Source organism: Actinoplanes sp. NPDC023801 (genome assembly GCF_040639655.1).
Taxonomy (GTDB): Bacteria; Actinomycetota; Actinomycetes; order Mycobacteriales; family Micromonosporaceae; genus Actinoplanes.
In genome coordinates, this window is record NZ_JBFAAI010000004.1 from 1 (window position 1) to 111,874 (window position 111,874).

The window sequence follows — 111,874 nt, forward strand, 5'->3', positions numbered from 1 at the left end:
CGGCCGACATCGCCGAATTCACCGTTGGTGCGCCCGACCTCGCGTTCGACGCGCTCGCGTAGCTGCTGATATTGCGCGATGCGTTGCCGGCTGGGGGTAGCCACCTGCACCAGCACGACGTCGTCGTTGGAGATCTCTCCGTCGGCGAGCAGGTCATGGTAGGCCTCAAGCCGCTGTTCGATGCCTTTGGTGTAGTCGAGCCGGTCGACGCCCAGCAGTAGGCGCCGGTCTCCGCCGAGTTCGGTCCGTAGCTGCCGGGCACGCTGCTGCACCGCGGGGTCGGCAGCGAACTGATCAACCTCGGCGACGTCGATGGAAATCGGAAAGGCTCGCGCCACGACGGTACGTCCGTCGACCCCCACCCGGTCGTCTTCCGGCTCCAGTCCTAAAAGCTGCCCTGTCAGGCGAAGGAAGTTCTGCGCTGCCAGGGCACCCTGGAAGCCGACCACGTCGGCGCCGAGCAACCCCTTCAGCAGCTCCCGGCGGCGCGGTAGCTGCATGAACAGCTCAACCGGCGGGAAGGGGATGTGCAGGAAGAACCCGATACGCACGTCCGGCCGCAACTCGCGAAGCATCGCCGGCACCAGGAGCAACTGATAGTCATGCACCCAGACCGTCGCGTCCGGTGCGGCCACTTCCGCCGCGGCTCGGGCGAAGCGGCGGTTCACCGCCTCATAGGCCTGTCGCCAATCACGGCGATGGGTCGGCTGCTCGACCAGATCGTGGAACAGCGGCCAGATGGTGGCGTTCGACTGGCCTTCGTAGTAACGATCGACGTCCTCGGCGCTCAGCGGCACAGGCCACAACCGCATACCGTCGACATCGAAGGCATCGGGCGCGTCTCCAGCGCTGCCCGTCCACCCGACCCAGGCGCCGCCCCTCTGACGTACCACCGGGTGCAGAGCGCTGACCAGCCCTCCAGGACTGCGCTCCCATCGGCTCGGCCCATCGCCGTCAGTTATCTCGTCGACCGGCAGCCGGTTGGCAACTACGACAAATTCGTGCCCGCCGCCTGCATCTTCACCCATGGCTGCAAAGTACCTCTGGACCGGGGGATAAAACGTCGCCCGCCCTTTTGACCAACCCCAGGAGGTACGCCGGTCGGCAAGCAGCTGAACTCGTTTGAAAAGTCTGCCTTTTCGTTGCGAGTACCCCATCATGGCAACGTGAGTCCCGAAGAGAACACATACGTACGGGATCAGAATGCCCGAGTGGACCCGATGCTCACCCTCGAGACAATCACCGTCGCCGGCCTGCGGGACATCCTGGCCAATATGCCCGACGAGGCTGTCGTTGTCGTCGCAAGGGACGGAGCGGGCGGAGACGACTGCTCTCCGCTGGCCGATGTCGAGGAAGCCTGGTATTTCCCGCTTACTGGCGAGTCCGCTCCGATCGGGCGGGACTCCGACGGCAATGTCCACGAGCCCGGTTCTCGTGACCTGTATGCCGTAATGCTTCGGCCGGCCGACCGTCGCTGACAGTCGCTGTGTTCGCTCCTTCTCGGCGGCCGGATGAGGAACTTCCGTCGAAGGTCCGAAGAAAGGCTCACCGGCTCTGTCATCACGGCGGGCCTGGTTGCACGCCGCCCACGACACCGCTGGTGAGATCGACCGATTGCGCCACGGCATCGCGGGCGCGAACGTAAAGATCAGCCGCTACCGCGCGACCCTCGACGCGGCCTCGGGGCGGGCGTAGAACGCCTCACCGAACCCGTCGGTGCAGTCCCGGGGCACGGGCACCACGTCGACGCGGACCTCGGCACTGCCATCGACGAGGGCGCCTGTCACCTGCTCCAGCGTCGGGAACCGCGCCTGCTCAACGGCCACGATCTCGGGAATGTAGTCAGCCAGCCAGAACTGCCGCAATGCCGGGACGTCGAGGGTTAGCACAACGACCGGCCCGCGACTCACCCGCCGCATCTCGCGCAGGCCCTGATCGACGTCACCCCCACTGGTGCACGGTGAACATCGCCATGGCTGCGTCGAAGCTGTCGTCGTCGAACGGCAGGTGCTCCGCCGCCGCGTCAACCGCGGGCGCCGCTGCGACCGGACGTTGAGCCCGCATAGCCGCCGACGGCTCGACAGCCAGCACGTCACGGTCAGCCGGCTCGTAGGGCCCGGCGCCCGCCCCGACGTTGAGCACAGTTCGGTCGGCACCGAGCGCCACTTGCACCCGAGCCGCGATCCGCCGGTCCGGCCGGCGTACGGATGCGTAGCCCGCGCCGTGCTGTTCATAGTCGAAATCACCGGCCGGACGTGCGCGAGTTGTCACGGACCTATCGAATCAGCTGCGCTTCGGCTTATCGGTCTTCCTCCGCCCGGGTACAGCGGTCAGAACAGGGCAAGGTGTTTCCGGCCGGGACGCCAGCGGACGGGCTGCCCGCGACCCCGGCCACGAGGGGCACGCCGCCGACTACCGCGGAGTTGGCGGCCGTCGATATGCTGGGGCGTCGTCGACGGTCGGGGGTCCATGATGCATGTGCTGTCGTTCGCGCTCGTCCTGGAGGAAGTGGGGGCGGTCGGCAAAGGCTCCGGCGGCAACATCCGGGACCTGGACAGCCTCTTCGACGACGAGCGGCTGGAGCGGTTGCGTGAGCACGCGCGGGCCTTCTGCTTCCTGGCCTTCCACGGCACCGCCGACACCGCGATCGCCGATTACGTGCGCGGCGGGACCCTCGGCGACGACACTCCTGCCGACCTGATGGTGCTCTTCGTGCTGGACCAGCCCGCTCCGGTGGCGACGCCCGTCGGCGACGACTCGCTGCGCGAGTGGGTGACCATCGACCGCGGCGGGCACCCGGCGTACCGGATGGTGCGGGAACTCTTCGACGATCCGCCCGCGCTGCCCGGCCTGGTGGTGTTCGAGGAACTCACGCTGGGTTCGGAGGTGGCGTACCTGCCGCTCGGTCACCTGCGGACACGGCAGGACGCCCTGCAGGAGTTGCGCGACCTGTTCGCCCTGATCGGCGAGGTCAGCGCCGCCGCCAAGCCGGGCAAGTTCCTCGACGACCTCGGGGTGGCGCTGCACCAGCGCGGTTCCGACTACACCCGCACCGGGCGGCGGCCGCTACGCGAGTGGTTGCGGCGCGGATTCACGCTGGCGCGGGAGAATTCCGGGGAGATCGTCACCATGGTCAACTTCTTCTCGTGACCGCACCGGCCCGCGAACCGCTGGTCGCGATCGACGCGGTGCCCGGTGCGGCTTCGATCGCCGCCGTCGTGGACACGCTGCTCGCCGAGGTGCTGCTGGCCGGCGGCCTCGCAGCGGCGGGAGGCACACGAACCTCCGGGCTGCCTGCGCAGACCTACCGGCGCCGCCGCCACCGGATCACCCACCTGCTGACCATGGTCTGCGAGCAGGATCTGGGGCTGCGATTCGCGGCCGGGGTGCCGTTCCTGGCTTGCATCCCCGCCGTGCGCGAGGGCGTGCCGATGGCCGGGTACGCCATGAGCGGCGCGCACTACCCGCCCAGCCAGTGGGTGGGTGACCTCTTCGTGCGGTGGATCGGGGCCGAGGAGTCGCCCGGCGACCAGGATGCCACCGCGGCCAACGCCGACCGCCTGTTGCAGGGCGCGCTCTGGTATGTCGTCCACGAACGCCCCGACGACGCGGTGCCGGCGGCCGTACGCTATCTGGTCGATCTGGCCGCCACCGGACAGGTGCCCGACATCGAGGCCGCCGCGATCGCCATCGCGTACCTGATCCGCGCGGCGGCGCGGGCCGACACCCCCGACGGGCTGGCCGCCCTGATCGCCGGCGGTCGCATCCCCACCACCGTGGCCGACTGGACCCGGCCCTGGATGACGTGGACCGGCCTGGTCCCCGCGGCGTCACCGGCCGGGCGCCGGGGCGTCGCGGCGCTCATCGATCGCGCGCAGGCCGCCGCCACCCGTACCCGCACCGCCGGCGACGCCGACGCATGGCTGGCCGCCCTGGCCGGCGCGACGTGCGCACATCGGTGCCTGTGGCAGGGCGCGCCGCTGACCGTGGAGAAGATGCCGCTCGGCCTGCAGGCGCTGCACTCGCAGGTCGAGGAGATGGTGGCCGACCACAACGCGATCATGTTTGCCTTCGCACTGGCCGGGATGCCGCAGGTGGTCGCCTACTCCCGTTCCGTCGCCAGGGAACTGGCCGCCAACGGCGACCGCGACGGGCGACGGTTCGCCACCGAACGGGCCCTGATCCCGCCCCACCTGCTCACCGGCACGGCCCTGCCCCGGCATTGGCAGCAGCCCACGTGGCGAACCGTCACCGCGGCGCTCGGCCACGGCCGCCCCGGTACACGCCGCCCCCGTGACGGGGCGCCGGTGGAGGTGGGCCCGCGGGAGCTGACCGACGCGGCCACCTCGGCGCTCACCCGGATACGCGGCGCCGCCGCGGCCGAGCAGCGCCGCATCAGCGCCGAGCTGATCGACGACTACCCGTGGTTCGACCTCGCCCACCGCATCGACGGCGAGGTCCGCGCCCTCAGCGGTGATCTGCCGGGCGCCATCGACGCGGTCGTCGCGGCGCTCGTACTGACCCCCGAGGCGGCCGACTTCTGGCAACTGCTCGCCGAATTGCTGAACCTGGCCGGGCACCCGCGGGCGGCGGGCACGGCCATGCGGATGGCGCAGATCGTGCATCAGGCCGGCGAGCAGCTGACGGCCGGCTGACGCCTGCCCCGGTTCGACCGGCGCGTCGTTGGTGGCGGCAACGGCGACGACCGGCGACCGGCGCCCGGCCGACGCTGAGAGCGGCGTAAGCCGGGATGGTTCCGGTGAGGAGGGCCAGTGGGTGAGGTGCCCGCCGTGCGTGTCCGAGTGGGTGGATGGTTTGGATCGGCCGTTGCCGCGATCTCTGAGTCAGCAGAAGGTCTCGTCGACGAGGGTCTGCATCGCCTCGCGGAACGCGCCGGCCTGTGTCATCGTGACGTCGTCGACGTAGGTGAGCGAGGCGGTCAGGGTCCGGCCGCCGTCGAGTGTGCTGTACATCATCGTCGCGTACCCCTGCACGCCGCCGTTGTGGGTGACGAGCGGGACGCCGCAGGCGGGCAGCGGGAACGGCGACGGCGTACTGCCGTCCAGCACGAACAGGCCCAGGCCGTAACCGAACTTCGGGTTCGGCGTGCGCATCTGGGCCAGCAGCGGCGCCGGCAGCAACTTGCCGCTCATCAGGGCGGCGATGAACGTCCGCAGGTCCTCGGTGGTCGAGATCATGTCGCCGCCGCCACCGATCCAGGACGGGTTCTGCCGGGTCACGTCGACGGTCTGGCCGTCGTAGCGGTAGTAGGCGTGGGCGTGCGGACCGGTGATCTCCGGCGACGTGCCCGGCGCCACGGTGTGCCGCATGCCGAGCGGGCGCAGGATCCGCCGCTGCAACTCGGCGCCGAACGGGTGGCCGGTAACCTCCTCGATCAGCAGTCGGGCCAGCACGTAGTTGGTGTTGGAGTAGCTCCAGTCGGTGCCGGGGGCGAATCGCAGCGGGTGGGACAGCGCCAGGCGTACCAGATCTCCGGGCTCGTAGGTCTTGAAGCGGTCCCGCACCCACCCCTCGCCGGACCAGACGATTCCCGGCACCAGCGTGCCGTCGGGGTCGTAGTCGCCGGTGAAGTTGAAGACGCCGCTGGTGTGCTGGAGCAGCATGCGCAGGGTGATCCGCTCGTCGAGGCCGTACCCGGGCAAGCGGCCGGCCACCGGCTCGTCCAGGCCCATCCGGCCCTCGGCCACCAGCTGCAGGGCGATGGTCGCGATGAACGTCTTGGTGCTGCTGCCCACCCGGAACCGGCCGTTCACCGGCGGCACGCCCGGCTTGCCCAGCTCACGCACGCCGGCGCTGGTCGCCCAGTCGCGCCGGCCGTCGGAGACGCGGGCCTGCACCCCGGTGAAGCCGGAGCCGGCGATCTCCTGGACCACCTTCCGGAGCTCCGGCCGGTCGACACCGACGCCCTGGGCCGGGGCGGCCGTTCCGGTCAGCAGGGTGGCGGTCAGGGCGGCCGTTCCCGCGCGCCGCATGAACTTCGTCGTAGTCGCTGTCGTCATGTGGACCACCATCACGGCCTGCTCTGACACGGGACCGTCACGGCACTGACACCGCCTGCGGGGTACGGGCATTCCCGTGATCCGTACGCCTTCAACGTGCCTCCACCGCCAACCTGGACCGCCCGCAATGTGACCACCTGGATCGCCGAGACCCGGAACGAGCGGAAGATGATGCTCGCTGAACTTCAGGCCGGCCCGCTGAAAGCCACAGAGCAGAGCCCTGCTTACCTGTCCGCCGAATGACATCGCTGCGCTGCTCGACGAAGTCGCCGGGATGGTCGGCGTACTCCGGAAGGCTGCGCCCGAGGAGAAGTTTGAGGTGTATCGCAACCTCGGGTTGCGGCTGACCTACCTGCCGGAGACCAGAACGCAGCGGTCGCTGACCTGTATCGCCTGCGGCGCGCCGTCGCGGATCGCTTCGGCGTAGGAAGCTGATCCGTCCCGGAAGACCACCGTGACTTCGGGGTGTTCCCGCAGCCAGGCGGGAAGAGTGTCGGCCGTGCGGTCGGGCAGCACATCCATACGACGATGGGTGAGCGCATCGAGCAGCAAGGTGGCATAGCGGCGGCCTCGCCGCAACGCGAAGTCGTCGACGCTCGTGATAGGCATGCACCCGCTCGCTGAGCTGCCCACATTCCGGGCAGGCGGCCGCAGTCATCGGGGTCCGCGCCACGATCCGCACCGTCACTCCGAGATCCATGACGTGGTCGATGACCAGCGCAGACGGGCCGGGAAACACGGTCTTGATCACGTCACACGAGCATCATGATCCCGCACACGACCAACCACACAGGACAGGGCCCAGACCACCGTTTCTGCGCCAGAGCCGTTTTCTTGACAGATCCGCAGTCCAGGATCCGACGCTACGGACGAACATAGCTCTGCGTGGGTGTGCAAGAAGAACGCTTGGCGCACCGGTAGCCGGGTCCCGTTTAGGATCATGGCCGTGAATCCGGCATTCAGCGAACCCCCGCAGGTCTTTCCGACATCCGGCAGGTCGGTGTTGAGGACGGTGCTGGTCGTGCTGTTCGGTGGGGCGATCGCCGTGCTGAACACAGGACTGGCCTATCTGGTGGTCGGGACCACCGTTGTTCCGATTGTGGCCGGTCTCGTGTTCTGCCTGTCCTTCGCGGTCGCGATCAGGCTGCTGCACCAGGCGACATGGCTGTCGGTCCTCTCTCTCCTGCCGGCGCTGTTCGTCCTGGTGGGCTCGGTGCAGATGGCTCCAGAGCTGGCGCTGGAACAGCGCGGAGTGCGGCACGATGTAACCATCCTCGACGATCGGGTCACGGGCAAGTCGCACACGTATCTGTTGCGTAGTGACGACGTAGGCGTGCTGCGGGAGCCGTTGACGTACGCCGGAACTAACCCCTCGTACCGGGTCGGGGACCGCCTGACGGTGCTCGTTGACCCGCGCGGCGTCGTCGAGATCGAGGACGCCGCGCGGGTCGACTCCAGCGGCAAGTTGGGCTTGCTGGTTGCCGGAGTGGCCAGCTGGACGGTCATTGCGCTGCTCGCGGGTTGGCGCGGTCACCGTCGTCGGCACCGGCGTGCAGCTGAGGTGCGACGGCAGGCGGGCGGCTCGCTGGTTGGTGACGTGGCCGCGGCCTTCGCCGACGGGGACTAGTAATGCTTTGTCACTTTCGGGTGGTTGATAGTGACCGTTAACGATGGGTTGCTGTCGTTGACGTATGGACGTTGCTGAGGCTGACCGGCTGCGTGATGACCTGTCGGAGTCGCGTCGGACGTGTTCGCGTCGCTGACAGGGGCGGGCTGGCAGGAGCGTGCGGCCGCCTGTCTGCAGGGCTTGATGATCGACGGGTGGCGTGAATCCATCCAGCCGATGGCCGCCCGGTTGCAGGGCACGCACGAGCAGGCGTTGAACCACTTCGTGACCAACAGTCCGTGGCAGGTGCAGCCGGTCCGGCAACGGATCGCCGCGCTGGCCGACGAGGCGATCGGCCCGGCAGTGTGGGCGATCGACGACACCGGACTGCTCAAGTGCGGCACCGCATCGCCGTGCGTGGCCCGCCAGTACACCGGCACTGCGGGCAAGGTCACCAACTGCCAGATCGCCGTCAGCGTCAGCATGGTCACCGACACCGCGTCCTGCCCGGTCGACTGGCGGCTGTTCTTGCCCGAGTCCTGGGACCCGCCTCACCCAAGGCCACCACCGACGTCCACGCCCGCCGCCGCCGAGCCGGTATCAGCGACGACGTGACCCACCGGGAGAAGTGGCGCCTCGCCCTGGACATGCTCGACGAGTTCCTGCGGTGGGGACACCGGCCACGCCCTGACCGAACGCGGGCTGCCCTACCTGGTAGGTCAGCGGCAGACTCACCGCTTATCCAGCCTCGGCAAGCTGCACGATCGGCGAGTACGCCGGCGTCGGTTCCCACCCCACACCGCGTTACCAGCAGCCGGCGGCCACCCTCACCGAACTCATCATCACCGGCTCCGCCCGGGCCCGGCGGGTAACCTGGCGGCCCGGTTCACGTCTGCGTGCCGGCCGACAGGTTCTGATGTCTTCGCACTTCGTGTTCACCCGCGTCCGCCCGGCCGGGCGGACCCTGGTGTCCGCGCACCGCGGCGAAGACCTGCCCGAGACCTGGCTGATCGCCGAATGGCCACCCGGCAGCCCGCATCCCATCGAGTACTGGCTCTTCGACCTGCCCGCCACGACAGCCAAACGCACCCTGGTCCGCTGGGCGAAACTGCGCTGGCGCATCGAACACGACTACCCCGAAGTCAGGACCGGCCTCGGTCTCGACCACTACGAGGGCCGCATCTGGCAAGGCTGGCACCACCACGTCACCCTCGTCTCCGCGGCGCACATCTTCCTCACCCTGCAACGCCTGGACCCAAAAACCCGTGCGCCGGAATGACCCTCTACGCCGTACTCCGACGCCTGCAGCTCCTGCTGAGCTATCTCCTCGGAGCATGCCCAACCTGCCGAACCCCGTTCCCACAACGGAAACGACGCCGACGACGCGGATCATGACAAAGCATGACTAGGCGGGCGGCCAGCCGCTTTCGTTGCTCTCGCCCGAACTTTCGGTGCGCACATATAGTATTTATCGATTCAGATCTATTAGTGTCGTGGTGTGATGCACGTTGCGTGCGCTGCGAACAGGAGTGTGCGATGTCGCGCAAGACCGGCAAGCCATCGTGGACCAAGCCGACGCCCAAGGCGCCAACAACCAGCCAGATGCCCGGTAGGGCGCTTCGCGCGACCGTCGCGCTGCTGGCGGCTGCCGCGGTAGGCCTGTTCATCGGGGTGCAGGTGGCCAGTCCCAGCGCCACCGACGCGGCGATCACTTCGCTGCGCGCGGACGAGGTCAAGCGGGACGCCACCCAGATCGTCGAGTTGACCGCGCTGGCTCGCAGCACCTCGCAGCAGGTCAAGCCGGTGGTGGACGGGCTGCGGTCAGGGCTGCCGGCCGCGGACACCGGCGCTGCGGCTACCCGGCCGGTCACCGCCGAGCAGCTGGCCGAGTGGAAGCAGATCATGGCGCAGCAGGTGGAGCGGCACAAGGACGCCCCGTCGGGCAGCACCGCCACCAACATCGCGCGCAACGGCCTGCGCAACGCCGTCAACCAGCTCACGGTCGCGCTCGACACCGCCGCGGCGGCCCGCGCGCTACCGGCCGACCAGCAGGCCCCCCTGCTGGCGGTGGCGTCGCGGCAGCGGCTGCTCGCGGTCAACGCCTGGTCGGTTACGGCCACCCAGCTCGACCAGATCAACATCGACGCCGGCAACGGACACCAGCACGTCTACCTCACGGACACCTCCGAAGGCGGCGCGGCCGTCAGCGACGGGTCACCCGAGGGCCGCTGACATGCCCGCCCGTCGGTGCGGCGATACCCGTACGGGTGCCGTGACCTTCCAGAAGTGACCCGACGTGGCAAGGAGAGGCCGCCGGTCTGCTGCCGGCGGCCTCTCCTTGCCCTGCCAGTGGAAGGCCGTCGCGCTGGTCCTGGTTCTGGCAGAGCCGTAGGAGGCGGACTTCCCCTCCGATGCCGCCCATCACGGCGGCTGTCCGGCAGCCGTCGCCGGATCCGACTTCCATGAACATCACCATGAATCGGCTTCCGCCACGCCACCCCGGTCCGTGCCGCCTTGCCTGACCTGGAGGCGCCTCAGTCGAATGCCGATCGGTTCGGCCCCTGACCGCCCTGGCGGCGGGCAGCGTGGGGCACGGCGGCTCGATGCTTCACGAGGTGGTCCCGATTCACGCGGAACCACGTGGTCAGTTTTCAGGCGGAGCCGACAGTTTGGCAGGTCGGGCAGGTCTCGATGAGGGCGGCGAGCAGGTGTTGCAGGCGTCGGCGTACGGCGTAGAGCGTCATTCCGGCGCAATCGTTTCTGGGTTCAGGCGTTGCAGGGTCAGGAAGGCGTGCGCCGCGCTGACCAGGGACGGTCTTCGAAATGGTCCAGCCCGAGGCCGGTTGGACTTCGCGGTAATTGTGTTCGATGCGCCGGCGCAGCTGCGCAAGCCGGACCAGAGTGCGTTTCGTGGTGGTGGCGGGCGGGTTCGACAGCCAGTACCCACAGGTCACCGTCGACGGCGTGGATGCCTGCCGCTCCTGTTCCGGGATCTGAATCGGCGCTCAGCGTCTCACCGAGCGGCTGCTCCACAGGTGAAGGCCGGGTCACGGGATTCTGATCGATGACAGGACGTTGCGTTTCCGGTCGCCGGTCCAGGCGGCTTCGAGGATCGCGGTCAGGCTGGCGGTGTCGGTCGGGCCCGGATGGTTCTGGATCAGGCGGGTGACGCCACCGGCCATTTCCGCGAAGCGGGGGAGGTCGGCGCGCGCCACGCCGATGTCGGCCAGGGTGGCGGGGATGCCGATGTCGGCCAGGAGCTGGTCGAGCCAGGTGAGGAAGGCCTCCGCGGCCTCGGCGTCCGACGCGTCGGACACGTCCAGCCCGGACACCCGGGCCAGGGCGGCCAGCCGGTCGCCGATGGCGTGCCGGGCCGCGTCGAGCGCGTAGGGCAGGAGCAGCCCGACACCCAGGCCGTGCGGCGTGTGCGTCGCCGCGCCGATCGGGTACTGGAGGGCGTGCGGGGCCGCGTTGCCGGCGTGGGAGAAGGCAATCCCGGCGAGCATGGACCCGTACGACATGTCGGCGCGAGCATCCTTGTCGCCTCCGTCCCGGACGGCTCGGCGCAAGCTGCGGGCGATCCGCTCCGCGGCCAGCAGCGCGTAGTGGTCGGTGGTCCGGTTGCGGCCGAGGAAAACCTGCTCCACCGGGTCGCGCGGCCCGTGGGGCCGGGGCCGCGCGGTGTAGCTCTCCACCGCGTGGCAGAACGCGTCGATGCCGGAGTGGGCGGTGACCGTCGGGGGACAGCTGTAGGTGAGTTCGGGGTCGACGACGGCGAAGTCGGGCACGATGTGGACGCTCGAGACCCCCACCTTCAGTGCGCGGTCCGGGTCGGTCAGCACCGAGACGGGGGTGAGCTCGGAGCCGGTGCCTGACGTCGTCGGGACCGCGACGAGCGGAATCGTCGGGCCGGGCACCTTCGACTCGCCGTAGTAGTCGCCCGGCGTCCCGCCGTGGCGCCGGATCACGCCGACCATCTTGGCCAGGTCGATGACCGTGCCGCCGCCGATGGCCAGGATCACGTCGGCGTCCACTGCGGTGGCCGCCGAGACGGCCAGGGCCACGTCGCGCAGCGGCACGTCGGGAGTCGCTTCGGCGAAGACCTCGACAGCGTCCACCCTGTCCCGGACGGCGGCGACGATCTCGGCCACGGCCGGCAGCCCCAGAAGGGTCCGGTCGGTCACGACGAGAACCCGCGAGCCGCTCTCGACCACCAGACGGGGGATGTTCTGCCTGACGCCTTCGCCCACTATCAGCTGGCGCGGTCCGCGGACGGTCTCAAGCATGTCGGTGCCTCTCTGGAACGTCGGCGGTCGTGGAGTAACAGCAGGCCGGTCACGGCAGGTCGATCGCCGCGTAGGTGAAGTCGAGGTACTCGAGAATCCCCTCGTGCGAACCCTCCTTGCCGATCCCGGACTGTTTCACGCCGCCGAACGGAGCGGACGGATCCGAGATCAGGCCACGGTTGACGCCGAGCATCCCCGTTTCCAGCCCTTCGGCGAACCGGATCGCCCGCTGCAGGTCACGGGTGAAGACGTAGCCCGCCAGGCCGTACTCGGTGTCGTTGGCCTTGGCCATCACCTCGTCGTCGGACGTGAACGAGACGATCGGCGCCACCGGGCCGAAGATCTCCTCCGTCAGCATCCGCGCGTCCTCCGGCACGTCGACGAGGACCGTGGGCGGGTAGAAGTAGCCCGGTCCGTCCGGGCGCCGGCCGCCCACCAGGACCCGCGCACCGCGATCGACCGCGTCGGCGACGAGTTCGGCGACCTTGGCGACCGACGGCTCGTCGATCAACGCCCCGACGTCCACGCCGTCGTCGAGGCCGTGACCCACCGAAAGCGCGGCCATCCGCGCGGCGAAGCGCGCCGTGAAGTCCTCGCGCACCGGCTCCTCGACGTAGATCCGGTTGGCCGCGATGCAGGACTCCCCGGTGTTGCGCATCTTGGCGACCATGGCCCCGTCGACCGCGACGTCCAGGTCAGCGTCGGCACAGACGATCAGGGCCGCGTTCCCCCCGAGTTCCATCGAGGTACGCAACACGTTCTCCGCGGCCTGCCGGAGCAGCCCGCGCCCGACCTCGGTCGACCCGGTGAACGAGAGTTTGCGGGTCCGGCGGTCGGACAGCAGGGCCGAGACCACCTCGCCGGCCCGCTTGGTGGTCACCACGTTGACGACGCCCGGGGGGACGCCGGCCTCCTCCATGATGCGCGCCAGCAACAGCATGGTGAGAGGCGTCAGCGCGGCCGGTTTGGTGATCGTGGTGCAGCCCGCGGCCAGGGCAGGAGCGATCTTGCGGGTGCCCATGGCCAGCGGAAAGTTCCAGGGCGTCACGAACACGCACGGTCCTACCGGCTTCGGTACGGTAAGGATGCGACAGCCGCCCCCGGGCGCGGTGCTGTAACGCCCTTCGACACGGACCGCCTCCTCGGCGAACCAGCGGAAGAACTCGGCGCCGTACGCCACCTCGGCCCGCGCCTCGGCGAGCGGCTTGCCCATCTCGAGCGTGATCAGGCGGGCGACCTCCTCGGACCGTCCGATCAGGGCCCGGTACGTCGCGGTCAGCAACTCCGACCGTTTGCGCGGCGGGGTCGCCGCCCAGTCCGCCATCGCCTTGCTCGCCGCGTCCAGAGCAGCGAGCCCGTCGGCCGCACCGGCGTCCGCCACCTCGGCGATGGCCTTGCCGGTGGCCGGGTTCTCGACGGTGAAGGTGGCTCCGCTCGCGGCGCCGCGCCAGGTGTCGCCGATCCGGAGCAGCCGGTGCTCGGGGGCCAGGACGTTCATCGGGTCACTCATCGCGTGGGGGCTCCTTACCGGGTGGCCGAGGACAGCGACTGCCCGGTGCTCGCGTCGAACAGGTGGGCACGATCCAGGTCGACGGTGACGAGCAGCCGCTCGCCCGGTGTGCCGTTGATCGTGGGTCGTGCCTTTACCTTGAGGATCTCCGTCCCCACCCGGACGTCGACCACCGTTCGGTCACCGAGCGGCTCGAGCCCGTAGATCTCCCCGGGCAACGACGCGTCGCCCCGCTGCTCGACGGACAGGTCCTCCGAGCGCAGCCCCAGCAGCAGCGGACGGCCGTTCCCGGCCGTGGTCCAGCCGGGCCGCGGCAGCGACCAGCCCTCCGCACCGATCAGACGGTCTCCTTCGGCGCGGCAGGCGAGCAGGCTGATCGGCGGGCTCCCGACGAATGTGGCGACCCACCGGTTGGCCGGCCGCTCGTACACCTCGGCCGGTGTCCCGACCTGCTGCACCCGCCCCTCCTTGAGGATGGCGACCTGGTCGGCCATGGACAGCGCTTCGACCTGGTCGTTGGTCACGTAGACGAAGGTGGCTCCGAGGCTGCGGTGGATGCGGGTTAGCTCGGTACGCATCTCGACGCGCAGCTTGAGATCGAGGTTGGTCAGGGGCTCGTCCATGAGAAACGCGCGCGGGCTGCGGACCAGCGCCCGGGCCAGGGCGACCCGTTGCATCTCACCACCCGACAACTGCGCGGGACGGCGCTGCAGCAGGCGCTCGATGTGCAGCAGGCCCGCCACCCGGTCGACGGCCGCGGCGATCTCGTCCGAGGAGCGCCTGCGTGCTCGCAACGGCGAAGCGATGTTCTCGTACACCGTCTGCCGCGGATAGAGAGCATAGTTCTGGAAGACCATGGCCAGGTCGCGGTCGCCCGGGGCGTCACCGGTCGCGTCCCGGCCGTCCAGATGCACCGATCCGGCGTCCAGCTTCTCCAGGCCGGCGATCGCTCGCAACGTCGTCGTCTTGCCCGCCCCGGACGGCCCGAGCACGACGAAGAACGAGCCGTCCGGCACGTCCAGCGTCACCCCGTCCAGGGCCTGAACCTTGCCGAAGGACTTGCTCAGCCCCTGTGCTGCCACGGTTCCCATCAGGCCACCAGCTCTTCCGTACGCACGTCGTAGACGGCGGGGGCAGCGCCGGTGTGCCGCAGGCCGACCCGGGTGTCGGTGGCGAAACGGACCGTCGGAGCCATCCGGACCCGGACGTCGCCCTGACCGCCGTGGTCGACCACGTAGATGATCTCGTCGCCCAGCCACTCCGCCGAGACCACGCGGGCCGGGATCGAACGGTCCGCACCGGGTGGCGTGACCTCCAGCGCCTCCGGCCGGACACCGGCGACCAGGCCCCGGTCGCGCGGCAGGCCCGGCGGGGGCGTGAGGTCAAGTCCGCCCCTGCTGCGCAGCTTCCCGCCGGCCACCTCGACGTCCATGAGGTTCATCGGCGGGGAGCCGATGAAGGCTGCGCAGAAGAGGCTCGCCGGACGGTCGTAGACCTCCAGCGGCGTGCCGATCTGCTCGACGCGGCCCTTGTTGAGGATGGCGATCCGGTGACCGAGTGACATCGCCTCGACCTGGTCGTGGGTGACGTAGACCATCGTCGTCCCCAGTTGGCCCTGCAGGTGCTTGATCTCCGTGCGCATGTCCGCCCTCAACTCGGCGTCCAGGTTGGTGAGAGGCTCGTCCATGAGGAAGGCGCGCGGTCGCCGCACCAGGGCGCGAGCAAGCGCGACGCGCTGCTGCTCACCGCCGGACAGCCGGCTCGGCCGCCGATCCAGCAGCGGGCCGAGCCGCATCAGCCGCGCCGCCTCGTCGACCCGTTCGCGTACCTCGGCCTTGGGAAGTCCCTCGGCGCGCAGCGGGAACGCCAGGTTGTCCCGGGTTCGCAGATGGGGGTAGAGAGCGTAGAACTGGAACACCATGGCGATGTCGCGCTCGGCCGGTGGCAGGTCGTTGACCAGCGTGGCACCGATGCGGATGTCGCCACTGGTCTGCCTCTCCAGGCCGGCTATGGCCCGCAGCGTGGTCGTCTTGCCGCAACCCGACGGGCCGAGCATCACGAAGAGCTCACCGTCGCCGATGGACAGGTCCACCCGCTCCACCGCGACCGTCCCGTCCGGGTAGCGCTTGTGCAGCGCTGTCACCTCGATGCCGGCCATCAGCGACGCACCGCCCCGAGCGTCACACCGGCGACGAGATGCCTGCGCACCAGGTAGGCGAAGATGAGCACCGGCAGGGCGAAAACCACGGAGGAGGCGGCCACCAGACCCCAGTCCACGGTGGTGCCGCCGATGAGCCCGGCGATGGCCGGTGGGGCGGTCCGGACACTGTCGCTGGAGGTGAGGAAGACGGCGAACACGAACTCGTTCCACGAGAAGATGAGGGCGAACACCGCCGTCGCGGCGATGCCGGGCACGAGCAGGGGCAGCGTGAACTTCCGGAACGCCTGCAGGCGGGTGTAGCCGTCGAGCATGGCGGCGTCCTCGTACTCCGCTGGCACCTCATCGACGAATCCCTTCACCATCCAGATCGTGAACGGCAGGTTGAAGGCGGTGTAGATGAGGATCAGGCCGAGCGGGGTGTCGATGAGCCCGACCACGCGGTACATCAGGAAGATCGGGATCACGACCACCACGGGCGGCATGAAGCGGGTGGACAGGATGAAGAACAGCTGGTCCTTCTTGGCCTTCAGGGTGAACCGTGAGTAGGCCCAGGCCGCCGGGACGCCCAGCAGCGTGGCCATCACGGTGGAGGCGCCGGCGACCAGGAGGGAGTTGAGAAAGGCGACGGACAGGTCCGATCGGCCGCCGCCGGGGGCGACGAAGACGTCCCGGTAATGGGCCAGGGTGACCTGGAAATCGAAGAATTTGGCCGGTACGGCGTAGACGTCGCGATTCTCCTTGATGGACGTCTCGATCATCCACAGCACCGGGAAGAGCATCACGACGGCCAGCACGGTCAGCAGCGCGATCTCGAGCACCGAACGGCCCCGTCCCCTGCCGACGCCACGCGCGGGTGGCGTGCGATCCCGGACAGGACTTGCGGGCACGGCCTCGTTCACGGAGACGGCCATCAGTCCTCCTTGAGCTTGTTCAGGTAGCGCAGGTAGAGCTGCGTGAGGACGATGACGATGACGACCATGAGAATTCCGTACGCCGAGGCGGTTCCGGTGTTGAAGCCCAGGAACGCGACCTTGTAGACGTGGAACGACAACGTCTCGGTGGAAACCCCCGGCCCTCCGCTGGTCAGGATGTAGACGAGGTCGAACAGCCGGAAGGCCTCGATGGCCCGGAACAGCACGGCGATGAGCAGCAGCGGCCACACCAGCGGAAGCGTGATGGTGCGGAACCGGAACCACTCGGACGCCCGGTCGATCGAGGCGGCCTCGTACAGGTACTTGGGCACCGCGGTCAGGCCGGCCAGGGCGATGAGCATGATGAAAGGCGTCCATTGCCAGGTGTCCACCACGATCAGGGAGACCAGCGCCGTGCGCTGCCGGGTGAGCCACTCCACCTGTTCCAGGCCGAGCGAGCCGAGCATGCTGTTGACCACGCCGAACTGCGCGTCGAGCATGAATCGCCAGAACAGGCCGACCACGACCGGCGACAGCATCATCGGGATCAGGAACAGCGTGGTCAGCAGGCCCCGCCCGTGCGTACGCCGTGAGATCAGGTAGGCGATGGTGAAACCGAGCACGGTCTGCAGGACGACCGCACCGACCACGTAGATCAACGTCGTCACGGCCCTGAGATGGACCTGCGCCGAGGTCAGGACCGCGGTGTAGTTCTCGAACCAGACGAAGGTGCCGGACCCTGCGCGAGTGGCCGAGTAGTCGGTGAAGGACAGGAACAACGCCCACAGCAGCGGGAACACCGACATGGCGAGCAACAGCAGCAACGCCGGGGCGATGAAGGCTACGGCGAGCTTGCGGTCGCTCAACCGGCGGGACCGGCCCCGGGCCGGCGGCGTCACGGACGCCACCTGCCCGGGACGGTCGGTCGTCAGAGGAACGGCGTCACTCACAGCCCGCCGCCGCCCTTTTTGCCGCTGGAGTCGAGTACGGCCTGCTGTTCCCTGGCAATGTCGTTGAGCGCGTCGCTCGGCTTCTTCGCGCCGTTGAGAGCCGCGTTGACGCTGGTGTTCTCGATGTCGACCAGCCGCGCGTACTGGGGCACGTTCCACATGTCCCGCATCCGCGGAACCGAGTCGGCGTACACCTTGTTGAACGGGCCGGCGTTGAGGAACTCGGGTGACTGGATGGCGTCCGTCCGCGAGGGCACGCCGCCCGCCGCGGCCCACTTCTTCTGGACGTCAGCCTGCTCGAACCACTTCATGAAGTTCAGGGCCTCGGCCTGGTTCGCCGCCGGCGAGTAGGCCGACACGTGCATTCCCATGCCGCCGAGAGGCACCAGGTCCGTCTTCTGCTTCGGCAGGGTGGCGAAGCCGAGCTTGTCGAGGATCTCCTCCTTCGACTTGCCGAGCGTCGACTGCTTCGGGTCGAGCAGGCCGCCGCTCGCGGCGATCCAGTTGAACGCGATGCAGGCCTTGCCCTGCGCGACCGCCGCGTTCACCTCGTCGATGAACCAGTTGCCGGAGCCCTTGGCGGTCAGTGGCTTCATCCTGTTGACCAGTACGTCCATCGCCTCCTGGCCGGCGGCGTCGTTGAGGACACCCTCGATCTTCTTCGCCTTGGCGTCCCACAGATTGCCGCCGTAGACGCCGTTGACCGTGTTGTAGGTGACGGCCGCGGCGTCGGAGCCGTTGGCCTGGTGGAAAGCCAGACCGCTGACGCCCGGGTTGTCCGTCTGACACTTCTGGGCCGCTGAGATCATCTCGTCCCAGGTCTGCGGCGGCTGGTCGCCGATCAGGTCCTTGCGGTAGATCATCGTCCAGGTGTCGCCGAGCAGCGGCAGCCCGTACAGGCTGGCGTTCTCGTCGCGCTGACCGGTCTCCGCCTGGGGGAACTGGCCGTAGGCGGCCAGCAGGTACGGGTCGTAGGCGTCGACGTCGATGTTGTTCTTGACGAAGTCCGTGAGGTCGAGGATGTTGCCGTTCGTCACCGCCTCGCCGATGTGCTGCGAGTCCAGGATCGCGATGTCGAAATCGGTCTTCCGCGCGGCGAACTGGGTGAACATGGCGTCGTGCCAGTTCGCGTTCGGCACGGTGTTGACCTTGATGGTCGCGTTCGGGCGTACCTTCTTGTACTCCTCGTTCGCGAACTTCTCCAGCGCCTGGGCGGGGGGCCACTCGAACCAGATGAAGCTGAGGGTCAGCGGGTCGGTGGTGAGCTCCGGGATGGTCGCCGGTGCCTTGGGCGCGCTCACCTGCCTGGCCCCGTCGCCGGTGTCGCTGCAAGCCGTCACGGTGGTGCCCATCAGCAGCATGGCTGCCGCTACCAAATATGCTTTTCGAGCAGGTCGTCCTATTCGCCGTGGGGATCGCATTCTGTTGCCTGCTTTCTGGGGGTGATGACTTCTCTAACCTCGCCAGGTGCTTCGTTGCGTTTCGCAGGTGCTGGATCGGGGAGGCATGGTGACGCGCTTCGCGGGTGTCGCCCCGAGGCCGGTGACACGAGTGCGCCTCGATGTACTGGGTTGCGGGATGACGAGCGTCCGCTACTTTTCCTATACGATCCGGCCGAGGGCGTCAGAATGCCGGAGCGGTGTGACTGATGTCAACGGGGTCGAAGACGCAGGAAGGACCTCATGTCGCGATGGATGACGAAGCGATGACCTCGCTGGACCGAAACGGCGTGGCCGGTCCGGTGCCGCCGGGCCGGTCTCGCGGCCGGCTGGCCGACGAGGTCTACGACACCCTGCTCGGCCAGCTGATGTCGCTACGGATCGAGCCCGGCTCCCGCGTCACGATCGACGCCCTGGCGCGTGAGCTGGGGGTCTCGCAGACGCCGATCCGGGACGCTCTCAACCGCATGGAGGCCGAGGGCCTGGTCGTGCGGGTGCCGCACGCCGGCTACCGCATTCCCCCGCAGATCACCAGGCACCGCTTCGAGGACATGCTCGAGGTCCGGCTGCTTCTCGAGCCAGCGGCAGCGCGCCGATCAGCGGAGCAGGCGTCACTTGAGCAGGTGAACGGCTTGCGGCGAATGCTGGTCGAGATGGAGGAGCTGGAGGGCGGTGCCGGGCCCACGGCTTATGGCGCCTTCGGTCTGCGCGATGCCGCTTTCCACGATCTTGTCGCGCTGAGCGCGGGAAACGAGGTCATCCGGGAGGCGCTCGCTCGCCTGCACAGCCACGTGCATCTTTTCCGGCTGCACCGCGACGCCCAGGTCACCCACCTGGCCATGGCCGAGCACGAGCAGATCGTGGCCGCGATCGCGGCGCGGGACCCCGACGCCGCCGCCTACGCGATGCGCCGGCACATCCTGCGCTCCGGCGAGCGTTTCCGGCGGATCTTCGACGAGGTCGGGGACGTGGGTGTGATGGCGGCAGAGGCTTGACGGGCGAGTTCCCCCCGGGAATGCTGATCCGATCGAATCGGATCCGATCGGATCCGCCGAGCCGCCCCCGGATGCGAGGAGAAGCGGGTGCCCAGAGCACTGCTCCTGACCGGCGACGCCGCCGAAGAGCTCGACACCATGTATCCCTACTATCGCGTGCAGGAGGCCGGTTGGGACGTCGACGTCTCGTCGCGGACGTTGCGTGACGTGCAACTGGTCATCCACGAGTTCGACCCCAATTCCGACGCCTACGTGGAGAAGAACGGCCGGAAACTGCCGGTCGACGTGCCGTGGGCCGAGGTCGACGTCGAGCGTTACCACGCCTTGATCATTCCCGGAGGCCGCGCCCCCGAGTGGATCCGCGTCGACGCCGACGTCCGGCGTATCACCGAGCACTTCTTCGCACGCAACTTGCCCATCGCGCTGGTGTGCCACGGCGCGCAGGTGCCGGCGGTCTACGGTTTGCTGAAGGGCCGCAAGACCGCGTGCTTCCCGCCCATCACCGGCGACATGGAAAATGCGGGCGCGACGGTCATCGACGCTCCCGACGTCGTGGACGGCAACCTCGTCTCCTGCCGGGGCTGGCCCGACATGCCGCAGTTCGGCCGGGCGATGATGGACGTGTTCTCGAAGTCCGTCAACGCCGCATCGGCGTGAGGTGACGGAACTTCGGACCGTCACCGTCGGCGGCTCGCCCGTCCACGTCCTGGACAGCCGCGACGGCCCCGCGGTGCTGATGCTGCACGGCTCCGGACCCGGCACGACCGGGTCCGGAGCCTGGGCCGCGACGGCGGAGGCGCTGGGCCCGTCCTGGCGTTGGATCGCGCCTGACCAGGCGGGATTCGGTGGCACCCCAGTGCCGCCGGGTTCCCGGGGCGGCCTCAAGCTGTGGACCGGGCAGACCGCGGGCCTCATGGATGCTCTGGGCATCGAGCAGTACGCGGTGATAGGGCACTCCATGGGCGGCGCGGTGGCACTGGCACTGGCAGCCGCACGGCCCCGGCAGGTCACCCGGGTCGTCGCCGTCTCGACGATGGGCACCCCCGGCGCGCCACTGTCCGCCGACCTCGACGCGATCTGGGCCGCCCCCGCCGACCGGCACGGGGCGCGGGCCATGCTGAGCCGCCTGTTCTTCACCCCGGCGCTGGTGACCGACGCGGCCGTCGACGCGCGTGCGGCCGCGATGCGAGAGGGGGCAGCCGCCTACGCGTCGTTGTTCCCCCCGCCCCGGGCACGGTGGGCCGACGACCTGACCGTTCCGGCGCCGGAACTGGCCGCCATCCGCGCTCCCGTACTGCTCGTCCACGGCGCAGAGGACCGGGTCACCCCGCTCACGACGGCCGCCCTGCCCCTTCTCCGCCACCTGCTCGACGTACGCCTGCACGTCCTCGGCCGCTGCGGTCACGTGCCGGCGGCCGAGCATCCCCACGAGTTCCGGAAACTCCTGTCGGGCTTCCTCAGTCGGGACTGATGTCCCGATATCAGGCACCGATACCCGCCGGGTCTGGTCAGTGCCGCACGTGTCGCTCCGCCGGCCGATCCCCGTTTCTCAGGCACGGGCCAACACCATGGCGGCGCCGGAGAGAACCGCGCGCCAGCGTGTAGCCGTCAAACGGCATTCCCGTCACCGCGATTCCCATGACGGGACGGTGCGCGGACCGCACCGGGAGCGGGCGAGGTCCGCAAGATTCGACCTCCCCGGCGGGCGGCGAGGCGCCAACGCTGGACGGGTGACCCAAACAGATGTTCCAGGTGTAGATGTTCAGGTCCACGACACGGTCATCGTCTCGGACGGCGTGCCGCTCGCGGCGCGGATCCACCGGCGCGCGGACGCGGGCGCCGGGCCGCAGCCGGGCGTGGTGGTGGCCGGCTCGTGGTTGACGGTCAAGGAGCAGATGCCCGACCTCTACGCGGCACGCTTCGCCGAGCAGGGCTGGACCGCGGTGACGTTCGACTTCGCCGGCTTCGGGGCCAGCCGCGCCGAGCCCGCTCAGACCGAGCTGCCGTACCGCAAGATGGGTGATCTCGCCGCAGTGGTCCGCGCCCTGCGCGGGTCCTCCTGGATCGACGCCGACCGGCTCGGCGTGGTGGGCGTGTGCGCCGGTGCCCAATTCGTGTTGGGCGCCGTCGCTGCCGGGCTGCCGGTGCGCGCCTTCGCCGCGGTCGCGGGCTGGTTCCACGACCTGGAGACGGTGGCGCCCTTCTACGGCGGAGCCGAGGGTGTGGCGCAGCGGCTCGCCACGGCGCGCCACGCCGCCCGCACCTACTCGGAGACCGGCCGGCTGCTGACCGTGCCGGCGTACGCGGCGGGGGATCCCGATGCCGCGATGAGTCTGGAGATGGACTACTACGCGAACCCGGAGCGGGGCGCGGTGCCCGAATGGCGTAACGAGATGTCGGTGCTGACGTGGCATCCCTGGCTGACCTTCAACGCCTTCGCCCACCTGCCGGCCGTGACGACGCCGACGCTGCTGGTGCACAGCGACGACGCGGTGTTGCCGGACAACGTCCGACGGGTCGCGGCCGGTCTGGGGCGGCACGCCACCACGATGTGGGCCGAAGGTGCGCAGACCGACTTCTACGATCAGCCTGACCAGGTCGATGCGGCGGTCGCCGCAGTGGTGGACCACTTCACCGCCGCGGGGCGGTCGTCATGAAGGCCGCGGTGACCGCCACGGTCGTCGACTTCTTCCGGGCCGTCGACGTGCGGGACTGGGACACCGTCCGCGCACTGCTGGCCGACGAGGTCACCCTTGACTACGTTTCGCTGTTCGGCGGTGAGGCGGAGATTGTTCCTGCCGACGAGGTGGTCCAGCGGTGGCGTGCCCTGCTGCCCGGCTTCGACGCCACGCAGCACCTCCTGGGCCTGCTGGCGGAGTCCGGTCCAGTGGTCCGCGGCAACGTGCGCGGCTACCACCTGCTGAACGGCGAGGAATGGATGGTCGCCGGCTGGTACGACCTGACCCTCACCGCCGTAGGTACGCCGCGCATCGCCGGCATCGCGCTCACCGTGGCCTACGAGACCGGCAGCCGCGAGCTGCTCGGCCGGGCTCAGGAGCGCGCCGCGGCAGCCCCGCGGTAAAGCCCGGCCTCCGCGCGGTACGTGGCCGGTCCCGCACCGGCGTGCGATCGGAAGACACGCCGGAAGTGGCTGAGGTTGGCGAACCCCACGGCGTCCGCCACCTCGGCCACGGTCATCGCCGTGGTCGTGACCAGCCGGCGAGCGGCGTCCATGCGCCGCGCGGTCACCCACGCGTACGGTGGCTCACCCATGGTCGCCTTGAAAGCACGCGCGAAATGGTACGGCGACAGGTGCACCTCAGCGGCCAGCCGGTCGAGCGTCAGAGAGCCGTTCAGTTCGGCGGAGACGAGATCGGTCACCCGGACGACCTGGGCCCGGGAGAGCCGCGTGTGCCCGGGAACGGAGGCCAGCCGCTGCCCGCCGTACTCGGTGAGAAGGTGCCGGACCAGCAGATGCGCCAGACCGCTGGCGGCGGTCTCGCTCACGTACGCCGACGCGACATGGGCCCGGCGCAGGATGCCGGCGAGTCCGACGACCACCGGATCGGTGCCCCCGACCACCGCCCGTTCGACGGGCCAGCCGCCGGCCCGGCCGCGCCCGCCCACCGAGGCGAGCAGCTCCGTCGTGGGATAGATCTCCAGCGCGTCGGTCGGTTCCCGGACCTCCGACCAGACGATCGGCTCGTTGCCGGAGCAGATGACCGAGCCTCCGGCGTACGTTGCCCTGCTGCACCGCGATCCCGATCGCACCCGCACGTCACGGTGCCCGCTGAACGCCACACCTACCTGGTGGGATCCGGTCATCGTCTCGTTGCGGTGCGGTGGCAGCCAGGCCCAGGCCGAGACGAGTCCCGGCCATTGCAGCCGACTACCACGCGGGGTGGGCATCACGTCTCTCACCTGGCCTCACTCCTGGAGGTGTCGCGCCGGTGCCCGGCGGTGGACCAGGCCGCAGTGGAGCCATCGATCTCGAGGCGCCTCCGTGATTCCACGCGCTCAGACTAGGCCGCGTCTCCGTGCCCCCAGTGCGTCGCGGTGGTCAGCAGACGGTGGCGGTGCCGCAAGCTGGTCGGTTTGACGGCAACGGGCTCCTGGACAGCGGGGCGGACCCCGGCGGTGTCATGCACGTCCAACAGCACCGATCACCGGGAAGCGGTGCCGGGGGACCGGCGCACCAGTCTCGGCCCGGTCCGGGTGCGGATGCCCGCGAGGACCGGGTGATCTGCCCTGACCGTACTCACGAGGCGTTGGTAAGTGACGAGGACTTCACCGCGGTACAGGAGATGACCGCCCGCGCGATGCCTGAGGACGGGCAGCAGCGGCGGTACGCGCTGACCGGCCTTTTGATCTGTGGGGGTGCGGATGTCCGGGCATTGGGTGAACGGCCGGGCGGGTATCGCTGCCGTCATGGGCACACCAGTGCCCGTCCCTCTTGCGAGGGCGCGCCGCGCTGGGTGTACCGGTCCGCAGCCCGTCTCGTGCAGGATCTGATTGCGGCGAACCCGGAACTGGCCGGTCTGGTGGATGCCGGCGATGTCGCGGCGTATCTGAAGGCGCGGGACTTGGTGGTCGTCTGCGGTCACGGCACTCTGGTGGTCGAGGACGCCGTCGGCGAACCGGCGGCGTATCCCGTCAGCGAGGCCGAGCAGGCGGGCGGAATCCCAAGAGGAAATCGGTGCCGACCGAGTCACCGGTAGGGGAGGACGGCGCATCCGGCCCAGCGCCGACAGCGTCGGACGAGCGAAGAACGGCGAAGCGATCGCCATCGCCGAATAGCAGGGACTTCAAGAAAGGGCAGGAAGCACAAAACCCCATTCGATCTTGCGGCGGGCGCATTGATCGATATGGGGTTTAACGTGTCCGAGGCCCAACACGCCGGGTACGCACACCATCATTGTGGCCGAAAATTTGATTTTCGCAGGATGAGGACGAGTCGCCTCCGACGCTGTTCAATGCCTATGGTCGGCAATGCGTCGCCTCCAGTGCAGACGCACCAATCAGTCCGCTGGAAGCGCCGCACGAACATTGTCAATCAGCACTTCCCTCTCCGCTGCCTTTAGACGTTTTCCGGAAAGGAGCCTGTCAAGAGCGATGCGCGGAGGTAGCGACCTGAGATTCGCGTACGGGTCGACGGGTTCATCACTCCAAGAATGGCTGCCCGCGCTTATGACGAGATGATGATTTCCGCCCAAGTCCGATTTGGCGTGCAAGAAGGCCGAGTCCACTTCTTTCGCTGGTAATCCCAGCTCGATGATCCGACGCTTTATCTGGAGGGAGAAAATCTTTTTTCCCTCATCCCGAATCACATCAGTAAAAACTCGGGCTGGATCGGCGCGAAATTCGGATTCTAGTAATCCCGGCTTGAGTAACCACTCAAGCCGGCGTGTGCCCTCGAACGCGTATTTTACGGTCGCGTCTCTGGCAGATACGAGCTCTTCTTGCCCATTCTCCCATCTCACCAGAACCGCAGCCCTTGGGCCACGACGCCTGACCACGGCGCCCTGACGGAGAGCCTCACCTGGTGCCCGCGATACGGCAACTTCACGACTCGTCACGGACCAACCTTATGCACGCACTGCCTTCTGCGGAAGCCCTCAGATTAAAATGATGCCCTTGAATCTGGATTGCGCTGGTCAAGATACTGATCAACTACAGTTGAGATCAACATGTACTGATCTTGCTAACAGTCTTCCCCAGCGTCGCACATTCGCCAATAATCTGCTTTGGACCTCCACCGCCCAGCTGAGTCGGCGGATCGGGTCGAACTGACTCGGGGAGACCGCTTGCAGGAAGGTGGATATGCCTGCCCACCAGCAGACACCCGACAGCCAGGGCATCGGAGAACGGCTCGGAGCCTTACATCGGGCTAGTGAAGGCTGCATTGATCAGTCGGTTGTCCGACATCCAGCCGAGTTGGGAAGAATCCTGCAGTTGGATGCCGACATCGGATCTTGGGAAGCGTTCCTAAGGGGTCGCCCGGAGCATGAAGTGCTTGTTAAGGCACGCCGAGAACTGGGCTTTACAGTGTATTCCGCGTCTTCGGGACTGTACCTTCAGGCGTTTGCAAATCTGCGGGTCTTTTTGGAACTTAGCTTTGCGGCCATCGCGTTCTCGGTGGACGACCTTCGCCGACGCCAATGGATGGCAGATGAAGCGTCGTTCTCCTTCACCAAGAAAGTTGTCGAGGATGACGGATTCTTTTCTGCGACCTACTTGAAGGCATACCGCCCTGCCGCCATAAAGGAAGCGGCGGAGTTCCGCGAAATGGCCCGCGCCACATACCACCATTGCTCGCAGTTCGTTCATGGAAAGCTTCCCGTCACAGAGAGGCTACCCCCAACTCTCACCTTCTCTGATGATGCGTTGGTAGATTGGGCTAGGACCGCCAGGGATGCCGCGCGATGTGTAATTTTTATTCTATACTGCCGCTACGCGGATGAGTTCCTTCCCATTGATGACGGACGACTGGCGGAAACGCTATCCCACGCATTAGGCCATCTCCCGTCGGTTCGGCGAATGCTGGGTCTTCCCCTTCTGAGGAGGGACCACGATGCATTCTCCTGACCTCCGCCTCATGACCGAAGACATTGAGCCGGAGAAGGTTCTGGAATACCTGGTTAGGACGCCAGTTGATGCCGATTTGCTGAGTTCACTAAAGAGCCGAACGCCGGTCTTGCTTCGAGGCAGCAGGGGAAGCGGGAAGTCGCTCTTGCTTCGCTCAGCGCAGCAGGAGATGCTTGAACAGATTGCTGTCGCAAGGGTGTTGCCCGCGTACGCTTCTTTTGGAAGAACCTCGCTGGTAAGGGTCAGTGGGCCTGAGCAGTTTTTGCCATGGATGATCTCGGCGCTGGCCAATAGCGTTGTACGCGCTGCACATGATCAAGGTTTGTCGATTCCTCGAACTGCGGCATTGAATGCAATCGGAGCCGCTCCGCAACCTGGAGGTCGACCGTCTCGTCTTGAACGTGTCCAGGCTATTTTGGAGAACGCCTGGAGAAAACCTAAAGACGCATTGCTCGATATTGAGGTACCCGACGCGGGGGTACTCGTAGAGGCAGCCCGGGATCTTTGCCGCGACACCGGAATACGGCGTATAATACTGCTCATCGACGAGGCGGCTCAGGCCTTCGTGCCGGCGCAGCAGCGGCAGTTCTTTACTCTCATGAGAGAACTTCGCAGCCCATATCTTTTCAGTTAAAGCCGCTGTTTACCCTGGTGCCACGAGCTTCGGCTATTCGTTCCAGCCTGGCCATGACGCTCAAATCGTCAGCGTCGACCGTGAGGTAAGCGAGAAGAACTACATAAAATCAATGAGAGAAATAGTTTCCCGACAAGACGAAGAATTAGCTAAAGATCTGAGCGCCCGCGGCGAATTGCTCGACGTTCTCGCCCTGGCTGCTACAGGAAACCCCCGAGTTTTCCTTACTACACTTTCGGATTCCATGCCGCTCAACCAACAAAACTGCGAGCGCGTCCTTAAAAAATACTACAGCCAAGATATCTGGCATCAGCACAATAACCTGGCTGAGCAGTATCCTGGTCATCGGCCCCTAATCGAGTGGGGCTCCAGCTTCATGCACGATTACGTTTTTCCTGCACTTAAGAGAGGGCATTACAGAGACGATAAGCACGGGGGTTTGCGAGACATCTGGATCCATCGCGATGCCCCACAGCCCGTCCAAGAAGCAATGCAGTTCCTATGCTATAGCGGTGTTTTACAGGAGGGATCTCGGGCCGTTAAACGACATGGCGCTCTCGGTACAAGATATGTCGTCAATCTTGGCTGTCAATTTACGCAGGCAGCCAACATTGTGAAGTACGCCAGCGGCGTGCGAAACGATCTGAGTGGCCGAGATGTCATTGAGTTCGGACGTGACCACGACTCGTATGACACCCTCGATTTCCAGACGGATGCAGCGGTCGCGGACGGTAACGCCGTTCTCGACGCACGTCTCCGAGCGCCCACCTCAGTGCTTCCGTTGAGCAAATTTCAGCGGTCTGTAATTGAAGGTCTGAAGTTTAAGACAGTCGGCGACGTACTGAAGGCCGAAGAGTCGGTATTCAAAAGGGCAAAAGGAGTAGCTGACGTCCGAGCGAGGCAGATTCACAATGCCGCCCAGCAGGCGGTCATGGAATATCTGTCCGGATGAAGCGAACTGCCAGCATCACGATCGCCTGACCAGACCCTCAGCGACGCGGTTAGCGAGCAATTTTCTCAACGCCGCCGCTCTCCGCTAAAACCCGTCTTCGAGATAACGACCGTTTCCACTGTCGGGAGCTGAATCACGGCAATTTCAATGCTACCTCCACTCGCTGACGCCCAACACCATGCCCAGGCCGCCAGCTTCACGGCAACGAGACGGCCAAGGAGCTCAGCCGAACCATCGCGGGCTATGGCAGTAACATCAAACGCTACCGGGCCGCCACGCACGCTCGACGTCGGTAGCCACCGGCTATAGCGCATTGCTCGCACGGCCGAAGGGTCCGGTGAAGCCGCGTGGGCGATCGTCGTTCTGCGGACGCCGGATGATCGCAACCTCAACCACGGACGCCTCTACTACCGCTGCACCGCAAGCCGCGACTTCGTCCGCCAACAGCAGATCAGCCACCCACCGCTGCTGTACCTGTGCGAGGGCCAGATCACCGACCCGATTGACCGGTTCCTTCGGGACGAGCTCACCGGCTCTGCCCTGACGGACAACCTGCGCCGAGTGGCTGACGTTCAGCACCGCGCCGCACTCGCCGCCACCAGCAGCGAAGACGACACCGTCGGCATCCGCCTAACGATCACGGATGCCGAGCCAAGATCAATCGCTACCGGGCGGAGCTCGACGCCGGCAGCGACCTGACACTCTTCGCCGGATGGATCACCGAGACAACCGCAATCAAGAAGGCCGTCAAAGTCAGGCCCGACCTCACCGATGTACCTTCCCAGCGAATGACCGAAGACCAACTCGACGCCATCGCCGCAGCTTTCATCGACCTTCTCAGGCTGTTCCAAGGGGCATATCCCCGCGAACAAACCGAACTGCACAGCCGCATCGGCCTGCGGATCACCTACCGGCCAGGCCAGGAGACACTGAAGGCCGAGGTCGTCTCTGACGACTTCGGCCGTGTGTATAACGTGTGTCCGAGGGGGGACTTGAACCCCCACGCCCGATAAAGGGCACTAGCACCTCAAGCTAGCGCGTCTGCCATTCCGCCACCCGGACCTGCCTGCATAAACTAACAAACCCTGAACGGCGGCGTTCATGGTGGGTACGGGCTGCGGCCGGAGGTTACGCGGCCGGCTCAGTGTCGCGGAGGCGTTCGAGGCCGTCGAGGATCAGGTTGAGGCCGAAGGTTATGTCGGGGTCGCCCGGGTGGTCGCCCTCGGCCACCTGCCGGGTCAGCTCGGCCATGTGCGGGTATTCGCCGCCGGCCAACAGGTGCTGGTGGGCCGAGGCTGTCTCCGCGTAGTCGGCGGGGGCTACCGGGAACGTGAGGGTGCGCAGCGTGTAGCCGTACACGAAGCTGTCCATGGTGTTCCAGGCGTAGTCGGCGAGCTTCCAAGAGAATCCGGCGCCGCGGAGAATGCCCAGGGTGAAGTCGATGTAGCGCAGCATCGCCGGGCCGGTGTTGGTGCGTGACATCAGCAGCGGTGGCGCCCATGGGTGGCGGGTCAGGACCCGGTAGGCGGCTTCGCCGCGGTGCCGCATCGCGGACTTCCAGTTGCCGGGGTCCGCGGACGGCAGGTCGATCTCGTCGATGACCATGTCGATGATGCCGTCGAGGACGGCGTCCTTGTTGGCCACGTGCCGGTAGAGCGACATGGCCTCGACGCCCAGCTCACGGCCGAGATGCCGCATCGTCAGCGAGTCGGTGCCGCCCGAGTCGGCCAGGGCCAGGGCGGCCTGGAGGACGCGCCGCGTGCTGAGCGGCGCTCGTGAACTTGGCATGTATTCGGCTCTCCGATGGGTTGCGGTCCGCTCGACCATACCCCACTCTTGTTTACGACGTAAGCTTACGTCGTAAGCAGGAGGTGAGTGGCAGTGAAGGCTCTGATTCAGATCGGATACGGATCGCCGGGGAAGCTGGCGTTGCAGGAGGTCCCGCAGCCCGTGCCGCGCGGGGGTGACTTGCTCGTCCGGGTGCATGCGGCGGGGCTCAACGCCGCTGACCGGTTCCTTCTCCGGGGTGAGCCGTTGGCCGTCCGTGCGCTGGCGGGTGGACTGCGAAGACCGCGGTCCCGGTTCGTCGTCGGGCGGGCGCTTGCCGGGCGGGTGGAAGCCGTCGGCGACGACGTGCGGGGTTTCTCCGTCGGCGACGAGGTGCTGGCCGAGGTGGTCGGCGCGGTTGGTGAGCTGGCCGTCGTTCCCGCCCGGCTGGCGGCGCAGAAGCCGGTGGGGCTGAGCTTCGTCGAGGCGGCGGCCCTCCCGATCGCGGGGACCACCGCACTTCAAGGCGTCCGCGACATCGAACGCGGTCAGCGGGTTCTGATCACCGGAGCATCCGGTGGTGTCGGGTCGTTCGCCGTGCAACTGGCGGTGGCCAGGGGCGCCGTCGTGACGGCGGTCTGCGCCGGGCGCAACGTGGCGATGATGCGATCCCTCGGGGCTGAGCGGGTCATCGACTACGAGCGGACCAGCGGTGCCGAGGTCGGTGCGCTGTGGGGCAAGTACGACGTCATCCTCGACCTGGCCGGCAACTATCCGGTCAAAGCCCTCCGCGGAGCTCTCGCGCCAGGTGGCACGTTGCTGCTGTCAGTCGGTACGGGCGGGCGCTGGCTCGGGCCGGCCCGGCGCATCCTCAGCGCCATGATCACTGGGCGTCGACAGGTGCGCACGGTTACCGGGCGCCCTGATGCGGCCGACTTGAGCGAGCTGGCGGGGATGGTTGCCACCGGGCGGATCCGTCCTGCGATCGACGACATCTACTCCTTCCGTGAAGCGGCAGCGGCACTCGACCGGATCGACCGCGGGCCCGTCGCGGGCAAGATCATCATCGAGCTGGTCGGATCGTCTGCTTGAGAAGCAACCTGGTCGGACTGCTGGATTTAAAAGGCGATCTGGCTGGATCGTCGGCTTGAGTGGCCCGGCCGCTCTCCAGCTGGGGCGCGTTCGCGGCGGCGGCGGTTGTGCAGACCGTTCTAATTCCGGTCTGTGATCAGACCGGCTCTGCCGTTCCTCGGATCGCGGTCCAGCCTTCGGTGACCGAGCGACGGCAGGCCTCCGGGCTGTCGCCGCAGCTGACGAAAAGGGCGGTGAGGATGGGGACGCCATGATCCAGCGCCTCGCGGGGGAGGGGTCCGGTCGCTACCAGCGAAACCAGGCCGTGGCCGATCGCCCATGTCTGCGTAGCCAGTGACAGCGCGTCGACGTCGTCGCGGAACCGGCCTGCCGCCTTGGCCCGTTCCGCGGTGCGGACCAGGCTGTGCAGGGCCTCGTCGGCGGCCGCCGGGTCCTCGAGAGCGAAGCCCGCCGTCGTGGGCTTTCCGGGCGTGATGCCGGCGGTCGCGGGATTTTCGAGGGCGATGCTGGCGGCTGCAGGGTTGTCGGAGGCGATGTCGACGGTTGCGGGTTCCTCGCGGGCGACGTCGGGGGTCGCGGGGTTCACGGGGGTGAAACCGGCGGAATCGGCGTCATCGAGGGTGTCGCCGGGATCGAACATGACGCGGTACAGGTCGGGGTTCGCGAGGGCGTTCGCGAGGTAGGCGGCGCCGAGTGCGGCCAGGTCCCGCACCGGGTCCGCCGACGGTGCGACCTGGTTCAGAACCGCGGCCAAACGGGTGAATCCCTCCTGGCGCATCGCTCGCCACAGGCCGTCCATGCCGCCGAAGTAGGTGTAGACGGCCATCGTGGACACGCCCGTGCCGGCGACCAGCGTGCGCAAGGTGATGGGTTCGCGGACGCGGAGCATGTGGGCGGCGCGTTCGATGAGGAGGGTACGGATGGCGGGATCCTTCAGTCTGACCACGCCACCACATTACATAACGGTGCTATGTTATGAGTCCGATGGACCGAAGGAGAAGCCGTGGCTGTAGAACTGATCAACCCGGATGGACTGCCGAAGCCCGAGGTTTACCGGCAGATGTCGATCGCGACCGGATCTCGGCTGGTGTTCCTCGCCGGGCAGGTGGCACGGGACGCCGATGGCAACCCCGTCGGTGCCGGTGACCTGGCTGCTCAGGTGGAGCAGTCCTACCTCAACATCGCCACCGCTCTGGCCGCGGCCGGTGGGTCGTTCGACGACGTGGCGAAACTGACCGTCTACGTCGTCGACTGGTCGCCCGAAAAGATGCCGCTGCTTGGTGAGGGCGTCGGGCGGGCCGCCGCGAAGCTCGGCATCGACCCGGTCAAGCCGATCACGCTGCTCGGTGTCGCGGCGCTCGGTGAACCAGACCTGCTCGTCGAGGTCGAGGCCACCGCCGTGCTGAACTGACCCCATCGCGATGCGGGATTTTCCGCCGAGGGTGGAGAGATATGCGGAAGTGCCGCCTGTGGGTCACTCGTTCATGCGGGACGCCTACCCGCCTTGCGTTAAGGCGAACTGCATAAGGGCATCGTCCTCCGGCTGGGCGAGGCGTGCCAAGGCCGCGTCGCTTCTCACGAGAGGAAGCGGCACGAAGACGTCTTCGTGCGGATTGCGGCGGCTGTCCGCGAGCCGCCAGCCACCAGCGGGCCGGCGGGCCGGCCGGTCAGCCCCCGGTCCGGTCGTCGGGCGGCCGGTTAGCCCTCGGTCCGGTGGCCGGCCGGTCAGCCCCCGATCCGCCAGCGGGCCGGCCGGTCAGCCCCCGGTCCGGTGGCCGGCCGGCCGGTCAGCCCCCGATCCGATGGTCAGCCCGCTGGCCCGCCGGCCCGCCGGCCCGTCAGTTGAGGGCTGCGGATTGAGGCCGGACCGGGCGGCCGGAGTCAGGCGACGGTGTATCGGAGGCGGAGTACGCCACCCGGCCACGTTTCGGATTCCTTCAGGCGCAGGGCGAGCGGGGCGCCGCCGGCGGCCAGCAGGGGCGTGCCGGAACCCAGGGCGATCGGGGCGACGAACAGCTCCAGCTCGTCGACCTCGCCGGCGGCCATCAGGGTTCGCATCACCGACACGCTGCCCCACAGGATTGTCCTGGTGTCGGTGGGGCGCTTGGCCCGGAGGTGGGCCACCGCGTCCGGCGCCACCCGCGGTGCGGGGTGGGCGCCCCATGACACTGCGGACAGTGTGGTGGAGCAGACCGTCTTGGGCAGGGCGTTGACCTGGTGGGCCATCGGCTCGTCGGCGGCCGGCCAGAACGCGGCGAAGGCTTCGTAGGTGCGCCTGCCCAGCAGTACCTCGTCGATGTCCTTCAGCAGGGCCGTGTTGTGGGCCTCCGACGCCGAGAAGTCGCTGACCGCGGCGAACACGTCGGCTTCGCCGTTGGTGCCGGCCAGGAAGCCGTCCACGGAGATCCACTGCTGGGCCAGAACGGTGCTCATGCCATCACCTCAATGCGCATCGACATACGGGAAGAGGGCCCCGGAAACGGGCCAAAGTCTGACGATAGACGCGTTCCCGTCGGGCGGCATCCGGAGCGGCTGGAGAACTGGAATGATTCGGACGTGACCGCCTACATCTCGCACACCACCGTGGACGCTGCCGATCCTTTTACCCAGTCTCGCTGGTGGCAGACGGTTCTCGACTACACCGAGGACCCGGACGATCCCAATGAGCCGGGCCATGAGGAGTGCCTCATCTCCTCGCGGGACGGCCGGCATCACATCCTCTTCATCGAGGTGCCCGACTCCAAGCAGGTCAAGAACCGCATCCACTTCGACCTGCGGCCCGCCGACGGCACCCGCGACAGCGAGCTTGCCCGGCTGCTCTCGCTCGGCGCCACCGAGGTCACCGATCTGCGTAAACCGGACGGCGCCGGCTGGGTGGTCCTGGCCGACCCGGAGGGCAACGAGTTCTGCATCCTGCGCAGCGAGGCCGAACTCGGGCGGTGACCATCCTGATCCGGGCGTTCCAGGACGCCGACGCCGAAGCGGTCGCCGGGCTCGTCGCGCTCTGCCTGCGTGCCGTCAACAGCCGGGACTACCCGCCGGAGATCATCGAGCGGATGTGTGCCCACTTCGTACCCGCACGATTTGTGGAACTCGCCGCGCAGCGGCAGATTTTCGTTGCGGAACGTGACGATGCGGTGGCCGGCACGGTCTCCCGGGACGGCAACAAGGTGTTCACGATGTTCGTGCATCCGCGGCACCACGGCCACGGGATCGGGCGGCAGCTGATGCGGCACATCGAAGCGCTGGCCGCGGCCGACGGGTTCGACGACATGGAGACCGGTGCCAGCATCACCGCGCACGACTTCTACCACCGGCTCGGCTACGTCGACGTGCGGACCAGCGAAACCGAGTTCGGAATCAACCACGTCCTTCGCCGGCCACTGGCTCCCGGCGTGACACCATGATCTCCTGTCGCCGAGGGCTGGAGGTCGTGTGCCGTATTCGCCTGATCTGACCGCGATGCTTACCCCGGGCGCGCGGTTCGAGTCCGACGGCATCGCGTACGCCATCGAGCGACTCCCGGTCGGGACTGTCACCGTCCCGACCGGCGAGATCACTGCCTGTGACCCGCTCACCTACTCCGACGGCGCCGAGCCGTTCACCGTGCCGATTGCGCCGGGTGCCTATCCACTCATCGCGTGGGTAGCCTTGATCAGTCAGGACGGCAGCGCGCCGCAACAGCGTACGGCCGCGTTGCAGTTGACCGTGAATGATCAGCCGGCGGTGCGCTGGGAGATGGCCCTCAACCCGGGCCAGGACATCAGCGTGCTGGACTCGGGAACCGGCTACTACGGCTATCCGGTCGACGCCGGTGTCGGCACCATCGCCGACGTCGCGGCGGTCACCGCGGTCGCCGCCTGGGACTACGACGACATCGAGGACGCGTTCATCCCGGCGCAGATCCCGCCCGGCCCGGCGCCGATCGAGGCGATCACCGACGACGTCACCGGCGCGAACGTGATCATCGTCAGCTCGGGGTGGGGCGACGGGGTGTACCCGACCTTCGTCGGCTACGCCGCCGACGGCACCATCTGCGGCTTCGTCACCGATTTCCTCGTCGTTCCGGACTGATGCGGTACGCCGGATGCGCGCCGTTCCCGGACGGCCGCCGCCACGGCTCCGGCGGAAATGTCCGCGAGCGGTACCTGCGCGGTGGTCATCCGGTGGCCACACTGAACGAGTTGTCGATCACGTGAAGCCAGCTGCGCGGTGGCCACGCTGAACGGGGTGTCGATCACGTGACGCCAGCTGCGCGGTGGTCATGCGGTGGCTACCCCGAACGGGTTGTCGATCACGTAACGCCAGCTGCCGTCGGCGCCGCGGCGGGCCACATCGGTCGCCGTGCCGTCGATGTGCACCGGTGCTCCGTCCGGGCCGGTGCCCTCGATCGTCCAGTCGACGATCAGCAGCGCGATGTCGCCGGCCGTGTAGACGTGCCTCGGCCGTACCGTGATCGGCAGGCCGAGGGCCAGGAACCGCTCGTTGGCCGCCGCCCGATCCGGGCCGGTCACCGGAGCGCCCGGTCGTGGCACCAGGATCGCGGCGTCCTCGTACATCCGTTCGACCGCGGCCGGATCGCCGCTGTTGAACGCTTCGGCGAAGGCCGCCGGATGCGTGGCGACATCCGTGGGCCGGGACATGATGGGTCGGTGAAGACCGGATCGCTCGTTCATACCGACAGCCAATCGGACGCCGGCGTGGCTAACCAAACGGTGAGTACATCGCAGGTCAGTGAGCTACCAGCACCGGGCGGGTCGTGGGATGACGAGCTGGTGCCCGACGCCGCCGGTCGCACGGATCAGCCGGAACCGGACTGCCCGGTGGAGGTGGCGCTGGCGGCGATCAGCGGACGGTGGACCACGCTCGTGCTGCGCGAACTGATGGGTGGCCCGCTGTCGTTCAGCGCTCTCGGGGCCGCGCTGCCGCAGCTCAGCGACAAGGTCCTCGATGAGCGGCTGCGCCGGCTGCGCGGGCAGGGACTGGTCGAGCGGCGGGTCACCACGGGCTTTCCCAGCCGGGTCGTCCATGCGCTGACCCCTGCGGGGATACGGCTACGGCCGCTGCTCATCGAGCTGTACCGGACCGGGCAGCGACTACAGGCCGGGCGTGCCGGCTGACTGGCGGCTTCAGGGTTCCGTGCCGGCCGACCGGCGGCTACCGGCCGGGCGTGCCGGCTGACCGGAAGTGGTCGCGCAGGCGGTCGGCATGGAAGCGCCGCTCCTCGGCGGGCGCGAGATCCTCCTGCGGTCTCGTCAGGTAGAGGTCGTCGCCGGCGTACCGGGGGAAGACGTGCACGTGATAGTGCCAGACGTCCTGGTTACCGGCGGGCTCGTTGTGCTGGCGGACCGAGGTGCCGTCACAGCCGTACGTCTGCCGGATCGCGACCGCCAACTGCTGGACCAGATCGTGGACCGCGTGGCCGTACCGTGCCGGAAGCTCGTAGATGTTCTCGTGATGAGCGTTCGGAATCACGAGCACGTGCCCGTGGTTGCGTGGCCACCAGCGGGGTGAGACGAATGCGGTCGCGAGCTCGTCTCGGCGTACGACATCGTGCGCTCTGTTGATGCCCCGCGGATCGGGGTGGCCCGCGGCCAGGGCGCAGAACGGGCATAGGTAATCGTCAGGTTTGTGACTGTACACAGCGCCCGACCGTAGCCGAATAGTGCATTTCCGCCACCGGGGAATGGCGGGGGCAGCTCTTACCGACCCGGAGGATTCGTCAGCGTGCGATGAACCCCTAAGGTCATTGGCGTGACAGCACAGTACGGCCTGGGCATCGATCTCGGGACCACGCACACGGCAGCGGCCGTGCTGACCGGTGGGCGGGTCGAATCGGTACGCCTCGGCACGCGGCGCATGGAGATCCCGTCGACGGTGTTCGCAGCCGACGACGGTGTGATCCTGGTGGGCGAGGCCGCCGAGCGGCGCGGCCAGGACGAGCCGGGCCGGCTGGCCCGGGAGTTCAAGCGGCGCATGGGTGACCCGGTGCCGATCATCGCCGGTGGGGTGCCGTTCTCGGCGCAGGCGCTCACCGCCAAGCTGCTGCGGCACGTGCTCGACACGGTCACCCGGCAGCAGGGCGCGCCGCCGGCCGATGTGGCGCTGACCTATCCGGCGCACTGGGGCCAGTTCAAACGCGAACGGCTCGACGAGGCGATCCGGCTGGCGGACATCGGGCCGGTCCGCCTGCTCACCGAGCCCGAGGCGGTGGCCCGCCGGCACGCCCGCGCGCGGCGCATCGAGCCCGGGCAGACCGTCGTCGTCTACGACCTGGGCGGCGGGACCTTCGACGTGGCGGTGCTGCGCCGTGAGGGTGACGGGTTCGAACTGCTCGGCATTCCGGAAGGCGTCGACCAGCTCGGTGGCGCCGACTTCGACGCGGCCGTCTTCGCGCACATGCTCGCGGCCATCGACGGCGGCGTGGACCAGAGCGACCCGGAGACGGTGCCGGCGCTGGCCCGGCTGCGCCGCGACTGTGTGGAGGCCAAGGAGTCGCTGTCGTTCGACACCGAGGTGACCGTGCCGGTCGCGGTGCCGGGACGGTATGCGCGGGTGAAGCTGAGCCGCGCCGAGTTCGAGGCGATGATCGCGCCGTCGGTGCAGGACACCGTGGAGGCCACCCGGCGTGCGCTGCGATCGGCGGGCGTGTCGGCGGGGGAGCTGACCGCAGTGCTCATGGCGGGCGGGTCGTCGCGTATCCCGATGATCGCCCGGGTGCTGGGGGAACAGTTCGGTGGCCGGGTCGGCGCCGACTCGCATCCGGAACACAGCGTGGCCATCGGTGCCGCGTGGAGCACCGGGCTGTCGGTCGCGCCGGTGACCACCGCGGCGCGGGCCAAGGTGGTGGCGGGTGGTGCCGGTGGGGTCAAGGCCGCCGATGACGTACGGACCGTCAAAGCGGCGGCGGGTGCCGCGCCGGTCTCGCCGGCCCCGGCCGCGGGAAACGGCAGACCGCGCGAAGAGGCCGGTAGCGACTCGACGGCGGCCGCGGCACCCGACTTCACCGCGACAGCCGCGGCGGCTCCGGAGTTCACCGCGACGGGAGCAGCCACGGGAGCCGCTGCTGGTGGACCAGGTGCGGAAGCGGCCCCGGGCGGAGCGGCCTCGACCGTTCCGCACGGTGGTGGCACTCCGGCGGGTATCGCTCCGGCCGCGGCGGGCTGGGGTCTGCAGCCGGTGGTCCGGCACGACGAGTTCACCGATCTGAAGACGCCGGCCGACCCGTGGGCCATGGCGGAGGCAGCCGAGGCCGCCGCAGCGGACGCCGAGGCGGCCGCCGCGACGACGACGCACATCCCCACACCACGTGTACCCGAGGAGGCCGCGCCCGACGCGAGCACTCACTTCCTTCCCGGCGCGTCGTACCCGTCGGTGCCGCCCCTGCCCGCCCCGGCCGCGCGGCGCCGCCGGGGAATCATCGTGGCCGCCGGTACCGCCGTTTTCGTGCTCGCCGCCGCGAGTGGGGTGGCGTTGTCCCACCTGTTCGACCCGGAGGACAAGAAGGACGTGGTCGCCGCCCCGAGCACGGGTCCGAGCGCCTCCGCGCCGGCCGGTCCGTCGGCCACACCGCCTACCGAGACCATGCTGATCCGGGTGGACACCGGCGAGTTCCAGCAGGAGGACTGGGCACCGAAGATCCAGCAGTTCAACCCCAACGTCAAAGGCCCGAGCGACCTGCCCGGCACCGAGCCGGGAGACACCCTTCCCCGCTGGTCGAAGGACCGGACACAGATCGCGGTGACGAAGCGGAACAACAAGGACGACTACGCCATCTATGTGATGAAGGCGGACGGCACCGAGCGCCGTGAGGTGGTCGGCGGCGTGACGCCCGGGCGGGCCGCCTGGAACACCGACGGCACCAAACTCGCCTTCGTGAAGAAGGACGACGACGGGGTCAACCAGATCTTCATCGCCACGATCGACAGCGACGAGGCACCCGAACAGCTCACCAAGTCGAAGAATGGCAAGGACGATCCGGTCTGGTCCACCGACGGCTCTGCGATCATCTACTTCGCCGTGGTCAACGGTGTCAGCTCCATCTACCGGCTGGACATCGCGAGTCGCGTCGAGCCCGGCCGCGCGATCACAAAGCCCAGCGACGGCAACGCCGTCGATCCGGCGATCTCGCCGGACGGCACGCACGTGCTGTACGTCCGGAAACCCTACGACCACGACGATCCCAACTCCGACATCTGGATTATTCCCGCGGCGGGTGGCGAAGCCGTGCAGCTCACTGAGGATCCGGCTCGCGAGGTCGACCCCAGCTGGGCGCCGGACAGCCATTGGTTCGCGTTCGCCCGGGGCACCTGGGATCTTCCGAAGATCGTGGTCATGCGCAAGGACCTCGGCGTGGAGTCCGAACAGGTGCTGACCACCGGGGACGCCCGCGAGGGGCATCCCTGCTGGACCTGAGAACAACCGGCCGGCAGGCCCCGCACCCTGCCGGCCGGATGCGTCTCAGGAACTCGCGGGAATCGGCTCCGGGCCACTCCGGCGAGCGGCCAGGAGCATCGTCGCGGCCAGGGCGAGCACGGCGACCGGCACGCTGATCATCACCAGGTACGCCGGGATCGGCTCGGCCAGGCTGTAGGTGATGTACTGGTTCGGATTGTCCGTGTCGTACACCAGGATTTCGTAGATCTCGCAGTAGGCGACGAACGCCGGGACCGCCGCGGCCGTGATCGCGACGACGGCGGCCACCGTTGCCCACAATCGTCGACCGCCGGTACGCATCCGATAGGCGACGGCGGCCGACAGCATCCACCCGCCCAGTGCACCGAGCACCAGGCCGGCGATCGTCATCGGCACGATCGCGCCCGTCACGTCCGTGGTCATGTTCAGCGCCAGCAGCGTCGTGACGTCTTCGAAGAACACGGTGTCGCTGCCACCGGTCATGCTCACGCCCTCCCTGGTCGCCCTGAACTCCAGGCCGAGACCCGGAACGACGGACTCCTCGGGAGTGCCGAAGTTGACGACGATCTGCCGGGTCACCTCGGTGAACGTGTCGATCTGCCATCCGTCCGCGGTGAGGGCGTCGCGAACCCGTTCAGCGTCGTAGGTGCCTGCACCCTCGACCCTCGTGTTGATGCCCGGACCGTTCATGGCGGTCTGCCAGGACTCCGTCTGCGGCCCGGACAGGTCCGTCATCGCGGAGGTGAGCGCCTTCGCCTCGGCGACGGACGGCACCGCCGGGGCGGTTCGCCAGGCCAGCCAGTTGCCGGCCACCCCACCGAACCCGCCGATCAGCACGGCGGCCAGCAACGCGGCAACCACGGGCAGGATCCGGAGGGGCAGCCGGAAACGCTGCCGGATGCCGCAGGCGACCAGGTGTACGGTCTGCCCGGCGGTCAACCGGCCGTCGCCGGCCTCGGCCATGTCGAGGAGCGTCGCCAGGATCTCGGCGCCATGCCGGCGACGATAACCACGGGGGTACGCCAGGAGCAGCCGGCGGTAGTGCCGCTCCGGCCCGGCGGCGGCCGCGGTCACTGAGCGGTCCCGAGACGGGGGAAACCCGGGACGATACGTCCGCGCAGTCGGGCCTCGGCCGAGTCGGCGTGCCGGCGCAGGCGCTCGACCTGGGTGGCCAGTGCGGTGGCGCCGCTGTCGGTGAGCCGGTAGTAGCGGCGGAGCCGCCCGTCGACAGCCTCCTCCCGGTCGGCCTCGATCAGGCCCTGCTCGGTCAGCCGGTCGAAGGCGCCGTACAGGGTCCCGGGCCGGAGCACGACGTCGCCCTGTGACAGCTCCTGGACGGCGCGGATCACCCCGTAGCCATGCAGTGGTTCCTCCGCCAGTGCGGTGAGGATCAAGAAGGTCGGTTCCTGCATGCCCGCAGACACTACGTTCACCGAGATATAACGTCAACCGATATATGTCCTCGTGGTTGATGCCAACTACGGCTGCCCGAAGGCCGCCGGCATGAAGAAGGCCGCACCTGTGCGGAGCGCGGTGTAAAAGGACAGAGAAGGAGCGGTTCGTCTGCAACGGAAACTCCCGCGGTGGTCACACCGCGAGCTGCCGGACAGGTCGGACCGGGACCTCGACCCGCCACAAAGAAGCGGTACTCGCCGACCGGCTCACCCGGCCGGATTCGCGGCGGTGCCCTCGGTGACGAGCAGCACCACGGTCGCTCCGGCGGGTGCGAGCAGATTCAGGGCCGCCAGCGGAGCCGCGCCACAGGGCCCGGCGTCCACACCGTGCGCGGCCAGAGCGCGGGCAGCCCCGGAGACCTCCGCGTCGGTCACCGTCAGACAAAGATCCAAACCACGATGGATGTACGGCCACGCCAGCGACGACACAGTGCCGCAGTTCAGCCCGGCCATGCGGGTGGGCCCGGTCGCGACCGTGACCGGCCGGCCGGCGGCGACACTTGCCGACACACACGCCGCCACGGACGGTTCGACACTGACGACCCGGGTCGCCGCCGGATCGGGGCGGCTGCGGTAGTGGGCGAGCGCGGCCTGCAGCAGCGAGCCCACGCCGGCCGGGACGAGCACCATGTCGGCCGGGACCGGTAACTGCTCGTCGATCTCGGCGAACAGGGTGGAGTAGCCGTCGACGATACGGGCGGGCGTCTCCTCGTACCCATCCCAGGCGGTGTCCTGAATCAGCAGCCCACGCCGCGCCCCGGCCGCCGCCTCGACCGCCGCGTCGTAGGGCCCCGGGACATGGATGACCGCCGCGCCCTCGTCGCGGATCGCCTGGATCGCGGCCGGATGCACCCCGTCCGGCACGTAGATCTCGGCCCGCTGCCCGAACCGCCGCGCGAAGTGCGCCACCGCCCGCCCGTGATTGCCGTCGGTCGCCGTGACGATGGTGACCGGCCCGCCGGTGACGTCGCGCAGCGCCCGATGGATGGCCCAGGACGCGCCGAGCGCCTTGAACGCGGGCAGCCCGAGCCGTGACGACTCGTCCTTGGCGAACAGCCTTCCGACGCCGGTACGGGCGGCGAGTTCCGGCAGTTCGACCAGCCGGGTGGGGGAGTAGCCGGGCAGCGACCGGTGGAAGTCGCGGATCTCGGCCGGTGCCGGCGGGCAGGTCCAGGACGGGTCGCGGTGCGGATTGATCATCGGGGACCTGCCCCGGGAAGCTCGGCGTTCATGATGATCTCCGCTACGGCTTCCGGCCGCGACAGGAACGGGTGGTGGCCCGCCTCGATCTCGATGACTCTGCCGGCCCGGCGGGCGAACTCGCGCTGTGCCGCGGCCGGGGTGCCGAGGTCCTCGGTGCACACCAGGTAGGTCGTCGGCACGTCGTGCCAGGCGGCCGCGCGCACCGGCTGCTGCGTCACGGCCAGCGTCTGCCTGATCAGCCGGGCTGCACCGTCGCGGACGATGTCCGGCGGGCAGTCCTGGACGAACGTCCCGGCGAACGACTCGGGGCGGGCACCGAACGTGCCGCCCTCAGGGTCGAAGTCGAGGAACGGTGGCGGTGTGCCGGCGCCGAACGTCGACAGCGACTCGCCGGGTTCGGCCAAGTAGCTCGACACGAACACCAGGTGCCGCACCGCCGGGACACCGGCGGCCGCCTCGGCCGCGACGATGCCCCCGTAGCTGTGCGCCACCACCACGGCCGGTTCGTCGGTGGCGGTCAGCACGGCACGGACGGCGGCACGTCCTCGTACAGCCCGGGGCCGTCCGGACCGGGTGTCGCGCCGGTCTCGCCGCAGCTCGGCAGCGCCGGGGCGACGCTGTCGACGCCCCGATCCCGCAGAGCGGCGGCGGTGGGATGCCACCACCAGTCGCCGTCACGAACGCAGGCTCCGTGCACGAAGACGACACGCATTCTTCCTCCTCGATCCGGTGGGCCCCGCCTTTCCGGTCCGGCGGACCGGCCCACCGGATCGACGGTAGACGTACCGGTCGTTACGTGAAAAGGTGCGGCGGTGGGGCGACGCAGGCAACCCGAGATCCGCGACCGGATCCTCGACGCGTGCGTCGATCACGCGCTGGCCCACGGCCTTCCGGGCCGCCTCGAGCCGCTGGCGGCAGCCGCCGGCACGTCGAACCGGATGCTGATCTACCACTTCGGTTCCCGTGACGCGCTGCTGCGCGAGATCCTCGGGCGGGCCCGCCATCGCCAGCGGGAGCTGTTCGGCGCGGTGCTGTCCCCGCGGTCCGGCGAGCCCTATCCGGAGACGCTGCGCAACGCCTGGCGGGTGATGACGGGGCCGGCCGGCCGCCCGTACCTGAGCCTGTTCGGCAAGCTGCGCAACGACGCCGAGCAGCGGCTGTGGCCCGGCTTCCGCCGCGAGGCCACCACCGACTGGCTGCAGCCGCTGGAGGACGGCATGGGCAGCGCCGGCCGTCCCGGACTCGGCACCCTGGTGCTTGCCGTCATCCGCGGGCTGATCATGGACATCGAGGCGACCGGGGACGTGGCGCGCGCGGATCAGGCCTTCGACCACTTCCTCGCCGCGGTGGTGGACACGGCGCGCACCGGCCGGTGACCCGGGGATCATGGGACCGCGCCGGTGGGTCCCGGCCAGGTCCGTGCCGCGGCGCGATCGAGGGCATTCACCCCGCGCGGAATGGTGAAAATAATTCGTTCCTTTCGCATTCCCGGCGCGAATGAATTCACGGCCGAGGGTGAATGAATACTCATTCCGCGTATCACCGCGCATGGCCGGAAATGCCCCGGGTACGTGTTTCCGCGTACCGATGGAAAGGAGACCCCTGATGATCACCATCGAGCAGATCCACGCCCTGACCGGCCGCGACGTGTACGACCGTGACGGCGACCGGATCGGCAGCGTCGGCCAGGTCTGGCACGACGGAAGCGGCCGCCCGAACTGGGCGGGCGTCAAGACCGGCCTGCTGGGAATGAACGAGACACTGGTACCGCTGGACGCCGCCGACTTCGACGGCGACCGGCTGGTGGTCCCGTTCGACAAGGCGACGGTCAAGAACGCCCCCGACGTCGACGCCTCCCACGACGAGCCGCTGACCCACGACGACGTGGAACGGCTCTACGAGTACTACGGCATGAACTGGGAGAACAGCGGCTACCGCAGCCATGGCGGCGACCGGGACGCGATGACCCGCTCCGAGGAACGCCTCGCGGCCGGCACCGAACGCGAAGAGGTGGGCCGGGCCCGTCTGCGCAAGTACGTGGTGACGGAACACGAACAGACCACCGTCCCGGTCCAGCGCGAGGAGGTACGCCTGGAGCGCGAGCCGATCACCGACGCCAACCGTGACGACGCCTGGTCCGGCCCGGAACTGACCGAGTCCGCGCACGAGGTGACCCTGCGCGCCGAACGGCCGGTGGTCGGCACCGAGACCGTCCCGGTCGAACGGGTCCGCCTCGACAAGGACACCGTCACCGAGGAGCAGACCGTCGGCGGTGAGGTGCGCAAGGAGCGCATCGAGGCCGACCTGCCGCACGAGCGTGGCCGCCGCACCCTCGACTGACAACTCTCCGCTCCGCCTCTCCCGGCCGTTTCTAGGCCGGGAGGGGCTTCAGGCGTGGCCCGGCCGGCGCCACCGGCCGCGGCCGGCGACGTGCCGGTCAGCGCCATGGCACCGAGGCCCACCCAGAAACCCCAGCCCACTCCGGCGTACAACCCTGATCCCGGATGTTCGACGAGCTCGTCGCGCCGCATCCATGAGGACATTCGACGACTCTGGACGTGTGCCGCGCGGCCCGATACGCGAGAGTGGGATCCATGTCGTCGACGTTTCCCGCCACGGTTTCACGTACCCACGGGTTCATGCTCGGTCTCGCGCACGGCTTCACGATCACCCCGGACGGTTCCCGGGTGCTGTTCCTGCGGTCGCCCGGCGGCGAGGACCCGGTCGGCAGCCTGTGGTCCTTCGACGTGGCCTCCGGCGAGGAGCGGCTGCTGGTCGACGCGGCGACACTCGGTGGCGGCGCGCCGATGTCGGAACGGGAACGGGCGAGACGTGAGCGGGCCCGCGACAGGTCCGCCGGGATCGGCGCGTTCAACACCGATGCGGGCGTACGCACAGCGGTGTTCACCGTCGACGAGAAGCTGTACGCGGCCGACCTGACCACCGGCGGGACCACCGAACTGGGCGCCGGACATCCGGTCGCCGCGGCCCGGATCGACCCGACCGGCCGCACGATCGCCTACGTCCGCGACACCGAGTTGCGTCTCATCGGCCGCGACGGCAAGGACGACCGCCCGCTGGCCGCACCGGACGGCCCCGAAGTCAGCTGGGGCTTGCCGGAGCACGAGGCGTCGGAGTCGATGGACCGGTTCGACGGGTACTGGTGGGCACCCGACGGCCGTACCGTGATCGCCGCCCGGGTGGACAACTCACCGGTGCCGGTGTGGTACATCAGCGATCCGGCCCACCCCGAACAGCCGCCGACCGCCCTGCGCTACCCGGCCGCCGGAACCCCGAACGCCGACGTCAGCCTGCACCTGCTCGGCCTCGACGGCACCCGGATCCCGGTCGACTGGGACCGCACGGCGTTCGAGTACGTCACCCGCGTCGTCTGGGACGACACCGCCCTGCTGGTCACCGTCCAGAACCGCCACCAGACCGTGATGCGGGTACTGGCCGTCGACCCGGCCACCGGACAGACCACCGTGGTATGTGAGGACGCCGGCGACACGTGGACGACGATCGTGTCCGGCGTGCCCGCCCACACCGCCTCCGGCGCACTGCTGTGGACCGCCGACGAGGGCGAGACCCGCCGGCTCACCGTCGGCGGGGTTCCGGTCACCCCACCGGGCCTGCAGGTCGAGGAGGTCCTGTCGGTCGACGGCGACACGGTGCTGTTCGCCGCCCGCGAGGACCCGGCCGAACGGCACCTGTGGACCTGGTCGCCCACCGCCCTCACCCGGATCACCACGACTCCCGGCCTGCACGACGGCACCCGCACCGGCGGCACCACCGTCGTCACCGCCCGCACCCTCGACAGCGAGACCGTCACGGTCGACGGCGTGCCCCTGCGCGGCCTGGCCGCGGTTCCCGAGGTCACGCCGGTCGTCCACCTGCACTGGTTCGGCGAACGCCGCCTGCGGACCGCGGTGCTGCTGCCCACCGGGTACCGGCCGGGGTCCGGTCCGCTGCCGGTGCTGCTCGACCCGTACGGCGGATCCGCCGCGCAGCGTGCCGTCGCCGCCCGTTCCCGGTTCTGGGCCTCCCAGTGGTTCGCCGACCAGGGCTTCGCCGTGATCGTGGCCGACGGCCGGGGCACCCCCGGCCGGGGGCCCGCCTGGGAACGTGCCCGGGGCGACGACCACCCGGCACCGCGCCTGCAGGACCAGGTCGACGCACTGCATGCCGCCGCCGGTCACTACGACCTGGACCTGACGAGGGTCGGCATCCGCGGCTGGTCGGCCGGCGGCTTCCTCGCCGCGCTGGCCGTCCTGCGCCGTCCCGACGTGTTCCACGCCGGTATCGCCGGAGCGCCCGTCACCGACCAGCTGCTCTACAGTTCGCACTGGCAGGAGCGGACCTTGGGCCTGCCGGCCGAGAACCCCGCGGCGTACGAACGGTCGTCGCTCATCGCGGACGCCCCGAACCTGCGCCGCCCGCTGCTGCTCGTCCACGGACTCGTCGACGACAACGTGCTGCCCGTCCACACCCTGAAACTGTCCGCCGCCCTGCTGGCCGCCGGGCGCCCGCACACGGTCCTGCCCCTGCCCGGCGCCTCCCACATGGGAGCGGTCGACAACCTGTGGGAGTTCGAGCTCGCCTTCCTCCGGCAGTCCCTCGGACTCGCCGGCCCGGCCGGGCGGACGGACCCCGGGTACGTCGGGGACACCGGGCGGCCGGGAGACACTGCGGTCCGGCCGTAAGTCATCGCCGAAAGGTGAAGTCACCGTAGGGGAGGCAATGTGAGTGGTCGACGATCCGGTCATGGAATGCCGCGGGGGACTGCCGCCGCGGTCCTGGCGGCGGTGATCCTGTCGGGCGCCGGGTGTGGTTCGCCCGACACCGCGCCGGAACGGGCACCCGAGGGTGACCCGGTGGTCGCGCCCGCCACGACGACGCCGGCCGCCGCCACTCCGGCGCCGGGGGCCGCGAAGATCGAGGTGCCGCGCGGGGTCGGCCTGGACTACCAGTCGGCGCAGGACCTGTGGCGTGCCGCGGGCCTGCACGTGGCGCCGGCGAAGGACGCGACCGGCGCCAACCGGATCCCGGTGATCGACGCGAACTGGGTCGTTGTCTCCCAGGAACCGAAGGCCGGTGCCACGGTGGACGCCGGTTCCTTCATCACCGCGACGGTGAAGAAGGACACCGACCCGTAAGCCCTTCGGCGGGGTCAGCCGGGGAAGGTGAGGCCACCACGGTCGGCCCGGCTCAGCCAGCCACGCTCCACCATGGTGTCCAGCACCTGCTCCCAGCCGGCCTCCGGCTCGGGGCGGCCGGGGTGCAGCTGTACCGCGAGAAGCGCCGCCTCGGCCACGGTGAGCAGCGCGGCCGGCTTCTGGAAGTACGTCTGCGCGGCGGCGACCAGACCCACGGCGCCGCGGCCGAAGCCGGCCCGGTTGAGGTAGCGCTCCAGGATCTCCTCCTTGGCGTAGGTGCCCTCGGCCTTGTTCGCCATGATCCGGGTACGCCAGTCGGACTCCGCGCCGGAGCCGGCCGCGATGATCGTGTACCGGCGGGTGATCAGCGAGTCCCCGGACTCGTAGAAGTCCGGGTCGACGGCAGCCACGAAGGCGTTGGCCACCGGAGCCGGCAGCTGCGTCAAAGACACGACCGGGTACGACACGCTGCTCTCCGGCAGGGGAACGCTGTCGAAGTAGTACGTCGACGTGACGATGCCGCCCGCCGCGACCAGCAGGGCGATCGAGGCGCCGACGACCAGCCGCCGGCCGCGGCGCGGTGCCGGCGAGGCGGAGACGGGATCCTGGGCGGGCGGTACCGGGGCGGCGAGAGTCATCGGGACACCATAGGTGCGCGTCAGTGCCGGACGACCACCCGGGTTCCGGGGCGGGCCGGGGAAATCGGATGCGGCCGGTGCCGGACGGGCCTAACCTGCGCGCGTGGCTTCCAGATTGTTCGCGCTCCGTGTCGATGCCGTACAGCCCGAGCGGCTGGCGGGGTTCTGGGCGGCGATACTGGGCTGGGAACGCGACGGGGTGCTGCTCAGCCCACCCGGTGGCGGCGGATTCCGGCTGCGGTTCGTGCCGGAGCAGGATCCGAAGACCGTGCCGAACCTGATGCACTTCGACCTGACCAGCGACACCCTCGCGGATCAGGAGCGGACCGTGGCCCGGGCGCTGGAGCTCGGTGGACGGCACATCGACATCGGCCAGGGCCCGGACGTCGAGCACGTGGTGCTCGCCGACCCGGAGGGCAACGAGTTCTGCGTCATCGAACCGGGCAACAGCTTCCTGGACGGATGCGGATTCATCGGGGCGGTGTCGAGCGACGGTTCGCCGAGGGTCGGCCACTTCTGGGCCGAGGCGCTGGGCTGGCCGCTGATCTGGGACCAGGACGAGGAGACCGCCATCCAGTCCTCGGACGGCGGTTCCAAGATCACCTGGGGTGGTCCGCCGTACCAGCCGAGATCACGCAAGCTGCGGTGGGCGTACGAGCTGATCCCGCCGCCCGGCGGTGACCGGGATGCCGAGGCTGATCGTCTGATCGCCCTCGGTGCCGCCCGCACTGGCACGCGGGACGGCGACCTCCTGATGTCCGACCCGGACGGCAACGAGTTCCGCCTGCTGGGCTGATCTTCGCGCATTCCGGGAACCCTGCGGTAGCCTTCGGACACCGATGGTGACATTGGAGTGGGCGGATGGCGGGTCCCGGGCACACACGGTACCGCCTGCTGACCGTGGTGACGGGAACCTTCGGTGCCGAGGACTCTGAACCCTCGGCCGACGGCTACGCCCCGCTTCCGTTCGCCGCACCGCTGAGCGAGCAACTGGCCCGGCAACTCTCCAGATTCGGATACGCCGATCGCACCATCGTCCGTGATGTTCCGGCCGGCGAGCTGTGCACCGCAGTGGACCGGTTCCTGGCCTCCTGCGGTCCCGGTGACGTCGCTGTCGTACACGTGCTCAGTCACGGTGTCGTCGACCCGTACACCCGCAAGCTGCGGGTCGTCGGAGCGGACGGGCGGCATCTGCCGCAGACCGAGGTGGAACGGTGGCAGACCGACGTCGAAGGCCGTGGCGAGGATCGCCCGAGCGTGCTGTTCCTGCTGGACATCTGCCATGCCGGATCGGCGGCGCGACTCGACTGGCAGGGCTGGGTGCCCGACGAGCAACGCCACGCCTGGGTGATCGCCGCGACGGACCAGGAGGCGTCCGCGTTCAACGGCCGCTTCACCCGGGCCGCCGCCCGCGTGCTGGCCCGGATCGCCGACCGGGAGGTGGACCTCGCCGCGGGCTGGGAACACGTCCCGGTATGTGTCATCGCCCAGGAGATCCGGCGCGAGGTGACACGGTCCGGCGCGGACGGACTGCCCCAGCGCGTGGTGGGCACCCGCGTCGACATCGCCTCCGAGGAATGGTTCCCGTTCCTGACCAATCCGCTGTACCGGCCGTCGGCTGCCGCTCTGCGGCGCATCCGTGCCGATGTCGACGAGTCAGCCCGGCCCTTTCTCGACGAGGTCGACGAAGTACTCGACTGGCGACATTTCGCGTCGCGGGCGTCCGGTGCCGGTGCCGACTTCCCGGCCCGTCCCGGTGCCTTCCGCGGCCGCAGCCGGGAACTCGGGCGGCTTGCGGCCTGGCTCGACGCCCCGGGCCCGGGCACCGGGATGATGCTGGTGACCGGAAGCCCGGGAGCAGGCAAATCCGCCCTGCTCGGCGTGACGGTCTGTGCGGCGCATCCGGTGCTGTCGCCGGTGTGCGAGCCGCTGTGGCGGGACCGCCGCGACGACCTGCCGGCAGTCAACGACGCCCTCGTGGCGGTGCACGCCCGGCAGCGCCGCGTCGAGGAGATCGCGGCCTCCGTCGCCCGGCAGGCCGGACTGCCCGGGTTGCACGACAGCGCCGGCGGTCTCGCCGGCGCCCTGCACGCGGCGGCGATCTCACCGGTCGTGGTGGTCGACGCGTTGGACGAGGCCGTCGACCCGGTTGCGGTGATGACCGAACTGCTGCTGCCACTGGCCGCGGTCTGCCGGATCGTCGTCGGTGCCAGGGGCTGGCCGGAGTTCGCGGCGCTGCGCGAGCGGGCCGCGGCCGGCGGGACGCTTCTCGACCTCGACCTGACACCGGTCACCGAGCTCCGCGACGCGGTGGCGGGATACATCACCGACCTGCTGCGTCCCAGATACCCGAACACCGCCCAGCGAGCCGTCCTGCACACCCTGGCCGCCACGACCGCCACGGCCCTCAGCACCCCGCGGCCGTCCGGCGACGGTCCCCGATGGGGCGAATTCCTGGTCGCCGGCCTGTTCGCACACCATCTCCTGCGCCTGGAACCGATCGCCGACGTGGAGACCGCCGCGGCGGCCGCTGCCACCGTTCCGACGGCACTGCCCGACGTCTTCGAGCTGGATCTGGCCCGCACCGCCACGGACCAGCCGTGGCTGCGGCCGGTGCTGACCGCACTGGCACACAGTCTCGGCTCCGGCATGCCCCGCAGTCTCGTGGCCGTCGTCGCACCGGCCTTCCGAGCACTGTCGGACAGCGTTACCGAACGCGAGGTCGCCGCCGCCCTGGAAACCCGCACGGTTCTACCTTCGGCAGGAAGTGGAGGAGGACGGCACGGTCCTGTACCGGCTCTTCCACCAGGGACTCGCCGACCATCTGCGCGGTCTGGCCGGGCCCGGCTCCGACGATCGGGTTCTCACCCGACTGCTGGCCCACGTCGGCCACCGGCCCGGCCGGCCCGGTCGCTGGGACCTGGCCGAACCGTACCTGCTGCGCCACGGCGCCGCGCATGCCGCGGCGGCCGGAGGGCTCGACCGGCTCCTCGCCGACGCCAGTTACCTGATCCACGCCGATCCGGCAGAACTGGCGGCGAACCTCCGGTACATCACTGACGACGGCCGCGCGCTCGCCACCGTCTACCGGGCCTCGTACCACCGGCACCGAGGCATGGATCCGGCATCCCGGCGCTCGATCCTGCTCGTCGACGCCTGCCGGTTGCGCGCCGCCGCCCTGGCTTCCGCGCTGGCCACCGTCCCGGATCTGCCACCGGCGGGCTGGCTTCCCCTCTGGGCGACCGCGGACCCCGTCCACCAGCTCCGCCACACTCTTGCCGGGCACGCCGGTGCGGTCACCGCCGCGGCCGTCGGCGAACTCGACGGTCAGCCGATCGCCGTCACCGGCGGCCACGACCGGACCGTGCGGGTCTGGGACCTGCGCTCCGGAGCCGGCCGGATCGTCCTCGCCGGTCACACCGGCACCGTGAGCGCGGTCGCCGCCGGACACCTCGACGGCCGGCCGATCGCGGTCTCGGCGGGCCATGACAGCACCGCCCGGCTGTGGGATCTCCGGTCGGCGACGAGCCGGCTCCTGGCGGGGCACACCGACGCGGTCACCGCGGTCGCGGTCGGGGACCTCGACGGCCGGACGATCGCCGTGACCGGCAGCCGGGATAGGACGATCCGCGTGTGGGATCTGCGCTCCGCGACCACGATCGCCGTTCTGTCCGGGCACACCGGCGCGGTCAGTGCCGTCGCCACGGGTCTGCCGGCTGGTCGCCCGATCATGGTCTCCGCCGGCTACGACACGACCGTCCGCGTCTGGGACCTGACCACCGGCAGTACTGTCCAGCTGCTCACCGGCCACAGCGACCCGGTCACGGCGGTCGCCGTCGGCGAGTCCGACGGCCGGCCGGTCGTCGTCACCGGCAGCGACGACAGCACGGCACGGGTATGGGACCTGGCCTCCGGCGACACTGTGCGCACGCTCACCGGGCACACCAGCTGGGTCAGGGCGGTGGCGTTCGGACACCTCGACCGGCGACTGGCGGTCATCACCGCGAGCGACGACGAGTCGGTACGGGTCTGGGACGCCGGCTCCGGCACGACCCGGCAGCCGCTGCCGGGACACACCAACTCGGTCGCGGCCGTCGCCGTCGGAGACCTCGACGGTCAGCCGATCGCCGTCACCGGCAGCGACGACACCACCGCACGGGTCTGGGACCTGACCCCACGACCGGCACAACGAATTCTGAGCGGCCACACCATCTGGGTACGCGCGGTCGCGTCGGGCCTGTCGGACGGGCGCCCGATCGCCGTCACCGGCGGCGACGACCGGACCGTCCGAGTCTGGGATCTGCTGACCGGAGCCGCCGGCCACGAGCTCGCCGGACACACCGCCACCGTGACCGCGGTCGCGTCCGGGCTGCTCGGCGGCCGGCCGGTCGCCGTCTCCGGCGCGCAGGACCGGACGGTACGGGTCTGGGACCTCACGACCGGAAGGCCGCTGAACGTCCTCGACGGGCACACCGATCAGGTGACCGCGGTCGCCGTCGGGCTGCTTGACGGCCGGGCCGTGGTCGTCACCGGCAGCCAGGACCGGACCGTCCGGGTCTGGGACCTGGCCACCGGCGATCTCCACCGCACCCTCACCGGCCACACCGGCACGGTCCGCGCGGTGGCGGTCACGTCCATCGCCGGGCGGACCGTGGTGGTGAGCGGAGCCCACGATGCGACGGCGCGGGTGTGGGACCTCGCCTCCGGTGCCACCCGGCACGTACTCACCGGGCACACCAACTGGGTGAGTGCGGTGACGATCGGCTCCCTCGAGGGGCGGCCGACCGTGGTCACCGGCGGCTACGACTCGACGGCACGGGTGTGGGATCTGACCGACGGAACCGCACTGCGGACGCTCGCCGGGCACACCAACACGGTGAACGCCGTCGCGATCGGCGTGGTGCAGGGCCAGTCGATCGTGGCGACCGGCAGCAACGACACGACCGTACGGCTGTGGCTGACCGCGACCGGAGCCACCACCCAGGTGGTGACCGTGCCGAACTCGGTGTACGCCCTGGCCCTGGACCACGGCTCCCGGCTGCTGTTCGCCTTCGGCCACCACGTCGGCGTGCTCGACCTGGCCGGAACGGGGCACTTCACGGGTAGCGGTGAACACTCTCCGGATGGATCACCACACGGGTGAGGTCGGCGGCCAGCATCCCGGCGAGGTCGTCGGCGCGGGACCGGTCGGTCAGATCCCAGTAGCGTGCGGCCAGCCGGGAGCAGAGATCGTGGGCGCCGCCGGACTCCAGGGTCACGCGGCCGGCGATCGAGATCCAGCGTTCGCGTTCCCCGACCGGGGCGGCGACGACGATCGACGCCCGTGGGTCGCGGCGCAGTCGCCGGACCTTGAGCGCTTCCGGCTCGGTGAAGAACTGCACCGTGCCGCCGGCGGTGGCCTCGAACCAGACCGGGCGTGGCTGCGGCGGCTGCGCGCCCGCGGCCACCGACAGGAACCCGTGCAGCGGGCGGGCCAGGAACTCCAGGTCATCGGTGGTGAGCAGGCCGTTCGCGGTGGTCATCGTGGTCCTCTCCGGCATCGGTGTCATCGCCGCCAGGCTCCGGCTGCCGCGGCCCGTACGACGTAGTCCTCGAATTGGCGGGGTGCGCGGCCCAGCACGGCGGCCACGTCGTCCGTGGTCGCGGCGAGTACCCCGCGCCCCATGATCGTGAACATCTCGGTCAGGTGGTGGGCGGCTTCCGCGGGCCAGCCCTGCTCGACAAGCGTCGCCACGTACTCGGCCGGCGAGAGCTGCTTGTAGGTGACCGGCCGTCCGGCCGCGCGGGCGATCAGGTCGGTGGCCTCGGCGAAAGTGAGCGCCCGAGGTCCGGTCAGCTCGTACACACGACCGGCATGCTGTCCGGGATCGATCAGCACGGCGGCTGCCGCGTCGGCGACGTCCTGCACGTCGATGAACGGCTCCGGGACGGCACCGGCCGGAAGCGCCAGCTCACCGGCGAGCAGCGGCGCATGGAACAGGTCCTCGTCGAAGTTCTGGGCGAAGTTCGACGAACGCAGCACGGTCCAGTCGAGCTCCGAACCACGGACCGCGTCCTCGGCCGAGCGCATGTCCAGGCCGAACGTCGAGTCGCCCCAGGTGTCGGCGCCGCGCCCGGACAGCAGGACCAGCCGCCGCACCCCGGCGGCCGCGGCCCGCGCCACGAACTCGTGCACCGGGCCGGGTACCGCCGGCGGCACCACGTAGACGGCGGTGATGCCCTCGAGCACCCGGTCCCACGCGGCCGGCTCGGCCCAGTCGAACCGGCTCGGGCTGGTGCGCGACGCCTCGCGTACCAGCGCATTCCGGATCCTCAAACGGGCGGCGACGCGCCGGCCGGTCTTGCCGGTGGCGCCGAGAACGAGAAAGTGGTCGTTGGTCATGAGTTCATTCAACGGGCGTCGCTCGGACGATGCCATGGGTGAAAAACCGCAATGCCTTCGTCATCGTCTATCGTGGTTCGGATGGATGCGTTCGGTGACCTGCTACGCGGGATGCGGGCCCAGGGCTCGCTGTTCGGCAGCTCGACCCTGTCGCCGCCCTGGGCGCTGCGATTCGTCGATGGCGCGCCGCTGACCCTGTGCGCGGTTCTCGGCGGCTCCGGCTGGATCGTCGCCGAAGGCCGCCCGCCCGAACCGGTCAGCGCGGGCGCGACGGTCATCGTCCGCGGGCCGGAACCGTTCACGTTCGTCGACGACCCGGGAACCACCGCCGAGGCCCTCGACTGCGGCCGGCACTGCGTGACCCCCGACCAGGGCGGAACCAGGCACCGGATCGGCTGGAACGACAACAGCTGCGGCGAGTCCGGCGACGGTGCCACGACATTGATCGTCGGCGCCTACCCGGTGAGCGGGGAGATCAGCCGCCGCCTGCTGGAGACCCTGCCGGTGCTGCTGCGCGTCGCCTCCGGCGGCGGCGCCGACGCGGTGCTCGACCATCTCGCCGCCGAGGTGGCCGCCGACACCCCCGGCCAGCAGGTGGTTCTCGACCGGTTGCTCGACTGGCTGCTGGTCTGCGCGCTCCGCGAGTACTTCGACCGGCCCGGCGGCGACCCGCCCGCCTGGTACGCCGCCCAGCGTGACCCGGTCGTCGGTGACGCGCTGCGCCTGCTGCACGCCGAACCGGCAGCACCCTGGACGATCACCACGCTCGCCGGACGGGCCGGGGTGTCCCGCTCCACCCTGGCCAAACGGTTCGCCGAACTGGTCGGCGAACCGCCGCTGACGTACCTCACCCACTGGCGGATGACACTCGCGGCCGACCTGCTCGCCGAACGGGACACCGCCACGGTCGCCGAGGTCGCCAGGGCGGTCGGGTACACCGACGCCTTCGCCTTCAGCACCGCCTTCAAACGGGTCAAGGGCATGAGCCCGACCCAGTTCCGTCGTACGCCGCTCAGCCCGGAGTCAGTGCAGGCGAGAGACGCGGCTCACGCCGGCGTGCGGACTGGTATCTCGCGATAGGCGCACGGCTCAGGCCGGCGTGCGGCGCGGTGTTTCGCAATGGGCGCTGCTCAGGCCGGCGTGCGGAAAGGGGCCAGCGTGGCACGAATGTGGTCCGCCGCGCCCCAGTCGTCGTCGAACTGGGCCAGCACGGCGAGGTGCTGCCGCAACTGGATGATCGGCATCCGGGCCTGCCAGCCGTCGTCCAGGCCGGTCAGCTCGGCATAGGCGGCGAAGAACCGCTGCGCCTCGGGCGGCGGCGCGGTGGACCACACATGTGCCAGGTCGACCTCCGCCCACATGTAGGACACCGCCGGATCGATCACCGCGGGTGTTCCCTCCGGCGTGGACATGATGTTCTGCGCCCACAGGTCGCCGTGCGTGAGGCAGGCGGGCCGCTCCGGCAACAGTTCGGGCAGCCGGTGGCACAGCCGCTCCAGAGCCGCCCGGTCACCGGCGTCGAGTGCCGCCTCGACGCGGGGCTCGGTGAGCCACCGGAGCAGCCGGTACTCGGCGAAGAACGCGAAACCGTCATCGTGCCAGGTGTTGACCTGTCGGCGGCGGCCCAGCCAGTTGTCGCGGTGCCAGCCGAACCGCGGACCGATCGTGCTCAGATGCAGGCGGGCCAGCTCGTGCGCGAACTGCTCCCAGAAGGTCTCGCTGCGGGGCCTCGGCCGCAGAACCGACAGCACGAGCAATTCCCGGTCGGCGGTGATGACCTCGGGGGTCGCCATGCCGCCGGGCTCGCGCAGGACGGCCAGCCCTTCGGCCTCCGCGGCGAAGATGTCATCGTCGGGTGCGTCGGCGAACGCCTTGACGAACACCGGCGCGGCGTCCCGGCGCGCCGCGATGCCGGCGAGTGCCGCGAGCCCACCGGCCGCCGGCTCCACCGCGACCACGTCACGCATCCCGGCCCGGTGCAGGCACTCCAGCAGAAACGCCGCCGACCGTGTCACCAACAGCCCCCAGTCCGCCAGCCGTACCCCACGCATGCTATCCGGCACGCATCCGGTGCCTGAGGTACGGCCGGCGGTCCGGATCGGCTCACGGTGCGGCGAGCGGGATGTCGACAAGCACCTCGGCCAGGCCCGCCGCCGGCCAGGTGACCAGCAACGTCAGGACGTCGGTGTCGGGGCGGGTGACGGCGAACTCGCCCTCGGACCGGAACGACCGGTCGCCGCCGCCCGCTGTGCCGGTGAACGACGGTATCCACGCCGCGTCCTGGCCGGTCACCAAAGCGATCGAGGCGCCGGGACGCTCCACGTCCGCGCCGGGCGGGAACGCGGCGGCGGCGGCCGTCTCGCCCTGTTCGCCCTCGGCGATGCTGCAGACGCCCAGGTAGAGGACCGGGCCGGCGGCGGTGAGCGAGGTGAGCACCACCGCCGCCTCCCCGCCGCGGCTCAGGACCTGCGGCGCCGCTACGATCCGTCCGGCCTCCACCGCCGGGCTCTCGGCCGGATAGGTGCCGTCCCGGTGGTTCAGGGCAACCCTCGGATGCCGTACGCGTAGCGGCGCCTCCCAGATCGAGACGGTGTCGCGTTCGACGGTGGCCCGGTCCGGCAGCGGCAGTTCGAGGACCGTCTCGGGGAAGCCGATCTCCGGCCACGCCAGCACCACCGACGCCCGCTCGAACATCGGCGGGAACCTGAGCAGCGTACGGAAGCTCGGCCCGTCGACCCCTTCGAAGTGGTCGCCGCTGCTCGACGACCACGACCCGTACTCCCAGTGGGCCCGCCCGTCCGCGTCGAGCCAGCCGACGCGCAGCTCGAGGCCCTCGTCGTACTCGGGCAGCAACCGTCGTGGCGCCGGTGGTGGCGCGGCGACGCCGGCGCGGATGTCGGCCTGCCGCTGGGAGGCGCTGCGCCGGTCGAGGGGGCGGCGGGCGAGCAGTTCCAGTTCCAGGCCGGTGGGCCGGGACATCGCGCGGACGATCCCGACGGTCAGTTCGGGCCGTTCGACGACCAGGCCACCGTGATGCGCCACCACACCCAAGGTCTCCACGGTTCCATCATGCTGGGTCGGCGGCGAACCGTGGGATCGGCCAGGACGTCGGCCCGGAACCCGGTGTGCGTGTCGTCGAACGGGTACTCGCGGGCGTCGAGGAGTTCGGCCTTCGAGGACGAACACGGTGGTGATCCGCAGGTCGGCGTCCCGGGGAAGGTCCACGGCGGTGCTCGCCGGGGCTAATGCCGTCGAGTTCCCAGAACACCGCGTCCGCGTCGCCATCGGTCAGCTAGTCCACAGTCACCGGATCTTTCCACCCGTGACGGCAAAGGCAACATTCGTTGACGGAGGCGGGAAGGGCAACATATGTTGCCTCCATGGTTGACGGACTGGACGATCTGCGGCGGCTCACCGAGGAGATCATCGACCGGGAGGCGCACCGCACCCGCCTGGTCCACCAGCTGCGCCGCGAACATGCCGCCAGCTGGGAGGAGATCGGCCGGGCGTGCGGGATGACCCGGCAGGGCGCCACCCGGCGCTGGTCGAAGACGGTCCATGCGGCGTCGTTCGGCAGCGCCGCCGACGCCTATCGCCGTGGCCGGCCGCCGTACCCGGCCTCCGCGGTGGAATGGGCGGTGCCTCGTCGGGCCCGGCGCGTCCTCGACCTCGGCGCGGGCACCGGCAAGTTCACCCGGCTCCTGCTGGACGCGGGGCTCGACGTCGTCGCGGTCGAGCCTTCGGCCTCGATGCGCGATCAACTCGCGGCCGTCGCCGGTCAGGCCGCCATCTTCGAGGGTACGGCCGAACGGGTGCCGCTTCCCGCCGCGTCGGTCGACGCCGTCGTGTGCGCCCAGGCGTGGCACTGGGTGGACCCGGCGCGGGCGGTGCCGGAGATGGCACGGGTGCTGCGCCCCGGCGGCACGCTGAGCCTGATCTGGAACATCCGCGACCACACCGAGCCATGGGTGGCCCGTCTCGACGAGGTGATGCACCGGCACACCCGCCAGGAGATCGACACCGAACCCGAGGTGGGCACCCCGTTCGGCGCCCCGGAACGCACCGAGATCCGCTGGCGGCACACGCTGAGCAGGCAGGACCTGCTCGACATGGTGGCCTCGCGCAGTTACGTGATCGTGCTGTCCGACGCCGAGCGGGAGGAGTTGCTCGGCGACGTCGCCGACCTGCTGGACCAGCACGGCCTGACCGGCGAGATCACCCTGCCGTACGTCACCCGCTGCACCCGCGTCCGGCTGGCGTGAGATCGTGCCCGACGATCAGTTCCTCGCCTATCTGACGACGGTCGGCGTCGGCGACGTCGTCTCCGGAACCGTCGCGGACGCCCGCCGGTCCGGGGTGTCGGTGTCGCTTGACGGCTGCCCCGGTGAACCGGCCGGGTCGATCGGCGCGCTTGACCTCTCCTGGCAGTTCGACCGGCCCTCCTCGGAGCCGGTTCTCCGGCGCGGCGACCGGGTCCGCGCCGAGGTGGTCGCCGTCGATGCGGAGCGGCGGCGGATCTGGCTCTCCCGGGCGGCCACCGAGCACCCGCAGCTGTGGGCCTTCCTCAAGGCTCTGCGTCCCGGGCAGCGACTGTCCGGCACCGTCGCGGCCATCGAGAACTTCGGTGTGTTCGTGGACCTCGACGACGGGCCGGCGCACCCCACCTTCCCGGGCGTCGGCTTCATCACCATCCCCGAGCTGGCCTGGCACCGATTCGACGACGCGGCCGGCATCGTCTCGGTCGGGGAGCACATCACCTGCACGGTCCTCAGTTTCGACACCAGCAACGGCGAGGCACGCCTCTCGCTGCGGGCCACCCGGCCGGATCCGTTCCTGGCTTTCGCCCGCGACGTACGGGTGGGTCAGGTCCTGCCGGGACGGGTCACCAAGCTGGTGCCCTTCGGGGTGTTCGTGCAGGTCCGCGACGGTATCGAGGGTCTGATCCACCTCCGCGACCTCGCCGGGACGCCGTACTCGGCGGTCCACGCCGGAGATCGGATCACCGTCATCGTCACCGAGATCGCTCTGCCGGGCCGCCGTCTCGTACTGGCCCCCCAGGGGTGCGGTTGACCGCACCAGCAGTGGGCCGGCGTGGCGCTATGGCTCCCGAACTGGACCTGCCCGAGGACAGAAGCGACCACCGCCGGGTCCTGGCCGTCCTGCGCTACCTCCACGCCTGACACCGCGGCTATGGTTGCCGCCGTGAACACCGCTGAGCCCACCGCGATGCCGGAATGGGAACGCTATCGCGTCCAGCGGGCCGAGCACGAGTTCGCGTCGGTCCGCAAGGAGCCGCGCGTGGCGTACCTGCTGTGGTGCCTGACGGGTCTGATCGGGGGTCACCGGTTCTATCTCGGCGACACCGGGCGCTCGATCGCGATGCTGTTCACCCTCGGTGGCCTCGGCGTCTGGGCGCTGCTTGACGTCTTCCTGATCGGCCGGCGCGTGGCCGCCGTCAACCGGACCCGCCGGGAGAGCATCATGGCGCGGTACGGCATTCTCGACGCCACGGCCTTGTGACGAGCTGTTAGGTTGAGCCGGTGAAGTGGTGGGACGCGCTCTGGCGACTGGTGGGCCTGCTGGCCGACGCCAGCTCGTCCGATTTCGCCAGCGGCACGGGTGCCCTGGTCGGTGTCGTCCTGCTCGCCGTGCTGGCCCGGGTCCTGGTGCTCCGCCCCACGATTCCGGCCGACGCCCGAGCCACCGCGGGAGCGCTGCGCAGCCGCGCGGAACGCACCGGAGTTCCGCGCCACCGTGACCCGGACGCGTCCGGGCGCACCCGGCCACGAGGACCTACGGCGGCCCCCGCGGCCGCCTGACCTCGCGCTGCCCGTGTCGGGCGGCCGCTGGTGACTGTCCATCTGTCGCTAGCCGCCCCTGGGGGATCCTCCATGTCCTTTATCTACCATTTGATCTCTACCATTCTGCTGTTCTGGCACTCCGCCTGGGACCGCCTCCTCGACGCCCCGCACGCCCTCGCCACCGACTGGGCCTGGGTCCTCGGCATCGTCTTCCTGGTACTCACCATCCGCGTCGTGCTGTTCCCGCTCTTCCTGCGCCAGGTCCGCTCCCAGCAGGCCATCCAGCGCCTGCAACCGCGGTTCAAGGAGCTGCAGGCCGAACACCAGGGCGATCGGGTCACGCTGCAGAAAGAACTCGCGGAGCTCTACCGGCGTGAGAAGGCCAGCCCGTTCGGCGCGTTGCTGCCCATGCTCGTCCAGATCCCGATCTTCATCGGACTGCTGCACGTACTGCGCCACCTCAACCCGGCCATCACCGACCCCGGCACCCGCACCCTGTACGGCTGGTCCGAAGCCCAGTTCGCCGACGCGTCCCGGGCCGAACTGTTCGGCGCGCCCATCGCCGCCGGCTTCAACTCCGGCATCGGCACCGTGCACGTCGTGGCCGGCGTCCTGATCGTCGCCATGATCGTCACCACGTTCCTGACCAGCCGGATGTCGATCCTCAAGACGGGCTGGTCGGAGAACCCGCAGCAGCGCACCGTGCAGCGGGTCATGCTTTACGGCATCCCGCTGTCGCTGCTCGTCTCGGGGTTCATCTTCCCGGTCGGCGTCATCGTCTACTGGACCACCCAGAACCTGTTCGCCCTAGGCCAGCAGATCTGGCTCAACCGCCGATACCCGGCCACCCCACCCGTCGAGCCGGCGGCCCCGGCGGTACCGGCCGTCCGGGCCGCCACCACGGCACCGCAGGTCGGCGCCAAACCGAACCGCGGCAGACGCGCCTCACGATAGGCGGATCGGGTTCACCACGTCGGCGGTGACGGTCAGCAGCATGACCGCACCGCCGATCAGGACCAGCACCATCGTCACCGGATACAACCGGGTGAAATCGATCGGTCCCGCCGCCGGCAGGCCACGCAGCCGGCGCACCAGGTCCCGGATCCGCTCGAACCAGACGACCATGATGTGACCGCCGTCCAGCGGCAGCAGCGGCAACAGGTTGAACACCGCCATGAACAGGTTCAGGCTCGCCAGCAGGAGCAGGAACACCTCCCACAGCCCGCGCTCCACGGCCTCACCACCGAGCCGGCTCGCCCCCACCATGCTGATCGGCGTGTCCGCGTCCCGTTCGGCTCCGCCGATCGCGGCGATCACCGCCGGGATCCGCTGCGGAAAAGCCACCAGCTGGGCGAACGTACGGCCGAACAGGTCGCCGGTGAACGCCGTCGTCGCGCCCACCGCATCCGCCGGGCCGTAGGTCAGATAGGCCGGCGGTGCCTGCGGCGTCGCCCCGATCATGCCGACCTCTGTGCCGTCGCGCCGCACCCGCGCCACGTCTACGGTCAGCGTCAGCGTCTCACCGCCCCGCAGCACGGTCAGCACGGTCGGCCCCCCGGACGCCTGCACCGCCGTGACCACATCCGGCCACAGCGGTGTCGGAGTGCCGGCGACCGCCGTGATCCGGTCACCGGGCCGGACACCCGCCGCCGCGGCCGGGCACACCGACGTGGGGCAGGTGGTGGCCGCGACGACCGGCTCCGCGACCGGATTCAGGTTGGGCAGACCGGAACTGATCGCCATGAAGTACAGGATCGTCATCGCCAGCAGCACATGGGTGACCGCGCCGGACGCCATCACCACGGTCCGTTTCCAGGCCGGGAACCGCCACATCGCCCGCGGCCGTTCGTCAGGCGACAGCTCGTCGAGCGTCGTCATGCCCGCGATCTCGCAGAACCCGCCGATCGGCAGCGCCTTCAGCCCGTACTCGGTGCCGCCCCGGCGGAACGAGAACACGGTCGGCCCGCGGCCCACGAAATAGCGCCGCACCCGCATCCCGAAAGCGCGCGCCGTCAGCAGATGACCCGCCTCGTGCAGCGCGAGCGAGAGACACAGGCCGATGACGAACAGGGTGACCCCGGTGACGTATGCCAGCACGCGGCGATCGTACGCCCGGAATGGCCGCGTAGGATCGCCCCTCCGGAGGGAAGAGGTGATCATGGGGGCTTCGGGCTGGAACCGCGGGGTTCCCTACCAGGCGGACATCACCGCCGCCCTACGGCAGGCACGGGAAGAGGCGCACCGGTCCGGAACCCGGCAGCCCACCGCCGCCGCCGCCGTCGAGGAAGCCCTCGATCGAAGGCTTGACGGTTTCGAGCGCTCGCACGGGGCATACGTCGTCGCCTACGACGGTGACCGGCCCGCGTGGATCTACACCTTCGGCTGGAGCGGACACTGACATGCCTGCACCCACGATTCTCCGCGATGTGTTCCTCACCTACCGCGACCGCCACGGCGAGGAGGACGACGGCCTGCTCTTCGAGAACCCCAGCGGGCCCGTGCCACGCCTGGACGTGTTCGTCTACCGCTCGATCGAGATGACCACCTTCGCCACCATCGGCATGGCCCTGCACGAGATGCCGTCCGCCCCCGGCCCGGGCGGCGGTGGCCGCGCGGAGCTGCGCCTGGTCCGCCGCGGACAGCTCAGCCGCACCGACGAGCACGCCGTCGCCGTGCAACTGGCCAACCTGGCCGTGCACCCGTTCCTCACCGGCGACCAGCTCAACTGGGGCCACATGATCGGCCTCAACGATGAGTTCCCGACGTTCCGCGGGTGCCGCTCGGTGTTCCTCGCCGGGCCGCTGAGCCCGGCGGCCCTCGACTACGTCCGTACGAGCGCCGGAGCCGTCCGCATCCTCAACGTCGTCCCGATCACCGACGCCGAACGGGCCCACGGCCGCACCCTGCCTCCGCTCGCCTTCGCCGAGTCCCTGCTCTCCCGCCGGGATCCCTACTCCGCCCCGTAGCCGGGCAGCCGGGGACGTTGGAGCAACTCGTCCGCTCGGCGGAAAGGGCGCCCGAGTTCTTCGGCGGCGGAGCCTCGGCCGAGGGTTCCCCGCCCGACCGTGTCGATCCGCCCTCCCCAACGTCCACATTGCCCCACCGGACCCTACTGAGCGGCCGACACGTCGGCGCCGGACAGGGCGTCGACCAGATAGACCTGGCTGCCGGCCTGGGCGTCGCGGGCATGGACGGTGTGGAACATCGGTGAGAACGGCCCGCCGAGGTCGACGATGGTCGCGCCCGCGCCCCGGACCGCCCGTTCCAGGTGCGGGGGAGCGGTCAGGTCGATCCGGGTGACCACGCCCGGTGTGACCCACACCGGGATCCCGGCGAGCGTTCCGGACAGCTGGAGGTGGAAGTGGCCGCACAGCACGGCACGCACATCGCTGCCGGCCAGAGCCACGGCCAGCTGCTCGGCGTTGCGCAGGTTCACCAGCGGCATCAGCTCCGACGAGGGCAGCGCGACCGGCGGGTGATGCAGCACCACGATCGAACCGGCGGGCGACGGCTGGGCCAGCAGGTCGCGCAGCCACGCCAGCTGGGCGTCGCTGACCTAACCATGAACCTTGCCGGGGACCAGGCTGTCGAGCGTGATGATCCGCAGCCCGGAAACGTGGCTGACGGCGGCCCGCTCCGGCCCGGCCGCTTCGCCGGTGTCCCGGCCGTCCGGGCCGCGGTGGCCGGTGCCGAACACCGCCGCGAACGTGTCGCGGGCGTCGTGGTTGCCGGTGCAGTAGATGTGCGGGACGCCGCGTTCCCGGGCGAACGCCCCGACGCGATCGAGGACGCCCGCGCAACCGCCGGCCGAGCCGTCGTCGGCGATGTCACCGCTGACGACGACCGCGTCGATGCCGGGAACGAACCGCACGTCGTACAGGATCCGGTCGAGGGCCGCCGCCGCGTCGACGCCGTCCTCGTCGGTGCCCGCCGCGGTGAGATGCGGATCGGACAGATGCAGGATGCGGTGGGTCCCGACCGGCGGTTCGGCCACCGGTAGACGGACCCGGACGTCCGCACCGGCCGCGGATGAGGACCGCCCGGTCCGCCTTTGCCACGCCGGCGGACCGCAACACTCGTCCGGGCTCCCGCCTCCCACCGGCCGGCCGGCGGGGTCAGTCGCCCGGCGCCTTGTCGCCGGCCAGGCGGTACAGGGTGAGCGCGGCCAGCGACGGGGCGTCGACGATTCCGCCCGTACGGATGAGAGTGGTGATCTCGGCGTCGCTGAAAGCGCGGTGGATCATGTCCTGCTCGGAGGTCTCCCGGTCCGGTTCGCCCTCGGCCAGGTCCGTGGCCAGGTACACGTCGAAGGCCTGCGTGCAGTAGCCGTACGCCTCATAGAGATGGCCGAGATGAACCATCCCGGCGGCCCGCAGGCCGGTCTCCTCGGCGAGCTCCTGGCGGGCCAGCGCGAGCTGATCACCGCCGGCGCCGCCGGCCCAGCTGCCCTGCGGGAACTCCCAGGCCCGGCGCCCGACCGGGTAACGGTACTGTTCCACCAGCCAGAACCCGTCCCGCCAGCGGGGCAGGACCAGCGCGAAGTCGGGCTTCTCGACGACACCGTAGATGCCGGGGCTGCCGTCGGCGTGGCGGATCTCGTCCTCCCGTACCGTCATCCACGGGTTTCGATAGACGACCCGGCTGCTCACCTGTTCCACGTCGTTGCTCCTCGGAGGTTGCGATGCTGCTGACGGTCACCGGCTCCAGCTGCTCCGGGAAGACCACCGCCGTCCGTGCCTGCGGTCCGGTACCGGGGGTGGTGTGGCACGACTTCGACGAGATCGGGGTGCCGGACGACGCCGGCACGGCCTGGCGGCACCGGTGTACGGAAGAGTGGATCCGGCGTGCGCTCGACTATCAGGACCGCGGCCTGGACATGCTGCTCACCGGCCAGTCGCCGCTCGGCGAGGTGCTGGCCGTCCCGTCCGCGGACCGGCTCGACGGGATCACGGCCTGCCTGCTCGACGTCGACGACGAGGTGCGCCGGCTGCGGCTGCGGGAACGCGGCGTCGGCCCGGACGCCGAACGGGCCTTCCTCGGCTGGGCGCAATGGCAACGGGCGCATGCCGCCGACCCCCGGCACTGTCCGGAAGCGATCACCACGGGTGGCTGGGAGCCGATGCGCTGGGACCGGTGGAGCGACTGGACCAGCGACGACCCACGATGGGCGGTAACGGTCATCGACACGACGGGCCGGTCGGTGGGGGAGTCCGCGGCCGACCTCCGGCGCTGGATCGAGGCACGCCACCGTCAACGCGGACCGAACCAGGACAGGGCCTGACCGTGGCCACGTGCCCAGGCCAGCGGCACACCGTCGAGGGCGACGACGTTGTGCAGCGTCTCGTCGGGTGCCGGCGGCAACTCCGGGAACGCCACCACCTCGGGCGCCTCGACCGAGATCCAGTGGCCGGGCATGGTCCGTACCAGGGCTTCGAAGCCCTTCCGCCGGTCTGCCGGGACCTGGTACAGCACCGACGTGTGGAAGACGACAAGCGTCGCCCCCGGCGGCGCCTGCGCGGCCAGGGCCGGCAGGTCGTCGACGAGGTCACCGCGGACCAGCGCCGGCGGGTCGGCGGCGGCGATCCCGGCGGCGGCCCGCAGGCGTTCGCGGCGGTGGTGGTGCTCCGGCCAGATCAGCGCATCCAGCCAGGCCACATCATCACAATCGGTCACCTGGAGCGGGTTCAGGTCGAGGCCGGCCCGCCACACCACCTCCGGCAGCCGGGAGGGCGGTTCGGTCCCGGTGAGCGCACACTCCAGCACCGGGCCGCCGGCACCGAGCCGCCGGTCGCCGTAGCGATACGAGTACCGGTCCGGGTAGAGCCCCAGGCCGGCCGATGCGCCCACCTCCAGCAGGGCGAGAGGCTGCGGCAGGCTCGCCAGTTCGGGGAGAAGCACCGCGCATCGTCCGGGTTCGTTGGTCTGCGTCGACCTGGTGCAGAGCTGCGCCGCGACGCCGGCCCAGTTGGCGACCGCGAAGTCGTGGAAGGCGTCCGGGTCGCCGACCGGCCCGCCGAGCAGCCGGACCACCCCGAACAGCAGATTCGGCTGCCGCTTCGCCTCCGGAACCGTGTCCAGCAGCGCCAGCAGCTCCGGGTCGCCCGCCACGGCCAGTGACAGGCGCTCGTAGGCGGGGGAGACGCCGTGGGCCTCCCGGGCAGCAAACGCGGCATAGGTCTCAGCGGTCGTCACGCGAGCGATCCTGGCACAGTCGATCAATGCCGGACTCCGCTCGTCCACTTGTGCCATTCCGGCGGCGGCGACGCCGACCAGGGACCGCCAGGGCCGGGGAGGGGCTGCAACGATTCGCCCGCCGTGGCTTCGGTGTGCTGGGGTTCATCACGGCCGCCGGGAAATAGGGCTGTTTCCGGGCGGTCCTGCCCTCTAGGTTGGGCGGATGAGTGTGGAGCGGGTGGCCGCGTTCGCCGCGCTGGCGGCCGTCATCATCGTCATTCCGGGGCCCAGCGTGCTGTTCGTGATCGGGCGGGCCCTCGCCTACGGCCGCCGCGTCGCCCTGATCACCGTGGTCGGCAACACCGTCGGCGCCTATCTGGCAGTGGTGCTGGTCGCCTTCGGGGTCGGGTCGATCGTGGAGCGCTCGCTGATGGCCTTCACCGTCCTCAAGCTTGCCGGTGCGGCGTACCTCGTCCATCTTGGTGTTCAGGCCATCCGGCACCGGCACGCGATGGCCGCACCAGATGCCGGTCCGGTCGTGGCGCGCGGCACCTGGCAGACCATGTGGGAGGGTCTGGTCGTCGGCGTGTCGAACCCTAAGTCGTTCGTCTTCTACGCCGCCGTCCTGCCGCAGTTCGTCGACCGGTCCGCCGGCAGCGTGACGGCCCAGATGCTGCTGCTTGGCCTGCTTTTCACGGTGATGGCCCTGATCTGCGACAGCGTGTGGGGGCTGTCCGCGGCCGGTGCCCGGACCTGGTTCGCCGGTTCGCCGCGGCGGCTGGCCGCCGTGGGTGGCGCCGGAGGCCTGGCCATGGTCGGTCTCGGTGTGACGGTCGCTTTCACCGGCCGGGCGGACTGATCATGGGTATGGAACTCGTCCGCCGCCGATGTCGGGCACCGAACTGCGGGCGCTGCTCGACGACCCGTCGATGGCCGGCGACCTGCTCTACGGCGACGATGACGCTGCCGAGCTGCCGGAACCCGAACTGGACCTGGACCTGGACCTGGACCTGGACCGGGGTGCACTTCCTGCTGACCGGCACCGCCTGGGAGCTGGGTGACAGGGCTATCGGAGCGGCCGTGCTCGGCGGCACGGAGAGGCGGTGAGGCGGTCCTGCTGGCCATAATCTGAGCCGGTGACTTTGGACCGTGAATTCTGGGAGAACCGCTGGTCATAGGTGCTCGGCGAGCACGTCGGCATGGTCGCGGCCCGCCCGCCCCTGCTGGCCGAGGCCGCGGACCTGACACGCGGCCGGCTGCTGGACGCGGGGTGCGGGCACGGCGCGGAGACGCTCTGGCTCGCCGGGCACGGCTGGCAGGTCACCGCGGTCGACTTCGCGGCGTCCCCTCGACCACGCCCGGAGCCGGGCCGGCACTCTCGGCGCCGACATCGCGGGACGCATCGACTGGTGCGGCGACCTGACTACCTGGACTCCACCGGCGCCGTCTTCGACCTGGTCGTCGATCACGTTGTCGTCCTCCACTGCCCCGCTGACCTGCCTGTCCTGTTCGCCCCGCAATGGCCCGCAAGCTGGCACGCCGAACGGTTTCGGAACAGACGGACGGGGACATCGCACCGTCAGGCCGTTCACCGACGGGCCGGCGCGTTACGGTTGGGGTTTATGACGACCTATTCCGGTCCGGCGAGGCTGACCCTCGTCGACGGCACCCGTGTGTCCGGCATGGCCTCACTCAGCACCAACCAGCGCGGCGGCGTCGAAGGATGGGGTGGAACGTTCCGCCCCGACCGGGCCGACGACGACATCCGCAACGCCGGCGACGGGCTGACCCTCGAGCTGCCATACGACCAGACGGGGCCGGTGGCCGTCACCGGCGTGCGCAAACTGCTCGCGACGCAGATCCTGGTGTCGCTCGCCGGTAGCGGCCCCGCGCCGTTCTGAGCCGCTACCGTACGAAACGTTCCCGTCGGACCGTCGGCCGGCGACCCCTGATCGTGGCACGCTGCATCGCCGCGATCACCATGTCGGCCGCCGGTTCCGGGACCTCCACCAGCGAGAAGCGGTCAGTGATCTGAATGGCGCCGATGTCGCGGGAGGCCAGCCCCGACTCGCCGGCGATCGCGCCGACCAGGTCCTGCGGACGCAGCCCGGCGCGCCGGCCGATGCCGAAGAACAGCCGGGCCACCGCCGAGTTCTGGCCGTGCTCGCGGCGGCCGGCCTGGCGGGGTTCACGGTTCTGCGGGGTACGCCGTTCCGGCGCCACCGACGGGGTGGGGATCTCGTCCTCGTCGCGGTCGCCGCCGGCCGCTTCGTGCAGCAGCTTCACCGCCGCGAGCGCAATGTTCTCGACGTCGAACTCGTCGCTGAGCGAGTCGAGCACGACCCGGAAGCGTTCCAGGTCGTCGGTCTCCAGGCTGGCCTGCAACGCCGCGCGGGTGATCTCGAGCCGCCGGGCCCGCAGATCGGTGACCGTCGGCAGTTTCTCCAGGGTGATGCGCTGCCCGGTGAGCCGCTCGACGGCCTTGAGCATCCGCTGGTCGCGCGGCTCGGCAAGGGTGATCGCGGAGCCTTCTCGCCCGGCCCGGCCGACCCGGCCGATGCGGTGCACGTACGCCTCCGGCGCGACCGGCAGGTTGAAGTTGATCACGTGGGTCAGCTGTTCCACGTCCAGGCCGCGGGCCGCCACGTCCGTCGCGACCAGCAGTTCGGTGGTGCCGGCCCGCAGCCGGCCCATCACCCGGTCGCGCTGGTCCTGGCTCATGCCGCCGTGCAGCGCCTCGGCCCGGTATCCGCGGCCGTTGAGGGTCTCGGTTACCTGGTCGACCTCCTCCCGGGTGCGGCAGAAGACGATCGCCGACGTCGGTGCCTCCACGTCGAGGATGCGCCCGAGCGCGGCCGAGCGGTGGGCACGGGCGACGATGTAGGCGCTTTGCCGGATCAGCGGGACCTCGCCCGGCGCGACGACCGTGCGGCCCATCGTGATCCGCACCGGCTCACGCAGGTGACGGCGGGCGATGCTGTCGATGCGGGGCGGCATCGTCGCGGAGAACAGCACGGTCTGCCGCTCGGTGGGAGTCTCCGCGAGGATGGCCTCGATGTCCTCGGCGAAGCCCATGTCGAGCATCTCGTCGGCCTCGTCGAGCACGACGGTGCGTACGTCACCGAGCCGAAGCGTCTGCCGGTCGATGTGGTCGAGCACCCGGCCGGGCGTGCCGACGACCACGTCGACGCCGCGGTCCAGGGCCTGCAGCTGCCGCCCGATCGGCTGCCCGCCGTAGACGGGCAGCACCCGCACGCCGAGATCGCGGCCGTACCGGTGGACCGCCTGCGACACCTGCTCGGCGAGTTCCCGGGTCGGTACGAGGACAAGCGCCATCGGACCCGTACCGCGCTTGTCGGCGTCCAGCAGGTGCAGCAGCGGCAGCGCGAATGCGGCGGTCTTGCCGGTGCCGGTCGCGGCCTGGCCGACCAGGTCGTTGCCGGCCAGCAGTGGCGGGATCGCCTCCTGCTGGATGGGGGTGGGTTCTTCGTAGCCGAGGTTGGTGAGTGCGCGAAGCAGCTCCGCCCGCAGCCCCAGTCCGGCAAAACCCGCTTCGGACTCGAACGGATGTGGTTCCATGCCGTCAACTTTAGGAGAACGTTCCGTCCGCGTCGTCACGGCCCCGGCCGGGTGCCCCAAGTGGCGCGCCCAGGAGGGGAATCCGCGCGAAATCAGCCACGAATCATTTTCAATGCCCTTAAATAGGTGCAAAAGCTCCGTCAAGGGTAGGAAAATGAATCACTCACGTGTCGCAGTGCCCGCGTTCGCCGTACTGGCCTCACTTGCCGTGTTCTCGCCGGCTCCGGCCGTCGCCGGCCCGGCCGGGGCCGCGGTGACCTCTCGGGTCGCCGAGGATCCCCGGGAGAGCATCACGGTCAACGGGACCGGTGAGGCGTTCGGGGAGCCCGACATGCTCACCGCCGACTTCGCGGTCGAGGCCACCGGCGCCACGGTGAAGGAGGCCCTTGACCGGGCCACCACGGCGGCGAACCGGATGCGGGACTCACTCCTCGGTTCCGGTATGGCCCGGGCCGATCTGCAGACCCAGAACGTCACCATCGGCTCGACCCAGAAGGACGACGGGAAGATCACCGGCTACACGGCGGGTCAGGGGATCACGGTGACCGTCCGGGACCTCTCGCGTGCCGGGACACTGATCTCCGCGGCCATCGAGGCCGGTGGGGACGCGGCCCGGCTCAACAACGTGTCGTTCGCGGTCGAGAACGACGACGCCCTGCTCGCCCAGGCCCGGAAGGCAGCGTTTGCCGACGCCCGGGCGAAGGCCGCCCTCTATGCCGGCGAGGCGGGCCGCCCGCTCGGCCGCGTGGTGCGGGTCGCCGAGGAGGCTCCGAGTTTCGGCGGGTGGGGCGGCCAGAAGACGACGCTCGCCGCGGCGGACGCGATGCTGCCGATCGAGCCGGGCCGCCAGCGGCTCACGGTGACCGTCGTCGTCGAATGGGCACTCGGAACCGCCGCGGCCTGACACGACAACCGCGCCCGGTTCCTTGCCGGCGCCGGCCTCGCCCTTTGCCGTCATCGCCGGTCGCCCCGCCGATGGCGGCAAATTCGGTCGCCTCCCCGGACACCCCGGGGAGAGGATGCGCCGATGAGCAATGCCCCAGAAGGATTCACCTACCGGCAGCGCAAGAACGGCGACGTCGAGATGCTGCACCACGGCCGCCCGGCCGGCGTTCTGCGCGGTGCCGCCGCGGCCCGCTTCCTGGCCGACGTCGAGACCCAGGACCCGCAGGAGCTGATGGCGCGGCTCACCGGCAACTACCGGCACGGCAACGAGCGCACCGCCCGCAACCACCCCCGCAACCGCAGCCGATAGGTCCGCGCGCCCTCAGCCGTGCGGGCGAGAACGGATGAAACCGCTGTCGCCCGGCCGGAACGGCGCCCACAATGGAGGCCGGCCATCGCGGGACGGCCGATATGGTGTCTTGACGTCGGCTCTCCTCCGGACGGACTGTGACCAGCGTGCCGAGTAACGAAGCGGAAAATGACGGTGACCCGGCCGGGTCCGATGCTCTACTCGCGACCATCGCCGCCGGGCGGGCGGTCCTCGTGCTCGGGCAGCGGCACACCGCCGGACTCGTCGACGAGCTGATCCGCGACGTCGCCACCCTCGCCGGCACCGCCGAACGGCCCACCCTGCAGGAACAGTTGCAGGCGTTGGAGATGCCGAGCCGGATCGACCAGGTCCGCCGGGCCGTGGCCCGCCACGAACCCGGCGAGGACCTGCTGCGGATCGCGAAATGCCCGTGGAGCATGACCGCGGTGTCCGCCGTCGACCCTCTGCCTATCGACGCGTTGAACCAGGTGGGCGGCGACTCCGGCCGGCGGCTTCGGGTGCTCTTCCCGTCGCAGGCCAAGTCTCTGTCGGCGTCGGCCAACCCCGCCGTGCTCACTGTCGTACGCCTCTTCGGCTCCACCGACGAGCAGGTGCCGGCCAACCTCCCCCCGCTCAGCGCGATGGCGCTGCGCCAGCGCCGGACCTTCGACGTGGCACCGTTCCTGCAGCAGCTGCCGTTCCTCGCCGCGTCCGGCATGGTCGTCATCGACGGCGTCGGCGCCGACGACTGGGTCCCGATCGACACGCTGGCGCTGGCGTGCGGCTCGTTGCCGGCCGGCACGGTGCACTGGTTCCTCGGCGACGAGAAGCCGGCCGACCCGGCCGAACTCGCCGAGTTCGGCGACGCGCTCGTGGTGCACGAGGGGTCCCTGGCGGGATTCCTGCGCGACACCGCCGCGACCGATGCCGGCCGCAAGCTTGCCGACGCACAGGCGGCCGCACTCTCCGCCGACGATCATGTCATCTCGTACGGGCGTTCCGGCGAGACCAGCCGCATCGTGCTGTCGGCCCAGGAGTGGCGCAGCATGGCCCAGTCCGTGGTCATCCTCGACGACGCCGCGACCGCGACTCCGCAACCGCTGTCCCCGGACGAGATGCGCACCGAGTTCCGGCGCTTCCTGCGCGGCACCCAGCGGCCGCCGGACTGGTCGGCAATCGTGCGGGGATTCATGTTCCAGCGGCACATCACCACGGAGGTCACCGAGGCGGTCGAGGCCGCGCTGACGGTGATCGGCTCGGTCAACCCCGTCGAATCGACCGAGCAGTACTCGGTCAACTACTCGCGCCGCCCGATCCTGCTGACCGGGCCGCCCGCCTCCGGCAAGAGCCGCATCCTGCACTGGCTCGCGGTTCATCTGCGTCAGCGCGGCCATGTCGTGCTGTACGTCGCACCGAGCGCCGGCCGGCTCAAGGTCGAGGCGATCAAGCAGGTGTGCCGTGTTCTTCAGTCCCGGGGCGCGCCCGGCGTGGCCGTGGTGGCCGACGAACTCGACAACGCCGACTACGTACAACTCGCCGAGGCACTCGCCGCGGCCGGCCGCAACGCGGTGGTCGTCGGTTCCGCGCGGCGCAGCCCGCCGAAAGCCGATCCGGGCGCCGACCCGCGGCAGGTCGGCGACCGCGGACCGGACCACAAATCGATCTCGGTTCAGCGGGAGCTGTCGCCGCAGGAGTCCACCGAGTTCAGCGACTACCTCGTGGCCCACGGCGAGCGGACCGACGGCCTGACCCCTGCCATGATCGGCGACCGGTATTTCCTGCTGCTGCTGTACCGCCTCCTGCCGGACTCGCGGGGCAACATCCACCTCCGGTTCGGTGACGCCTACGACCGGCTGGCGCGCGCACTCGACGCCGTGGCCCAGGCGCCCGACGACCGCGGCGGCGACAGTGACCTGCAGCGCCAGCTGAAGGCCGCGGCCAGCCAGCTGTTCCCGGACGTCGACTTCGACCGGGACCCGGCGAGCCAGGCGAATTCGCCGTTCGCCTACAGCGAGGCAGCCCGCGACGCGCTCGACCTCGCTCTGATCTGCGCCCGGCTGAAGCGGCCGATCCCCGTCGACCTGCTGCTGCGTGCCTTCGGCACCGACTTCATCCGGCAGTACGCGGCACTGAGCCGCCATCTCGGCGACTCCGAGCTGATGTTCGAGTCGGTCGACCAGTCCGGCATCCCGGTGCTCGACACCGACCACCACGAACTCGCCAGGCTCGCGCTCGAGGTGGTCCGGCCCTCGGCGCCGCACCAGATCCGGGCACTGGGCCCGCTCGTGGACGCGATCCAGTGGCGGGAGAGCAACTTCCCCGGCGACGACCCCGATCAGGACTATGCCATCGAGTTGTTGCGGCTCGTCGGTCCCCGCGGCACGTACGCCGAGGACTATTCGAGTCCCGGAAGCCTCGAGGAACTGGCGCGGCTGCTCGAGCGGATCCGCCGGGACTTCCAGGCCCGCATCCCGAAGCTGCTGCTGCTCGAGGCCCAGGCACTGCGCCTGCTCGGCGACCGGGACGCCGACTACAGCGAGGCCCTGCGGTACGCCGCCAGCGCCGTGGAGGTTCTGGAACAGGCCGAGGAGGTGCTGCTGAGCCGGCCCGCCTCCGACACCCGCAACGTCGAACTGCACAACCTGCTCACCACCCGCGCCGCCGTGCACGGCTACAAGATCGGAACACATCTGCGCCGCCTGGAGGCGGTGCATCAGCAATCACCGGGATCCGCCGAGGAACTGGCCGTCCGCGACGCGATCGAGGACGAACTGGATCTGGTGAACCTTTACGTCGGGCGCACCCGGGCGCTCGGCCGCGCCAGCTTCTTCCCGCTCGACGTCAACTTCTGGACCCTGCGCGATCTCGTCAACCAGGTGCCCGGACTGTCCGAGGTCGACCGGATCGACTTCATCGCCCAGATGGCCGCGATCCTCGACACGGCGGTGGAGGAACCGCTGGAGCCCCAGCAGGTCGACCGTTACCGCAAGCGCCGGATCGAACTGGCCGAACTGGACGGCGACCACGCGGTCAGCACCGAGCTGGCCGACGAGATGCTGCGCAACGGCAATTTCTCCGGTCACTGCCAGATCATCAGATCCCAGGTGTACGACCCGAGGACTCGCCGGGCCCGGTCCCCGGCTGCCGCTCAGGAAGGCCTGGAGCGGCTGCTCGCGCTGGACGGCAACGTGTGGCGAAGCCGCGCCGCCATGGGCCTGGCGCACCACCTGTGGATGAACGCTCACCTGCCGGGCGGCCAGGTCGGTGGCGCCGACCCGGTCTACGCCTCGTGCACCCGCGAGGAATGGACCCAGTGGAGCCGCATCCTGCGGGCGCGGCTCAGCTTCTCCGAGGACGAGGACAGCGCCTTCGTCACGTTCTGTCTGGCCTGGGCTCTGTTGCAGCTCTCGGAGACCCACGAGGCCCTCAGCCAGATCGCCGGTCTGGAGGCCAACTCGGCCGGCAGCCGCCGCCGGGTCGGCTGTCTTGTGGTGCTCTCCGGTGACGACGGCCGCCCAAAGCAGTTCCGGGCTGTGGCCCGCCGCCGGCAGGGCCCGCTGTGGATCTGTTACATGCCGCAACTCCTGACCGAGATCCGGGTGTCACCCGCGGTTCTGAGCACGGCGGCCGACCTCCAGGTCGGCATGGAGATCCCGATCTATGTGGGCCTCAACTATCGCGGACTGCTCCCGTGGGACGAACGGACCAGGTCACAGCAGTCACCGCCGGCCAACGGTCCGCGCGGCAGGGAAACGCGCGGCCCCGGTGAACCGGCCCGCCCGCCGTCCGGCCCGCCTTCCGGACAACCACGACCGGCCCGGCCGTCGCCAAGCATGATGCCGCCGCGCCGCCCGCAGGCCCGATGAGGCAGACGGAATGGGCCCAGCGATACCGGGAGCCCGGAACCTGGCGGCGCGAGTTCGGTCCGGAGACCGCACCGGTTCCGGTGGTGGCCGCGAGTCCGGAACTCGTCGAGGCCTGCGGACTGATCGACGACCTGATCCGTGGCGACCCCCGATTCGTTCTCGTGCAAGCGCCTTGCGGAAGCGGCAAGTCGACACTGATCGCGGCGGCATTGGCTGCCTTCGACGAGGACGAGGTCGCGTACGAGCAGATCCAGATCGGCCACGACCACGACCCGGGACCTCTGATGAAGAGGCTGAGCACCGGCAACTGCGACGCCATCATCGTGGTCGACAACTGCGACGACCTGACACCGGCCACACTGCAGAAACTCGTCAAGGAACGGGCGAAGTGCCGTGGCCTGCTGCTGACGGCCACGAAGGTCAAGGCGGAGATCACCTCTTTGCTCGACGGTGAGCACGACCGCTACCTGAGGGTGCCGCATCTGCAGGAACGGCCCGTGGACCTTCTGATGGTCACCGCCATGATCTGGGAGGAACAGGTCGGGCCGCCGCTCGCGGAGGCATGCGACGAGTCGGCCACCGAGGCCATCCTGGGCGGGCCTTACGCCAGAGGCGCCTGGTCCATCGAGGCGATCCTGACTGGTGTCGCCGACCTGCTGCAGATCAGCGGGGATCTGGCCGACGGACGGCTGCAGCGGAAGATGACCTCGGGGGACCTCTTGCCGCACGTGTTGCAACACGTCCGCGAGCAGATCACGCCGACCGTCGTCGCTCCGACGGACGCCGTGGTGGTGGTCGAGGGCGAAACCGATGCGATCTACCTGGAGGCGGCGGCCGCGGTCGCGCTGACGGACCGGGAGTGGCGACTTCTCGACGGTCTGCGGATCGAGTCGCCACCGGGTCGCTCCGGCGGCGGTGACGCGGTCGTCTACCGGCTGCTCAATCTGCATCAGGACGGGGTCAGCGGGCTCGGCCTGTTCGACCGGGACAGCTCCGGCGATGCCGCGTACCGCCTGGCCGGACAGCACAAGGACAAGATCAGGCGCTACCTGCTGCCGGCCAGATTCGATCCACTCAAACGCGACGAGCAGAGCGCGATCCTCGAGATCGAGGACCTGCTTCCCGTCGAACTGCTCGAGCGCTACTACCGGGAACACCCGGACCGGACGGCGGAGGAACGGCACTGGCGTAAGGGCCGGTGGCGAATCGTTCCTCTCGGTGAGGACAAGGGCGAGCTTGCGGAATGGGTTCGCTGCGTCGCGACCTTCGCGGACCTCGAACGTTTCATGTGGCTTCTGGCACAGATCAGGCAGGAGCTCAAACTGCCGGTGCCGCCGACGATGGCGGACAAGGCCTGGATCGCGGGCATGGAGCAGCGGCCGGCGGACGCGAGCGAGCCGGTCATGGACGTGCCGGAGCCGCCGCCGGGGGAGTTCGACGAGCCGTCGCCGCCGGAGTCCGAGCCGCCGCAGGCTTGGACCGAGCCGCCGCAGACTCAGGCCGAGTCACGGCCGCCTGAGTCTGACCCGCGGCCTGAGTCCGGCCCGCGGCCGGATTGAACCGGGTCGCTGTCGTGTCCGGCGGACGGCTGCGGATCACCAGGAGGAGCGCCGTGCACGCGCAGGATGCTGTGGCGCCATCATCACCACGGAGATCTACATGTTCGGCGAGCTGGCCTCCGACGGCCGGCTGCGCCGCGCCATCCAGGTCACGCGAATGATCTCGTCCGGGTAACCGGGCCGCGACCGCCCATCGCATGCCGCGGTGGGCGGCGCGGCCCGCCCTGAGACGATTTCCGCCAGGTATCGAAAGATTGCCATCAGTAACTGGTTGGAAACATTGACCGCAGTGTGTGGTTGCCGTTAGCGTCTCGCCAAGAGAGCGCTCTCACGCTCTCGCCATCCCCGTATACCCCCCCGCTTGCGCGACTCGACGCCGCGGCTCCATCCCCATCGGAGGCATGTCCATGGGTTCATCTGCCATACCGGCATCCGGCGGTCACCGGACCGGCTCCCGCCGTACCAGGCTGGCCGGCCTCGCCACCGCCGCGCTGGTAGCGGTCGGTTCCGGCGCCCTGGCCGTCGTGTTCACCGGCACGGCCAGCGCCGGGACGATCGGCGCCGGCAGCTACACCGAGACCCTGCCGGCCGGCGCGAAACTGCCGTCGGGCTGCGGATCGGTGTCGACCAACCCGCGCGAGAACGTCACCGCGAACGCGCCCAAGGGTGCCGTCCCCACCAACGACTGGTGGTCGTCGCTGCTGTTCAAGAAGGGCGACGACTGCAACTTCTCGCAGGCCCTGTACGCCCACCCGGTCGCCTACCGGCCGTCCGCGACCGGCCTCGGGCTCTCCTACGAGCAGACCCCGGCGATCAGCGGCAGCCCGACCGGCCTCGGCGAATACCATTTCCCGTACGCCCAGAAGGTCGTTGCCGGGGTTGCCGGGTTGAACGCGCCGAAGGCGCTTGTCGACGGCTGGACCGACTGGACCGTCACCCCGTCGTGGACCGACGGCACCCGCACCCTGAAGGCCACAATCGGTCACGGCCTGCCGCTGTCGTACTACCAGGTCACCGGCGGTGACGCGCTGCTGAGCGTGACCGGTCCGCCGACCGCCTGGCAGAACAGCGGTAACCGGCTCGGCTTCTCGATCGCCGGCCAGGACTACGTGGCGTGGGCGCCGTCCGGGGCGACCTGGAGCGCGAGCGGCAACACGTTCCGCTCCAACCTCGCGGGCAAGGGCTACTTCACCGTCGCCGTCCTGCCGACCACCACGGCCAGCAGCACCGCCGACAAGATCGCGCTGGCCGACTCGTGGAACCAGTACGCGCACAACCACGTGACCGGCACCCGCGTGTCGTACTCGTACAACCAGGGCACCGGCACGGTGAACACCACCTACGGCTTCACCACCACGGCACGCGAGGGCAGCGGATCGGGCACGGTCATCGCGCTCTACCCGCACCAGTGGCGCTACCTGACCGGATCGACGCCGGCCTCGCAGACGTACGTCTCGCCGCGCGGTCGCATGAAGATCGTGACCGGCACCCAGTTCCAGACCACGATGAAGTACACCGGTGTGCTGCCGGAGATCCCGGCCGTCGCCGACAACAGCGGCGCCGACCTCACCACGATCACGAACTACCTGAACGCCGAGCTGAACAACCCGGCCGACTTCCGCGGCGACGACACGTACTGGACCGGCAAGGGCCTCGGCCGCGCCGCCCGGATCGCCGAGATCGCCGACCAGCTCAACCTGACCGCGGTGCGCGACAAGGCGCTCGGCGTCATCAAGACCCGCATCACCGACTGGTTCACCGCGTCGGCCGGCAAGACCTCGCGCGTCTTCTACTACGACAAGAACTGGGGCACCCTCATCGGCTACCCGGCGTCGTACGCCAGCGACGAGGACCTCAACGACCACCACTTCCACTACGGCTACTACGTGGCCGCGGCCGCGACCCTGGCGAAGTTCGACCCGAACTGGGCGTCCGCCGGACAGTACGGCGGCATGGTCGACCTGCTGATCCGTGACGCCAACAACTACGACCGCAACGACACGCGGTTCCCGTACCTGCGTGACTTCGACATCTACGCCGGTCACGACTGGGCGTCCGGGCACGGCGCGTTCGGTGCCGGCAACAACCAGGAGTCCTCGTCGGAGGGCCAGAACTTCTCCAACGCCCTCATCCAGTGGGGCCAGGCCACCGGGAACGCCGCCGTCCGCGACGCCGGCATCTGGCTGCACACCACGCAGGCCGCGGCGATCAACGAGTACTGGTTCGACGTCACCGGCGAGAACTTCCCGAGCCAGTGGGGTCACAACTACGCGGCCATCGTCTGGGGTTCCGGCGGCGCCTACGCCACCTGGTTCAGCGGCGAGCACGCCCTCGTCGTCGGCATCAACATGCTGCCGATGACCGGCGGCCAGCTCTACCTCGGCGACCACCCGCAGGCGGTCCGCGACACGTACGCCGAACTGGTCCGCAACAACGGCGGCGAGCCACAGCAGTGGCGTGACATGCACTGGCAGTACCTCGCCCTCGGCGACGGCGACGCGGCGCTGTCGAAGTTCCGGGCCAGCGGCGGCAACTACACCTCCGAGGAGGGCGAGAGCAAGGCGCACACCTTCCACTGGATCCGTAACCTCGCCGCCCTCGGCACGATCGACAAGACCGTCACGGCCAACCACCCGCTCGCCAAGGTGTTCACCAAGAACGGCGCCAAGACGTACGTCGCCTCGAACATCACCGGCAGCACCCTCAACGTGGCGTTCTCCGACGGCCGCACGATGAGCCTCCCGGCCGGCAAGACGGTGACCGTCGGTGCGCTGAACTGGAGCGGCGGCAACGCCGGCGGGGGAGGGGTCGTCAGTCCGCCGTCGTCCCCGCCGCCGTCCAGCTGCACCACCGGCCCGCTGCTCTCGCAGGGCAAGACGGCCACCGCGTCGTCGCTGGAGAACGCCGACTACCCGGCGAGCCGGGCGGTCGACGGTGACGTGGCCACCCGCTGGTCCAGTGCCTTCGCCGACCCGCAGTGGCTGCAGGTCGACCTTGGCGCCACCCAGACGCTGACCCGCGCGGAACTCGTCTGGGAAGCGGCCTACGGTACGGCGTACACCATCCAGACCTCGACGAACGGCACCAGCTGGACCGCCGCCGCCACCGTCACCGGCGGCGACGGCGGAACCGACACGCTCACCCTCTCCGGAAGCGGCCGCTACGTCCGGGTCAACGGCACGACCAGGGCCACGCCGTACGGCTACTCGCTCTTCGAGTTCCGGGTGTACGGGGCGTGCGGCACCACCGTCACGCCGACGACAGCACCGACCACCGCACCGACGACGACCCCGCCGGCGGCCGGCACCTCGTGGGCGGCCGGCACGGCGTACACCGTCGGGACGGTCGTGACCTACAGCGGGGTGCGTTACCAGTGCCGCCAGGCGCACACGTCGCTGACCGGCTGGGAGCCGCCGAACGCACTGTCGCTCTGGCTGCCCCTGTAGCAGCCGGCGTGCGCGGGAACGGCCGGGAGGCACCTCGCTCCCGGCCGTTCCCCGTCTATCGTGGGCGCATGGCGACGGTCAGGCAGTTCCAGGTCACCTTCGACTGTGCGGATCCCGAGCGGGTCGGCCGATTCTGGTGCGAGGTTCTGGGGTACGTCGTACCTCCCTCGGTGAAGAGCGGAGCCGATTGGTTCGCGTGCACCGACCCGGCAGGGGCCGGTCCGCGGTTGTTCTTCCAGCGGGTGCCCGAGGGCAAAGTCGTCAAGAACCGGGTCCACCTCGACGTACGGGTGGGCACCGGGCTCGTCGGCGAGGAGCGCCTCGCGGTGCTGCAGGCCGAACGCGTCCGTCTCGAAGCGCTCGGCGCCACGTGCTTCCAGGTGCTGATCGCCGACGAGGAGAACGAGTCGTGCATCGTGATGCGGGACGTCGAGGACAACGAGTTCTGCCTCGACTGAGGAGTCAGCCGGTCAGGTGATCCGTGCCGCCATCGCACAGAACCGCGCGGGTTGCGGGCGGCCGGTCCGGTGCACTGCCGGGTATGACGTTTGTGCGTACCCTGATCGGCGCGGCTTGCGCGGCCGCCCTCGTCACCGCGACCCCGGCGGCGGCCGCGCCGCCGCCCGGTGAGACCGAACTGCGATATCTCGGCGACCTCACCGCTGCCGGCCAGGTCGCCGACAGCAGCGGCAAAGGCCTGCACGGCAACATCCTCATCGGTACGGGCGGAACCGTGACGCCGGTGACCGATCCCGGCGGCAACCGTTTCCTGAGGTTCCCCGGCGGCAGCTGCACGACCGCGCCGTGCCCACAGGCGATCATCCGCCCGGCCGGTACGGTCTCGCTCGTGCCCGGCGACGCGGGGGAGGGCCGGTTCGTGTTCGGCGCCGACATCCGCCTGACCGAGCTGCCGTCCGCCGCCGCGGGGCAGAACGTGTTCCAGTTCGGTGCCGCGGGCGTCGGCGTCAGCCAGTGGAAGATGCAGGTCGACGGTGGCCGGCCGTCGTGCCGCTGGTCCGACGGCACCGAGTTCGTGCTGCTGCCGGCGAACCTCACGCTGTCCGTGGGCACCTGGTACCGGGTGACGTGCGTCCGGCTGTCGCCGGTGCTCTTCCAGATCCGGGTCCACGACCCGGTCACCGGCCGTCAGTTGGCACCACCGGCCCAGCGGACCGGGCCGCTGCAGGACATCCTGCCCAGCGGTGCCGTGGTGATCGGCGGCAAGCGCGTCAACGCGGCCCAGAGCGACGTCGACACCGACCAGTTCCACGGCGACCTCGACAACATCGAGTTCGGCCGCCGGCTGCTGCCCTCCGACGCCTGACCGGTTCCAGCGCCGCCGCGGATCGCAGCGCGGTCGTCGCCCGGTCACGTCCGGAGGCTTCCGCGCTGCGCCGTCTGTTCCGCCGAACGGCCTCCCGCGTCCGGGAAGCCTCACGGCAGCAGCAGACCCCAGAACAACGCCCACGGTACGAACAGGGCCGCACCACCGAGCACGACCGCTGACCGGGCCCGGTCGGTACCGTCCTGCCGGAAGCGCCGCACCACGACCGCAGTGGTGACCAGGGTCGCGACGGACAGCGCCTGCAGCACCAGCCAGCCCACCGGCCGGCCCGCGAACACCGGCCCCGGGTAGATGCCCCGGTAGTCCGAACCGTCCAGCACCACGTACAGGTAGGCCAGAGCGCTCAGCGCGGTGACCGGGATCAGCCCGGCGAGCAGCGCCGGCGACGCCTGACCCGGGCTCCGCCGGCCACGCGGACGACGGATCAAACCCATGATCGGGTACGCCGCCGGCAGCAGCACGATCAGCGCGAACACCGCCAGCTGCACCTGCCAGCGTTCCCACGGCGCGGCCGGTGACACCGGCTCACTCTGCTCCCGCTGCGCCGGAACCGGGTCGATGACGGCGGCCGGCGGGGTGCCCGTCGCGACGGCGCGCACCCAGTCACCGACGATCTGCGGGTAACCGGGGTACGCGGTCCAGCCGTGGTCGGCGTCACCTTCCCGCAGCAGGTGACCGGATTCCGGCAGCACACGTACGCTCAGGTGGCCGCGAAGGGTCCGGGCCAGTTCGCGCGCGCTCTCCTGCGGCGGCACCTGCACGTCCCGGCCGCCGTAGACCGCAAGGACCGGCTGGGTCACCGACGCGAACACCGGGCCGGGTTCGTAGCGCGACTCGGCGAAGCTGCCGGCGTCCTCGAGGATGCGCAGCGGCAGATCCGACAGGGCCCGGACCAGCGATCCCCGTACGCCCGCGTCGTTGATCTTGTTGCGGGTGTTCCATCGCTCGGTGCGCATCGGGCTGAAGGCGGGCGCCGAGGCCAGTACCGCGAAGTCGACCTGCGTGGACGCGGCGGCGGCCATCGGCGCCACCCAGCCACCCTCACTGATGCCCCAGACGCCGACATGGCCGGGGTCGACGCCCGGCTGACCGCTCAGCGCCTCGACGGCGTCCACCGCGTCCCGGGCCAGCGCGCGATAGTCACGGTTGACGTCGTCGTAGCCGACGGTTCGTTTGTCGTAGGCGAGCACGGCGATGCCCTGCGCGGCGAACGCCTCCGCCTCCGTCCGCAGCGTGTCGTGCCGCCCCCGGCCGGAACCGTGCAGCAGCACCAGGCCCGGCAACGTCCCCGGCTGCGCCTTCGCCGGCGTGTAGATCAGGCCGTCCAGCTGCTCGCCGGTCTCGTTGGCGAACGTCATCGGCCTGCTGACGACGTCGGTGGGTGCGGCCTGCGCGGGCGCCGGGACCAGCAGAGGGGCCGCGGCGACCGCGGCGGCCATGAGAAGTCGAAGCGTGTTCACACCGGCTATGCTGCTGAACCGGAGGCTCCCGGACATCGCCGCCGAGAGCCGTTCGCATCCCTCCACAGAGGTATTCTCAATCCGCCTCGCCGGGGCGGATCAGGCCACTCTCGTACGCGACGACGACCGCCTGCGCCCGGTCCCGCAGACCCAATTTGGTCAGTACGTTGCTGACGTGCGTCTTCACGGTGTGTTCGCTGAGCACGAACTCCGCCGCGATCTCCGCGTTGGACCGGCCCCGGCCGAGCAGGCGCAGGACGTCCCGCTCACGGGCGGTGATCGCGTCGAGGCCGTGCTCGGCCACCGGCGGGTGCTGGCGCATCCTGACCACCTGCTGGATCAGGCGGGTCGTCACGGCGGGCGCCAGCAGGGACTCGCCGGCCGCCGCGACCCGGACCGCGTCGATGAGCTGCGTACGGCGGACATCCTTGAGCAGGAAACCGCTTGCGCCGGCCCGTAACGCCTCGTAGACGTAGTCGTCCTCGTCGAAGGTCGTCAGGATCAGCACCCGCGTGCTGGTCTGCGAGCACACCCGCCGCGCGGCCTCGATCCCGTCCATCACCGGCATCCGGATGTCGAGCAGCACCAGATCCGGACGATGCGCGTGGACCGCGTCGACAGCCTGTGCCCCGTCGGCGGCCTCCGCGACGACCTCGATGTCCGGCTCACTGTCCAGGATCCGGGCGAACGCGTCCCGGATCAGTTCCTGGTCGTCGGCGATCACCACCCGGATGCTCATGCCAGCACCCCTGTCGCCCTGCCGAGGGGCAGGTGCGCCTCGACGTGGAAGCCCCGGCCGTCGCCGCGGGCACCAGCCGTCACACTGCCGCCGAAAGCACCGGCCCGCTCCCGCATCCCGATCAGGCCGGCACCGCCCTCACCGGGCTGGTTCGCGCCCGGACGGCCGTCGTCGTCGACAGTCACGCGCAGTTCCTCCCCGCTCCAGAAGAGCCGGACCTCGGCACTGGTCGCCGCGGCGTGCTTGACCACGTTGGTCAGGGCCTCCTGCACGATCCGGTAGGCCGCTACCTCGACGTCCGCCGGGACCGGCCGGGCCTCGCCGACGTGGGTGACGCTCACGCGCGGACCGGCGGTCGAGACCCGGGCCGCGAGCTCCGGCAACCCGGACAGCCGGGGCCCGCTGACCGGCTCGTCGCCGGCCGCCCGGGACCGGGCGACCACCCGGCGCAGCTGGGCCATCGCGTCCCGGCCGACGACCGTGATCGTGTCGAACGAGGCCTCGGCCCGCTCCGGGTGCCGCCGCACGTCAGCCGCGCCGGCCTCCGCCTGGGCCACCATCACGGCCAGTCCGTGGGCGAGGATGTCGTGCAGGTCCCGGGCGATCCGCGCCCGTTCCAGCTCGGCGGCGAGCGCGTTCTCCCGTTCCAGGTGCCGTGCGCGTTCGGCGAGCACGTCGAGGTTCAGCCGGCGTGCCGCCCAGGCGCGACCCAGGGCGTACGCCGTGACGTTGAGCATCATGCCGCGTGCCGTGGTGGCCAGGGAACCGCTCAGCGTCAGCGCGCTGACCGCCAGCCCGCCGAGCAGCACCCGGCGCTGCCAGCGTTCGCCCCGCTCGGCCACCGTGAAGACACAGGCCAGCGCCGCGTAGAAGATCGGCTGGGACGGCCCGAGCGGGAACGCGTTGTAGGCCTGCGACGCGGCGAAGCAGACGAGCAGCATCAGGAACGGCGCCCGCCGCCGCCACAGCAGCGGCAGGCTCGCCGCGATCGGCGGAAGGTACATCTGCCACGGCCAGTGTTCGGCGCCGCCGGTCGGCTCGGCCGACACGAACGGCGCCAGCTGCGCGGCCGTCGCGGCCACCGTGAGCAGGATGTCGGCGGTGCGCGGCGAGATCGCGGGCAGCCGTACCGACTGCCACCACTCCAAGATCATCGGCACGGTTCGATACCGTAACCCAATTCCGCGGCGAGTGCGGGCCCGTCCCGGCCTCGACCAGCACCCGCTTGCCGCCCGACGTGCGGCATCATGACCGCCATGGACGTCGAGGAACTGGTCGTACGGCACCCGCGGGTCTTTCACACCATGCCGGCGACCGCCTGGCCGTCGGTGCAACGGCACGGCCTGCTGTCCACGCGGCGACTGATCGACCTGTTCGGCCTCGGCGCCGCCGAACGCGAACGGCTGCTGAGCGAACCGCGCAAGCAGTCCACCGTCCTGCATGCTCCCGACCTGCCGCCGGCCGTGATCCGCGACCAGAAACCGATGAAGTTCATCGCCGAGAAGATCGAGCCGGGCTCGTCGCTGGCCGAGTACCTCACCGCCATCAACTCCAGGGTCTTCTTCTGGGCCAGACGGGAGCGCCTGGACCGCCTGCGCCAGGCGAAGGAGTACCGCACCGACGGTCAGGTGGTCCTCCACGTCGACACCCGTGCGCTCGTCGAGCGGCACGGGCGGCGGATCGCACTCTGCCGGCTCAACTCGGGGGCGGTGACACAGAAAAACCACCCGATGCGCGGGCACCGGTCCTGGCTGCCGATCGCCGACTACCCGTACGAGGACTACCGCCGCAGGCACGGCCGTGACGGCGCCCTCGTGGACGCGGCGTTCGCTTCACTACCGGCGCTAGGCTGAGGGCTGTGCCGGCCATGATCGAAGTCGTTTCGATCATCAACGCCGCCCCGGCGACGGTGTTCGACCTGGAACTGGACGTGGACGTGCACGCGGACTCCATGGCCCGCAGCGGGGAGAGCGCAGCGACCAGCACCGGCGCCCGGCGGCTGGGACCCGGAGACGAGGTGACGTTCCGCGCTCGCCACTTCGGTCTGCGCTGGCGTATGACCAGCCGGATCACCGCCCATGACCGCCCACGCCACTTCGTCGACGAGCAGACGCGTGGCCCGTTCCGATCGATGCGCCACGAGCACTGGTTCGAGGATGCCGGGGCCGGGCGTACCCGGATGATCGACCGGATGACGATCCGCGCGCCTTTCGGTCCGCTGGGTGCTGTGGCGAGCCGGCTGCTGCTCGTCCCGTACCTGAGGCGCCTGCTCATCGAGCGCGCGGTCCACATCGCACGGCTGGCGGAGGCGGCGGACCGCCGGCGCGACTGCCTGGGGCCGGGTGCCGATCAGAACAGGTGCAAGCCGTAACCGTAGGGGCCGGCCCGGTCGTAGATGGCACGCAGCCTGGGCTGCCGCACCTCGGGCAACCGGGCCAGAACACTCACGAAGATCGAGCCGTCCGGCATGAATCGGTACGGGTGCAGTTCGGGCAACGCCTCCGGCGGGACGGGGACGGACCGTCCGACCGGCTTCGGGTCGCGGTGGAACGCCAGGTGCCGCCAGACGTCCCAGGCCAGCGGGACCAGCTTTACCGTCTGGGCGACCGGCCGGTTGTCGCCGGTCTGCGGGACCGGCTGGGCGGTCGGCCGGTTTTCGCCGGTCTGCGGAGCCGGGTGGGCGGTCGGCCAGTGTTCGCCGGTCTGCGGATGTTCCGGCACGAGAGCGAGGTCGCCGTCCGCGGCTGGAAGACCCGGCCCGGCCAGGACGAGGGTGCGTTCGGGTCCCGTACCGGCCGGGCCGAGAAGACGGTCGAGAGCGGGCCGGAAGAATCCGGCGGCCCGCTGATCCGGGATGAGGATCGGGTCGCCGCCCGAAGCGGCCAGCAGATGCGCCAGCGCCGAGGCGACGGCGGCCTCCCACATCGGATTCCACATGCCGCCCGGTTCCGTCGGCGGGACACCGGGCCGCTGTCCGGGCAGTTCCGTCCAGCCCAGCACCGGATGCGGGCCGGGACCGTCCTCGATCAGGTCGGTCGTCGACGGGTCCAGCCACACCGCCTGCCGCAGGCCGCAGTCGTCGATCCGGGTGGCCACGGGCGTACCGCAGGTGACGCACACCATGTTGGGGTCACCGCCGTCGAGGCCGCAGCAGCCCGCACCGCCGACCAGCGCCGGATCGATGACGACACCGCGGACGTCGCCCGGGGCGAGCAGAACACTGCCGGTGGGCCCGTCGGAGACCCCGAACCTCGGCGCGTACCAGCCGAGTGCCTCGGCCTCACCGGCTTCGAGTTCGGCCCACGGACGCCACGGCGAACCGGAGGGCAACGGATTCACCGCGTACGTGCCGGGTTCCAGCACCGGGTCGAGTGAACCCGGCCCGTTTCCGTACTTCTGCTGCGCGTGGACCGGAAGTGCCACCCGCGACACCGGCACCGTCAGAGCAGACCCACAGGTACCGCAGCCGAAAACCGTCATGCGACCCCCCGCGCGTTCGACTGGGGCCAATCTAGACGCCGGCAACGGGCGAGGCCTCCTAATTACGCGGCAGCTGATGTCTGAAGCTCGGTACGGCCGGCCGGCTGCTATCCCGCCGTTTCTGCGGCTTCCTGATATGCCTGGAACAGCGCCTCGAGCAGGCGGTCGTCAAAGGTTTGCACCATGTTGCCCTGACCGATCTCCGTACCGGCGGCATCAGTTACGGCCGCGATGCTCAGTGGGGCTCGCCGCTCGAACACCGAGCGCCAGAGCTGGATCGCCGGTCGCCCGTCCGGCCAGCAATACAGCGACGTCAGCCCTGCTGACTCGGGTAGCAGCCGGGGGAGCAGCACGGCTTCGCCGCGTTTGCCGAAATATGTTCCTATCTCGGCAAGATGAGCTTGCCTGACACGTTCAGCCCAGGTGACCAATTTACTCAGTGAGATCTGGTGCTCGGCGGGAGCTGCGGCCACACGTTCGCGGAACGGCTCCAGACCGTACGCGAATCCGCCCGCCTGCGAGCGCGGGCTCGCCCCGTCCTCCTGGCGGGAGTACTCAACGGGTGACGGAATCTCTGGTTGGACCCGCTGCGGCACTACGACACGTTGCCCGTTGATGTCGTACGACGAGACCGTGATCAAGTCGATCACGAGGTCCTGTGCCGATACCGCCTCCAGGTAGCCCACGAGACGCACCAGATCAGGCGGCGCCTGGTCGAGCACGAGCACGAGCCGGAAAGCGCCTGTCTGCAGCGTGTCGTGCACATTTCGCCGCAGGTCCTCAGCGTCAGCGGCCTCCGCCTGCGCCACATCGCGGATCCGATCCACCAGGCTGCGCCCGGCGAGACACTTGGCGAGCACGTTTCCCTCGAATTCGTCGACCGTCATGCCGTGCAGACCGGCGGCGTAGGAGAGGACCTGCGCCACGACGGCACGGCGGGACTCGGCGTTGTTATGCAGCTTGACCTCGATGAGAACGGGCTCGCCGGTCGCTTCGATAGCCAGAACGTCGACGTAGCCACTGCCGATCAGCACCTCCCGCCCCAGCACAACCACCCGTGGATTGCCACTGAGTGGAAGAAGATCAGGCGCCTGCGCCACCAGCTCCTGAAGAGTGCGCTCGTTCGGGAAACCCTGAGGAGTGATCAACTGCCAGCCGTCGGGACCTTCGCTGTAGATCGCTGTCATTTTCTGCCGCCGGTGCGTTCGTCAGCCGGGCTCGGACTCGTGGCCGGCGGGGTGGGTGCGCAGCAGGCCGGCGTAGGCGTGCTCGGCCGTGATGTCGCCCGTGATCACGCGGTGGATCGTACGGGTGATGGGCATGGCCAGGTCGTATCGGTCGGCGAGCTGGACCGCCGCGTGCACGGTCTTGACGCCCTCGGCGACCTGCCCCATCTCGGCGAGGATGTCGTCGAGGCTGCGGCCGCGGCCGAGTTGCTCACCGACGTGCCGGTTGCGGCTGTGCGGGCTGATGCACGTGGCCACCAGGTCGCCCATGCCGGCCAGTCCGGCCAGCGTGCTCGGTTCGCCGCCCATCGCGACCGCCAGGGTGGTCAGTTCCGCCAGGCCACGCGAGATCACCCCGGCCCGGGTGTTGTCGCCGACGCCCAGGCCCTGGGCGATGCCGGTGGCGATCGCCACGACGTTCTTCAGGGCGCCGCCGACCTCGCAGCCGATCACGTCGTGGTTGGTGTAGACGCGCAGCAGGCCGCGCCGGAACACCCGCTGGATCTCGGTGGCGACGGTCAGGTCCTCGGTGGCGATCACGGTGGCCGCCGCCATCCCGGCCATGATCTCCTTGGCCAGGTTGGGCCCGGTCAGCGCGGCGGCCGGATGCCCCGGCAGCACCTGCTTGATCACCTCGGTCATCCGCAGCAGCGAGTCCCGTTCCATGCCCTTGCTGAGGCTCACCACCGGGATCCACGGATGCAGGTCCGGGCGTACGAGCTCGAGGGTCTCGCGGAACGCTCCGGTCGGCACGCCGACGACCAGCAGCTCGGCATGGGCCGCCGCCTCGGCGAGGTCGGCGGTGGCCCGGAGCCGGTCGGGGAGGGGGAAACCCGCGAGGTAACGCTCGTTGGTGTGCTTGGCGTTGATCTCGTCGGCGGTGGCCGGGTTACGGGCCCAGATCAGCGACTCGTGATCCCGGCGGGTGAGAACCGATGCGACGGTCGTACCCCACGAACCTGCACCCAGCACGGTGATGCGCATGATTCCCCTTGTCGCCTCGGAAGTGAGTCGAGAGTACGGTGCCGGGCGCCATTTTCCGGCCCGGCCGCCCTATGGCCAGGCGGTGGTCCGGAAACGGCTGCGAAACTCGGTGAGCAGCGCATCGGTCACCTCTGCTCCGGCGTCGACGGCCGCATGAACCTGCCGGAAGTAGTCCTCATATCCGGCGGGCGTGTACAGGCACAATCCACGCACCGGAACGGAACCGGCGTTGCGAAAGCCGTGCGGCGCACCCCGTACCGCGGAAAGAGAATTGCCGGGCCCGGCGGTGACCTCACCCTCGCCGTCATGCAGGGTGAGTTCGCCCTCGAGAACGTAGAAGTATTCGTCGTGGCCGTGATGGACATGCGGACGCGCCCCGATGATTCCCGGCGGAAGCGTGAACTCCTCCATAGCGAACCGGCCACCGGTGTCGGCGGCGGTCAGTTTGAAGAAGTGGTCCACTCCGGCGACCCGGATCAGTTCTCCCTCGCCGGGACCACGCAGCACTGCCTTTTTCACCGGGTCGATCACAAAACCGATCTTTCCATCACCGTACGGCCATGGCCAGCAGCAACCGCGACGCGGGCCTATAAAAGACTGATGACCGGGGACCTCACCGCGATCGCGCGGAAGATCATCGATGCCAACGGGTACCTGACGCTCGCCACCGCCGGCGATGACGGCAGGCCGTGGGCCACGCCCCTCTGGTTCGCCGCCGACCGTTACACCGACTTCTTCTGGCTGTCCCGGCCGTCGACGCGCCACTCGGCCGCCATCGCGGTCCGCCCGGACGTCGGCCTCGTCGTCTTCGACTCGACCGTGCCGATCGGGCAGGGCCAGGCCGTCTACGTCGAAGCGGTGGCCGGACAGGTCCCGGACGCCGAACTGGAGAAGGCCGTGGCGATCTACTCCGCCCGGGCGGTGGGGGCCGGTGGCCGTACCTGGCAGGTGGCCGATGTCGTCGCACCGGCCGGCTTCCGGCTCTACCGCGCCCGCGCGACGGCCTGCTACGTCCTCGACGACCACGACAGCCGCGTCCCGGTCGATCCGGCCCATGGTTAGTGCCGCGATCCTGTCCGGCCCGCCGGTGGACGCTGCCGCGATGTGGTCGCGGCAGCTGTACGTGCTCCATGTGTACGCGGCTCACCTGGCGGGCCGGCACGGTGTAGGTTCGTCAGCCCGGAGCCAACCCCGGATGGCCACGTCCCACCAGGTACGGGTCGGTGATGCCGCGCTGGAAACTCTCCCAGGCAACGGGATCCTTGTCGGCGGGCGGGCAGTTCAGCGGATTGCCGGTCGCGGCCCGGACCAGCCCACCGCAGAAGCGGTCGTAGAGGAACTCGGCGTCGTCCGACGCGATGGCGTACCGGACACCGAGCACCCGGACCGCTTCGTCCCCGGCCGACGGGCGGCCGGCAACCTGCACGAGCAGGTCGACCACGTCAGCGGGGGTGCAGCCGGGTGGCAGCGGCACCGTCAGGTCGTCCGTCCATTCAGCCACGCGGCCAGCTTGCCACAGACCACCGGCGCGGCAACTCCTGGTCGGCAAGGCACCCAACGCCTCGCCACCCGCGACGATTTGGAGACCGCTGGTCCGCGACCGGGCTTCATCGAGCCGGTCTCGGATCCGGGGTTCGGCATTCATGGAGATGATCATGCCGGCGGGGTGGCGGACTCGTCTCCACCTATACTTCGCGGCGTGATCGTGCGGATCGCCGGGCCGGCGGATGTGGCCGTGCTCGCGGAGCTGCGGGACATCGGACCCGACGGCCTTCCGGCGTACGCCGCATGGGTGGCCGCCCACCGGGAGACGCATCTGCCGTTCGTCGCCGAGGTCGACGGCGTCGTGGCCGGGTGTGCCTGGCTGCTGATCGCGGAGCGGGTGCCCGGCAACGGGTCGTTCGAGCGCCGGTACGGCGACATCCAGTCGGTCATGGTCCGCGAGCAGTACCGCGATCGCGGCATCGGTGCCGCACTGATGGCCGCGATCCTGGCCGAGGCCCGCAGCCGCGGGCTGCTGCACGTGACCGTCCACTCCGGGCGCCGCGCGGTCGGCTTCTACCTGCGGACCGGCTTCACCCATCATCGCCAGCTGCTGCTCTGGGAACCGGAAGGCCCCTGATCGGCTGCCAGACGATGACGCCGCCGCCGATGGCCTCGGCACGTTCGGCGGCGTTCCGCATCCGCGCCGAGCCGCCGGGCCGTCTCGGAACCCCAGAGGCTGTAGCGGCAATTCTCGCTGCCCACTCCCGTACCGGTGCCGGGCTGGCTCTTGACGACCGCACGACCGGCGTAGGCGTTGTCGTCTCGCACCCAGACCGCGATGTCAAGACTCACGCCGTCTCCGTCCGCCGTAGAGATGTGTCCGGTGGTCGACGTCCCGGGCCGGTTCCCGCCGGTCGAACTCCTCGGGACGGGTTCCGCTGTGCCCGACGCGGATCAGCCAGTCCTCGTAATACCAGCTCGGACTGCAGCAGTGCCCGGTGAGCCGGACGTTGGCCCGGTACTGGCCCACCTGCCGGGGCCTCAGCGTGAACAGCCGGTCCGATCCGCCCCGGTCCGGGAACACCGCGAGCCCCGGCAACCGGTCGACCGTCAGCACGTCGCCGTCCACACCGAGCCACAGGCCGGCGCGATGGGACACCTCCGCGCCGCCACCGAGCACCCGCTCGGTGATCGCGTAGCCGGTTGCCTCGTCGGCGAGCACGTCGTGGAGCGCCACCTCATCGTCCGGCAGTGCCGCGGGCAGCCGCATCGGGCGGCACAGCCCACGCCGGACGTTCGCGTGGGCGGCGCCCCGGCCCGAGGCGCTCCACCGCACACGTACCCGCTGGATGGTGATCACAGCTCACCTTGGCGTACCCCGCACCCGGGCCGCCACCGGATTCCGGCGCGGCTCAGCCGTAGCACGGCCACCCATCCGCCACGGCTGACCGGCCTCGAGTACGGCCGGCGATGCCGGTCATGAGGTGCAGGCGCGGAGGCCGCGGGTCAGCGCGGGGATCATCACGGCCGCGGCGACGACATGCAGTGCGACCAGGGTGAGGACGGTCGCGGGTGAGCCCCCGGAGAGGACCGACGGGATGAACGAGACCGCGGTCAGCACCACTGTCGTCCACAGGAATCGGCCGGCGGGGCGGGCACTCCAGCGCAGCAGCGCGACGGCGATGACGATGCCGACGACCGAGAAGAAGGCCGTCACGACGGCGAACCCGGGCAGCGGGATCGTCTCGCCGCCGTCGGGGATCTCGAAGTCGACGCCGGCGGCCCCGGCGACCGCGGCGGCCAGGGTGGTGGCCGCCGTCGCGGCGAGAGTGGCGGCGAGGCCGGTGCCGACGAGGCCGCGGAACCGGTGGGTCTGGCCGGTGGCCGGGACGGCGGCGACGCTGGTGTCAGTTCGGCTGGTCATGGGGTTCCTCCACGAGTGGGTTGACTGTCGGTGGTGGTCCGGGCGTGACTACGTGCACTTCCGCCGTACGACGGCCGGGGTTGCGCAAGGCTCGGACGCCGGTGCCGTGGAGCCAGAACGAGGCGTCGCGCCCGAGGACCGGGCCCGGTTCGCCGTCGCGCAGCTCCAGCTGCACCCGCCCGCGGATGACGACGGCGAACGCGTGGCGCCATTCGGCGGCGATCACCTCGACCCGCGCGCCACCGGGCAGCGCGAGCGTCCGCACGCCCGACTACTCGGTGCCGTTCGCGGGCAGGCGATCCGGGAGGCCCAGCGCCGGGAACCGGTCGGCGTGGAAGACGGTGACCTCGGTGATCGCACCGCCGGTGATGCGCAGGACGTCGAGCGTCAGAGGCAGGTACGCCCCCTCCTGCTCGCGCCAGTGGTAGAAGGCGACGGCGGGCTGCCGGTTCACGGCCGTGGGGACGGCGCGCAGGCCGGTCATGTCCGCGTAGCCGTCGGCGATCCAGTCGTTCAGGACCGCGTCGCGGCCGACGTAGAGGCCGGGCGTGGGCGGCATCGAGAAGCGGACGTCGTCGCGCAGCATCGTGGTGAGTGCCGGGATGTCGGCGGCCACGCTGGCGTCGGTGAAGCGGCGTACCAGATCACGCGTGCCGGCGTCCTCGTCGCCGCCGGTCCAGTCCTGCCGCTCGGCGGGCAGGTGTTCCCGCATCCCGGCACGGGCCCGCTGCAGCGCGCTGTTGACCGAGTTGACGGAGTCGCCGAGCAGCTCCGCGACGTCCTTGGCCGGCCAGCCGAGCACGTCACGCAGGATCAGCACGGCCCGCGGGCGCGGCGCCAGATGCTGGACGGCGACCAGGTACGCCAGTTCGATGGTCTCCCGCGCGACGGCGACGGTCTCCGGCTCGTCGGTGTCACCGGCGGGCAGTTCGTCGAGCAGCCGGTCCGGGTACGGCTGCAGCCACCGCACCTCGCCGCCGGTCGCCGGTTCGGGGCGGCACCTGGCGAGCAGGTCCAGACAGGCGTTGGTGGCGATCCGGTACAGCCAGGCACGAAACGTGGATCGACCCTGGAACGTGGCCCGGCCACGCCAGGCCCGCAGCAACGCCTCCTGCACGGTGTCCTCGGCGTCCTCGAACGAGCCGAGCATCCGGTAGCAGTGCACGTGCAGTTCCCGGCGGTGCCGTTCCGCCAGCCGCGTGAACGCCGGCTCGTCGACCTCGCCCAGACCGTGCACGCCCGGCTCCTCGATCCGTGTGTCCGTACCCACCACGTCATCCTCCCGTCTCGATGTCCTTTCGTAGGTAAGACCGGTACGGACACGGAAACTCATCACACCGTCCGGAATCAGCGCCCGGCAGGCGTACCCGAGAGGGTGTCGAGGAAGCTGGACCACCGCTCACCGGAGGAGGCGCCGGCGGGGGTCAGGTGGTGGCCCTGCCGGAAGGCGCGGAAAACGGCACCGGGCAGGCGGACCGGGACCACCCGCCGGCGGCTGCCGACCGCCTGGAGGTAGGAACGGAACACGTCGGGGGCGTGCAGCACCTCGGGTCCGCCCAGGTCAGCGACGCGGCCGGGCGCGGGCGGGGCGTCGACGAGCTCGACGATCCGGTCGGCGACATCGTCGGTGGAGACCGGCTGGACCGGCACGTCCGGGGCCGGCACGAACGGCAGCCGGGCGGCGAGCCGGGCACCGGACAGCACGAAGTCGTGGAACTGGGTGGCCCGCAGGATCGTGCCGCCGTACGCCTCGACCATGCCCTCGACCTCGAGCTTGACGCGGTAGTACGGGTACGGGATCCGGTCCACCCCGACGATCGACACGAAGATCACGTGGGGGTGCCCGGCGCGGGCGGCGGCGTCGAGCAGGTGCCGGGTACCCGGCACGTCGGTCTTGCCCTGGGCCCGGGTGTCGCTGGCGCAGTGCACGACCGTGCCGACACCGTCGAGGGCCGCGTCGAGCCCGGCGCCGGTGACGAGATCACCCTGATGGGAGGCCCGGCCGGGACGGCGGCTGAGGGTGTTGACCTCGGCACCGCGCGACTGCAGAAGGGCGACCACCGTGCGGCCGAGGGTACCGGTGGAACCGGTGACAAGAATGCGTTTCATACCTGCAGGACGAACCAGGCCACGCAAGTGTGACAGTGTCTCCAGCGTATGGAATACGTGTTGCGGCCGGCGCAGCCTGACGACCCGGAGTGGTCGCTTGTCGCGTCCGCGCCGGACGGCACGGTCTGGCGTCGGCGCTGCTCGCCCGGGCGCTGGTGAATCTGGACGGCCCGGCCCGACTGCGGACCGAGGGGCACGATCCGGCCGGAGCGCTGACCCTCTACGAGCGGTTCGGTTTCCGGGTCGTCTCCCGGCACCACCGTTATCGCAAGCCGCTGGCCTGACGGGCGGCGGCGATCTGCGGGGCGTGCTCGATCGCCCACTCACCGACCGCGATGATCAGCGGCAGCAGAGAACGGCCCAGGTCGGTGATGGCGTACTCGACCCGGTCGCCGGTCTCGCGGCGGCTGATCAGAGCGTTGGCCTCCAGGTTGCGCAAGGTCCGGGTCAGGATGCGCCGGGAGAGGCCTTCGACCGTACGATCGAGCTGGTTGAAACCGGACGGGCCGCCGTCGCGCAGGATCACCAGGACCAGGACGCTCCACTTCTCGCCGATCATCCGCAGGATGCCGGTGGCCGCGCAGGTCTCGCGTTCGGCTGTGGTCACGGGCAGCGGCAGGACCGGTGACATGGATGTGCCTTCTTTCGCGGCGCGGCCGGGTGGGCAGACGATCCCAGTATGCGCACTGTGGTGATCGCGGGCGGTACCCGTGGAATCGGCCGGGCCCTCGCCGAGCAGATGACCGGCTGGAACGTCGTAGCCCTGGGCAGCGCCGACGGCGACCTGTCGTCGATGACGCAGACCCGGGAGCTGATCGGCCGGCTGCCGGAGCGGATCGACGCCCTGGTCCTGTCGGCGGGCCGGTTCTCGTCGCGGCGGGTGGTGACCGGCGAGGGCCTGGAACGGACCTGGGCGATCGGCGTCGTGGCGAGGTATCTGCTCGCCGACGGGTTGCGCCCGGCCCTGGAACGCGCGCCACGGCCGGTGATCCTGAATCTGTGCGGGGTCGGCGGGATCCGCGCCGGGCGCATCCACTGGGACGACCTGCAACTGACCCGCGGATATTCGCTGCTGACCATGACCATGCAGGGGGCGCGGGCGAACGACCTGCTCGGCGCCGGGTTCGCCGGCCGCTTTCCGGGCAGCCCGATCCGGTACGTCCTCTACAACCCGCTGTTCGTCGACAGTGGCATGCACCGCTACTTCGGGCAGCCGTTGCGGTCGGTGATCGGTGTGGCGGCGGCGCTGTTCGGGGCGTCCCCGGCGGCCGCGGCCAAGCCGCTGGCCGCGCTGCTGGAGGATCCGCCGTCCGCGCCGCTGACCGCACTGCGCCGGGGGAAGCCCGTGCCGCTTCCGGATCCGGCCGGCGCCGCCCGCCTCTACGACGCGATGGAGGCCGCCGGGCGATGACACGCACGCCGGGTTCGGTGGACGCCGGTACGCCGCTGAGCCCCGTCCGGCGGTATCTTGCGGGTCTCGGAGCGGGAGGGGCCGGTGGCGACGACACGATCGGCGGGGATCCGCGGCCTGGCGGTGATCGCCGGCCGCTGCGGCGGTGAACCCGCCGCGCTGGTCCGCGCGGTCGGACTGGACCCGGCCGTCCTCGACCACGACGACATCCCGGTCGCCGAGCACCGCCTCGCCCGGCTGCTCGACCACGCCGCCCGGGAACTCGACCTGCCCGACCTCGGGCTGCGGATGGCCGCCGAACACGACCTCGGCATGCTCGGGCAGCCCGGCGTCGCCTCGCTCGGACTCGCCTGGACCACCGGCGGACCATCGCTGGTGGGGTGCGGCCCCGCGCAGCATCCGCGGTGAGGTTGTCGTCGCGGGTCAAGACCGGCGGGTGGTGCCGCTTCCACACTGAGGGATCTCAACGTGAAGGAGGCGCGATGGCACAGACCACCGATGTGCTCGTCGTCGGCGCCGGGATCTCCGGGATCAACGTCGCCCACCGCGTCCGGCAGGCCCGCCCCGACCTGACCGTCCGCATCCTCGAGGCCCGCGACGCGATGGCCGGGACCTGGGATCTGTTCCGCTATCCCGGGGTCCGCTCCGACTCCGACTTCTTCACTCTGGCGTTCCCGTTCCGGCCGTGGCGCGGTGCCGACTCGATCGTCGGCGGTGACCGGATCCGCGACTACATCGCCGACACCGCCCGCGAGACCGGCATCGACCGGCTGATCACCTACAACACCCGGGTCACCGCGGCGAACTGGTCCACGGCGGAGTCCCGCTGGCAGGTCAGCACCGGCAACGGCGAGCACAGCGCCCGGTTCCTGGTCTTCTGCGCTGGCTACTACGACTACGACGACCCGCACGACCCGGAGATCAAGGGCGAATTCGGCGGGCAGCTGGTGCACCCGCAGTTCTGGCCCGCCGGCCTGGACCACCGCGGCCGCCGCGTCGTGGTGATCGGCTCCGGCGCCACCGCGGTCACCATCGTGCCGGCCATGGACCGCGACGCCGCGCACGTCACCATGCTGCAGCGCACCCCCACCTACGTGCTGGCCCAGCCGCGCCGCGACGTCGTCGCCGACGTGTTGCGCCGCGTCCTGCCGGCCGGGCCCGCCCACCGTGCCGCCCGGGCCAAGAACATCACCATGCAGTGGCTGCTCTACCGCGCGTGCCGCCGCTTCCCGGACCGGATGCGCGCCCTGCTGCGCAAAGGCGTCGTCGCCGGAACCGGCTCGGAGGCGGTCGCCGACCGCGACTTCGCCCCGCCGTACGCCCTATGGGACCAGCGGCTCTGCATCGTCCCCGACGGCGACCTGCTCAGTGGCCTGCCCAACCTCGGCGTCTGCATCGGATACATCAACCTGTCGTGGACGGTCCGCTCCGACATGACCGCCCGGCTCCTCGCCCGGATCCTGCGCCACATGGGCGAACACGGCCGGACCGTCGTCGAACCGGTCGCGCCGGCCCACCTCGGCGAGACGTTCCCCTTCATGGACATGCAGTCCGGCTACCTGCGGCGGGCCGCGCACCTCATGCCACGGGCCACCGCCCGCTACCCGTGGGCGATCCGGCAGGACGTGATGGCCGACGCCCGCGCCACCAACCGCGCCGACCTCATGAACGGACTGGTCTACCGATGAGAGCCGTTGCCGTGCACGACACCGTCCTGTCGGTGATCGAGATGCCCACCCCCGAGCCCGGCCGGGGACAGGTGCTGCTGAAAGTGCTGCGCACCGGGATCTGCGGCTCCGACCTGCACGTGCGCGTCGACGCGGACGGCAGCGCCGACATCGCCGCCGAGGTCGGTTACCCGCACTTCATGCGCCGCGGGCACTCGGTCGTCATGGGACACGAGTTCACCGGCGAGATCGTCGCCTACGGGCCGGGCTGCCGGAAGCGGTGGAGGGCCGGCAGTCAGGTCGTCACCCTGCCGCTGCTGCGCGTCAACGGCCAGGTGCACATGACCGGGCTGTCCGAGGCGGCACCCGGCGGGTACGCCGAGTACGTCCTCGCCGACGAGGACGCGCTCATGCCCGTACCGCGTGGCCTCGATCCTGATCTCGCGGCCCTGACTGAACCGCTTGCCGTCGCCCGCCACGCCGTCCGGATGGGCGGCCCGCGCCGCAAGGACCCGGCCGTGGTGATCGGTTGCGGTCCCATCGGGCTCGCGGTGATCCTCATGCTCAAAGCCGCCGGCGTACGTCACATCGTGGCCAGTGACTACTCCGAGTCCCGGCGGGAACTGGCCCGGCAGTGCGGCGCCGACGTCGTCGATCCGTCCGGCGACTCGCCGTGGAAACGTCTCGGCGACCACCCCGGCCTGATCACGAGCGCCCCCGAGTACTACGGCGCCGGCCTCGAGGCCCTGCACGCGCTGCGGGCCGTCCCGCTGGTGCCGTGGCGGCGGGTGCTGCGCGCCGCCAAGCGGCTGGGCGCCGGGCCGCGCGGCCCGGTCGTCTTCGAATGCGTCGGCCTGCCCGGCGTGATCGAGGAGATCGTGTCGGCGGCTCCGTTCCTGTCCACGGTCGTCGTGGTCGGCGTGTGCATGCGCCCCGACACGTTCCGGCCCACCATGGCGATCAACAAGGAACTGCAGATGCGGTTCTCGTTCTGCTACGACCCGGCCGACTTCGACGAGACCCTGCACATGATCGCCCGCGGTCGCGTGGACGCCCGCAAGCTGATCACCAGGGTCGTGGGCCTCGACGACGTCCCGGCCGCCTTCGACGACCTGGCCGCCGGCCGCGACGCCAAGATCCTGATCGATCCGCACTTGCGGTGACCGGCTGACGGGCGGCGTGTCCTTTTTGCTCAGTACCGGCCTTGTGGCGGCCGCATCGATGATCCAGGATGTGCTCACCCCGGAGCGGGGTCCAAGATCTTTACGTCCCGAGGGGCGAGTACAACATGAATACTGATCCGGATCACCCGGACCGGCTGCGGCTGGCCCGGAGTTCCGTCGCGGCTTTCTTCACCATGATCATGGTGCTGGCGTTCGTGGCCGTTCCGCAGAGCCCGGCGTCCGCAGTTCCGGCCGGTGGCATGTCCGCCGATGCCGTGAACAGCATGTTCACCACGTACGGCAACGCCGGCAACCATTGGACCGGTGGTGACAACACGGCATCGGTCGTCCTGCCGGACGGCCGGGTGGCGTGGTTGTTCGCCGACAGCTTCCTGGGCACCGTCAACGCGGACAACACGCGGCCGAGGAACGCGCCGATGGTCAACAACCTGATTGTCGTGCAGGACGGCACGGGATTGACCAAGACGCTGCACGGCGGGACGGCGCAGGCGCCGGAGGCGCTGGTCAAGCCCACTCAGCAGAACGAGTTCTTCTGGGCCGCGGACGGGGCCGTCGAGGGCAACACGCTCAAGGTCGCCTACAACCGGATGCGAAAGACCGGCCCGGGTGTGCTCGATTTCGAGCAGACCGGGGTCTCGTTGGCGACCTTTGCCCTGCCCTCGCTGACGCTGAGCAATGTCGTCGATCTGCCGGTCGGACCGTCGATCAGCTGGGGCGCCGGGATCTTCCCGGACGGCGCCTACACCTACATCTACGGCATCTCCTCCGGCTCCGGCCTCATGAAGTTCGCGCATCTGGCCCGGGTCCCGGCCGGTGGGCTGTCGGGGCAGTGGCAGTACTGGACCGGCAGCACCTGGTCCACCGATGTCAACGCCGTGGGCCGCCTGATCAGCGGCGTCGGCGGCGGCGGTGTGCAGAAGGTCGGCAGCCAGTACGTGTGGGTCAGCCACGAGAACAACCTGATGTTCGACTCGCAGATCGTGGCGTACACCTCGGACTCGCCGACCGGCCCGTTCGCCGGTCCGGTCCAGCTGTTCACCACACCGGAGGTGTCCAAGCCGGGCGTGTTCATGTACAACGCCCGTGTGCACCCCGAGCTCGCCCGCAGCGGCAAGCTGCTGGTCTCCTACGACCTCAACAGCATGGAGACCGACGGTACGTACAACGACGTCCGCGACGGTCGTCCGCGATTCATCGAGGTCGACTGGCCGCGGCCGGCCCCGTCCCCGAACGTGCCCGCCGCGCCGACCGGCCTCACCGTCACCGTGCACGAGGACCTCGCCGTCCTCAAGTGGCAGGCCGTGGCCGGCGCTACCGCCTACTGGGTGCACCAACGGGATGTGACCGGCGGGCAGACCCACTTCGCCCGGGTTCCGACCTCGACGACCGCGCTGCAGAAGGAAGCCGCGTTCCTGTTCGACGGGCACACCTACGAATACAAGGTGACAGCCTCGAACGCTTCCGGTGCCGGCCCGTTCTCCGGCACGGTCAGCGCCACGATCGACGTCGCGCCGCCCGTTGCACCGACTGGCGTCACCGCCGCAGCGGACACCTCCGGCGGCGCGACCATCAGCTGGAACCCGGTGCCCAACGTGTGGGGCTACACCGTCCTGGCGCGCGACATCACCTTGGGCGAGATCGACTTCACGACTGACGGTCAGCCCGAGGCGGGCAGCACCCAGTACCGGGCCGACAAACTGGTGAACGGCCACGAGTACGAATTCGTGGTCAAGGCCAAGAACGGGGGCGGCGACTCGCCGCAGTCCGCCGGCGCCCGGGCGACCGCGTTCTACGCGCTGCCGCCGGCGGTCACCGGCCTGAAGGCGACCCTCAAGTCCGACGGCTCGATCCAGCTCGACTGGGACGAGACCGCCCCGGGCCTGTGGTACCAGGTCTACCAGCGGGACGCCACTGCCGGTGACACCGACTTCACCAGGCTGCCCTATCCGGCCACCTCGAACACTATGACCGCCGGTTACCTCCAGCACGGTCACGTCTACGAGTACAAGGTCGCCGCCATCAACGAGGGCGGTGAGGGCCCGACGTCGCCTGTCGTGAGTGCCACCTCGACCATCGCGCCGCCGCCGGCCCCGACCGGTCTGACCGCCACACCGGCGGCCGACGGGACGATCGAACTGAAGTGGGCCACGTCCGACCCCGATCTGTGGCACCTGATCTACCAGCGGGACCTCACCGCCGGAGAGACGGAGTTCACCCCCTGGGAATGGCCGGTCACCGAGTGCTGCCAGAAGACAGCCGGAATGCTCAAGCACAGCCACGTGTACGAGTACAAGGTCGTCGCCATCAACGGCGGCGGCGAATCAGGCTCGTCGAACGTCGCCAGAGCCACCGCGACGCTGCCGCTTGCGAACGCGCCGACGAACCTTCAGGCCACTCCGGGCGACCGGCGCGTCACGCTGACCTGGACCAGCCCGGAGCCCGGCTCCTGGCATTGGATCTACATGCGTGACGCCACCGACGGCGGGGACTGGAGCAGGCTGGAGCTGCCTGTCACCACCTGCTGCAGCTTCACCGCCCTCGAACTTACCAACGGTCACAACTACCAGTTCCGGGCGGCGGTGATCGGTGCCGACGGGGCACCGGACAGCGCACAGTCGAACATCGCGTCGGCAACCCCGGCCGGCCTGGCGCCGGACGCGCCCGGCAACCTGACCGCCACCGCCGGCAACTCGCAGGTGACCCTCAAGTGGGAACCGAGCGTGACAGCCGGTGCCTGGTACTGGGTGTGGATGCGCAACGCCACCGCCGGTCAGGCGTGGCACAAGCTCGAGCTGCCGATCACGAACTGCTGCACCTTCACCAGCGGCAGCCTCACCAACGGGCAGCGCTACGAGTACAAGGTCGTCACCATCGGTGCCGGCGGAGGACCCGACAGCGCTGCCAGCAACGTGGCCGGCGCGACGCCGACCGCGCCCGCGCCCGGGGCGCCGACGAACCTGACGGCGACGGCCGGCAACGGCCAGGCGGTGCTGAAGTGGACGGCGAGCTCCACTTCCGGTGCCTGGTACTGGGTGTGGATGCGCGACGCCACCGCCGGTCAGGCGTGGCAGAAGCTGAGCCTGCCGATCACGAACTGCTGCACGTTCACCAGCACCGACCTGGTCAACGGGCACCGGTACGAGTACCGGGTGAACACCGTAGGCGCCAACGGCGGACCCGACAGCGGCTTCTCGAACGTGGACGACGCCACCCCGGTCGCACCCCGTCCGGCGCCGCCGACGGGCCTGAACGTGGTCTCCGGCAACGGCAAGGCCAGCCTGACCTGGACGGCCAGCCACAGCGGCGCCTGGTACTGGGTGTGGATGCGTAACGTGTCCGCGGGCCAGTCCTGGCAGAAGCTGGAGCTCCCGATCACGAACTGCTGTTCCTTCACCAGCACCGGTCTGACCAACGGGGACCGCTACGACTACCGGGTCACCACGGTCGGCTCCGGCGGCGCGGCGGACAGCGTGGCGTCGAACGTCGACAGCGCGTATCCGGTGGCCCCGACGCCCGGCGCCCCGTCCGGTCTGAACGCGGTGCCGGGCAACGGCAAGGTGACGCTGACGTGGAACGCCAGCAGCACCTCCGGCGCCTGGTATTGGATCTGGTCGCGTAACGTCTCGGCAGGCCAGTCCTGGAAGAAGAATCCCACCCCGGTCAACTCCTGCTGCACCTATGTGGCCAGCTACCTGACCAACAAGAGCAAGTACGAGTTCCGGGTCCAGGCGATCGGAACGGGCGGAGCGCCCGACAGCGGCTTCTCGAACGTGCGGGAGGCGACGCCCGTCGCACCACGCCCGGCGCCGCCGACGAACTTGAAGGCGACGATCACCTCTACCGGGATCACGCTGAACTGGACCGCCAGCACGACGCCCGGCGCGTGGTACTGGATCGAGCGGCGCAACACCCCGATCAACACGAGCTGGAGCCGGTACGAGTGGCCGGACAACTCCTGCTGCAACTTCACCGCGACCATGCTGGGTCACGGGACGCAGCAGTTCCGGGTCCTCACGATCGGCTCGGGCGGGGCGGAGGACAGCGTGCCGTCCAACGTCGTCACCGTCGACTACACGCCGCCGACGATTCCCACCAACCTGCGGTACCGGTACACGACGTCCCAGGGCGCCCGGGCCATCGCGCTGTCCTGGAATGCCAGCCGCAACGCCACTACCTACGTGATCGAGGCACGCAACCGGACCCGGAACGGCAGCTGGTACAAGACCGGGGAGACCACCAGCCGCAGTTTCGTGTTCGAGTGCCCCGGCACGGACATGTTCGAGTTCCGGGTGTACGCCAAGAACACCGTCGGTGCGAGCTGGTACTCCAACAACGTGATGATGCTGGGGGACAACGAGGGCTGGCAGCGGTACTCGCCACGGCAGACCGGCCTGTGGAACAAGTATTCCGGCTGGTATTACGGCGGACCCACGAGCGAGGAGTGCCCCATTCAGGGCGAGTACTGCTACCGGCAGGTCCAGTTCCAGTCGAAGGGTCTGGAGTACTACTGGCGGCACGGCAACTACGGGCAGATCGAACGGAGCTGGCTCGCGACCGGCATCAACTATCACTACCGCAGTTGCCTGTCGATCCCGAACATGTGCAGCTCGCCCACCGACTGGGCGTGGGCGATGATCCCGGGACGGTGCAGTGCGAAGCAGCCACAATTCGGGTGGCTCGTCGGTATCGACCCGTGGACCTGCTTCTCGTGGCGATGGAAACCGTGACGGGGGTTCTCCGGTAGGAACGTCCCGCTGATACCGGTGGTCCTCGATGTGCTGCGACGGCGCGTCGAGGACCACCCTTGCCTAGAGTGTCTCGGATGAGACTTCGTCACGTGACCATCGACTGTGCCGACCCGTACGCGCTCGGCACGTTCTGGAGCAACGTCACCGGCTGGCCGGTGTCCGATCAGGACGAGCCCGGCGACGACGAGGTGCTGGTCGAGGCACCCGCGCCGGTGCCCGGCCTGCTGTTCATCCGGGTGCCCGAGGGCAAGACCGTCAAGAATCGCGTCCACTTCGACTGGGAGCCGACCGGGCGTACCCGCGACGCGGATGTCGAACGGGTCATCGGCCTCGGCGCCAAGGTGCACGAGGACCACCGCCGGCCCGACGGCCGCGGCTGGGTGACCCTGCTCGACCCGGAAGGCAACGAGTTCTGCATCGAACGTGAGGCCACCGCCTCCTGACCGCGACCGATCAGTCCGTTACCTGTTCGTAATCGCAAGCCAGAACCAACCGGCCGGACGCCGCATCACACCGAACGAAACCAAGTGGGAAAGGGAACCCCTCCAATGATTCGTTCGGCCCAGGTCCTCGCCGCCGCCGCCCTGGTCGGCCTCACCGCCGCCTGCAACAGCCCTCAGCACGTGGACGGCATCGCCGCCCCGGCCGGCCTGACCTCGCCCTCCGCCTCGGGCCAGGCGCGGCCGGCCGCAAGCCCGTCGTTCGTACCGTCGTCCGGCGCGCCCTCCAGCGCGCGGCCCAGCCGGCCGGTGAACACCGCGACCGCCACCGCCGACCTGACGATCCAGCCCGACCGCATCGGCCGGCTGAAGATCGGCATGAGCCTGACCGCCGCCAAGGCGACCGGACTGATCGTCGTCAGCACCGGGCAGGACGACGTCCCGCCCGGCGGTTGCGTCACCGCGTACTGGAAGGGCCAGACCGAAGAAGAGTGGATGATCTTCAACGGCAAGTACGGGCTGCGCGCGGTCGACTCCTTCGGCAACCAGCGGACCCCGGAGGGCATCCGGACCGGCAGCACACTCGCCGCGGTGCGCCGCGCGTACCCGGAGTTCACCTGGCGGACCGACGGTGACGAGACGCCCGCCGCCGAACGGACCTCCGGAGACATCCTGGTCGACGCCGTGAAGGGCGACGGCGCGCACTACCGGATCAACATCGACAAGGGCAAGGTCACGTACGTGCACGTGGAGAGCGACCGGGCCGGCTGCTACGAGTGACCCGCCCCGGTCAGGCGTCCCTTCAGAAATCGGTCCGGGCGGGCCACCGTCACGGTGCCGGCCCGGGCCGTCAGGAGCCCGTCGAGATCGGTCATCGCCAAACAGCCGGGCGCCGGATCCGGATGGTCCAGCGCCACCAGCGCCACGCCGGCCGGGATACCGGTGGTCACGCTCCGTGGGTCACAACCGTGGCCGATGTACGCCCACCGGTACCCGATGACCTCGTCCAGGCGCTGCGGCGGCCCGCCGCCGACACTGACCCGCGGGTTGGGCAACGCCCGTCCGGCACCCGGCAGAGGACCCGCCACGGACCGGGACAACCGGCGGGCCGGCAACGGCCGTGCGCCGGCCCCGGCCAGCGGCGCCAGCAACCGCAGCACCAGCCGCACGAGACGCACCGTCGTCCGGCTGCGGCTCTGCACGATCCGGCCCATCCGTGACGCCATCGCCGTCATCCGCTCGACGTCCGGCCGGCGTTCCTGCTCGTAGCCGTCGAGCAGTTCCGGATCGGCGCCGCCGGCCACGTCGGCGAGCCGCCACGCCAGCGCGGCCGCGTCGCGGATCCCCATGCCGAGGCCGGCGCCCGCGAACGGCGGCATGACGTGGGCGGCGTCCCCGGCCAGCAGCACACGCCCGGCGCGCCACCGATCGGCCGTCCGGGCGTGGAAGGTGAACACGGCCGTCCGCTCGATGTCCAGCCCGCCGGGCTCCACCCAGGCGCCGACCAGCGAACGGACGGTCTCCTCCGCGGTCATCCGGTCCGGGTCCTCGCCGGGCAGCAGCATCCACTCCCAGCGGCGGCGGTCGCGCTGCGACATCGCCACGCACGGGCGGTCCGGGTCGAGCACGAACGCGACACTCGACGGGGTTTCGCCGGTCTCCCGGTTGCGCGCGTCGACCACCAGCCACGGCTGCGGATAGGTGTCGCCCGGGAAACCGATCCCGGCCGCCGTGCGGACCGCGCTGCCCAGGCCGTCGCAGCCGGCCAGCCACTGCCCGGTCACCCGGCTGCCGTCGTCGAGGACCACGGTGACCTCGTCGTCGTCCTGTTCGACACCGGTGACGCTGCGCCCGGCCAGGATCCGCACGTGACCGGTGCCGGTCGCGGCAGCGCGCAGGCCGGCTTCCAGAGCGGGCTGGTCGAGCCGGGCGACCTGCGGATGCCCGAACACCCGGGCGGTCTGCTCCACCATGAACAGCGGACGATGCCGGGCGTCCATGACCCCGTTGCGGTCCACCGCCGTCGCCCACGTCTCGAAGGGTGGCAGGCCCGGCACCAGGGTCAATGCCCGGATCGCCTCGGCGTCGAGCACGGCGGCCCGCGGTTTGGGGTACGGCCCGTGCTGTGGCTCGATCACGACTGTCGGAACACCCCGGCTGCCGAGCAGCGAGGCCAGCAGCGCACCGACCGGTCCCATGCCGGCGACGATCACCGTGGTGCGGTCGCGGTTCATCCGGGGTGCCGGTGGTGCGTACGCCGGTGTCCGTTCATCGCGTCACGATAGACGCCGTCGCGCAGCCGCCGGCGGCCATGGCGGATCACGAGGCTGCCGGGGCCGGCGCGTCGCGGTTCCAGGGCCCTCCGTCGCGAGTCTGGCGGATTTCTGCAGCAGCATCGCCGAGGCCTGGCCCGGGAACAGCGAACTCGAGGGCTCGCCGCCCGCTTCGGAACGCAGTGCCTGCCCGATGATCCAGCACAACGCCCACGAATCCACGACGCCGTCGGCCGCCGCGGCTCAGCGCGGCAGGCGGTGATACGTCCGGCGGTGCGGGTCGTGCATCGCGCCGCGGTACACGCCGTCGCGCAGCTCCGATACGTAGCCGTCGAGCTCGGGCATGCCCAGGCGGGTGGCCGCGGCGATCTCCGCCTCCACGTCGTACGGCACCCGCACGAACTGCACCGAGAACGGCGCCGCCGCCTCCGAGCCGATGACGCCCTCCAGGATCACGTAGACCGGCGTCGGGTCGTTCATGCTGTTGCCGACGCTGCCGGTGTTGAACAACGTCAGATTGTCGCCGGACACCTCGTAGAACGGGTCGTGTGTGTCGCCGTATCCGACGACGTCCGGCACCGGCCCGTCCCCGGTCGCCGGCGTGTTGGCGAACATGCCGAGGAACTCGGCCTCGTCATGGTCGAACCGGACCCGCCGGTGCACGCTGGTCGCCGACGCGTGGAACAGCCGGACCCGGCGGCCACTGACCAGGAGATCGTGGCAGAACGGCAGCGACCGCAGCCAGTCACCCTGCCCGTCGCCGAGTTGCGCCAGCCACCAGGCCAGTCCCTCGCTGTCGAACGTGCGGGCCGGGTCGGGCAGGAAGTCGTCCCAGTTGCCGAGGATGTTGACCTCGCACCGCTCCCGGCAGATCTCGATCACCTCACGGCCACGCGGGCCCTTGCCCACGTAGTCGCCGAGATTGAGGATCCGGGTGATGCCGCGGGCGTCGATGTCGGCCAGCACCGCCTCGAGGGCGGTCAGGTTGCCGTGCACGTCAGAGATCAGGGCGATGCGCTCCACCGTGCCGACCCTAGGGCAGTACGACGCAGCGGCGGCAGCGGGCCTCGTACGTGTAGGTGCCGTCGTCCGGCAGCGCCGTGGACGGTGCGAGCTCCCGGATCATCGGCTTGCCGTGCTCCAGCACCTGGGTGTGCGTGGCGTCCAGGGCCCGGCACACGTCACAGACCGCCCGCCGGTAGATCACTTCGGCCGGGGCGAGCTCGAACAGGGCCCGGACCGGCGCGAACAGCTGACCACGGTGGTCCAGGTCGATGCCGGCCACCACCACCTTGACCCCGGATCGGACCGCCGCCCCGAGGACCGCGATGTCGTCGACCGTGAACATGTGGATCTCGTCGACGCCGATGACCTCGACGCCGCCGTCCGCGGCCCCGGCCAGGCTGTGCACCTTCACCGTCTGCAGGCTGCCGCCGGAACGGGAGGTGACCGCCGTGTCCCGGCCGTGCCGTGCGGACTGATAGATCCGGTGCGGGATGTCCGCGTACTGCAACGGCGACAGCAGGCTGATCATCTCCAGCGATTTGCCGCCCTTCATCGGGCCGAGGATCACGGTCAAATCCATCCCGACACGGTGCCACCAGCATCCCGGCCACGGTCCGGTACCCTCCGGCGAAGTGCGGAAACTCTCATCCGTACGCTGCTACGCCGCCCGCCGGCGGGAGTGCTCCGCGGCGATCCCCAGCTGTGCGCGAGAAGCGACCGGGGCCACGATCGATCAACGTGATCGCCGTGGCAGCATGCGGAGGTGAGAAAGACGACGACGGGCACGGTGGCGTGATGCTCCCCGGCCCTTCCCGGGAAAGCCGGTCCGGCCGTACGACCGCCCTCGCGGCCGTGGTTCTCCTCGGGTTGGCCGCTCTTGCTCTCCTGGCCGTTCTTCTGGTGGTGAGCCCGGCCGCGTTCGTGAGCCTGCTGCCGGGCTGGTTCTCCGGGGACGGTTCCGCTCAGGCCGCCGCGTGGCTCGTCGCCGGCCTGAGCGCCGCCCTCGCCGCGATCGTCGGCGCCCGGCGCGAAGTTGCAGGGCCGCTCCGCGGTGCGGTGATCGCGTTGCTGATCACGGTTGCCGGGGTGGGTGCCGTCTACGCGTTCTCGACCGAGCTGGAGCGGAGGAACCCGGTCCCGGAGAACACCTGCGTGGCCTACAGCGGTGGTCGCCACACCTGTCCGGGCGGCTGATCCGGGCCGCGTCCGGCCCGCGCGGCGATCAGTCGAAGTCGTAGACGGTCGTCGGGATGTCGCGGTCGCAGAGGGCGGCCACGATCATCGGCTCGATCCGTTCCCATTTGCCGCCGGCCAGCCCGCAGCCGATCCGCGGCATGTGCACCGAGGCGTTCAGCCGTAGCGCGTGCTCGGCAAGCGTGTGCAGGCAGCGTTCGATCGCCTCGTACCGCACGGGTACGCCCGTGCTCCGGGCCCGGTAGATGCCTCGCTGGCCGACCATGTTCGCCACCCAGACGTCCGGCTGCACCTGCACCAGCTGGGTGGCACCGAGCCCGAAGTCGTTGCCGGCCCGCTCCCGGTGCCAGCGCCGGAACTCGCGCTCCGGTTCCGGCCACCGTTTCGAGATCGCCACCACGAAGCCCTTGCCCCAGCCGCCGATGTCGTTGGAGACATGCGCGATGATCTTCGGCCCCTTGGCCTGCGGACTGGTGGCGTCACCCTTGATGAATCTCAGTGCGGACATCGAAGGATCTTCGCGTACGAGCGGCGAGCACCGCCACGGCAATACTCATCAGCACCCGTTCCTGACACCTGCCACCCCGCGGATGTGTATCCGCTGGATTTCCGGCATGTTGCGACCTCTACGCTGACCTGGTGGAAGTTCTCGACATGATCGGCTGGGCCGGCTCAGCACTGCTCGTCTGGTCGCTGCTGCAGACCCGGCTGCTGCGCCTGCGCGCTCTCAACCTGCTCGGCTGCCTGGTGCTCATCGGTTTCAACGCGGCGGTCGGCGTCTGGCCCATGGTGGGCCTCAACGTCGTGCTGGCCGTCATCAACGTCTGGTACCTGGCCCGCATGCTTGCCACCCGCCACGACGAGAAGGCGTACCAGGTCGTCGAGGTGCACACCGACGACGCGCTGCTCGGCCACGTCCTGCGTACCCATCACGACGACATCGTCCGGTTCAACCCGGGCTTCACGGCCGCCGACCTCGACCGCCGTGACGCCGCCGCGTTCCTGGTCCTGAACGCCGACGAGGTGGTCGGCGTCGTCGTGTTCCATGTCGCGGGCAGCGGCGTCGCGCAGGTCGAACTCGACTATGTCACCGAACGGTACCGGGACTTCACCCCCGGCGAGTTCGTCTTCCGCCGCAGTCGCTACTTCGTCGACCGCGGCTGTCACACGGTCGTCACCCCGCCGCGGATGAAGGCTCCCTACTACAGCCGTCTCGGCTTCCAGCGCGACGGCGACTCGTACGTGCTCAACCTCAGCTGACCGCACAGCCGGCCGGGTGCGGACGACGGCGAGCCCGGTGCGGTGGTGAGGTGTGTTCCCGGCGTGCGCTCTGCTGACACAGTGGAGGGCCACATCGGTGAGCCGCCTCCGTCTGGAGTGTTGATCATGGCAGAGAAGAAGCCGGGCAGTCTGTGGCTGCCGCCACGCTGGGTGATCCGGACCGCGTGGGCCGTGCACCGCGCGATGTACAAGGTCAGCGGCGGCAGGGTCGGCCTGCAGCGGGCCCGGCCGGACCAGTGGGGAACGCTGCGGCTGGCCGTGACCGGGCGGCGCACCGGCCGGGAACGGGCCGTCATCGTGGCCTACCTCGAGGACGGACCGAACCTGTTCACCATCGCCATGAACGGCTGGGGTGAGGGCGAGCCGGCCTGGTGGCTGAACCTGCAGGCCAACCCGGACGCGCACGTGGTGCTGCCGGGCGGCGCGCAGCGGGATGTCCGCGCACGCGCCGCCCGGGGCGACGAGCACGACCGGCTGTGGGCGCTGTGGCGGGAGACCAGCGCCACCCTCGACGGCTTCGCCGCCCGGCGTACCACTCCCACCACCGTCGTCGTCCTCGAACCGCGACCCGCCTGACGACGGGTCCCGGTCAGCGCCGTTGCAGGGCGAAGACCCCCCAACCCAGGTAACGCCGCTGGTAGCGGACGTACGCCAGCGGCGCCGTGTCCAGCTCGGCGCGGAACGCCGGCGCCAGCTCGTCGTCCGGGTTCTCATCGAGCCAGGCCCGGACGGTGAACCACTGGGCGGCCACATACCGGTCCCAGCTGTCCCCGTCGGCCAGCACCATCTCCACCAGGTCCCAGCCGAACCGGCCGAACGACTCGACCAGGCCGGGCAGGTCCAGGAACTCGTCGCGGGCCGAGGCGCCACAGCCCTCGACGGCCGCCTGGCCCGGTGGGTCGAGCCGCCAGAACGGCTCACCGACCAGCACCGATCCGCCCGGACGCAGACTGCGGCCGAGCAGGGCGAGGGTGCCCTCGACGCCGCCGCCGATCCACGTCGCGCCGATGCAGGCGGCCACGTCGACCGGCTCGGCGGCGACGAACCCGGACGCGTCGTCGTGCACGAACGACAACCGGTCGCCCACGCCGAGCTCCGCCGCGCGCTCGCGTGCCTTCTCCAGGAACGGTGTGCTGATGTCGACGCCGGTGCCGGTGATGCCGTGGTCACGGCCCCACGTGCACAGCATCTCCCCACTGCCGCACGCCAGGTCCAGCACGGACATGCCCGGCCGCAGCCGGATCGCCGTACCCAGGGTGGCCAGCTTCTCGGGGCTGAACGGGTTGTGGATGCGGTGATCGCGCTCCCGGATGACGAAACTACGTGCCAGTTCCACTTCTGCGATTCCTCACGTCGGATGTACGGATGACCGGAACGGAACCGACGGAGACACGCATACAAGCACCTCATCAGGTAGAAGCGGACGCCGACAATCTAGGTCCACCGGAATGATCACGCGATCGATATTGTCCGAGGGCCGCCCTATGATCGGCGCGTGACGAGCTGGCAGATGAACGTGGTAGCGGCCTTCACCCGGCTCGCCTACCAGCGCAGGTTCACCACCGAGGCGGCCGGGTTGCGGACACTGTCGCGCCCGAAGGGCCCGTCCGGCCCACCGCCGGCGCTGCGCCGGACGTTCGACGTGAGCACCACCCGCGACCACGGCTTCGACCTGCACCGGGTCCGCCCGGCCGGGCCCGGCACCGGCGTCACGGTCGTCTACCTGCACGGCGGCGCCTACACCAGCGAGATCGTGCGCCAGCACTGGGCGCTGGTCGCGTACCTCGCCCGCCGGACCGGCCATGAGGTGGCCGTGCCGATCTACGGCCTCGCGCCGGCACACCAGGGCCTCGCCGCCCTCGAGTTCGTCACCGCCGTGATCGCCGCCGAGACCGCCGGGGGCCGTCGCTGCTACCTGGCCGGTGACTCGGCCGGCGGTGGTCTGGCCCTGCTGGCCGCCCAGGCCGTCGGCGGCGCTGACGGGGGAGTGGCCGGCCTGACCGCGATCGCGCCGTGGCTCGACCTGTCGATCAGCAACCCCGAGGTCGACAAGGTGGAACCGCACGACCCGTGGCTGAAACGA

General features: G+C 70.0%; 117 protein-coding genes, 1 tRNA gene and 4 pseudogenes (1 of these 122 cut by a window edge). 65 read left to right on the forward strand and 57 right to left on the reverse strand.

Annotated elements, in window-relative coordinates; genetic code table 11:
- A partial coding sequence (locus tag AB0G04_RS09650; RefSeq protein WP_360979387.1) for a trehalose-6-phosphate synthase occupies positions 1–1,028 on the reverse strand: 1,028 nt, incomplete at its 3' end.
- 183 nt (positions 1,029–1,211) lie between these two features.
- On the opposite strand from AB0G04_RS09650, the gene AB0G04_RS09655 reads away from it, so the two are divergent.
- Positions 1,212–1,478 carry a hypothetical protein gene (locus AB0G04_RS09655; protein ID WP_360979390.1) on the forward strand — a complete coding sequence of 89 codons (267 nt, stop codon included), beginning with the start codon at positions 1,212–1,214 and terminating at the stop codon, positions 1,476–1,478.
- Positions 1,479–1,655: 177 nt separating this feature from the next.
- Here the strand turns inward: AB0G04_RS09655 and AB0G04_RS09660 are convergent, their stop codons facing one another.
- Both AB0G04_RS09660 and AB0G04_RS09665 read right to left on the reverse strand, forming a co-directional pair.
- Entirely contained in the window at positions 1,656–1,910 is a 255-nt protein-coding gene (locus AB0G04_RS09660) for a hypothetical protein (RefSeq protein WP_360979393.1), read from the reverse strand.
- Between the two features lie 31 nt (positions 1,911–1,941).
- Positions 1,942–2,271: a methyltransferase domain-containing protein gene (locus AB0G04_RS09665; protein WP_360979396.1), complete on the reverse strand. Its 330-nt coding sequence runs from the start codon at positions 2,269–2,271 to the stop codon at positions 1,942–1,944.
- Between the two features lie 198 nt (positions 2,272–2,469).
- Here AB0G04_RS09665 and AB0G04_RS09670 point away from each other — a divergent pair, with 198 nt between their 5' ends.
- Positions 2,470–3,150: a hypothetical protein gene (locus tag AB0G04_RS09670; RefSeq protein ID WP_360979399.1), complete on the forward strand. Its 681-nt coding sequence runs from the start codon at positions 2,470–2,472 to the stop codon at positions 3,148–3,150.
- Positions 3,147–4,655, forward strand: a complete 1,509-nt coding sequence (locus AB0G04_RS09675) for a hypothetical protein (RefSeq protein WP_360979402.1) — start codon at positions 3,147–3,149, stop codon at positions 4,653–4,655. Before AB0G04_RS09670 ends, AB0G04_RS09675 begins: the two co-directional genes overlap by 4 nt.
- A gap of 189 nt (positions 4,656–4,844) precedes the next feature.
- On the opposite strand, the gene AB0G04_RS09680 is transcribed toward AB0G04_RS09675, so the two are convergent.
- Together AB0G04_RS09680 and AB0G04_RS09685 are read right to left on the reverse strand one after the other, a co-directional pair.
- Positions 4,845–6,020: a serine hydrolase domain-containing protein gene (locus AB0G04_RS09680; protein ID WP_360979405.1), complete on the reverse strand. Its 1,176-nt coding sequence runs from the start codon at positions 6,018–6,020 to the stop codon at positions 4,845–4,847.
- Positions 6,021–6,392: 372 nt separating this feature from the next.
- Positions 6,393–6,720: pseudogene (locus tag AB0G04_RS09685) on the reverse strand (transposase); the annotation flags it as partial.
- A 246-nt stretch (positions 6,721–6,966) separates the two neighbouring features.
- Here AB0G04_RS09685 and AB0G04_RS09690 point away from each other — a divergent pair.
- From AB0G04_RS09690 to AB0G04_RS09700, 3 genes and pseudogenes are all read left to right on the forward strand, one after another.
- On the forward strand, positions 6,967–7,647 hold the full coding sequence (locus AB0G04_RS09690; RefSeq protein ID WP_360979408.1) for a hypothetical protein: 681 nt from the start codon (positions 6,967–6,969) through the stop codon (positions 7,645–7,647).
- Positions 7,648–7,711: 64 nt separating this feature from the next.
- Positions 7,712–8,905: pseudogene (locus tag AB0G04_RS09695) on the forward strand (transposase).
- 257 nt (positions 8,906–9,162) lie between these two features.
- On the forward strand, positions 9,163–9,858 hold the full coding sequence (locus AB0G04_RS09700; protein WP_360979411.1) for a hypothetical protein: 696 nt from the start codon (positions 9,163–9,165) through the stop codon (positions 9,856–9,858).
- Positions 9,859–10,366: 508 nt separating this feature from the next.
- On the opposite strand, the pseudogene AB0G04_RS09705 reads toward AB0G04_RS09700, so the two are convergent.
- The 8 genes and pseudogenes from AB0G04_RS09705 to AB0G04_RS09740 form a co-directional block, all read right to left on the reverse strand.
- Positions 10,367–10,568: pseudogene (locus tag AB0G04_RS09705) on the reverse strand (IS701 family transposase); the annotation flags it as partial.
- 105 nt (positions 10,569–10,673) lie between these two features.
- Complete coding sequence (locus AB0G04_RS09710) at positions 10,674–11,912, reverse strand: iron-containing alcohol dehydrogenase (RefSeq protein ID WP_360979414.1); 1,239 nt, start codon at positions 11,910–11,912, stop codon at positions 10,674–10,676.
- 49 nt (positions 11,913–11,961) lie between these two features.
- Positions 11,962–13,422 carry an NAD-dependent succinate-semialdehyde dehydrogenase gene (locus AB0G04_RS09715; protein WP_360979417.1) on the reverse strand — a complete coding sequence of 487 codons (1,461 nt, stop codon included), beginning with the start codon at positions 13,420–13,422 and terminating at the stop codon, positions 11,962–11,964.
- Between the two features lie 14 nt (positions 13,423–13,436).
- Positions 13,437–14,513, reverse strand: coding sequence for an ABC transporter ATP-binding protein (locus AB0G04_RS09720; RefSeq protein ID WP_360979420.1), 1,077 nt, complete (start codon positions 14,511–14,513; stop codon positions 13,437–13,439).
- Positions 14,513–15,580, reverse strand: coding sequence for an ATP-binding cassette domain-containing protein (locus AB0G04_RS09725; protein WP_360979423.1), 1,068 nt, complete (start codon positions 15,578–15,580; stop codon positions 14,513–14,515). Before AB0G04_RS09725 ends, AB0G04_RS09720 begins: the two co-directional genes overlap by 1 nt.
- Complete coding sequence (locus AB0G04_RS09730) at positions 15,580–16,494, reverse strand: carbohydrate ABC transporter permease (protein WP_360979426.1); 915 nt, start codon at positions 16,492–16,494, stop codon at positions 15,580–15,582. The genes AB0G04_RS09725 and AB0G04_RS09730 overlap by 1 nt, the downstream gene beginning before the upstream one ends.
- Entirely contained in the window at positions 16,494–17,393 is a 900-nt protein-coding gene (locus tag AB0G04_RS09735; RefSeq protein WP_360979429.1) for a sugar ABC transporter permease, read from the reverse strand. Before AB0G04_RS09735 ends, AB0G04_RS09730 begins: the two co-directional genes overlap by 1 nt.
- A 47-nt stretch (positions 17,394–17,440) precedes the next feature.
- Complete coding sequence (locus AB0G04_RS09740; RefSeq protein WP_360979432.1) at positions 17,441–18,796, reverse strand: extracellular solute-binding protein; 1,356 nt, start codon at positions 18,794–18,796, stop codon at positions 17,441–17,443.
- A gap of 338 nt (positions 18,797–19,134) precedes the next feature.
- Here AB0G04_RS09740 and AB0G04_RS09745 point away from each other — a divergent pair, with 338 nt between their 5' ends.
- From AB0G04_RS09745 to AB0G04_RS09765, 5 genes are all read left to right on the forward strand, one after another.
- On the forward strand, positions 19,135–19,878 hold the full coding sequence (locus AB0G04_RS09745) for a GntR family transcriptional regulator (protein ID WP_360979435.1): 744 nt from the start codon (positions 19,135–19,137) through the stop codon (positions 19,876–19,878).
- An 87-nt stretch (positions 19,879–19,965) separates the two neighbouring features.
- Positions 19,966–20,535: a DJ-1/PfpI family protein gene (locus AB0G04_RS09750; RefSeq protein WP_360979438.1), complete on the forward strand. Its 570-nt coding sequence runs from the start codon at positions 19,966–19,968 to the stop codon at positions 20,533–20,535.
- A gap of 1 nt (position 20,536) precedes the next feature.
- Positions 20,537–21,349: an alpha/beta hydrolase gene (locus AB0G04_RS09755; RefSeq protein WP_360979441.1), complete on the forward strand. Its 813-nt coding sequence runs from the start codon at positions 20,537–20,539 to the stop codon at positions 21,347–21,349.
- A 259-nt stretch (positions 21,350–21,608) separates the two neighbouring features.
- Positions 21,609–22,535, forward strand: a complete 927-nt coding sequence (locus AB0G04_RS09760) for a dienelactone hydrolase family protein (RefSeq protein WP_360979444.1) — start codon at positions 21,609–21,611, stop codon at positions 22,533–22,535.
- A gap of 8 nt (positions 22,536–22,543) precedes the next feature.
- Positions 22,544–22,960 (forward strand): nuclear transport factor 2 family protein, encoded by a 417-nt coding sequence (locus tag AB0G04_RS09765; protein ID WP_360979447.1) that lies wholly within the window; start codon positions 22,544–22,546, stop codon positions 22,958–22,960.
- On the opposite strand, the gene AB0G04_RS09770 is transcribed toward AB0G04_RS09765, so the two are convergent.
- Entirely contained in the window at positions 22,930–23,799 is an 870-nt protein-coding gene (locus AB0G04_RS09770) for a helix-turn-helix transcriptional regulator (protein ID WP_360979450.1), read from the reverse strand. The genes AB0G04_RS09765 and AB0G04_RS09770 overlap by 31 nt on opposite strands.
- Positions 23,800–24,182: 383 nt before the next feature.
- Between AB0G04_RS09770 and AB0G04_RS09775 the strand changes: the two genes are divergently transcribed.
- The gene (locus AB0G04_RS09775) at positions 24,183–24,596 is read left to right on the forward strand and encodes a hypothetical protein (RefSeq protein ID WP_360979453.1); all 414 of its coding nucleotides are present in this window, start codon (positions 24,183–24,185) and stop codon (positions 24,594–24,596) included.
- 300 nt (positions 24,597–24,896) lie between these two features.
- Here the strand turns inward: AB0G04_RS09775 and AB0G04_RS09780 are convergent, their stop codons facing one another.
- Entirely contained in the window at positions 24,897–25,454 is a 558-nt protein-coding gene (locus AB0G04_RS09780) for a hypothetical protein (protein WP_360979456.1), read from the reverse strand.
- Positions 25,455–25,830: 376 nt separating this feature from the next.
- On the opposite strand from AB0G04_RS09780, the gene AB0G04_RS09785 reads away from it, so the two are divergent.
- From AB0G04_RS09785 to AB0G04_RS09795, 3 genes are all read left to right on the forward strand, one after another.
- Positions 25,831–26,463 carry a hypothetical protein gene (locus AB0G04_RS09785; protein WP_360979459.1) on the forward strand — a complete coding sequence of 211 codons (633 nt, stop codon included), beginning with the start codon at positions 25,831–25,833 and terminating at the stop codon, positions 26,461–26,463.
- Between the two features lie 10 nt (positions 26,464–26,473).
- Complete coding sequence (locus AB0G04_RS09790; RefSeq protein ID WP_360979462.1) at positions 26,474–27,097, forward strand: hypothetical protein; 624 nt, start codon at positions 26,474–26,476, stop codon at positions 27,095–27,097.
- A 112-nt stretch (positions 27,098–27,209) separates the two neighbouring features.
- The gene (locus AB0G04_RS09795) at positions 27,210–28,049 is read left to right on the forward strand and encodes a hypothetical protein (RefSeq protein WP_360979465.1); all 840 of its coding nucleotides are present in this window, start codon (positions 27,210–27,212) and stop codon (positions 28,047–28,049) included.
- 572 nt (positions 28,050–28,621) lie between these two features.
- On the opposite strand, the gene AB0G04_RS09800 is transcribed toward AB0G04_RS09795, so the two are convergent.
- The 3 genes from AB0G04_RS09800 to AB0G04_RS09810 all read right to left on the reverse strand — a co-directional run bounded on the left by AB0G04_RS09800 (position 28,622) and on the right by AB0G04_RS09810 (position 29,837).
- The gene (locus AB0G04_RS09800) at positions 28,622–28,900 is read right to left on the reverse strand and encodes a hypothetical protein (RefSeq protein WP_360979468.1); all 279 of its coding nucleotides are present in this window, start codon (positions 28,898–28,900) and stop codon (positions 28,622–28,624) included.
- Between the two features lie 126 nt (positions 28,901–29,026).
- Positions 29,027–29,111, reverse strand: a tRNA-Leu gene (locus AB0G04_RS09805).
- A gap of 66 nt (positions 29,112–29,177) precedes the next feature.
- Positions 29,178–29,837, reverse strand: a complete 660-nt coding sequence (locus AB0G04_RS09810) for a TetR/AcrR family transcriptional regulator (protein ID WP_360979471.1) — start codon at positions 29,835–29,837, stop codon at positions 29,178–29,180.
- Between the two features lie 93 nt (positions 29,838–29,930).
- Here AB0G04_RS09810 and AB0G04_RS09815 point away from each other — a divergent pair, with 93 nt between their 5' ends.
- A complete protein-coding gene (locus AB0G04_RS09815) occupies positions 29,931–30,908 on the forward strand; it encodes an NAD(P)-dependent alcohol dehydrogenase (protein WP_360979474.1) in 978 nt (325 codons plus the stop codon).
- Between the two features lie 136 nt (positions 30,909–31,044).
- On the opposite strand, the gene AB0G04_RS09820 is transcribed toward AB0G04_RS09815, so the two are convergent.
- Complete coding sequence (locus tag AB0G04_RS09820; protein ID WP_360979477.1) at positions 31,045–31,854, reverse strand: TetR-like C-terminal domain-containing protein; 810 nt, start codon at positions 31,852–31,854, stop codon at positions 31,045–31,047.
- Positions 31,855–31,911: 57 nt separating this feature from the next.
- Here AB0G04_RS09820 and AB0G04_RS09825 point away from each other — a divergent pair, with 57 nt between their 5' ends.
- The gene (locus AB0G04_RS09825) at positions 31,912–32,319 is read left to right on the forward strand and encodes a RidA family protein (RefSeq protein ID WP_360979480.1); all 408 of its coding nucleotides are present in this window, start codon (positions 31,912–31,914) and stop codon (positions 32,317–32,319) included.
- Positions 32,320–32,789: 470 nt separating this feature from the next.
- Here AB0G04_RS09825 and AB0G04_RS09830 read toward each other — a convergent pair whose 3' ends face one another.
- On the reverse strand, positions 32,790–33,341 hold the full coding sequence (locus AB0G04_RS09830) for a dihydrofolate reductase family protein (protein ID WP_360979483.1): 552 nt from the start codon (positions 33,339–33,341) through the stop codon (positions 32,790–32,792).
- Between the two features lie 123 nt (positions 33,342–33,464).
- On the opposite strand from AB0G04_RS09830, the gene AB0G04_RS09835 reads away from it, so the two are divergent.
- The 3 genes from AB0G04_RS09835 to AB0G04_RS09845 are packed head-to-tail and all read left to right on the forward strand — an operon-like array spanning position 33,465 to position 34,982.
- The gene (locus AB0G04_RS09835; protein ID WP_360979486.1) at positions 33,465–33,851 is read left to right on the forward strand and encodes a VOC family protein; all 387 of its coding nucleotides are present in this window, start codon (positions 33,465–33,467) and stop codon (positions 33,849–33,851) included.
- Positions 33,848–34,315, forward strand: a complete 468-nt coding sequence (locus AB0G04_RS09840) for a GNAT family N-acetyltransferase (protein WP_360979489.1) — start codon at positions 33,848–33,850, stop codon at positions 34,313–34,315. Before AB0G04_RS09835 ends, AB0G04_RS09840 begins: the two co-directional genes overlap by 4 nt.
- Positions 34,316–34,343: 28 nt before the next feature.
- Positions 34,344–34,982: a DUF4241 domain-containing protein gene (locus tag AB0G04_RS09845; protein WP_360979492.1), complete on the forward strand. Its 639-nt coding sequence runs from the start codon at positions 34,344–34,346 to the stop codon at positions 34,980–34,982.
- A gap of 188 nt (positions 34,983–35,170) precedes the next feature.
- Here the strand turns inward: AB0G04_RS09845 and AB0G04_RS09850 are convergent, their stop codons facing one another.
- Positions 35,171–35,584 (reverse strand): DUF4440 domain-containing protein, encoded by a 414-nt coding sequence (locus AB0G04_RS09850; protein WP_360979495.1) that lies wholly within the window; start codon positions 35,582–35,584, stop codon positions 35,171–35,173.
- A gap of 147 nt (positions 35,585–35,731) precedes the next feature.
- On the opposite strand from AB0G04_RS09850, the gene AB0G04_RS09855 reads away from it, so the two are divergent.
- Positions 35,732–36,028, forward strand: a complete 297-nt coding sequence (locus tag AB0G04_RS09855; RefSeq protein ID WP_360980747.1) for a helix-turn-helix domain-containing protein — start codon at positions 35,732–35,734, stop codon at positions 36,026–36,028.
- Between the two features lie 37 nt (positions 36,029–36,065).
- Here the strand turns inward: AB0G04_RS09855 and AB0G04_RS09860 are convergent, their stop codons facing one another.
- Positions 36,066–36,707 (reverse strand): HIT family protein, encoded by a 642-nt coding sequence (locus AB0G04_RS09860; RefSeq protein ID WP_360979498.1) that lies wholly within the window; start codon positions 36,705–36,707, stop codon positions 36,066–36,068.
- Here AB0G04_RS09860 and AB0G04_RS09865 point away from each other — a divergent pair.
- Positions 36,663–39,323: an Hsp70 family protein gene (locus AB0G04_RS09865; RefSeq protein ID WP_360979501.1), complete on the forward strand. Its 2,661-nt coding sequence runs from the start codon at positions 36,663–36,665 to the stop codon at positions 39,321–39,323. The two genes, AB0G04_RS09860 and AB0G04_RS09865, sit on opposite strands and share 45 nt — an antisense overlap.
- Before the next feature lie 45 nt (positions 39,324–39,368).
- Here AB0G04_RS09865 and AB0G04_RS09870 read toward each other — a convergent pair whose 3' ends face one another.
- The 5 genes from AB0G04_RS09870 to AB0G04_RS09890 all read right to left on the reverse strand — a co-directional run bounded on the left by AB0G04_RS09870 (position 39,369) and on the right by AB0G04_RS09890 (position 42,692).
- The gene (locus AB0G04_RS09870) at positions 39,369–40,397 is read right to left on the reverse strand and encodes a hypothetical protein (RefSeq protein WP_360979504.1); all 1,029 of its coding nucleotides are present in this window, start codon (positions 40,395–40,397) and stop codon (positions 39,369–39,371) included.
- Entirely contained in the window at positions 40,394–40,735 is a 342-nt protein-coding gene (locus AB0G04_RS09875) for a PadR family transcriptional regulator (RefSeq protein WP_360979507.1), read from the reverse strand. Before AB0G04_RS09875 ends, AB0G04_RS09870 begins: the two co-directional genes overlap by 4 nt.
- A gap of 249 nt (positions 40,736–40,984) precedes the next feature.
- Positions 40,985–41,977: a pyridoxal-phosphate dependent enzyme gene (locus AB0G04_RS09880; protein ID WP_360979510.1), complete on the reverse strand. Its 993-nt coding sequence runs from the start codon at positions 41,975–41,977 to the stop codon at positions 40,985–40,987.
- Positions 41,974–42,504, reverse strand: coding sequence for an alpha/beta hydrolase (locus AB0G04_RS09885; RefSeq protein WP_360979513.1), 531 nt, complete (start codon positions 42,502–42,504; stop codon positions 41,974–41,976). Before AB0G04_RS09885 ends, AB0G04_RS09880 begins: the two co-directional genes overlap by 4 nt.
- Complete coding sequence (locus AB0G04_RS09890; protein WP_360979516.1) at positions 42,498–42,692, reverse strand: hypothetical protein; 195 nt, start codon at positions 42,690–42,692, stop codon at positions 42,498–42,500. The genes AB0G04_RS09885 and AB0G04_RS09890 overlap by 7 nt, the downstream gene beginning before the upstream one ends.
- Positions 42,693–42,792: 100 nt before the next feature.
- Here AB0G04_RS09890 and AB0G04_RS09895 point away from each other — a divergent pair, with 100 nt between their 5' ends.
- The 4 genes from AB0G04_RS09895 to AB0G04_RS09910 all read left to right on the forward strand — a co-directional run bounded on the left by AB0G04_RS09895 (position 42,793) and on the right by AB0G04_RS09910 (position 47,136).
- Entirely contained in the window at positions 42,793–43,356 is a 564-nt protein-coding gene (locus tag AB0G04_RS09895; RefSeq protein ID WP_360979519.1) for a TetR/AcrR family transcriptional regulator, read from the forward strand.
- Between the two features lie 229 nt (positions 43,357–43,585).
- Positions 43,586–44,320: a PRC and DUF2382 domain-containing protein gene (locus AB0G04_RS09900; RefSeq protein ID WP_360979522.1), complete on the forward strand. Its 735-nt coding sequence runs from the start codon at positions 43,586–43,588 to the stop codon at positions 44,318–44,320.
- 299 nt (positions 44,321–44,619) lie between these two features.
- Positions 44,620–46,683 (forward strand): prolyl oligopeptidase family serine peptidase, encoded by a 2,064-nt coding sequence (locus AB0G04_RS09905; RefSeq protein WP_360979525.1) that lies wholly within the window; start codon positions 44,620–44,622, stop codon positions 46,681–46,683.
- Between the two features lie 66 nt (positions 46,684–46,749).
- A complete protein-coding gene (locus tag AB0G04_RS09910) occupies positions 46,750–47,136 on the forward strand; it encodes a PASTA domain-containing protein (protein WP_360979528.1) in 387 nt (128 codons plus the stop codon).
- Between the two features lie 14 nt (positions 47,137–47,150).
- Here AB0G04_RS09910 and AB0G04_RS09915 read toward each other — a convergent pair whose 3' ends face one another.
- Positions 47,151–47,774, reverse strand: a complete 624-nt coding sequence (locus AB0G04_RS09915) for a transglycosylase domain-containing protein (RefSeq protein ID WP_360979531.1) — start codon at positions 47,772–47,774, stop codon at positions 47,151–47,153.
- A gap of 103 nt (positions 47,775–47,877) precedes the next feature.
- Here AB0G04_RS09915 and AB0G04_RS09920 point away from each other — a divergent pair, with 103 nt between their 5' ends.
- The 3 genes from AB0G04_RS09920 (at position 47,878) to AB0G04_RS09930 (ending at position 52,917) form a co-directional block, all read left to right on the forward strand.
- Positions 47,878–48,570, forward strand: a complete 693-nt coding sequence (locus AB0G04_RS09920) for a VOC family protein (protein WP_360979534.1) — start codon at positions 47,878–47,880, stop codon at positions 48,568–48,570.
- A 65-nt stretch (positions 48,571–48,635) separates the two neighbouring features.
- Positions 48,636–50,834, forward strand: coding sequence for a hypothetical protein (locus AB0G04_RS09925; RefSeq protein ID WP_360979537.1), 2,199 nt, complete (start codon positions 48,636–48,638; stop codon positions 50,832–50,834).
- Between the two features lie 55 nt (positions 50,835–50,889).
- The gene (locus AB0G04_RS09930; protein ID WP_360980750.1) at positions 50,890–52,917 is read left to right on the forward strand and encodes a WD40 repeat domain-containing protein; all 2,028 of its coding nucleotides are present in this window, start codon (positions 50,890–50,892) and stop codon (positions 52,915–52,917) included.
- On the opposite strand, the gene AB0G04_RS09935 is transcribed toward AB0G04_RS09930, so the two are convergent.
- Positions 52,871–53,323: a pyridoxamine 5'-phosphate oxidase family protein gene (locus tag AB0G04_RS09935; protein ID WP_360979540.1), complete on the reverse strand. Its 453-nt coding sequence runs from the start codon at positions 53,321–53,323 to the stop codon at positions 52,871–52,873. The two genes, AB0G04_RS09930 and AB0G04_RS09935, sit on opposite strands and share 47 nt — an antisense overlap.
- Positions 53,320–54,156: an NAD(P)H-binding protein gene (locus AB0G04_RS09940; protein ID WP_360979543.1), complete on the reverse strand. Its 837-nt coding sequence runs from the start codon at positions 54,154–54,156 to the stop codon at positions 53,320–53,322. The genes AB0G04_RS09935 and AB0G04_RS09940 overlap by 4 nt, the downstream gene beginning before the upstream one ends.
- Positions 54,157–54,237: 81 nt before the next feature.
- Here AB0G04_RS09940 and AB0G04_RS09945 point away from each other — a divergent pair, with 81 nt between their 5' ends.
- The gene (locus AB0G04_RS09945) at positions 54,238–55,236 is read left to right on the forward strand and encodes an AraC family transcriptional regulator (RefSeq protein WP_360979547.1); all 999 of its coding nucleotides are present in this window, start codon (positions 54,238–54,240) and stop codon (positions 55,234–55,236) included.
- 50 nt (positions 55,237–55,286) lie between these two features.
- On the opposite strand, the gene AB0G04_RS09950 is transcribed toward AB0G04_RS09945, so the two are convergent.
- Positions 55,287–56,219, reverse strand: coding sequence for a fructosamine kinase family protein (locus tag AB0G04_RS09950; RefSeq protein WP_360979550.1), 933 nt, complete (start codon positions 56,217–56,219; stop codon positions 55,287–55,289).
- A 40-nt stretch (positions 56,220–56,259) separates the two neighbouring features.
- The gene (locus AB0G04_RS09955; protein WP_360979553.1) at positions 56,260–57,216 is read right to left on the reverse strand and encodes a hypothetical protein; all 957 of its coding nucleotides are present in this window, start codon (positions 57,214–57,216) and stop codon (positions 56,260–56,262) included.
- Between the two features lie 320 nt (positions 57,217–57,536).
- Between AB0G04_RS09955 and AB0G04_RS09960 the strand changes: the two genes are divergently transcribed.
- The 5 genes from AB0G04_RS09960 (at position 57,537) to yidC (ending at position 60,911) form a co-directional block, all read left to right on the forward strand.
- The gene (locus AB0G04_RS09960; RefSeq protein WP_360979556.1) at positions 57,537–58,418 is read left to right on the forward strand and encodes a methyltransferase domain-containing protein; all 882 of its coding nucleotides are present in this window, start codon (positions 57,537–57,539) and stop codon (positions 58,416–58,418) included.
- A gap of 4 nt (positions 58,419–58,422) precedes the next feature.
- Complete coding sequence (locus AB0G04_RS09965; RefSeq protein WP_360979559.1) at positions 58,423–59,226, forward strand: S1 RNA-binding domain-containing protein; 804 nt, start codon at positions 58,423–58,425, stop codon at positions 59,224–59,226.
- Between the two features lie 132 nt (positions 59,227–59,358).
- Positions 59,359–59,676, forward strand: coding sequence for a TM2 domain-containing protein (locus tag AB0G04_RS09970; RefSeq protein WP_360979562.1), 318 nt, complete (start codon positions 59,359–59,361; stop codon positions 59,674–59,676).
- Positions 59,677–59,696: 20 nt separating this feature from the next.
- Positions 59,697–59,975 (forward strand): DUF6412 domain-containing protein, encoded by a 279-nt coding sequence (locus AB0G04_RS09975; RefSeq protein WP_360979565.1) that lies wholly within the window; start codon positions 59,697–59,699, stop codon positions 59,973–59,975.
- A gap of 72 nt (positions 59,976–60,047) precedes the next feature.
- Positions 60,048–60,911, forward strand: coding sequence for a membrane protein insertase YidC (gene yidC, locus AB0G04_RS09980; RefSeq protein ID WP_360979568.1), 864 nt, complete (start codon positions 60,048–60,050; stop codon positions 60,909–60,911).
- Here the strand turns inward: yidC and AB0G04_RS09985 are convergent.
- Entirely contained in the window at positions 60,903–62,051 is a 1,149-nt protein-coding gene (locus AB0G04_RS09985) for a site-2 protease family protein (RefSeq protein WP_360980754.1), read from the reverse strand. The two genes, yidC and AB0G04_RS09985, sit on opposite strands and share 9 nt — an antisense overlap.
- Before the next feature lie 64 nt (positions 62,052–62,115).
- On the opposite strand from AB0G04_RS09985, the gene AB0G04_RS09990 reads away from it, so the two are divergent.
- Together AB0G04_RS09990 and AB0G04_RS09995 are read left to right on the forward strand one after the other, a co-directional pair.
- The gene (locus AB0G04_RS09990) at positions 62,116–62,355 is read left to right on the forward strand and encodes a hypothetical protein (RefSeq protein ID WP_360979571.1); all 240 of its coding nucleotides are present in this window, start codon (positions 62,116–62,118) and stop codon (positions 62,353–62,355) included.
- Position 62,356: 1 nt separating this feature from the next.
- Entirely contained in the window at positions 62,357–62,923 is a 567-nt protein-coding gene (locus AB0G04_RS09995; RefSeq protein ID WP_360979574.1) for a suppressor of fused domain protein, read from the forward strand.
- Between the two features lie 143 nt (positions 62,924–63,066).
- Here AB0G04_RS09995 and AB0G04_RS10000 read toward each other — a convergent pair whose 3' ends face one another.
- From AB0G04_RS10000 to AB0G04_RS10010, 3 genes are all read right to left on the reverse strand, one after another.
- Positions 63,067–63,447, reverse strand: a complete 381-nt coding sequence (locus AB0G04_RS10000) for a hypothetical protein (RefSeq protein ID WP_360979577.1) — start codon at positions 63,445–63,447, stop codon at positions 63,067–63,069.
- A gap of 66 nt (positions 63,448–63,513) precedes the next feature.
- On the reverse strand, positions 63,514–63,951 hold the full coding sequence (locus AB0G04_RS10005) for a metallophosphoesterase (RefSeq protein WP_360979580.1): 438 nt from the start codon (positions 63,949–63,951) through the stop codon (positions 63,514–63,516).
- Positions 63,952–64,072: 121 nt separating this feature from the next.
- Positions 64,073–64,615, reverse strand: a complete 543-nt coding sequence (locus AB0G04_RS10010) for an NUDIX hydrolase (RefSeq protein WP_360979583.1) — start codon at positions 64,613–64,615, stop codon at positions 64,073–64,075.
- Positions 64,616–64,638: 23 nt separating this feature from the next.
- Between AB0G04_RS10010 and AB0G04_RS10015 the strand changes: the two genes are divergently transcribed.
- The gene (locus tag AB0G04_RS10015; protein WP_360979585.1) at positions 64,639–65,238 is read left to right on the forward strand and encodes a hypothetical protein; all 600 of its coding nucleotides are present in this window, start codon (positions 64,639–64,641) and stop codon (positions 65,236–65,238) included.
- On the opposite strand, the gene AB0G04_RS10020 is transcribed toward AB0G04_RS10015, so the two are convergent.
- Positions 65,208–66,149, reverse strand: coding sequence for a DUF2332 domain-containing protein (locus AB0G04_RS10020; RefSeq protein ID WP_360979587.1), 942 nt, complete (start codon positions 66,147–66,149; stop codon positions 65,208–65,210). The two genes, AB0G04_RS10015 and AB0G04_RS10020, sit on opposite strands and share 31 nt — an antisense overlap.
- 205 nt (positions 66,150–66,354) lie before the next feature.
- Between AB0G04_RS10020 and AB0G04_RS10025 the strand changes: the two genes are divergently transcribed.
- From AB0G04_RS10025 to AB0G04_RS10040, 4 genes and pseudogenes are all read left to right on the forward strand, one after another.
- Entirely contained in the window at positions 66,355–66,990 is a 636-nt protein-coding gene (locus AB0G04_RS10025; protein ID WP_360979590.1) for a LysE family translocator, read from the forward strand.
- Between the two features lie 28 nt (positions 66,991–67,018).
- A complete protein-coding gene (locus AB0G04_RS10030; RefSeq protein WP_360979593.1) occupies positions 67,019–67,192 on the forward strand; it encodes a hypothetical protein in 174 nt (57 codons plus the stop codon).
- 138 nt (positions 67,193–67,330) lie between these two features.
- A pseudogene (locus AB0G04_RS10035) lies at positions 67,331–67,570 on the forward strand (methyltransferase domain-containing protein); the annotation flags it as partial.
- 183 nt (positions 67,571–67,753) lie between these two features.
- Complete coding sequence (locus AB0G04_RS10040; RefSeq protein ID WP_360980757.1) at positions 67,754–68,032, forward strand: hypothetical protein; 279 nt, start codon at positions 67,754–67,756, stop codon at positions 68,030–68,032.
- A 4-nt stretch (positions 68,033–68,036) separates the two neighbouring features.
- Here AB0G04_RS10040 and AB0G04_RS10045 read toward each other — a convergent pair whose 3' ends face one another.
- Positions 68,037–69,710, reverse strand: a complete 1,674-nt coding sequence (locus AB0G04_RS10045; protein WP_360979596.1) for a DEAD/DEAH box helicase — start codon at positions 69,708–69,710, stop codon at positions 68,037–68,039.
- Between the two features lie 154 nt (positions 69,711–69,864).
- Between AB0G04_RS10045 and AB0G04_RS10050 the strand changes: the two genes are divergently transcribed.
- The 7 genes from AB0G04_RS10050 to AB0G04_RS10080 all read left to right on the forward strand — a co-directional run bounded on the left by AB0G04_RS10050 (position 69,865) and on the right by AB0G04_RS10080 (position 81,160).
- Positions 69,865–70,614 (forward strand): SIMPL domain-containing protein, encoded by a 750-nt coding sequence (locus AB0G04_RS10050; RefSeq protein ID WP_360979599.1) that lies wholly within the window; start codon positions 69,865–69,867, stop codon positions 70,612–70,614.
- Positions 70,615–70,737: 123 nt separating this feature from the next.
- Positions 70,738–70,965 carry a hypothetical protein gene (locus tag AB0G04_RS10055; RefSeq protein ID WP_360979602.1) on the forward strand — a complete coding sequence of 76 codons (228 nt, stop codon included), beginning with the start codon at positions 70,738–70,740 and terminating at the stop codon, positions 70,963–70,965.
- Between the two features lie 146 nt (positions 70,966–71,111).
- Complete coding sequence (locus tag AB0G04_RS10060; RefSeq protein ID WP_360979605.1) at positions 71,112–74,831, forward strand: hypothetical protein; 3,720 nt, start codon at positions 71,112–71,114, stop codon at positions 74,829–74,831.
- Entirely contained in the window at positions 74,828–76,390 is a 1,563-nt protein-coding gene (locus AB0G04_RS10065; protein WP_360979608.1) for a hypothetical protein, read from the forward strand. The genes AB0G04_RS10060 and AB0G04_RS10065 overlap by 4 nt, the downstream gene beginning before the upstream one ends.
- Positions 76,391–76,797: 407 nt before the next feature.
- A complete protein-coding gene (locus AB0G04_RS10070; protein ID WP_360979610.1) occupies positions 76,798–79,836 on the forward strand; it encodes a glycosyl hydrolase in 3,039 nt (1,012 codons plus the stop codon).
- Positions 79,837–79,904: 68 nt separating this feature from the next.
- Positions 79,905–80,294, forward strand: a complete 390-nt coding sequence (locus tag AB0G04_RS10075; protein ID WP_360979613.1) for a VOC family protein — start codon at positions 79,905–79,907, stop codon at positions 80,292–80,294.
- Between the two features lie 83 nt (positions 80,295–80,377).
- Positions 80,378–81,160: a hypothetical protein gene (locus tag AB0G04_RS10080; protein ID WP_360979616.1), complete on the forward strand. Its 783-nt coding sequence runs from the start codon at positions 80,378–80,380 to the stop codon at positions 81,158–81,160.
- 110 nt (positions 81,161–81,270) lie between these two features.
- On the opposite strand, the gene AB0G04_RS10085 is transcribed toward AB0G04_RS10080, so the two are convergent.
- The 3 genes from AB0G04_RS10085 to AB0G04_RS10095 all read right to left on the reverse strand — a co-directional run bounded on the left by AB0G04_RS10085 (position 81,271) and on the right by AB0G04_RS10095 (position 84,534).
- Entirely contained in the window at positions 81,271–82,641 is a 1,371-nt protein-coding gene (locus tag AB0G04_RS10085; RefSeq protein WP_360979619.1) for a prolyl oligopeptidase family serine peptidase, read from the reverse strand.
- Positions 82,642–82,717: 76 nt separating this feature from the next.
- Positions 82,718–83,380, reverse strand: coding sequence for a response regulator transcription factor (locus AB0G04_RS10090; protein WP_360979622.1), 663 nt, complete (start codon positions 83,378–83,380; stop codon positions 82,718–82,720).
- Positions 83,377–84,534 (reverse strand): sensor histidine kinase, encoded by a 1,158-nt coding sequence (locus AB0G04_RS10095; protein ID WP_360980760.1) that lies wholly within the window; start codon positions 84,532–84,534, stop codon positions 83,377–83,379. The genes AB0G04_RS10090 and AB0G04_RS10095 overlap by 4 nt, the downstream gene beginning before the upstream one ends.
- A gap of 93 nt (positions 84,535–84,627) precedes the next feature.
- On the opposite strand from AB0G04_RS10095, the gene AB0G04_RS10100 reads away from it, so the two are divergent.
- A complete protein-coding gene (locus AB0G04_RS10100) occupies positions 84,628–85,233 on the forward strand; it encodes a hypothetical protein (RefSeq protein WP_360979625.1) in 606 nt (201 codons plus the stop codon).
- A 14-nt stretch (positions 85,234–85,247) separates the two neighbouring features.
- Complete coding sequence (locus AB0G04_RS10105) at positions 85,248–85,751, forward strand: SRPBCC family protein (RefSeq protein WP_360979628.1); 504 nt, start codon at positions 85,248–85,250, stop codon at positions 85,749–85,751.
- On the opposite strand, the gene AB0G04_RS10110 is transcribed toward AB0G04_RS10105, so the two are convergent.
- From AB0G04_RS10110 to AB0G04_RS10125, 4 genes are all read right to left on the reverse strand, one after another.
- Entirely contained in the window at positions 85,730–86,860 is a 1,131-nt protein-coding gene (locus AB0G04_RS10110; protein WP_360979631.1) for a hypothetical protein, read from the reverse strand. The two genes, AB0G04_RS10105 and AB0G04_RS10110, sit on opposite strands and share 22 nt — an antisense overlap.
- A gap of 107 nt (positions 86,861–86,967) precedes the next feature.
- Entirely contained in the window at positions 86,968–88,047 is a 1,080-nt protein-coding gene (locus AB0G04_RS10115; protein WP_360979634.1) for a hypothetical protein, read from the reverse strand.
- A 21-nt stretch (positions 88,048–88,068) separates the two neighbouring features.
- Positions 88,069–89,070, reverse strand: a complete 1,002-nt coding sequence (locus tag AB0G04_RS10120; protein ID WP_360979638.1) for an NAD(P)H-dependent glycerol-3-phosphate dehydrogenase — start codon at positions 89,068–89,070, stop codon at positions 88,069–88,071.
- A gap of 69 nt (positions 89,071–89,139) precedes the next feature.
- Positions 89,140–89,589 (reverse strand): cupin domain-containing protein, encoded by a 450-nt coding sequence (locus AB0G04_RS10125; protein WP_360979641.1) that lies wholly within the window; start codon positions 89,587–89,589, stop codon positions 89,140–89,142.
- Between the two features lie 81 nt (positions 89,590–89,670).
- On the opposite strand from AB0G04_RS10125, the gene AB0G04_RS10130 reads away from it, so the two are divergent.
- Entirely contained in the window at positions 89,671–90,132 is a 462-nt protein-coding gene (locus AB0G04_RS10130; protein WP_360979644.1) for a pyridoxamine 5'-phosphate oxidase family protein, read from the forward strand.
- Positions 90,133–90,244: 112 nt separating this feature from the next.
- Here AB0G04_RS10130 and AB0G04_RS10135 read toward each other — a convergent pair whose 3' ends face one another.
- Positions 90,245–90,571: a hypothetical protein gene (locus AB0G04_RS10135; RefSeq protein ID WP_360979647.1), complete on the reverse strand. Its 327-nt coding sequence runs from the start codon at positions 90,569–90,571 to the stop codon at positions 90,245–90,247.
- A 198-nt stretch (positions 90,572–90,769) separates the two neighbouring features.
- On the opposite strand from AB0G04_RS10135, the gene AB0G04_RS10140 reads away from it, so the two are divergent.
- Positions 90,770–91,192 (forward strand): GNAT family N-acetyltransferase, encoded by a 423-nt coding sequence (locus tag AB0G04_RS10140; RefSeq protein WP_360979650.1) that lies wholly within the window; start codon positions 90,770–90,772, stop codon positions 91,190–91,192.
- A 204-nt stretch (positions 91,193–91,396) separates the two neighbouring features.
- Here AB0G04_RS10140 and AB0G04_RS10145 read toward each other — a convergent pair whose 3' ends face one another.
- The 5 genes from AB0G04_RS10145 to AB0G04_RS10165 form a co-directional block, all read right to left on the reverse strand.
- On the reverse strand, positions 91,397–91,915 hold the full coding sequence (locus AB0G04_RS10145) for a hypothetical protein (RefSeq protein ID WP_360979653.1): 519 nt from the start codon (positions 91,913–91,915) through the stop codon (positions 91,397–91,399).
- A 117-nt stretch (positions 91,916–92,032) separates the two neighbouring features.
- Positions 92,033–92,479, reverse strand: coding sequence for a DUF6069 family protein (locus AB0G04_RS10150; protein ID WP_360979656.1), 447 nt, complete (start codon positions 92,477–92,479; stop codon positions 92,033–92,035).
- Positions 92,463–92,744: a hypothetical protein gene (locus AB0G04_RS10155; RefSeq protein ID WP_360979659.1), complete on the reverse strand. Its 282-nt coding sequence runs from the start codon at positions 92,742–92,744 to the stop codon at positions 92,463–92,465. The genes AB0G04_RS10150 and AB0G04_RS10155 overlap by 17 nt, the downstream gene beginning before the upstream one ends.
- 6 nt (positions 92,745–92,750) lie before the next feature.
- Positions 92,751–93,749: an RNA polymerase subunit sigma-70 gene (locus AB0G04_RS10160; protein ID WP_360979662.1), complete on the reverse strand. Its 999-nt coding sequence runs from the start codon at positions 93,747–93,749 to the stop codon at positions 92,751–92,753.
- Between the two features lie 77 nt (positions 93,750–93,826).
- The gene (locus AB0G04_RS10165; protein WP_360979665.1) at positions 93,827–94,588 is read right to left on the reverse strand and encodes an NAD(P)H-binding protein; all 762 of its coding nucleotides are present in this window, start codon (positions 94,586–94,588) and stop codon (positions 93,827–93,829) included.
- 89 nt (positions 94,589–94,677) lie between these two features.
- Between AB0G04_RS10165 and AB0G04_RS10170 the strand changes: the two genes are divergently transcribed.
- A complete protein-coding gene (locus AB0G04_RS10170) occupies positions 94,678–94,872 on the forward strand; it encodes a hypothetical protein (RefSeq protein ID WP_360979668.1) in 195 nt (64 codons plus the stop codon).
- Here the strand turns inward: AB0G04_RS10170 and AB0G04_RS10175 are convergent.
- Positions 94,851–95,219 (reverse strand): helix-turn-helix domain-containing protein, encoded by a 369-nt coding sequence (locus AB0G04_RS10175; RefSeq protein WP_360979671.1) that lies wholly within the window; start codon positions 95,217–95,219, stop codon positions 94,851–94,853. The genes AB0G04_RS10170 and AB0G04_RS10175 overlap by 22 nt on opposite strands.
- Before the next feature lie 48 nt (positions 95,220–95,267).
- Here AB0G04_RS10175 and AB0G04_RS10180 point away from each other — a divergent pair, with 48 nt between their 5' ends.
- The 7 genes from AB0G04_RS10180 to AB0G04_RS10210 all read left to right on the forward strand — a co-directional run bounded on the left by AB0G04_RS10180 (position 95,268) and on the right by AB0G04_RS10210 (position 104,818).
- Positions 95,268–95,999, forward strand: coding sequence for a hypothetical protein (locus AB0G04_RS10180; RefSeq protein ID WP_360979674.1), 732 nt, complete (start codon positions 95,268–95,270; stop codon positions 95,997–95,999).
- 84 nt (positions 96,000–96,083) lie between these two features.
- Positions 96,084–96,407 (forward strand): AraC family transcriptional regulator ligand-binding domain-containing protein, encoded by a 324-nt coding sequence (locus AB0G04_RS10185; protein ID WP_360979677.1) that lies wholly within the window; start codon positions 96,084–96,086, stop codon positions 96,405–96,407.
- A gap of 74 nt (positions 96,408–96,481) precedes the next feature.
- The gene (locus tag AB0G04_RS10190; protein WP_360979679.1) at positions 96,482–97,687 is read left to right on the forward strand and encodes an NAD(P)/FAD-dependent oxidoreductase; all 1,206 of its coding nucleotides are present in this window, start codon (positions 96,482–96,484) and stop codon (positions 97,685–97,687) included.
- On the forward strand, positions 97,684–98,829 hold the full coding sequence (locus AB0G04_RS10195) for a zinc-binding dehydrogenase (protein ID WP_360979682.1): 1,146 nt from the start codon (positions 97,684–97,686) through the stop codon (positions 98,827–98,829). The genes AB0G04_RS10190 and AB0G04_RS10195 overlap by 4 nt, the downstream gene beginning before the upstream one ends.
- A 125-nt stretch (positions 98,830–98,954) precedes the next feature.
- Positions 98,955–103,577: a fibronectin type III domain-containing protein gene (locus tag AB0G04_RS10200; protein ID WP_360979685.1), complete on the forward strand. Its 4,623-nt coding sequence runs from the start codon at positions 98,955–98,957 to the stop codon at positions 103,575–103,577.
- Positions 103,578–103,672: 95 nt separating this feature from the next.
- On the forward strand, positions 103,673–104,041 hold the full coding sequence (locus AB0G04_RS10205; protein ID WP_360979688.1) for a VOC family protein: 369 nt from the start codon (positions 103,673–103,675) through the stop codon (positions 104,039–104,041).
- A gap of 105 nt (positions 104,042–104,146) precedes the next feature.
- Positions 104,147–104,818 carry a hypothetical protein gene (locus AB0G04_RS10210; RefSeq protein WP_360979691.1) on the forward strand — a complete coding sequence of 224 codons (672 nt, stop codon included), beginning with the start codon at positions 104,147–104,149 and terminating at the stop codon, positions 104,816–104,818.
- On the opposite strand, the gene AB0G04_RS10215 is transcribed toward AB0G04_RS10210, so the two are convergent.
- From AB0G04_RS10215 to AB0G04_RS10225, 3 genes are all read right to left on the reverse strand, one after another.
- Positions 104,809–106,272: an FAD-dependent monooxygenase gene (locus tag AB0G04_RS10215; RefSeq protein WP_360979694.1), complete on the reverse strand. Its 1,464-nt coding sequence runs from the start codon at positions 106,270–106,272 to the stop codon at positions 104,809–104,811. The genes AB0G04_RS10210 and AB0G04_RS10215 overlap by 10 nt on opposite strands.
- Positions 106,273–106,554: 282 nt before the next feature.
- Positions 106,555–107,334, reverse strand: a complete 780-nt coding sequence (locus AB0G04_RS10220) for a metallophosphoesterase family protein (protein WP_360979697.1) — start codon at positions 107,332–107,334, stop codon at positions 106,555–106,557.
- Positions 107,335–107,344: 10 nt separating this feature from the next.
- Positions 107,345–107,896, reverse strand: coding sequence for a thymidine kinase (locus AB0G04_RS10225; RefSeq protein WP_360979700.1), 552 nt, complete (start codon positions 107,894–107,896; stop codon positions 107,345–107,347).
- Between the two features lie 167 nt (positions 107,897–108,063).
- On the opposite strand from AB0G04_RS10225, the gene AB0G04_RS10230 reads away from it, so the two are divergent.
- On the forward strand, positions 108,064–108,510 hold the full coding sequence (locus tag AB0G04_RS10230) for a hypothetical protein (protein ID WP_360979703.1): 447 nt from the start codon (positions 108,064–108,066) through the stop codon (positions 108,508–108,510).
- 28 nt (positions 108,511–108,538) lie between these two features.
- Here AB0G04_RS10230 and AB0G04_RS10235 read toward each other — a convergent pair whose 3' ends face one another.
- Positions 108,539–109,018, reverse strand: coding sequence for a macro domain-containing protein (locus AB0G04_RS10235; protein ID WP_360979706.1), 480 nt, complete (start codon positions 109,016–109,018; stop codon positions 108,539–108,541).
- A gap of 131 nt (positions 109,019–109,149) precedes the next feature.
- Here AB0G04_RS10235 and AB0G04_RS10240 point away from each other — a divergent pair, with 131 nt between their 5' ends.
- Together AB0G04_RS10240 and AB0G04_RS10245 are read left to right on the forward strand one after the other, a co-directional pair.
- Positions 109,150–109,770, forward strand: a complete 621-nt coding sequence (locus tag AB0G04_RS10240; protein WP_360979709.1) for a hypothetical protein — start codon at positions 109,150–109,152, stop codon at positions 109,768–109,770.
- Positions 109,771–109,896: 126 nt separating this feature from the next.
- Complete coding sequence (locus tag AB0G04_RS10245) at positions 109,897–110,367, forward strand: nitroreductase/quinone reductase family protein (protein ID WP_360979712.1); 471 nt, start codon at positions 109,897–109,899, stop codon at positions 110,365–110,367.
- Between the two features lie 13 nt (positions 110,368–110,380).
- Here the strand turns inward: AB0G04_RS10245 and AB0G04_RS10250 are convergent, their stop codons facing one another.
- The gene (locus AB0G04_RS10250) at positions 110,381–111,127 is read right to left on the reverse strand and encodes a class I SAM-dependent methyltransferase (protein WP_360979715.1); all 747 of its coding nucleotides are present in this window, start codon (positions 111,125–111,127) and stop codon (positions 110,381–110,383) included.
- A gap of 159 nt (positions 111,128–111,286) precedes the next feature.
- Here AB0G04_RS10250 and AB0G04_RS10255 point away from each other — a divergent pair, with 159 nt between their 5' ends.
- A protein-coding gene (locus AB0G04_RS10255) for an alpha/beta hydrolase (protein ID WP_360979718.1) crosses the window boundary here: on the forward strand, positions 111,287–111,874 show its 5' portion. It continues 294 nt past the right edge of the window; 588 of the gene's 882 nt are visible here — the first part of the coding sequence; the start codon lies at positions 111,287–111,289; the stop codon falls past the right edge of the window.

Coding starts and splice junctions, on each gene's coding strand:
- AB0G04_RS10205 (WP_360979688.1), top strand. CDS start 103,673: ATGAGACTTCGTCACGTGACCATCGACTGTGCCGACCCGTACGCGCTC.
- AB0G04_RS09670 (WP_360979399.1), top strand. CDS start 2,470: ATGATGCATGTGCTGTCGTTCGCGCTCGTCCTGGAGGAAGTGGGGGCG.
- AB0G04_RS10130 (WP_360979644.1), top strand. CDS start 89,671: ATGACCGGGGACCTCACCGCGATCGCGCGGAAGATCATCGATGCCAAC.
- AB0G04_RS10040 (WP_360980757.1), top strand. CDS start 67,754: ATGACGACCTATTCCGGTCCGGCGAGGCTGACCCTCGTCGACGGCACC.
- AB0G04_RS09905 (WP_360979525.1), top strand. CDS start 44,620: ATGCTCGGTCTCGCGCACGGCTTCACGATCACCCCGGACGGTTCCCGG.
- AB0G04_RS09725 (WP_360979423.1), bottom strand. CDS start 15,580: ATGGCCGGCATCGAGGTGACAGCGCTGCACAAGCGCTACCCGGACGGG.
- AB0G04_RS09830 (WP_360979483.1), bottom strand. CDS start 33,341: ATGAGCACCGTTCTGGCCCAGCAGTGGATCTCCGTGGACGGCTTCCTG.
- AB0G04_RS09720 (WP_360979420.1), bottom strand. CDS start 14,513: ATGGGAACCGTGGCAGCACAGGGGCTGAGCAAGTCCTTCGGCAAGGTT.
- AB0G04_RS10070 (WP_360979610.1), top strand. CDS start 76,798: ATGGGTTCATCTGCCATACCGGCATCCGGCGGTCACCGGACCGGCTCC.
- AB0G04_RS10210 (WP_360979691.1), top strand. CDS start 104,147: ATGATTCGTTCGGCCCAGGTCCTCGCCGCCGCCGCCCTGGTCGGCCTC.
- AB0G04_RS09790 (WP_360979462.1), top strand. CDS start 26,474: ATGACCGAAGACATTGAGCCGGAGAAGGTTCTGGAATACCTGGTTAGG.
- AB0G04_RS09700 (WP_360979411.1), top strand. CDS start 9,163: ATGTCGCGCAAGACCGGCAAGCCATCGTGGACCAAGCCGACGCCCAAG.
- yidC (WP_360979568.1), top strand. CDS start 60,048: ATGTCCTTTATCTACCATTTGATCTCTACCATTCTGCTGTTCTGGCAC.
- AB0G04_RS09710 (WP_360979414.1), bottom strand. CDS start 11,912: ATGCTTGAGACCGTCCGCGGACCGCGCCAGCTGATAGTGGGCGAAGGC.
- AB0G04_RS10015 (WP_360979585.1), top strand. CDS start 64,639: ATGCTGCTGACGGTCACCGGCTCCAGCTGCTCCGGGAAGACCACCGCC.
- AB0G04_RS10090 (WP_360979622.1), bottom strand. CDS start 83,380: ATGAGCATCCGGGTGGTGATCGCCGACGACCAGGAACTGATCCGGGAC.
- AB0G04_RS09945 (WP_360979547.1), top strand. CDS start 54,238: ATGGATGCGTTCGGTGACCTGCTACGCGGGATGCGGGCCCAGGGCTCG.
- AB0G04_RS09875 (WP_360979507.1), bottom strand. CDS start 40,735: ATGCAGGAACCGACCTTCTTGATCCTCACCGCACTGGCGGAGGAACCA.
- AB0G04_RS10030 (WP_360979593.1), top strand. CDS start 67,019: ATGTCGGGCACCGAACTGCGGGCGCTGCTCGACGACCCGTCGATGGCC.
- AB0G04_RS10175 (WP_360979671.1), bottom strand. CDS start 95,219: ATGTCACCGGTCCTGCCGCTGCCCGTGACCACAGCCGAACGCGAGACC.
- AB0G04_RS09935 (WP_360979540.1), bottom strand. CDS start 53,323: ATGACACCGATGCCGGAGAGGACCACGATGACCACCGCGAACGGCCTG.
- AB0G04_RS09740 (WP_360979432.1), bottom strand. CDS start 18,796: ATGGGCACCACCGTGACGGCTTGCAGCGACACCGGCGACGGGGCCAGG.
- AB0G04_RS10100 (WP_360979625.1), top strand. CDS start 84,628: ATGACCGCCATGGACGTCGAGGAACTGGTCGTACGGCACCCGCGGGTC.
- AB0G04_RS10055 (WP_360979602.1), top strand. CDS start 70,738: ATGAGCAATGCCCCAGAAGGATTCACCTACCGGCAGCGCAAGAACGGC.
- AB0G04_RS09810 (WP_360979471.1), bottom strand. CDS start 29,837: ATGCCAAGTTCACGAGCGCCGCTCAGCACGCGGCGCGTCCTCCAGGCC.
- AB0G04_RS10120 (WP_360979638.1), bottom strand. CDS start 89,070: ATGCGCATCACCGTGCTGGGTGCAGGTTCGTGGGGTACGACCGTCGCA.
- AB0G04_RS09990 (WP_360979571.1), top strand. CDS start 62,116: ATGGGGGCTTCGGGCTGGAACCGCGGGGTTCCCTACCAGGCGGACATC.
- AB0G04_RS10180 (WP_360979674.1), top strand. CDS start 95,268: ATGCGCACTGTGGTGATCGCGGGCGGTACCCGTGGAATCGGCCGGGCC.
- AB0G04_RS09745 (WP_360979435.1), top strand. CDS start 19,135: ATGGATGACGAAGCGATGACCTCGCTGGACCGAAACGGCGTGGCCGGT.
- AB0G04_RS10025 (WP_360979590.1), top strand. CDS start 66,355: ATGAGTGTGGAGCGGGTGGCCGCGTTCGCCGCGCTGGCGGCCGTCATC.
- AB0G04_RS10190 (WP_360979679.1), top strand. CDS start 96,482: ATGGCACAGACCACCGATGTGCTCGTCGTCGGCGCCGGGATCTCCGGG.
- AB0G04_RS10195 (WP_360979682.1), top strand. CDS start 97,684: ATGAGAGCCGTTGCCGTGCACGACACCGTCCTGTCGGTGATCGAGATG.
- AB0G04_RS09960 (WP_360979556.1), top strand. CDS start 57,537: ATGGTTGACGGACTGGACGATCTGCGGCGGCTCACCGAGGAGATCATC.
- AB0G04_RS09915 (WP_360979531.1), bottom strand. CDS start 47,774: ATGACTCTCGCCGCCCCGGTACCGCCCGCCCAGGATCCCGTCTCCGCC.
- AB0G04_RS10075 (WP_360979613.1), top strand. CDS start 79,905: ATGGCGACGGTCAGGCAGTTCCAGGTCACCTTCGACTGTGCGGATCCC.
- AB0G04_RS10150 (WP_360979656.1), bottom strand. CDS start 92,479: ATGACCAGCCGAACTGACACCAGCGTCGCCGCCGTCCCGGCCACCGGC.
- AB0G04_RS10235 (WP_360979706.1), bottom strand. CDS start 109,018: ATGTCCGCACTGAGATTCATCAAGGGTGACGCCACCAGTCCGCAGGCC.
- AB0G04_RS10215 (WP_360979694.1), bottom strand. CDS start 106,272: ATGAACCGCGACCGCACCACGGTGATCGTCGCCGGCATGGGACCGGTC.
- AB0G04_RS09940 (WP_360979543.1), bottom strand. CDS start 54,156: ATGACCAACGACCACTTTCTCGTTCTCGGCGCCACCGGCAAGACCGGC.
- AB0G04_RS09995 (WP_360979574.1), top strand. CDS start 62,357: ATGCCTGCACCCACGATTCTCCGCGATGTGTTCCTCACCTACCGCGAC.
- AB0G04_RS10095 (WP_360980760.1), bottom strand. CDS start 84,534: ATGATCTTGGAGTGGTGGCAGTCGGTACGGCTGCCCGCGATCTCGCCG.
- AB0G04_RS10065 (WP_360979608.1), top strand. CDS start 74,828: ATGAGGCAGACGGAATGGGCCCAGCGATACCGGGAGCCCGGAACCTGG.
- AB0G04_RS09925 (WP_360979537.1), top strand. CDS start 48,636: ATGGCGGGTCCCGGGCACACACGGTACCGCCTGCTGACCGTGGTGACG.
- AB0G04_RS10050 (WP_360979599.1), top strand. CDS start 69,865: ATGAATCACTCACGTGTCGCAGTGCCCGCGTTCGCCGTACTGGCCTCA.
- AB0G04_RS10105 (WP_360979628.1), top strand. CDS start 85,248: ATGATCGAAGTCGTTTCGATCATCAACGCCGCCCCGGCGACGGTGTTC.
- AB0G04_RS09795 (WP_360979465.1), top strand. CDS start 27,210: ATGAGAGAAATAGTTTCCCGACAAGACGAAGAATTAGCTAAAGATCTG.
- AB0G04_RS10225 (WP_360979700.1), bottom strand. CDS start 107,896: ATGGATTTGACCGTGATCCTCGGCCCGATGAAGGGCGGCAAATCGCTG.
- AB0G04_RS09775 (WP_360979453.1), top strand. CDS start 24,183: ATGACCGCCCGCGCGATGCCTGAGGACGGGCAGCAGCGGCGGTACGCG.
- AB0G04_RS10110 (WP_360979631.1), bottom strand. CDS start 86,860: ATGACGGTTTTCGGCTGCGGTACCTGTGGGTCTGCTCTGACGGTGCCG.
- AB0G04_RS10200 (WP_360979685.1), top strand. CDS start 98,955: ATGAATACTGATCCGGATCACCCGGACCGGCTGCGGCTGGCCCGGAGT.
- AB0G04_RS10115 (WP_360979634.1), bottom strand. CDS start 88,047: ATGACAGCGATCTACAGCGAAGGTCCCGACGGCTGGCAGTTGATCACT.
- AB0G04_RS09910 (WP_360979528.1), top strand. CDS start 46,750: ATGCCGCGGGGGACTGCCGCCGCGGTCCTGGCGGCGGTGATCCTGTCG.
- AB0G04_RS09730 (WP_360979426.1), bottom strand. CDS start 16,494: ATGGCCGTCTCCGTGAACGAGGCCGTGCCCGCAAGTCCTGTCCGGGAT.
- AB0G04_RS10245 (WP_360979712.1), top strand. CDS start 109,897: ATGGCAGAGAAGAAGCCGGGCAGTCTGTGGCTGCCGCCACGCTGGGTG.
- AB0G04_RS10080 (WP_360979616.1), top strand. CDS start 80,378: ATGACGTTTGTGCGTACCCTGATCGGCGCGGCTTGCGCGGCCGCCCTC.
- AB0G04_RS09930 (WP_360980750.1), top strand. CDS start 50,890: ATGGATCCGGCATCCCGGCGCTCGATCCTGCTCGTCGACGCCTGCCGG.
- AB0G04_RS09850 (WP_360979495.1), bottom strand. CDS start 35,584: ATGAACGAGCGATCCGGTCTTCACCGACCCATCATGTCCCGGCCCACG.
- AB0G04_RS09715 (WP_360979417.1), bottom strand. CDS start 13,422: ATGAGTGACCCGATGAACGTCCTGGCCCCCGAGCACCGGCTGCTCCGG.
- AB0G04_RS10165 (WP_360979665.1), bottom strand. CDS start 94,588: ATGAAACGCATTCTTGTCACCGGTTCCACCGGTACCCTCGGCCGCACG.
- AB0G04_RS09890 (WP_360979516.1), bottom strand. CDS start 42,692: ATGCGTGTCGTCTTCGTGCACGGAGCCTGCGTTCGTGACGGCGACTGG.
- AB0G04_RS10045 (WP_360979596.1), bottom strand. CDS start 69,710: ATGGAACCACATCCGTTCGAGTCCGAAGCGGGTTTTGCCGGACTGGGG.
- AB0G04_RS09680 (WP_360979405.1), bottom strand. CDS start 6,020: ATGACGACAGCGACTACGACGAAGTTCATGCGGCGCGCGGGAACGGCC.
- AB0G04_RS09880 (WP_360979510.1), bottom strand. CDS start 41,977: ATGATCAATCCGCACCGCGACCCGTCCTGGACCTGCCCGCCGGCACCG.
- AB0G04_RS09900 (WP_360979522.1), top strand. CDS start 43,586: ATGATCACCATCGAGCAGATCCACGCCCTGACCGGCCGCGACGTGTAC.